The 115,343-nt window shown below is 72.4% G+C and carries 95 protein-coding genes and 1 tRNA gene (2 of these 96 cut by a window edge); 56 read left to right on the top strand and 40 right to left on the bottom strand.

What is annotated here, in order from left to right:
* On the bottom strand, positions 1 to 384 hold the 5' end (the start) of the coding sequence (locus DMA15_RS32235) for a bifunctional phosphatase PAP2/diacylglycerol kinase family protein (protein WP_125516212.1). The gene continues 1,134 nt to the left of window position 1, outside the view; the window shows 384 of its 1,518 coding nt (coding positions 1-384); the start codon lies at positions 382 to 384; its stop codon lies beyond the left edge, outside the window.
* Positions 385 to 472: 88 nt separating this feature from the next.
* On the opposite strand from DMA15_RS32235, the gene DMA15_RS32240 reads away from it, so the two are divergent.
* The 4 genes from DMA15_RS32240 (at position 473) to DMA15_RS32255 (ending at position 4,145) form a co-directional block, all read left to right on the top strand.
* Positions 473 to 2,101: an ATP-binding cassette domain-containing protein gene (locus DMA15_RS32240; RefSeq protein ID WP_125516213.1), complete on the top strand. Its 1,629-nt coding sequence runs from the start codon at positions 473 to 475 to the stop codon at positions 2,099 to 2,101.
* 115 nt (positions 2,102 to 2,216) lie between these two features.
* Complete coding sequence (locus DMA15_RS32245) at positions 2,217 to 2,450, top strand: DUF6158 family protein (protein WP_125516214.1); 234 nt, start codon at positions 2,217 to 2,219, stop codon at positions 2,448 to 2,450.
* On the top strand, positions 2,447 to 3,055 hold the full coding sequence (locus DMA15_RS32250) for a TIGR03086 family metal-binding protein (protein WP_125516215.1): 609 nt from the start codon (positions 2,447 to 2,449) through the stop codon (positions 3,053 to 3,055). Before DMA15_RS32245 ends, DMA15_RS32250 begins: the two co-directional genes overlap by 4 nt.
* Before the next feature lie 79 nt (positions 3,056 to 3,134).
* On the top strand, positions 3,135 to 4,145 hold the full coding sequence (locus DMA15_RS32255) for a Ppx/GppA family phosphatase (RefSeq protein ID WP_125516216.1): 1,011 nt from the start codon (positions 3,135 to 3,137) through the stop codon (positions 4,143 to 4,145).
* 92 nt (positions 4,146 to 4,237) lie between these two features.
* Here DMA15_RS32255 and DMA15_RS32260 read toward each other — a convergent pair whose 3' ends face one another.
* On the bottom strand, positions 4,238 to 4,678 hold the full coding sequence (locus DMA15_RS32260; protein WP_125516217.1) for a CBS domain-containing protein: 441 nt from the start codon (positions 4,676 to 4,678) through the stop codon (positions 4,238 to 4,240).
* 164 nt (positions 4,679 to 4,842) lie between these two features.
* Between DMA15_RS32260 and DMA15_RS38075 the strand changes: the two genes are divergently transcribed.
* On the top strand, positions 4,843 to 4,977 hold the full coding sequence (locus DMA15_RS38075; protein ID WP_258021033.1) for a hypothetical protein: 135 nt from the start codon (positions 4,843 to 4,845) through the stop codon (positions 4,975 to 4,977).
* Positions 4,978 to 5,040: 63 nt separating this feature from the next.
* Here DMA15_RS38075 and DMA15_RS32265 read toward each other — a convergent pair whose 3' ends face one another.
* A complete protein-coding gene (locus tag DMA15_RS32265) occupies positions 5,041 to 6,876 on the bottom strand; it encodes a thiamine pyrophosphate-requiring protein (RefSeq protein WP_125516218.1) in 1,836 nt (611 codons plus the stop codon).
* 258 nt (positions 6,877 to 7,134) lie between these two features.
* On the opposite strand from DMA15_RS32265, the gene DMA15_RS32270 reads away from it, so the two are divergent.
* Complete coding sequence (locus DMA15_RS32270) at positions 7,135 to 7,968, top strand: RNA polymerase sigma factor SigF (protein ID WP_125516219.1); 834 nt, start codon at positions 7,135 to 7,137, stop codon at positions 7,966 to 7,968.
* Here the strand turns inward: DMA15_RS32270 and DMA15_RS32275 are convergent.
* Entirely contained in the window at positions 7,949 to 9,079 is a 1,131-nt protein-coding gene (locus DMA15_RS32275; protein WP_125516220.1) for a PAS domain-containing protein, read from the bottom strand. The genes DMA15_RS32270 and DMA15_RS32275 overlap by 20 nt on opposite strands.
* Before the next feature lie 73 nt (positions 9,080 to 9,152).
* Here DMA15_RS32275 and DMA15_RS32280 point away from each other — a divergent pair, with 73 nt between their 5' ends.
* The 3 genes from DMA15_RS32280 (at position 9,153) to DMA15_RS32290 (ending at position 12,427) form a co-directional block, all read left to right on the top strand.
* A complete protein-coding gene (locus DMA15_RS32280; RefSeq protein WP_125516221.1) occupies positions 9,153 to 9,860 on the top strand; it encodes a GAF and ANTAR domain-containing protein in 708 nt (235 codons plus the stop codon).
* Positions 9,861 to 10,103: 243 nt separating this feature from the next.
* Positions 10,104 to 11,351 carry an aminotransferase class I/II-fold pyridoxal phosphate-dependent enzyme gene (locus DMA15_RS32285; RefSeq protein WP_125516222.1) on the top strand — a complete coding sequence of 416 codons (1,248 nt, stop codon included), beginning with the start codon at positions 10,104 to 10,106 and terminating at the stop codon, positions 11,349 to 11,351.
* Between the two features lie 95 nt (positions 11,352 to 11,446).
* A complete protein-coding gene (locus DMA15_RS32290; RefSeq protein ID WP_240660312.1) occupies positions 11,447 to 12,427 on the top strand; it encodes an MBL fold metallo-hydrolase in 981 nt (326 codons plus the stop codon).
* 9 nt (positions 12,428 to 12,436) lie between these two features.
* Here DMA15_RS32290 and DMA15_RS32295 read toward each other — a convergent pair whose 3' ends face one another.
* Together DMA15_RS32295 and DMA15_RS32300 are read right to left on the bottom strand one after the other, a co-directional pair.
* Positions 12,437 to 13,054, bottom strand: a complete 618-nt coding sequence (locus DMA15_RS32295; RefSeq protein WP_125516224.1) for a VTT domain-containing protein — start codon at positions 13,052 to 13,054, stop codon at positions 12,437 to 12,439.
* A complete protein-coding gene (locus tag DMA15_RS32300; RefSeq protein WP_125516225.1) occupies positions 13,051 to 13,827 on the bottom strand; it encodes an MBL fold metallo-hydrolase in 777 nt (258 codons plus the stop codon). The genes DMA15_RS32295 and DMA15_RS32300 overlap by 4 nt, the downstream gene beginning before the upstream one ends.
* A 154-nt stretch (positions 13,828 to 13,981) precedes the next feature.
* Here DMA15_RS32300 and DMA15_RS32305 point away from each other — a divergent pair, with 154 nt between their 5' ends.
* From DMA15_RS32305 to DMA15_RS32315, 3 genes are all read left to right on the top strand, one after another.
* On the top strand, positions 13,982 to 14,377 hold the full coding sequence (locus DMA15_RS32305) for a hypothetical protein (protein ID WP_206302977.1): 396 nt from the start codon (positions 13,982 to 13,984) through the stop codon (positions 14,375 to 14,377).
* Between the two features lie 1,168 nt (positions 14,378 to 15,545).
* Positions 15,546 to 17,816 (top strand): phage holin family protein, encoded by a 2,271-nt coding sequence (locus tag DMA15_RS32310; RefSeq protein ID WP_164551870.1) that lies wholly within the window; start codon positions 15,546 to 15,548, stop codon positions 17,814 to 17,816.
* A gap of 83 nt (positions 17,817 to 17,899) precedes the next feature.
* Positions 17,900 to 19,291 carry an amino acid permease gene (locus DMA15_RS32315; protein WP_125516227.1) on the top strand — a complete coding sequence of 464 codons (1,392 nt, stop codon included), beginning with the start codon at positions 17,900 to 17,902 and terminating at the stop codon, positions 19,289 to 19,291.
* A gap of 26 nt (positions 19,292 to 19,317) precedes the next feature.
* On the opposite strand, the gene DMA15_RS32320 is transcribed toward DMA15_RS32315, so the two are convergent.
* The 3 genes from DMA15_RS32320 to DMA15_RS32330 all read right to left on the bottom strand — a co-directional run bounded on the left by DMA15_RS32320 (position 19,318) and on the right by DMA15_RS32330 (position 22,202).
* The gene (locus DMA15_RS32320; protein WP_125516228.1) at positions 19,318 to 20,952 is read right to left on the bottom strand and encodes a DUF6345 domain-containing protein; all 1,635 of its coding nucleotides are present in this window, start codon (positions 20,950 to 20,952) and stop codon (positions 19,318 to 19,320) included.
* 299 nt (positions 20,953 to 21,251) lie between these two features.
* Complete coding sequence (locus DMA15_RS32325; protein WP_125516229.1) at positions 21,252 to 21,467, bottom strand: hypothetical protein; 216 nt, start codon at positions 21,465 to 21,467, stop codon at positions 21,252 to 21,254.
* A gap of 186 nt (positions 21,468 to 21,653) precedes the next feature.
* A complete protein-coding gene (locus DMA15_RS32330) occupies positions 21,654 to 22,202 on the bottom strand; it encodes a GNAT family N-acetyltransferase (RefSeq protein WP_125516230.1) in 549 nt (182 codons plus the stop codon).
* Between the two features lie 133 nt (positions 22,203 to 22,335).
* Here DMA15_RS32330 and DMA15_RS32335 point away from each other — a divergent pair, with 133 nt between their 5' ends.
* The 6 genes from DMA15_RS32335 (at position 22,336) to dnaK (ending at position 28,536) form a co-directional block, all read left to right on the top strand.
* Positions 22,336 to 22,797 carry a hypothetical protein gene (locus tag DMA15_RS32335; RefSeq protein ID WP_125516231.1) on the top strand — a complete coding sequence of 154 codons (462 nt, stop codon included), beginning with the start codon at positions 22,336 to 22,338 and terminating at the stop codon, positions 22,795 to 22,797.
* 296 nt (positions 22,798 to 23,093) lie between these two features.
* Positions 23,094 to 23,546, top strand: a complete 453-nt coding sequence (locus tag DMA15_RS32340; RefSeq protein WP_125516232.1) for a hypothetical protein — start codon at positions 23,094 to 23,096, stop codon at positions 23,544 to 23,546.
* 127 nt (positions 23,547 to 23,673) lie between these two features.
* A complete protein-coding gene (locus DMA15_RS32345) occupies positions 23,674 to 24,789 on the top strand; it encodes a hypothetical protein (protein ID WP_125516233.1) in 1,116 nt (371 codons plus the stop codon).
* Between the two features lie 179 nt (positions 24,790 to 24,968).
* Complete coding sequence (locus DMA15_RS32350) at positions 24,969 to 25,958, top strand: hypothetical protein (RefSeq protein ID WP_125516234.1); 990 nt, start codon at positions 24,969 to 24,971, stop codon at positions 25,956 to 25,958.
* 114 nt (positions 25,959 to 26,072) lie between these two features.
* Positions 26,073 to 26,498, top strand: coding sequence for an OsmC family protein (locus tag DMA15_RS32355; RefSeq protein ID WP_125516235.1), 426 nt, complete (start codon positions 26,073 to 26,075; stop codon positions 26,496 to 26,498).
* A gap of 166 nt (positions 26,499 to 26,664) precedes the next feature.
* Positions 26,665 to 28,536 carry a molecular chaperone DnaK gene (dnaK, locus tag DMA15_RS32360; protein ID WP_125516236.1) on the top strand — a complete coding sequence of 624 codons (1,872 nt, stop codon included), beginning with the start codon at positions 26,665 to 26,667 and terminating at the stop codon, positions 28,534 to 28,536.
* On the opposite strand, the gene narI is transcribed toward dnaK, so the two are convergent.
* The 4 genes from narI to DMA15_RS32380 are packed head-to-tail and all read right to left on the bottom strand — an operon-like array spanning position 28,533 to position 35,193.
* Complete coding sequence (gene narI, locus DMA15_RS32365) at positions 28,533 to 29,255, bottom strand: respiratory nitrate reductase subunit gamma (RefSeq protein ID WP_125516237.1); 723 nt, start codon at positions 29,253 to 29,255, stop codon at positions 28,533 to 28,535. The genes dnaK and narI overlap by 4 nt on opposite strands.
* Positions 29,256 to 29,271: 16 nt before the next feature.
* Positions 29,272 to 29,847, bottom strand: coding sequence for a nitrate reductase molybdenum cofactor assembly chaperone (narJ, locus tag DMA15_RS32370; protein WP_125516238.1), 576 nt, complete (start codon positions 29,845 to 29,847; stop codon positions 29,272 to 29,274).
* A complete protein-coding gene (gene narH / locus DMA15_RS32375; protein WP_240660065.1) occupies positions 29,844 to 31,508 on the bottom strand; it encodes a nitrate reductase subunit beta in 1,665 nt (554 codons plus the stop codon). The genes narJ and narH overlap by 4 nt, the downstream gene beginning before the upstream one ends.
* A gap of 1 nt (position 31,509) precedes the next feature.
* Positions 31,510 to 35,193: a nitrate reductase subunit alpha gene (locus DMA15_RS32380; protein WP_125516239.1), complete on the bottom strand. Its 3,684-nt coding sequence runs from the start codon at positions 35,191 to 35,193 to the stop codon at positions 31,510 to 31,512.
* A 230-nt stretch (positions 35,194 to 35,423) separates the two neighbouring features.
* Between DMA15_RS32380 and DMA15_RS32385 the strand changes: the two genes are divergently transcribed.
* The gene (locus tag DMA15_RS32385; RefSeq protein WP_125516240.1) at positions 35,424 to 35,840 is read left to right on the top strand and encodes a hypothetical protein; all 417 of its coding nucleotides are present in this window, start codon (positions 35,424 to 35,426) and stop codon (positions 35,838 to 35,840) included.
* Positions 35,841 to 36,025: 185 nt separating this feature from the next.
* Here DMA15_RS32385 and DMA15_RS32390 read toward each other — a convergent pair whose 3' ends face one another.
* On the bottom strand, positions 36,026 to 36,865 hold the full coding sequence (locus DMA15_RS32390) for a helix-turn-helix transcriptional regulator (RefSeq protein ID WP_125516241.1): 840 nt from the start codon (positions 36,863 to 36,865) through the stop codon (positions 36,026 to 36,028).
* A gap of 110 nt (positions 36,866 to 36,975) precedes the next feature.
* Here DMA15_RS32390 and DMA15_RS32395 point away from each other — a divergent pair, with 110 nt between their 5' ends.
* From DMA15_RS32395 to DMA15_RS32425, 7 genes are all read left to right on the top strand, one after another.
* Positions 36,976 to 37,281: a 4a-hydroxytetrahydrobiopterin dehydratase gene (locus DMA15_RS32395; protein ID WP_125518149.1), complete on the top strand. Its 306-nt coding sequence runs from the start codon at positions 36,976 to 36,978 to the stop codon at positions 37,279 to 37,281.
* Between the two features lie 8 nt (positions 37,282 to 37,289).
* Positions 37,290 to 38,030 (top strand): class I SAM-dependent methyltransferase, encoded by a 741-nt coding sequence (locus tag DMA15_RS32400; protein WP_125516242.1) that lies wholly within the window; start codon positions 37,290 to 37,292, stop codon positions 38,028 to 38,030.
* Between the two features lie 257 nt (positions 38,031 to 38,287).
* Complete coding sequence (locus DMA15_RS32405) at positions 38,288 to 39,115, top strand: class I SAM-dependent methyltransferase (RefSeq protein ID WP_346428936.1); 828 nt, start codon at positions 38,288 to 38,290, stop codon at positions 39,113 to 39,115.
* A 109-nt stretch (positions 39,116 to 39,224) separates the two neighbouring features.
* Positions 39,225 to 39,677 (top strand): CU044_2847 family protein, encoded by a 453-nt coding sequence (locus DMA15_RS32410; protein WP_206302885.1) that lies wholly within the window; start codon positions 39,225 to 39,227, stop codon positions 39,675 to 39,677.
* Between the two features lie 8 nt (positions 39,678 to 39,685).
* Positions 39,686 to 41,491 carry a trypsin-like peptidase domain-containing protein gene (locus tag DMA15_RS32415; RefSeq protein ID WP_164551871.1) on the top strand — a complete coding sequence of 602 codons (1,806 nt, stop codon included), beginning with the start codon at positions 39,686 to 39,688 and terminating at the stop codon, positions 41,489 to 41,491.
* A gap of 1 nt (position 41,492) precedes the next feature.
* Positions 41,493 to 42,626 carry a MoxR family ATPase gene (locus tag DMA15_RS32420; RefSeq protein WP_125516245.1) on the top strand — a complete coding sequence of 378 codons (1,134 nt, stop codon included), beginning with the start codon at positions 41,493 to 41,495 and terminating at the stop codon, positions 42,624 to 42,626.
* A complete protein-coding gene (locus tag DMA15_RS32425) occupies positions 42,616 to 47,001 on the top strand; it encodes an SAV_2336 N-terminal domain-related protein (RefSeq protein WP_125516246.1) in 4,386 nt (1,461 codons plus the stop codon). The genes DMA15_RS32420 and DMA15_RS32425 overlap by 11 nt, the downstream gene beginning before the upstream one ends.
* A gap of 45 nt (positions 47,002 to 47,046) precedes the next feature.
* Here DMA15_RS32425 and DMA15_RS32430 read toward each other — a convergent pair whose 3' ends face one another.
* Positions 47,047 to 47,919 carry an aldo/keto reductase gene (locus DMA15_RS32430; RefSeq protein WP_125516247.1) on the bottom strand — a complete coding sequence of 291 codons (873 nt, stop codon included), beginning with the start codon at positions 47,917 to 47,919 and terminating at the stop codon, positions 47,047 to 47,049.
* Between the two features lie 329 nt (positions 47,920 to 48,248).
* Between DMA15_RS32430 and pqqA the strand changes: the two genes are divergently transcribed.
* The 6 genes from pqqA to DMA15_RS32460 all read left to right on the top strand — a co-directional run bounded on the left by pqqA (position 48,249) and on the right by DMA15_RS32460 (position 52,742).
* Positions 48,249 to 48,407, top strand: coding sequence for a pyrroloquinoline quinone precursor peptide PqqA (pqqA, locus tag DMA15_RS37750; protein ID WP_125516248.1), 159 nt, complete (start codon positions 48,249 to 48,251; stop codon positions 48,405 to 48,407).
* Positions 48,408 to 48,417: 10 nt separating this feature from the next.
* Positions 48,418 to 49,413 carry an MBL fold metallo-hydrolase gene (locus tag DMA15_RS32440; protein ID WP_125516249.1) on the top strand — a complete coding sequence of 332 codons (996 nt, stop codon included), beginning with the start codon at positions 48,418 to 48,420 and terminating at the stop codon, positions 49,411 to 49,413.
* A 5-nt stretch (positions 49,414 to 49,418) separates the two neighbouring features.
* Complete coding sequence (pqqC, locus tag DMA15_RS32445) at positions 49,419 to 50,132, top strand: pyrroloquinoline-quinone synthase PqqC (RefSeq protein WP_125518150.1); 714 nt, start codon at positions 49,419 to 49,421, stop codon at positions 50,130 to 50,132.
* Positions 50,129 to 50,461, top strand: coding sequence for a pyrroloquinoline quinone biosynthesis peptide chaperone PqqD (gene pqqD, locus DMA15_RS32450; protein WP_125516250.1), 333 nt, complete (start codon positions 50,129 to 50,131; stop codon positions 50,459 to 50,461). Before pqqC ends, pqqD begins: the two co-directional genes overlap by 4 nt.
* Entirely contained in the window at positions 50,458 to 51,585 is a 1,128-nt protein-coding gene (gene pqqE / locus DMA15_RS32455; protein WP_125516251.1) for a pyrroloquinoline quinone biosynthesis protein PqqE, read from the top strand. The genes pqqD and pqqE overlap by 4 nt, the downstream gene beginning before the upstream one ends.
* Before the next feature lie 80 nt (positions 51,586 to 51,665).
* Positions 51,666 to 52,742, top strand: coding sequence for a PQQ-dependent sugar dehydrogenase (locus DMA15_RS32460; RefSeq protein WP_125516252.1), 1,077 nt, complete (start codon positions 51,666 to 51,668; stop codon positions 52,740 to 52,742).
* Between the two features lie 22 nt (positions 52,743 to 52,764).
* Here the strand turns inward: DMA15_RS32460 and DMA15_RS32465 are convergent, their stop codons facing one another.
* Entirely contained in the window at positions 52,765 to 54,564 is a 1,800-nt protein-coding gene (locus DMA15_RS32465) for an AMP-dependent synthetase/ligase (protein WP_164551872.1), read from the bottom strand.
* 157 nt (positions 54,565 to 54,721) lie between these two features.
* A complete protein-coding gene (locus DMA15_RS32470) occupies positions 54,722 to 56,236 on the bottom strand; it encodes an MFS transporter (RefSeq protein ID WP_125516254.1) in 1,515 nt (504 codons plus the stop codon).
* 96 nt (positions 56,237 to 56,332) lie between these two features.
* On the opposite strand from DMA15_RS32470, the gene DMA15_RS32475 reads away from it, so the two are divergent.
* Positions 56,333 to 57,352, top strand: a complete 1,020-nt coding sequence (locus DMA15_RS32475; RefSeq protein ID WP_125516255.1) for an AsnC family transcriptional regulator — start codon at positions 56,333 to 56,335, stop codon at positions 57,350 to 57,352.
* Positions 57,353 to 57,386: 34 nt separating this feature from the next.
* Here DMA15_RS32475 and DMA15_RS32480 read toward each other — a convergent pair whose 3' ends face one another.
* Positions 57,387 to 58,253 (bottom strand): LysR substrate-binding domain-containing protein, encoded by an 867-nt coding sequence (locus DMA15_RS32480; RefSeq protein WP_125516256.1) that lies wholly within the window; start codon positions 58,251 to 58,253, stop codon positions 57,387 to 57,389.
* Between the two features lie 154 nt (positions 58,254 to 58,407).
* Here DMA15_RS32480 and DMA15_RS32485 point away from each other — a divergent pair, with 154 nt between their 5' ends.
* On the top strand, positions 58,408 to 59,436 hold the full coding sequence (locus DMA15_RS32485) for a bile acid:sodium symporter family protein (protein WP_206302979.1): 1,029 nt from the start codon (positions 58,408 to 58,410) through the stop codon (positions 59,434 to 59,436).
* Here DMA15_RS32485 and DMA15_RS32490 read toward each other — a convergent pair.
* The 3 genes from DMA15_RS32490 to fdhD form a co-directional block, all read right to left on the bottom strand.
* The gene (locus DMA15_RS32490; RefSeq protein ID WP_240660066.1) at positions 59,372 to 60,637 is read right to left on the bottom strand and encodes a DUF4185 domain-containing protein; all 1,266 of its coding nucleotides are present in this window, start codon (positions 60,635 to 60,637) and stop codon (positions 59,372 to 59,374) included. The two genes, DMA15_RS32485 and DMA15_RS32490, sit on opposite strands and share 65 nt — an antisense overlap.
* A gap of 10 nt (positions 60,638 to 60,647) precedes the next feature.
* Positions 60,648 to 62,537, bottom strand: coding sequence for a sialidase family protein (locus DMA15_RS32495; RefSeq protein ID WP_125516258.1), 1,890 nt, complete (start codon positions 62,535 to 62,537; stop codon positions 60,648 to 60,650).
* Positions 62,538 to 62,830: 293 nt separating this feature from the next.
* On the bottom strand, positions 62,831 to 63,679 hold the full coding sequence (gene fdhD, locus DMA15_RS32500; protein ID WP_125516259.1) for a formate dehydrogenase accessory sulfurtransferase FdhD: 849 nt from the start codon (positions 63,677 to 63,679) through the stop codon (positions 62,831 to 62,833).
* 266 nt (positions 63,680 to 63,945) lie between these two features.
* On the opposite strand from fdhD, the gene DMA15_RS32505 reads away from it, so the two are divergent.
* Positions 63,946 to 64,893, top strand: a complete 948-nt coding sequence (locus DMA15_RS32505) for a beta-ketoacyl-ACP synthase III (RefSeq protein WP_125516260.1) — start codon at positions 63,946 to 63,948, stop codon at positions 64,891 to 64,893.
* 49 nt (positions 64,894 to 64,942) lie between these two features.
* Here the strand turns inward: DMA15_RS32505 and DMA15_RS32510 are convergent, their stop codons facing one another.
* Positions 64,943 to 65,365, bottom strand: a complete 423-nt coding sequence (locus DMA15_RS32510; protein ID WP_125516261.1) for a PaaI family thioesterase — start codon at positions 65,363 to 65,365, stop codon at positions 64,943 to 64,945.
* Between the two features lie 231 nt (positions 65,366 to 65,596).
* Between DMA15_RS32510 and DMA15_RS32515 the strand changes: the two genes are divergently transcribed.
* The 16 genes from DMA15_RS32515 (at position 65,597) to DMA15_RS32590 (ending at position 85,954) form a co-directional block, all read left to right on the top strand.
* Positions 65,597 to 66,778 (top strand): ROK family transcriptional regulator, encoded by a 1,182-nt coding sequence (locus DMA15_RS32515; protein WP_125516262.1) that lies wholly within the window; start codon positions 65,597 to 65,599, stop codon positions 66,776 to 66,778.
* Between the two features lie 151 nt (positions 66,779 to 66,929).
* On the top strand, positions 66,930 to 68,447 hold the full coding sequence (locus DMA15_RS32520) for a sugar ABC transporter ATP-binding protein (RefSeq protein ID WP_125516263.1): 1,518 nt from the start codon (positions 66,930 to 66,932) through the stop codon (positions 68,445 to 68,447).
* Positions 68,444 to 69,466, top strand: coding sequence for an ABC transporter permease (locus DMA15_RS32525; protein WP_125516264.1), 1,023 nt, complete (start codon positions 68,444 to 68,446; stop codon positions 69,464 to 69,466). Before DMA15_RS32520 ends, DMA15_RS32525 begins: the two co-directional genes overlap by 4 nt.
* Before the next feature lie 56 nt (positions 69,467 to 69,522).
* Positions 69,523 to 70,563: a substrate-binding domain-containing protein gene (locus tag DMA15_RS32530; protein WP_125516265.1), complete on the top strand. Its 1,041-nt coding sequence runs from the start codon at positions 69,523 to 69,525 to the stop codon at positions 70,561 to 70,563.
* Between the two features lie 51 nt (positions 70,564 to 70,614).
* The gene (locus DMA15_RS32535) at positions 70,615 to 71,835 is read left to right on the top strand and encodes a Gfo/Idh/MocA family oxidoreductase (protein WP_125516266.1); all 1,221 of its coding nucleotides are present in this window, start codon (positions 70,615 to 70,617) and stop codon (positions 71,833 to 71,835) included.
* Between the two features lie 77 nt (positions 71,836 to 71,912).
* Entirely contained in the window at positions 71,913 to 72,917 is a 1,005-nt protein-coding gene (locus DMA15_RS32540; RefSeq protein ID WP_125516267.1) for a sugar phosphate isomerase/epimerase family protein, read from the top strand.
* A gap of 198 nt (positions 72,918 to 73,115) precedes the next feature.
* Entirely contained in the window at positions 73,116 to 75,602 is a 2,487-nt protein-coding gene (locus tag DMA15_RS32545) for a PQQ-dependent sugar dehydrogenase (RefSeq protein ID WP_125516268.1), read from the top strand.
* Positions 75,603 to 75,607: 5 nt separating this feature from the next.
* Positions 75,608 to 77,041: a ThuA domain-containing protein gene (locus DMA15_RS32550; RefSeq protein ID WP_125516269.1), complete on the top strand. Its 1,434-nt coding sequence runs from the start codon at positions 75,608 to 75,610 to the stop codon at positions 77,039 to 77,041.
* Between the two features lie 166 nt (positions 77,042 to 77,207).
* Positions 77,208 to 78,530 (top strand): inositol-3-phosphate synthase, encoded by a 1,323-nt coding sequence (locus DMA15_RS32555; RefSeq protein WP_125516270.1) that lies wholly within the window; start codon positions 77,208 to 77,210, stop codon positions 78,528 to 78,530.
* The gene (locus DMA15_RS32560; protein WP_125516271.1) at positions 78,527 to 79,615 is read left to right on the top strand and encodes an SCO3242 family prenyltransferase; all 1,089 of its coding nucleotides are present in this window, start codon (positions 78,527 to 78,529) and stop codon (positions 79,613 to 79,615) included. Before DMA15_RS32555 ends, DMA15_RS32560 begins: the two co-directional genes overlap by 4 nt.
* Positions 79,612 to 80,643: a sugar phosphate isomerase/epimerase family protein gene (locus DMA15_RS32565; RefSeq protein ID WP_125516272.1), complete on the top strand. Its 1,032-nt coding sequence runs from the start codon at positions 79,612 to 79,614 to the stop codon at positions 80,641 to 80,643. Before DMA15_RS32560 ends, DMA15_RS32565 begins: the two co-directional genes overlap by 4 nt.
* A complete protein-coding gene (locus tag DMA15_RS32570) occupies positions 80,640 to 81,326 on the top strand; it encodes an EboA domain-containing protein (RefSeq protein ID WP_125516273.1) in 687 nt (228 codons plus the stop codon). Before DMA15_RS32565 ends, DMA15_RS32570 begins: the two co-directional genes overlap by 4 nt.
* Before the next feature lie 8 nt (positions 81,327 to 81,334).
* Positions 81,335 to 82,183, top strand: coding sequence for a TatD family hydrolase (locus DMA15_RS32575; protein ID WP_125516274.1), 849 nt, complete (start codon positions 81,335 to 81,337; stop codon positions 82,181 to 82,183).
* Between the two features lie 3 nt (positions 82,184 to 82,186).
* Positions 82,187 to 83,356, top strand: coding sequence for a metabolite traffic protein EboE (gene eboE, locus DMA15_RS32580; protein ID WP_125516275.1), 1,170 nt, complete (start codon positions 82,187 to 82,189; stop codon positions 83,354 to 83,356).
* Complete coding sequence (locus DMA15_RS32585) at positions 83,353 to 84,768, top strand: nucleotide pyrophosphatase/phosphodiesterase family protein (RefSeq protein ID WP_125516276.1); 1,416 nt, start codon at positions 83,353 to 83,355, stop codon at positions 84,766 to 84,768. The genes eboE and DMA15_RS32585 overlap by 4 nt, the downstream gene beginning before the upstream one ends.
* A gap of 148 nt (positions 84,769 to 84,916) precedes the next feature.
* The gene (locus tag DMA15_RS32590) at positions 84,917 to 85,954 is read left to right on the top strand and encodes a sugar phosphate isomerase/epimerase (RefSeq protein ID WP_125516277.1); all 1,038 of its coding nucleotides are present in this window, start codon (positions 84,917 to 84,919) and stop codon (positions 85,952 to 85,954) included.
* A gap of 63 nt (positions 85,955 to 86,017) precedes the next feature.
* On the opposite strand, the gene DMA15_RS32595 is transcribed toward DMA15_RS32590, so the two are convergent.
* Positions 86,018 to 87,259, bottom strand: coding sequence for a DUF2254 domain-containing protein (locus DMA15_RS32595; protein WP_240660316.1), 1,242 nt, complete (start codon positions 87,257 to 87,259; stop codon positions 86,018 to 86,020).
* A gap of 261 nt (positions 87,260 to 87,520) precedes the next feature.
* On the opposite strand from DMA15_RS32595, the gene DMA15_RS32600 reads away from it, so the two are divergent.
* A tRNA-Leu gene (locus tag DMA15_RS32600) sits at positions 87,521 to 87,608 on the top strand.
* Positions 87,609 to 87,714: 106 nt separating this feature from the next.
* Here the strand turns inward: DMA15_RS32600 and DMA15_RS32605 are convergent.
* The 7 genes from DMA15_RS32605 to DMA15_RS32635 form a co-directional block, all read right to left on the bottom strand.
* The gene (locus DMA15_RS32605) at positions 87,715 to 88,377 is read right to left on the bottom strand and encodes a GntR family transcriptional regulator (protein ID WP_125516279.1); all 663 of its coding nucleotides are present in this window, start codon (positions 88,375 to 88,377) and stop codon (positions 87,715 to 87,717) included.
* Positions 88,378 to 88,477: 100 nt separating this feature from the next.
* Positions 88,478 to 89,482, bottom strand: a complete 1,005-nt coding sequence (locus DMA15_RS32610; RefSeq protein WP_125516280.1) for a proline racemase family protein — start codon at positions 89,480 to 89,482, stop codon at positions 88,478 to 88,480.
* Between the two features lie 44 nt (positions 89,483 to 89,526).
* Entirely contained in the window at positions 89,527 to 90,435 is a 909-nt protein-coding gene (locus DMA15_RS32615; RefSeq protein ID WP_125516281.1) for a dihydrodipicolinate synthase family protein, read from the bottom strand.
* Positions 90,432 to 92,108, bottom strand: coding sequence for an NAD(P)/FAD-dependent oxidoreductase (locus tag DMA15_RS32620; RefSeq protein ID WP_206302886.1), 1,677 nt, complete (start codon positions 92,106 to 92,108; stop codon positions 90,432 to 90,434). Before DMA15_RS32620 ends, DMA15_RS32615 begins: the two co-directional genes overlap by 4 nt.
* Positions 92,089 to 92,457 (bottom strand): (2Fe-2S)-binding protein, encoded by a 369-nt coding sequence (locus tag DMA15_RS32625; protein ID WP_125516282.1) that lies wholly within the window; start codon positions 92,455 to 92,457, stop codon positions 92,089 to 92,091. The genes DMA15_RS32620 and DMA15_RS32625 overlap by 20 nt, the downstream gene beginning before the upstream one ends.
* Positions 92,458 to 92,506: 49 nt before the next feature.
* Entirely contained in the window at positions 92,507 to 93,727 is a 1,221-nt protein-coding gene (locus DMA15_RS32630; protein ID WP_240660067.1) for an FAD-binding oxidoreductase, read from the bottom strand.
* Positions 93,728 to 93,825: 98 nt separating this feature from the next.
* A complete protein-coding gene (locus DMA15_RS32635; RefSeq protein WP_125516283.1) occupies positions 93,826 to 94,590 on the bottom strand; it encodes a helix-turn-helix transcriptional regulator in 765 nt (254 codons plus the stop codon).
* 315 nt (positions 94,591 to 94,905) lie between these two features.
* Between DMA15_RS32635 and DMA15_RS32640 the strand changes: the two genes are divergently transcribed.
* A complete protein-coding gene (locus DMA15_RS32640; RefSeq protein ID WP_125518153.1) occupies positions 94,906 to 96,027 on the top strand; it encodes an MFS transporter in 1,122 nt (373 codons plus the stop codon).
* A 202-nt stretch (positions 96,028 to 96,229) separates the two neighbouring features.
* Positions 96,230 to 98,548: a collagenase gene (locus tag DMA15_RS32645; RefSeq protein WP_125516284.1), complete on the top strand. Its 2,319-nt coding sequence runs from the start codon at positions 96,230 to 96,232 to the stop codon at positions 98,546 to 98,548.
* Positions 98,549 to 98,574: 26 nt separating this feature from the next.
* Here DMA15_RS32645 and DMA15_RS32650 read toward each other — a convergent pair whose 3' ends face one another.
* From DMA15_RS32650 to DMA15_RS32685, 8 genes are all read right to left on the bottom strand, one after another.
* Positions 98,575 to 100,086 carry a glycoside hydrolase family 3 N-terminal domain-containing protein gene (locus DMA15_RS32650; protein ID WP_125516285.1) on the bottom strand — a complete coding sequence of 504 codons (1,512 nt, stop codon included), beginning with the start codon at positions 100,084 to 100,086 and terminating at the stop codon, positions 98,575 to 98,577.
* Positions 100,087 to 100,309: 223 nt separating this feature from the next.
* Positions 100,310 to 101,170: a phytanoyl-CoA dioxygenase family protein gene (locus tag DMA15_RS32655; protein WP_125516286.1), complete on the bottom strand. Its 861-nt coding sequence runs from the start codon at positions 101,168 to 101,170 to the stop codon at positions 100,310 to 100,312.
* A 16-nt stretch (positions 101,171 to 101,186) separates the two neighbouring features.
* Complete coding sequence (locus tag DMA15_RS32660; RefSeq protein ID WP_125516287.1) at positions 101,187 to 102,308, bottom strand: hypothetical protein; 1,122 nt, start codon at positions 102,306 to 102,308, stop codon at positions 101,187 to 101,189.
* 9 nt (positions 102,309 to 102,317) lie between these two features.
* Positions 102,318 to 103,484, bottom strand: coding sequence for a hypothetical protein (locus tag DMA15_RS32665; RefSeq protein WP_125516288.1), 1,167 nt, complete (start codon positions 103,482 to 103,484; stop codon positions 102,318 to 102,320).
* A 5-nt stretch (positions 103,485 to 103,489) separates the two neighbouring features.
* Positions 103,490 to 105,676, bottom strand: coding sequence for a DegT/DnrJ/EryC1/StrS family aminotransferase (locus tag DMA15_RS32670; protein ID WP_125516289.1), 2,187 nt, complete (start codon positions 105,674 to 105,676; stop codon positions 103,490 to 103,492).
* Positions 105,677 to 105,683: 7 nt separating this feature from the next.
* A complete protein-coding gene (locus DMA15_RS32675; protein ID WP_240660068.1) occupies positions 105,684 to 106,889 on the bottom strand; it encodes a radical SAM protein in 1,206 nt (401 codons plus the stop codon).
* A 138-nt stretch (positions 106,890 to 107,027) separates the two neighbouring features.
* Entirely contained in the window at positions 107,028 to 107,774 is a 747-nt protein-coding gene (locus DMA15_RS32680) for a Clp protease N-terminal domain-containing protein (RefSeq protein WP_125516290.1), read from the bottom strand.
* 578 nt (positions 107,775 to 108,352) lie between these two features.
* On the bottom strand, positions 108,353 to 111,124 hold the full coding sequence (locus DMA15_RS32685) for a LuxR family transcriptional regulator (protein WP_164551873.1): 2,772 nt from the start codon (positions 111,122 to 111,124) through the stop codon (positions 108,353 to 108,355).
* Positions 111,125 to 111,262: 138 nt separating this feature from the next.
* Between DMA15_RS32685 and DMA15_RS32690 the strand changes: the two genes are divergently transcribed.
* A complete protein-coding gene (locus DMA15_RS32690) occupies positions 111,263 to 112,360 on the top strand; it encodes a dihydrodipicolinate reductase (protein WP_125516292.1) in 1,098 nt (365 codons plus the stop codon).
* Complete coding sequence (locus DMA15_RS32695; RefSeq protein WP_125516293.1) at positions 112,353 to 112,844, top strand: carboxymuconolactone decarboxylase family protein; 492 nt, start codon at positions 112,353 to 112,355, stop codon at positions 112,842 to 112,844. The genes DMA15_RS32690 and DMA15_RS32695 overlap by 8 nt, the downstream gene beginning before the upstream one ends.
* 42 nt (positions 112,845 to 112,886) lie before the next feature.
* Here DMA15_RS32695 and DMA15_RS32700 read toward each other — a convergent pair whose 3' ends face one another.
* Together DMA15_RS32700 and DMA15_RS32705 are read right to left on the bottom strand one after the other, a co-directional pair.
* Positions 112,887 to 114,524, bottom strand: a complete 1,638-nt coding sequence (locus DMA15_RS32700) for a GMC oxidoreductase (RefSeq protein ID WP_125516294.1) — start codon at positions 114,522 to 114,524, stop codon at positions 112,887 to 112,889.
* Positions 114,525 to 114,628: 104 nt separating this feature from the next.
* Positions 114,629 to 115,343, bottom strand: partial view of a LysR substrate-binding domain-containing protein gene (locus DMA15_RS32705; RefSeq protein WP_125516295.1) — the 3' portion only. 194 nt of this gene lie beyond the right edge of the window; 715 of the gene's 909 nt are visible here — the last part of the coding sequence; the start codon falls outside the window, past its right edge — the gene reads right to left on this strand; it ends in the stop codon at positions 114,629 to 114,631.

Below are 115,343 nucleotides of genomic sequence, written 5' to 3' on the forward strand. Positions count from 1 at the left end.
CGCCGCGGAAGCGGAGTGGCCCGAGGGGAACGACGTGGTGATGGGCTGCCGCTTCAGCTGCCGGATCAGCGGCACCGTGTCGAGCAGCGGCCTGGCGCGGCGCACCGAGCGCTTGCCGAGCGTGTTGATGGTCGCGGAGGCCAGCGCGAGCGAGGCGACCCCGCGCACGGCGGCCCGGCGGGCCCTCGGCGTGCCGGTCGCCGCGATCGCCGCGGCCGCGCCGAACCACAGAAGCCCGTGGTTGGCGCCGCGGCTCAGCCGGGGCAGGAGGCGGTCCGCGCCCGGCCAGTGCCGGGAGGCGACGGCGTCGAAGACGCGGTGGTCGAGGGCGAGCAGCCGGGTCCGCGCACTGTCCTGACGGGTGGGGGAGACATCTGTGGTCATACGCTGCGGGTACCCGCAGCGGTCGCGGCCACTACCGCCGGGGAAACCGGTTTGCCGCGACGGCGTCCGGACACGGAGAATCCCGCCCATGGGACATCTGGAAGCCGCGCACCTCGAGTACTACTTGCCGGACGGGCGGGCGCTGCTCGGTGACGTCTCCTTCCGGGTCGGGGAGGGCGCCGTCGTCGCCCTGGTCGGGGCCAACGGCGCGGGCAAGACGACGCTGCTGCGGCTGATCTCCGGCGAGCTCCAGCCGCACGGCGGCAGCGTCAACGTCAGCGGCGGCCTCGGCGTGATGCCGCAGTTCGTCGGCTCCGTACGCGACGAGAGCACCGTGCGCGACCTGCTCGTCTCCGTCGCCCACCCGCGGCTGCGGGAGGCCGCGAGGGCCGTGGACGCCGCCGAGCACGCGATCATGACGGTCGACGACGAGGCCGCCCAGATGAGCTATGCCCAGGCCCTCTCCGACTGGGCCGAGGTCCAGGGGTACGAGGCCGAGACGCTGTGGGACATCTGCACCACCGCCGCGCTCGGCGTCCCCTACGACAAGGCCCAGTTCCGCGAGGTCCGCACGCTCTCGGGCGGCGAGCAGAAGCGCCTCGTCCTGGAGGCCCTGCTACGCGGCACCGACGAGGTCCTGCTCCTCGACGAGCCGGACAACTACCTCGACGTCCCCGGCAAGCGCTGGCTGGAGGAGCAGCTGCGGGCGACCCGCAAGACCGTCCTGTTCGTCTCCCACGACCGGGAGCTGCTGGCCCGCGCCGCCGAGAAGATCGTCAGCGTCGAGCAGAGCCCCGGGGGCGCCGACGCCTGGGTGCACGGCGGCGGTTTCGCCACCTTCCACGAGGCCCGCAAGGAGCGCTTCGCACGCTTCGAGGAGTTGCGCCGCCGCTGGGACGAGAAGCACGAGCAGCTGAAGAAGCTGGTGCGCACGCTGCGCCAGGCCGCCGACGTCAGCCATGAGATGGCCTCGCGCTACCACGCGGCACAGACCAGGCTCCGCAAGTTCGAGGAGGCGGGCCCGCCGCCCGAGCCGCCCCGCGAGCAGGACATCACCATGCGCCTGCACGGCGGCCGCACCGGCGTACGCGCCGTGACCTGCGAGGGCCTGGAGCTGACCGGCCTGATGCACCCCTTCGACCTGGAGGTCTTCTACGGCGAGCGGGTCGCGGTCCTCGGCTCGAACGGCTCGGGCAAGTCGCACTTCCTGCGCCTGCTCGCGGGCGACACCGACAACCCCGTGGCGCACACCGGCACCTGGAAGCTCGGCGCGCGCGTGGTGCCAGGCCACTTCGCGCAGACCCACGCCCACCCCGAGCTGTTCGGCCGCACGCTCCTGGACATCCTGTGGCGCGAGCACGCCCAGGACCGCGGCGCGGCCATGTCCCGGCTGCGGCGGTACGAGCTGACCGGCCAGGCCGAGCAGAAGTTCGAGCGGCTCTCCGGCGGCCAGCAGGCCCGCTTCCAGATCCTCCTTCTTGAGCTGGAGGGCTGCACGGCCCTGCTCCTCGACGAGCCCACCGACAACCTCGACCTGGAGTCGGCCGAGGCCCTCCAGGAAGGCCTCGAAGCCTTCCAGGGCACGGTCCTCGCCGTCACGCACGACCGCTGGTTCGCCCGCTCCTTCGACCGCTACCTGGTCTTCGGCAGCGACGGCCGGGTCCGCGAGACCTCCGAGCCGGTGTGGGACGAGCGCAGGGTGGAGCGCGAGCGGTAGCCGGTGGCCTCGCGCGCCGCGCGCCCGCACCCGGCCCGGTGCATCCTGGGGTAGTACGCGCCGAGCGGGTACCCGGGGGGCAGGGAGCCACGCGACGAAGCGATCGGAGCGATCCATGGACGGAGTCGACCCGGGTCAGCTGGACGACCAGCAGCTCATCAAGGAGCTGGAGACCATCCACCGGACCCGGCACACCACCCTGCTGCACGGCTCGGACGACGCCCTGCGGGCCCATGACGACCGGATGGCGGAGCTGGAGGCCGAGTACCTGCGCCGCCACCCGCGCAGGTCAGTGGCGCCCGGGCGCACCCGCTCCGGGGCGCGGGAGAGGGGGAACACACCGTCATGACGGAGAACGACACCACGCGGAACGACGGCACCACCACCCCGCACGTCCTCGACCGGCACGGCGAGGCGCTCGCACTCTTCACCGACCGGGTGCACGCCATCCGCGCCGACCAGTGGGACGCGCCCACCCCCTGCACCGACTGGAGCGTGCGCGACCTGGTCAACCACCTCACGTCCGAGCAGCTGTGGGTGCCGCCCCTGCTCCGCGACGGGGCGACCGTCGCCGACGTCGGCGACGGCTTCGACGGCGACATGCTCGGCCCCGACCCGGTCGCCTCCTGGGACACCGCGGCCACCGCCTCCCGGGCCGCGTTCCGTGAACCGGGCGCCCTGGAACGCTCGGTCCACCTCTCCTTCGGCGACACCCCGGCGATCTTCTACTGCGCCCAGATGACCACCGACCTGGTGGTGCACGCCTGGGACCTGTCCCGCGCGATCGGCGCCGAGGAGACGCTGCCCAGAGGCCTCGTCGACTTCTCCGTACGAGAGATCTCGCCGTACGCGGCGGAGCTGGAGAAGAGCGGCCTGTTCGACCCGCCGGTGGAGCCGCCGCCCGGCGCCGACGCGCAGACCAAGCTGCTGTGTCTGGTCGGGCGCCGGGTGTGAGGGCGGTGCGCGTGCGGGCGGAGGGCACCGGCCGACCGCGGCCGATTCCTTTCGCCCGGCATGGGGTATTCGATCTGCCATGAGGGTTGGCGTGGTGGACGTGGGGTCGAACACGGTGCGGCTCGTCGTCGCGGATGCCGACGGGCAGGTGCCGCTGCCCGTCCACACGGTGAAGCGGCGGCTGCGGCTCGCCCAGGACGTGGACCGGGACGGACGGCTCGGTGAGGAACCGGTCGACAAGCTGGTCGAGGCGGTACGCGACGTACGGGCGCAGGCGCGCCGGTGGGGCGTGGCGGAGCCGTTCGCCTTCGCCACGTCCATCGTGCGCGACGCGCCCAACCGCGGCGAGGTGCTCGACGCCGTGGAGGCGGGGACGGGGCTCCGGCTGCGCACCCTCACCGGTGAGGCCGAGGCGGAGCTGACGTTCCTCGCCGCCCGCAGGTGGATGGGCTGGCGCGCCGGGCCGCTCGTCCTCTTCGACATCGGCGGCGGCACGTTCGAGGTGGCCTTCGGCCGCAGCCGGCTGCCCGACTACGCGGCCTCGCTGCCGCTGGGCGCGGGCCGCCTCACGCGCGAGTTCTTCGACGGCCAGGACCCGCCGCGCGCGCGGGACATCAAGGCGGTGCGCCGCCAAGTGCGCCACCAGCTGCGGGACGTGGCCGCCCGGATCCGCTGGGAGATGCCGCACACGGCCGTCGTCACCTCGCGTACGTTCCAGCAGCTCGCCCGGTTGTGCGGCGCCGCCCCGGGACGCCATGGCCCGTTCGTCCAGCGGGAGTTGGGCCGCGTCGAACTGGGCAGGGCGCTCAAGGAACTCGCGCAGCTGCCCGCCGACCGGCGGGCGCAGCTGCCGGGGATCTCGGCCGCGCGCGCCGGACAGTGCCTCGCCGGTGCCGTGGTGGCCCATACGGCCATGAAGCTGACCGGGCTCGAAGTGGTGACCGTCTGCCCCTGGGCGCTGCGTGAGGGAATCCTGCTGCGCTACATCGAGGACGGCGACGACGCGTGGTGGGCCCAGGAGGAACGCCTGGCCGCCGGTGGCGGTTCGCCCGACGACTCGGCACCCCTGCGGCTCGCCACCTCGCCCTGACGCCGGGTTGCCGACCTCGGCCCCGCTGACACCGGCCCGCGCACCGCTGGAGGGCGGGCGGGGGCCGCTGCCCAGGGCCCGAGGGCCGCGGTTCAGGCCTGGTGGATCCCCGGCCAGCTGTCCGGATCGGCGCGGGTGATGTCGGCCAGCGCCGACGACGGGTCCTGGGCGAGCGCCAGATCGCCGAGGCTGACCATCCCCACCGGGTGCCCGTCCTCCACGACGGGCAGCCTGCGGACCGCGTGGTCGCGCATCAGACCGACCGCGTCCGACACGGCGTCATCGGGCGCCACCACCACGGGGTTGGGCGTGCACACCGCCTCGGCGCTGACGGTCAGCGGATCCGCCCCGTCGGCCACGGCGCGCAACGCGATGTCCCGGTCGGTGAGCACACCGATGACCTGCCCGTCCGAGGCGACCAGCACATCCCCGATGTCCTGGGCGCGCATGAGCTGCGCCGCCTCGACGAGAGAAGCGTCGGGGCGCACCGCCACCACGCCCGGTGTCATGACGTCCCTTACGAATTCAGCCATGGCTGACCTTCCTGCATGCGTTCGTCGGACACTCTCGGGGTGACCCCGCCCGCAGTACCCCTGTGCCGGAGGGCTATGCGTCGCCCGCGCGGGAGGTTTGCGCCGCCGGGCCGGGGAGACCCGCCCGGCACCACCCCCCACGTCGATCTGGGAGGGCAGAGGTCATGGCGGTACTCGCCGTATTCATCCCGCTGGTCATGCTGGGAGTGGTCCTGGCACTCGGCCGGTACGAGGAGCTGCTGCTGCCGCCCGCGCGGCACCCGGACGCGGCCGACGGCGTACGGCACCGCGCCGCGTGAAGCGGCGGAACGCGGCCGCCCGGGCCCGTCACACGGCCGGGGCGGCACCGTCCCGAGGCGGCCCTAACCGCGGCGGCCACGGCCCTGCTTGTCCTCACCCTTCCTGCCCGCGCCCGGCAGGAACTCCTGCATCTTCGCCTTCAGGCCCTGCTTCAGCATCGACGAGCGGTCCGCGTCGCCCTTGAGGACCGCCTCCGCCGTCGACTCCATCTCGTCCCACGTCGCGTGCGGCGGGATCGGCGGCACCGCGGGGTCGGTGCGGAAGTCGATGACCACCGGCTCCTCCGCCGCGAGAGCGGTCCGCCAGGCAGCCTCGACCTCCTCGGGACGCTCCACCCGGATCCCGGTCAGACCGATGGACCGCGCGAACTCCGCGTACGGCACATCGGGCAGCGACTGCGACGGCAGGAAGGAGGGCGCGCCGCCCATGGCCCGCATCTCCCACGTGACCTGGTTCAGGTCCTGGTTGTTCCAGACGGCGACGATCAGCCGCGGATCGTCCCAGCGGTGGCGGTACTTGGCGGCCGTGATCAGCTCCGCCATGCCGTTCATCTGCATCGCGCCGTCCCCCACCAGAGCGATGACGGGCCGGTTCGGATGCGCGAACTTCGCCCCGATCGCGTACGGCACACCGCTCCCCATCGTGGCGAGCGTTCCGGAGAGCGAGGCACGCATGTCGCCCCGCATCGTCAGGTGACGCGCGTACCAGTTCGCGACCGAGCCCGAGTCGCACGTGAGGAGCGCGTTCTCCGGCAGCAGCGGGTCCAGGACGTGCGCCACGTACTCCGGGTTGACGGGATCCGCGGACTGCTCGGCCCTGCGCCGCATCACGTCCTTCCAGCGCGTCACGTTGGCGCAGATCTCCTCCTGCCAGTCGCGGCTGACCGCACGCCGGTCCTTGTCGATCAGCGGGATCAGCTCGCGCAGCGTCGCCCGCGCGTCGCCGACGAGATTCACCTCGTACGGATAGCGCATCCCGACCATGTGCGGATCGATGTCGATCTGCACGCCCCGCGCCGAACCGAACTCCGGCAGGAACTGCGCGTAGGGGAAGCTCGACCCGATCGTCAAAAGCGTGTCGCAGTCGCGCATCAGCTCGTACGAAGGCCGGGTGCCGAGCAGGCCGATCGAACCGGTCACATAGGGGAGTTCGTCGCTCAGCGCGTCCTTGCCGAGCAGCGCCTTCGCGACGCCCGCGCCGAGCAGTTCCGCGATCTCCTCCACCTCGGCGCGCGCGCCCGCCGCGCCCTGGCCGATCAGGATCGCCGCCTTGTCGCCGGCGTTGAGCACCTCCGCGGCCCGCTCCAGGGCGGTCGGCGAGGGCAGCGCGGTCCAGCCGCTGCGGTCCAGGCTGGAGGGGACCATCTTGAACGCGTGCGGGGGCGGTGTGTAGTCGAGTTCCTGCACATCGCCGGGGATGATCACGGCGGTCGGGCAGCGGCGCGCGTACGCGGTGCGGATCGCCCGGTCGATGACGTTCGGCAGCTGCTCGGGCACCGTCACGGTCTCCACGAACTCGGACGCCACGTCCTTGAAGAGCGTGTGCAGATCGACCTCCTGCTGGTACGAGCCGCCCATCGCGCTGCGGTCCGTCTGCCCGACGATCGCGAGGACCGGCACGTGGTCGAGCTTCGCGTCGTACAGGCCGTTGAGCAGATGGATGGCGCCCGGCCCCGACGTCGCCACGCACACGCCGAGGCGCTTGCCGAACTTGGCGTAGCCGACGGCCTCGAACGCCGACATCTCTTCGTGCCGCGACTGCACGAACCGCGGCTGGTCCTCGGCCCTGCCCCACGCGGCGAGCAGGCCGTTGATGCCGTCGCCCGGATAGCCGAAGACCTGCTCGACCCCCCAGGCGCGCAGCCTCTCCAGGATGTGGTCGGCGACCTTGACACTCATGGCGGAACCCTCCGGGCGGATCGGGAAACGGCGGTCACCTCCGGGTGTCCGGGGCTACCCGGAGGAAACCTACGGCGGGATCGGGGGCGTTTGGCCTCCCACACGCGGGGCAGGCGAAGAAACAGTGCTTCGGACCGGAGGCACGTCCGTGGGAGCCGCATCGCTCGCCCCGGGTGTGTTCCCGGCGTGGCCCCACGCCTGCGCACTCCCACGGTGACCGTCCACCCCCAGGCACATCCGAGGGAGTTGCGACGCATCATGCGTTCCCACACGAGCACGGCAGTACCGCCCAGGAGCACGGCCGCACCGGCCAGGAGCAAGCGCCACTCGCACGACGACGCCCCGGACACCACCGCGGCCTTCGAACGCCTCGTCGAACTCGATGAGGGCCCCGAACGGGACGCCCTGCGCCAGGAGGTCGTACAGGCCTGGCTGCCCATGGCCCAGCGCCTCGCGGGCCGGTTCCGCAACCGCGGCGAGTCCCTCGACGACCTGCGCCAGGTCGCCGCCCTCGGCCTGGTCAAAGCCGTCGACCGCTACGACCCGCGGCGCGGCACCGCCTTCGAGAGCTACGCCGTGCCGACCGTCACCGGCGAGATCAAGCGGCACTTCCGCGACCACATGTGGACCCTGCACGTGCCCCGCCGCGTCCAGGACCTGCGCAACCGCGTGCGGTTCGCCCGCCAGGACCTCTCCCAGACCGTCTCCGGGCGCGCCCCCACCACCGCCGAGATCGCCGAGCACGCGCACATGAGCGAGGAGGACGCGAAGACCGGCCTGGAGGCCCTGGAAAGCTTCACCGCGCTCTCCCTGGACGCCGAACTCCCGGGCAGCGAGGACGGCTACTCCCTCAGCGACGCCCTGGGCGGCCCCGACCCCGCGCTCGACGTCGTCGTGGACCGCGAGGCCGTCAAGCCCCGCATCGCGCAACTGCCCGAGCGGGAACGGACCATCCTCTACATGCGGTTCTTCGGCGACATGACGCAGAGCCGCATCGCCGACGAGATGGGTATCTCGCAGATGCACGTCTCGCGGCTGATCAGCCGCTGCTGCGACCGGCTGCGCGACCAGGTCATGCGGGACGCCGCGTAGGCCGCATCGCGAGCGCCATGTGCCGGGACAGGACGTCGACCGCGCGCGCCTCGGCCATCGAGAAGGCGAGCCGCGCGCCGCACCGGAAGAGCGTGAGGACGCCCTCCACCGGCCCGTCCGTGCGCGTGGTCAGCGGCACGCACAGCAACGACGTGACCTCGGCGCGGACCAGGACGTGCGCGCCGGTCGCGTCCCGCCCGAAGGCGTCCGGGTCCTCCGGCCGCACCTGCAACGACGCCGCCCCGCCGCGCGCCGCCTCCACGACGAGGGGACACGCGGCGGGCTCCTGCGCGAGCACGTCGGCGACCGGCGCGCCCGGCGGCCCCAGCACGGCAGCGCGCTTCAGGCGGGCGGCCCCCAGGTCGGCGACCACCCAGTCCGCGAACCGCCCGTGCAGCACCGCGGCGGCCCGCTCGAGCACCGCCGCGCCGTCCCCCACGGGCGCCGTGAGCAGCGCCGTCGTCATCGCGTCCGCCAGGTCGAGCTGGGCCGCGTGCCGGGTCGCCTCACCGAGGTCGGGCGCGGGCCCCGGGGCGCTCGGCGCCTGCTGCGCGCGGGTCACCGAGGGCTGGAGCACCACGAGTACGGCGGTACGCGGCTCGGTGCCGGGCCGCAACGCGGTGAGCGTCGCCCGGACCGGGGTGGCGGGGCTCTGCTGGAGGTGCACGACGAGGCTGCGGTCGCCCTCGCCGCGGGCCACGGCGGCGGTCTGCGAGCGGAACGCGACCCGGTCGGCGTGGAGCAGGAACCCCGTCAGCGGGCGGCCCGCCGCGAAGCCCGTACGGACCCCGGTCAGGGCGGTCCCCGCGGAGTTCATCCGGCGGACCACGGTATCCCTGTCGAGCAGCGCCACCGGCAGCGGCAGCCGCTGGAATATGGCCCGCAGCAATCGCTGCTCGTCCCGGTCCCGCACGACACCGCTCAAGTGCCCGTCGGCGCTGAGGCGTTCGTACGTGGGCCACAACTGGGCCGCCACGTGGTCGAGTTCGAAGATCGCCGCGTCCAGTACCGTGCCGAGGTCGTCCCGGGGGACGGCGCGGGCCGATTTCAACGCCGCGACACGGCGCACGAAATCCGCGAGGTCTTCACCGAACTCCTCCGTCTGAGACATGGGTTGAACCTAACGGCTGATGCCGTTTTCCGGAGGACGCGGGGGGAAGCCGAAGAAGGAGAGGAGGCCCCCCATGGCGCCCTTGCCGGACCCGGACCTGCTCCGACCGGAATCAGCTCTGCCCGGCCGCAGGCTCTCCGAACTCGCCGAACAGGCCGTACGGTGCACCCCCGCGTGCTGCGGCGCGAGCGCCACGGTCACCGACGGCGGCGACGAGCACCCCGCGGCCGTCACCCACCCCGACCTCGCCGGTCTCGTGTCGGTGCAACTGCGCTCGGGGGAGGGGCCCATCCCCGCCGCCGAGCAGCGAGGGACACCGGTCGACTCCAAGGACCTGCTGCGGGACGAGCGATGGCCCGAGTACCGCGCGATGGCCCTCGACTCGGGCGTACGCTCCAGCGTCACGCTGCCCTTCCAGCGCGCGGGGCTCACGGTCACCCTGAGCCTGTTCAGCTTCCGCCCCGACGCGCTCGACGACGCCCGGCACGGCCCCGCGCGGGCGCTCGGCGACCTCGCCACGGCCGGCCTCGTGCGCGACCGGCACTACCGCGCCGCGCTGAGCGAACTCGACCAGATGGGCACGGCCCTGCGCACCCGGCCCGTCGTGGACCAGGCCTGCGGGATCATCATGCACGTCCTGAACTGCGAGGCGGACGCCGCGTTCACCGTGCTGCGGCGGATCTCCCAGACGACCAACCGCAAGCTGGCGGACGTGGCGGCCGCGCTCGTCGAGACGAAGGGGCGCGGCCTGGAGCGGGAACTGGCCTCCCTGGCCCGCTGAAGCCTTTGCGCCGAGCCCTTCCCGTCGGCGCCTTTCGCACGCGCACCGGCCGACGCGCGTGAACGGCTCACCCGGGCGGGGCCCAGCGCGGGCGGGAGGGAGGGGAGCGCGTTGTGATGGACACGTAGGGCCAGGTGTCCTGGGTACGCGGCCACCCCACTTCCGCGCACCGGCCGTGCCTCTCCTGGGTACACAGCCGTCCCACGGGGCAGGACACCATCACGCGAGTGCACGGAGGTACGAATGAGGCGGACGGACTCCGAGGGCCGCGGCCCCGTCCGGTACGGCCCGCCCCCGCCCGAGCCGGGCCTTCCCGTCCTGCCCGAGCTGGCGGCCGCAGCGGCCTCGGCCGCCGGCCGCTCCCACGGCGAACCCCCCGGGGGCGGCCCCGCGCTCCTGGACGCCGCGAGCGGCTACTGGTCCCGCCGCGGGCTGCCCGCCGAGCGCGCTCACACCGTCGCCGCCCCCGGCGCCCCGCCCCTGCTGCTCGCCCTCACCGCGGCCCTTGGCGGCGACGTCCTGCTGCCCCGCCCCTGCCCCGCCTGGTGGGCGCCCCAGGCGCGGCTGCTCGGCCACGGCGTCTACCACGTGCCGACGCCCGCCGAGTGCGGCGGCGTCCCGGACCCGTACGCCCTCCTGGAGACCGTCCGCCGCGTCCGCGCCGAAGGCGGCAGGCCCCGGCTGCTCCTGCTCAGCGTCGCCGACGACCCGACCGCGACCGTGCCGCCCCCGGAAGTGCTGCACGAGGCCGTCGAGGCCGCCGCCGACGAGGGCCTGCACGTCATCAGCGACGAGACGTGGCGCGACACCCTGCACCACCCCCACGACACCGTCCTGATCGGCCCCGCCGAGATGGACCACGAGCGGGTGACCGTCCTCTGCGACCTCGCCGGACCCTTCCTGCCCCCCTCCCTGCCCGTCGCCGTGGCCCGGTTCCCCGTCACCGCGGAAGGCGCCGCCCTGCGCGCCCGCGCCCTCGACGTCCTCACCGCGCTCGGGGCCTGCCCGGCGGCCCCGGCCGCCGCCGCGGCGACGTACGCGCTGGGCGAACCGGACGAGATCACCGCGCGCCTGACCGCCGCCGTACGCCTCCACGCGCGCGTGGCCGACGCGGCGACGCACGCCGTGCTCGCCGCGGGCGCGCTGGCCCGGCCCCCGCGGGCGGGCCGCCACTTCTACGCCGACCTCGGCCCGCTGCGGCCGGCGCTCGCCGCGCGCGGCGTCGGCGACGCGCAGGACCTGGAGGACTTCCTCGGCGAACGGCTCGGCATGCCCGCACCCGGCGGCCACCGCTTCGGCGACGACATCGACGCCCTGCGCGTACGGCTCTCCACGGGGCCGTTCCTCGGCGCGACCCCCGCGGAGCGTCTGGCGTCCCTCGACGCGCCGAACCCCCTGGAATTGCCGCACGTGGAGCGGGCGTTGAGCATGTTCGGATCGGCCTTCGACGATCTGCGCGCAGAAGCACAGCGAATGGAGCCTCCTCGGTGACCCAACAGGCGCAGCAGCAGACGCAGGAGCAGGAGCAGACGCAGGCGGAGGAGCGGACGCAGGAGCAGGCGCAGACGCCCCCATCGCCCCCGCCACTGTCTCCGCCCCTGCCCCCGCCGTCTCCGTCCCCGCCCGGTGCCGCGCGCCGCTGGCCGAGGACGTTCGCCGACCGGCTGACCGCGCCGCTGCCCGGACTGCGCGGGTTCGCGAGGTTCGCACGCGAGGGTGCCCTGCGACCGCGTCCCGAAGGCCTCGCCGACATCGGACGGCTGCCGTTCGAACCGGGCCCGCTGCCCGACGTCGACGCCCGCACCGTCGCCGTCACCTGGGCGGGACACGCCAGCTGGGTCGTCCGTATCGGGGGCCTCACCGTCCTCACCGACCCCGTCTGGTCCCGCAAGATCCTCGGCACCCCGGCCCGCGTCACCCCCGTGGGCGTCGCCTGGAGCGCGCTGCCACCCGTCGACGCGGTCGTCATCAGCCACAACCACTACGACCACCTGGACGCGCCGACCCTGCGAAGACTCCCGAGGGACACCCCCGTCTTCGTCCCCGCCGGGCTCGGCCGCTGGTTCACCCGCCGCCGCTTCAACCGTGTCACCGAGCTGGACTGGTGGGAGAGCGCCGAACTGGACGGAGCGCGCTTCGACTTCGTGCCCGCCCACCACTGGTCCAAGCGGAGCCTCGCCGACACCTGCCGTACGTTGTGGGGCGGCTGGGTCCTGACCGACGCCGAGGGGCAGCGGGTCTACTTCGCGGGCGACACGGGCTACGGCCACTGGTTCGAGCGGATCGGCGAGCGCTACCCCGGCATCGACCTCGCGCTGCTGCCCATCGGGGCGTACGACCCGCGGTGGTGGCTCAGCGATGTGCACTGCGACCCAGAGGAGGCGGTCAGGGCGGCGGGCGACCTGGGCGCGCGCCGGATGGCGCCGATGCACTGGGGCACGTTCCTGCTCTCCGCCGAGCCTGTCCTCGAACCCCTCACCCGGGTCCGTACGGCATGGGAGAAGACGGGACGGCCGCGCGAGGACCTGTGGGACCTGCCGGTGGGGGCGTCACGGGTGCTGGCCTGAGCGGGGGCTTCAGGCGGGGGCCCGCCTGACCCTGCGCCACACGGTCGGGGCCGCGCTGATCAGCACCGTCAGTCCGACCGCCAGCGCGACACCCTCCCACGGCCTGTCGAACAGCGAGCCGCCGAGTATCCCGATCAGCTGGTACGTCACCGCCCACGCGAGGCACGCCGGAGCGTCCCCGCGGACGAACTGCCGCAGCGGCATCCTCGCCATCAGACACGCCAGCATCACCGGGATCCGCCCCGCGGGAACGAGCCGGGACAGCACGAGCACCATGACGCCGTGGTCCCGCAGCTTGGCCTGCGCCTGCGCGAGACGCTCCTCGGGCGCCCGGTCGCGCAGCGCCGCCAGCCAGCGCGAACCGTTCTTCGACCGCATGCCGCGCCGCCCCAGCCAGTACAGGGCGATGTCGCCGAGGAACGCCGCGGACGCCGCGACGCCGAAGACGACGAGCAGCGAGAACGGCGCCGTCTGATGCAGGGCCACCACCGCCGCCGAGCTGACCAGCGCGCCCGTCGGCACCACCGGCACCAGCGCGCCGACCACCACGAGCAGGAACAACGACGGATAACCGACCGCCTGCTGCGTGCTCTCCGGCGGCACCTGGGCCGCCGCGGCGAGGATCACCTGGCCACCTCCGGCAGCACGCTCTCGCCGTGCCCGAGCCGGTGCACCGCCACCTCGGGAGCGAGCCGCGCCGCGTGCCGCACGAACTCAAGACCGGGCGCGTGGAATTCATGGGGGCGCACGGCGTCCATGCCGATCGGCCAGTACGTTCCATAGTGCACCGGGACCGCGCTGCGCGGCGCGAGCCGCACGAGGGCCTCGGCGGCACGGCCCGCGTCCAGGTGCCCGTGGCCCAGATAGGGCCCCCACCCGCCGACCGGCAGCAACGCCACGTCGATGTCCCCGACCTCCGCGGCCATCGAGTCGAACAGCCCGGTGTCGCCCGCGAAATACGTACGGGCCTGGCCCTCGACGACGTAGCCGAGGGCGGGGGAGCGGTGGGGGCCCAAGGGCAGCCGCCGTCCGTCGTGCAGTGCGGGAACCACGCGTACGACGATGTCGCCGACCGGGACCTCGTCCCCCGCCACGACTTCGGTGAAGCGCAGATGGGGCAGCCTGCGGGTCAGCCCCGGGACCGAGCGGGCCGTCCCGCGCGGGACGAGGGCGCGGGTGCCCGGCGCGAGCCGGGCGAGGGAGGGGACGTGCAGATGGTCGGCGTGCAGATGCGACACGAGTACGACGTCGGCGAGCGCCGCGCCGGGCGGTGGCAGCGCGCCCCTGCGGCGGCGCAGGTGGGCCAGGCGGCGGGCGAAGAGGGGGTCGGTGAGCACGCGGACGCCCGAGTCCTCGACCGTGCAGGTGGCGTGACCCCACCATGTGACCTCGACGGGCACCCGGTTCCTCCTTCGTACGACTGTCTACGAGCCTACGGCCAGGAGTAGGGTCGGCCGCCGGGACCGAGGTGAGGGGGGCGCCGTGGGAGAGGTCGCGGGGGCGGATACGGGGGCGGGCGCGTGGGCGGTCGCGGGGGCCGGGGCGGTGGCGGTGGTGCGTGCGGCGGCGATCGCCAGCCTCACGCCGCTGGAGGAACTGGACGCCGATCCCTTCCTGGTCGACTCGAGCAGCCAGCACGCGATGTGCGCGCGCTGGGCCGCCGACCAGGGCTATGTGATCACGCGGGAGTTGGTCGTACGAGGGTTGCGCGCGGACCACGGGGTGCTGTGGGCGGACGTCGAGGCGGGCCTGGTGGACCTCTTCGTCGTCCCGAGCCGCAGGGTCCTGGAGCGGGCGCTGCGGTGCCCCGAGGAGTTCACGGCGGAGTGTGCGCGGCGGGGGGTGCGGGTGGAGACGGCGGGGCTTGCGGAGCCGGCGTACGACTCGCGCATGAAGGCGAGGGTCCACCGCCGGCTCTCCATGCCCACAGCAGGCTACGACGGCCGCTAACCCCTCACCTCCGGCGCCCTCCCTCTCTCCCAGCGCCCGCCCTCCCTTCCGGCGCTGTGCCTCTCTTCCGGCGCCCGCCCTCTCTTCCGACGCCCGCCCCTTCTTCCGGCGCCCGCCCCCACCTCCGGCGCGTTCCCCTCGCTTCGGGCGCCCCCTCCTCCCACCCGGCCGGCGCTGCCTCCACGCCGCCCCCCCGCATCGGCCCGCGCGCGCCCCACGTCCGACGTCCCTGAACCCAACCGCCCGCGCCGCGCTCAGCCTCCGGCGTCCCCCACCTCCACCTCCGCGCCACGCCCCAACCGCCCCCGCGTCGCGCCCACTTCCCCACCCACCCGTGCCCCCGCCTCGGCCACGCCGCTGACCCGAGCCGGCGTTCCCGGCGCCGCTGCGCGTCCGCCCCTTTCCCGCTGCGCGGCGTTTCCCACCCACCCGCCCGTCACTCCGCGTCGAGTACGCCGGTGACCGAAGCCGTTCTGCCCGGCGCCGCTGCCCATCCCGCCCCTCTGCCGCTGCGCGGCGCCCACCCGCCCGTGCCCCCGCACTGGGCATACCGCTGCCCCGCCTCCCCGGCGCCGCTGCGCGTCCCGCCTCCTTGCCGCCGCGAGGCGTCCCCACCCACCCGTCACCCCGCATCGGGCACGCCGCTGCCCCGACCCCGCGCCTCCGCATCGGCCGCGCCGCTGTCCTCCCCCCCCCACGTCCGTGTTTTCCCTGCGCCGCCTGCCACTTTGCCGCCGCGCGGCTTCCCCTCACCAGCGGCCGCCCCGTGGCCCCACATCGGGCACGCCACCGACCCGGCCCCGCGTCACTGCCCTCCCGGCAGCGCTGCGCGACGCCCCCCACCAATGCGCCCGTGGCCCCTTCGCGGGCCCGGCCCACGCAGGGCGCTGACCCAGCCGCCTCCCGCCCCGCCCCTTGCCGCACGCGGCGTTCCCCACCATCCGCTGGTGAGTCGGCAGGGCGGGGTGAACGGGTGGGTGGGTGGGGAGCTCCCCCGCGAAGCGGTGAGGGGTGCCGTGGCGAGGGTGGTCCTGCGACGCGGTGAGGGGGGCGGCCCTGGGCTGGGGGAGCCGAGGCGAAGGAGCCGCGGCGTGGGGGTCAGGCGGATGGGCCGGGGGGTTGTGACACGCTGGTGCCCGGTTCGGGGGGAAACGCGAAAGGGCAGAGCGTGGGGCGAGAGCGATGGCGCAGAGTCGGCAACGCGCTGTGGCGCGTGGTGGCGGTATGGGCCGTCAGCACACTGACGATGCTCGTGCTCGCCGGGCTCCTGCCAGACTTCAAGCTCCAGTCGGAGGACGGCGACAGCGCCACCCGCATCGCGATCACCGCCGCCCTCGGCGCCGGCGCCTTCGGCCTGCTCTCCGCACTGGTGTGGCCCCTGCTGGTCCGCGCCCTGCTGCTGGTCCCCGCCCTCGTACTCGGCCTGCTCGCCTTCTTCCTCAACGGCTCGCTCCTGCTGCTCGCCCTGAGCCTCATCCCGGAGGACAGGGGCGAGGCCGGCGCGGAGACCGCCGTGGTCGTCGCCGCCGTGATGTCCGCCGTCGCCTCGGCCACCGGCGGCGCCCTCGCCGTGCGGGACGACGACGCCTACCGGCGGCGCCTGTACCGTCTCGCCGACCGACGCAGGCGGCACGGCGACCCGGGCCGGCCAGGGCCCATCGCCCCCGGCACCGTCTTCATCCAGCTCGACGGCGTCGGCCACGACGTCCTGGAGGCCGCCGTCGCCAAGGGCCTGATGCCCACCGTCGCCCGATGGCTGGGAGAGCACCCCACTCCAGGAGCAGGAGGAGCGCCAGGAGCCACAGGGGCCTCGGCAGCAACACAGGCCCCCACCGCCACCCACCGCCTCACCCCCTGGCGCACCGACTGGTCCAGCCAGACCGGCGCCAGCCAGCTCGGCATCCTGCACGGCTCCAATTACGACGTGCCCGCCTTCCGGTGGTACGAGAAGGACACCGGCGAGGTCATGGTCAGCAACCGGCCCGCCTCCGCCGTCGAACTCCAGCGCCGCGCCATCCGCCGCACCGGCGACGGCGGCCTGCTCGCCCTCGACGGCGCCAGCCGCGGCAACCTCTTCAGCGGGGGCGCCGAGCAGCTGGCACTCGTGCTCTCCGTGGCCGCCCGGCGGGGGAAGGGGACCCGGTCGCGTGCCGGGTACTTCGCCTACTTCTCCGACCCCGCCAACGCCGTCCGCACCGCTCTCTCCTTCGTCGCCGAGGTCTTCAGGGAGATCGGCGAGTCCACCCGTGCCCGCGTCGAGCGGCGCCGCCCGAGGGTGGGCCGTGGCGGGCTCTACCCCTTCATCCGCGCCTTCGCGACCGTCGTGGAGCGCGACGTCGTGGTCGCCGCCGTCATCGGTGACATGCTCGCCGGGCGCAGCGCGGTCTACGCCGACCTGGTCGCGTACGACGAAGTGGCGCACCACTCCGGGCCGACCGGCGGCGACGTGGAGAAGGTGCTCAGGCGCCTCGACCGCTCGCTCGCGCTGCTCGCCCAGGTCGCCGAGCACGCGCCCCGCGCCTATCGCATCGTGCTCCTCTCCGACCACGGGCAGAGCCCCGGCGAGACCTTCCGCGCCCGCTACGGCCTGACCCTCGGCGACCTCGTCAGGGCCGGCTGCGGCCTGCCCGTGCCGCGCCGGGCGCAGCGTACGCACAGCGGCGCCGAGGCCCGGGCCGCCGTGCGGGCCGCGCTGCGCCGCCCGGTCGAGGAGGGCACCGGCGAACGCCGCCCGGCCCGGCGCGCGGAGCCGATCGTGCTCGCCTCCGGCAACCTCGGGCTCGTGTCCTTCCCGGACGTACGGCACCGCATGACCCGCGAGGAGATCGACCGCCGCCACCCGGCGCTGCTGCCGACCCTCGCCAACCATCCGGGCGTCGGCTTCATCCTCGTACGCAGCGCGGAGCGCGGTCCGCTGGTGCTCGGGGCGCGCGGCGCCGAGGTGTACCTGGACGAGGACCCGGCGGACCTCGGGCCGCTCGCGGAGTTCGGGCCCGGTGCGGCGGACGCCGTGCGGCGCACCGACGGCTTCCCGCACGCCGCCGACATCATGGTCAACTCCTGGTACGACCCCCAGGAGGGCGAGGTACTCGCCTTCGAGGAGCAGATCGGCTCGCACGGCGGGCTCGGTGGCGCGCAGGCCCGCCCCTTCCTCCTCTCCCCGCTCGTGCTCTCCGCCCCGGTGGAGGAGGGGGAGGAGCTGGTCGGTGCCGAAGCCGTCCACCGGGTGCTGCGGCGGTGGCTCGGCGAGGCCCTGGGGCCGCAGGTCCCGGTGCCCGTTTCGGTGCCGGGCACGGACGTGACCAGCGAGGACGTACTTGTCCCCGAGGTCACAGAGGTCGCGGAGGCAATCGTTCCGGTGAATGATCCGCTGTCCGGAGGCCATGGCGGCACAGCTTTTGCGGTCGTCGACCAGGCTCCGCAGGACAAAACACGCTGATTTTGAGCAGCGCCCGCCGTGCCCGACCATGGCTTCCGCTCGGCGATCCCGGGCACCTGGCACGACGAGAGGCGCACCACCTCATGCACGACACCGGAACCGCACCGCAGTCGGCTCCGGCCCCCGGACACGGGGAACCGACGCAGGCACCGAGCAAGCACGCCCGGACCTTTGGCCTTCCCGTCGCCACGTGTCTCGTGATGGGCAACATCATCGGCGGCGGCATCTTCCTGCTCCCGGCCTCCGTCGCCCCGTTCGGCACCATCAGCCTCGTCGCCTTCGGCGTCCTGACCGCGGGGGCGATAGCCCTGGCGCTCGTCTTCGGGCGCCTCGCCGAGCGCGACCCGCGCACCGGCGGACCGTACGTATACGCACGTGAGGCCTTCGGTGACTTCGCGGGGTTCCTCGCCGCCTGGTCGTACTGGATCACCACCTGGGTCTCCAACGCGGCCCTCGCCGTCGCCGCCGTGGGCTACCTGGACGTGCTCATGCCGGTCAACGAGCACAAGTGGACCGCTTGCCTGGCCGCCCTCACCCTGCAACTCCTGCCCGCCCTCGCGAACTTCGCGGGCACCCGGTACGTCGGCGCGGTCCAGCTCGTCGCCACCGTACTGAAGTTCCTGCCGCTGCTGCTCGTCGCCGTCGGCGGCCTCTTCTTCTTCGACAGCGCCAACCTCGGGCCCTTCCAGGCGAGCGACGACAGCCCGGTCGGCGCCGTCTCCGCCTCCGCCGCGATCCTGCTCTTCTCCTACCTGGGCGTGGAGTCCGCGGCCGTCAGCGCGGGCGAGGTCCGCGACCCGCGCCGCAACGTCGGACGCGCCACCATCCTCGGCACCCTCGGCGCCGCCCTCGTCTACCTCCTCGGCACGCTCGCCGTCTTCGGGACCGTCGCGCACGACAAGCTGGTCGGCTCCACCGCGCCCTTCTCCGACGCCGTCAACGCCATGTTCGGCGGCTCCTGGGGCGGCACCGCGGTCGCCGTCGCCGCGCTCGTCTCGATGGTCGGCGCCCTCAACGGCTGGACGCTGCTGAGCGCCCAGACGCCGTACGCGGCCGCCAAGGACGGGCTCTTCCCGAGCGCGTTCGGCAGGAAGAAGCGGGGCGTGCCGACCGTCGGCGTCCTCGTCACCGTCGTCCTCGCCTCGCTGCTGACCGTCTACAACTACACGGCGGGCTCCGGCGGCGTCTTCGAGTCCCTGGTCCTGATCACCACGTTCACCGCGACCGTGCCCTACCTGCTCGCCACCGCCGCGCAGATCTACTTCCTCGTCTCCGGCCAGGGCGAGCGCGTCCACCGCGGACGCCTGGTGCGGGACGCGGTCCTCGCGGGCGCCGCGTTCGCGTTCTCCATGTGGCTGGTCGCCGGGTCCGGTTACGCGGCCGTCTACCAGGGCGTGCTGTTCCTCTTCGTCGGGGTGCTCGTATACGCGTGGATGGCGGCCCGCAAGCAGCGGGCCGCCACCTCTCACGCCTGACCGGGCTCCGTGACGCCGGGGGCGCGCTACCTCGCCAGCGGCGCGACGACCCAGCGCCGCGTCCTGAACATGCTGTCCCGCGAGCCGATCTCGATCAGCTTGCGGGCCGCGGGGTAGGCCTCGTCGCCCTCCAGCTCGTAACCGACCTGGAAACTGTCGGCCACGTCCTGGACCTGGATCTCCTGCTCCGCCGCCGCACCCCGCTCCTCACCGGCGGTGACCGCCGACAGGTGGGCGAGCAGGGTCCGCTGTGCCGCGTCGAGCGCCTCGCGCGGGTCGCGCCCCTCGGGCGCGGCCGTGGACTTCCCGCTCTTCGGCTCGGGCGGCGAGATGCCCGTGCTCGGCTCGCGCGTGACGCCCGAGGGCTGGCGGGTGGCGATCTGCGACTGGACGACCGTGCCGTCGTTGTCGAGACCGACGCGGATCAGACCCTGGTCCGGGGTGATGACGGGCACGCCGTCGAAGACCTGCCGGAACGTCACGTGCGTCTCCAGGGAGACCGGGTGACCGACCTCGGAGCCGTCCTTCGTCCCGGAGTTCTGCATCAGGTCGTGCACGCTGTCGACGACCAGTTCGGCACCCCGCGCGTACCGCTCGGCGAACGAACGCGCCGCCTCGATCGCGCGCTCGGTGGGCAGCTGCTGGGTGTTGCGGTGGTTGGGCGTGGCGAGGCGGACCCAGCTGACGCCGCGCGAGTCGGTGGAGATGACGCGGTCGCCGGAGGTCGCGTTGAGCACGCCCTGCCGCTCGACCTGGATCTCCTGAAGCGCCGCCGACGGGAAGTCGGTCAGCTCCCCGAGCCCGGCGAGTTCCGCGCTCGCCTCGCGGGGCGCCAGCCGCACGATCTGCTGCTGCGCGGGGAGCCGGGTGAGCGGTTCCCTGACGCCCTCGCGGGCGTGGTACCAGCGCCAGGCGTACCAGTTGTCCGGCACGTGCTCGCGGTAGAAGTTCCGCTCGGTGTCGAGGCGGTTGACGGCCTCGGCCTGGTTGGCGCCGGCCGCGGCGACCGACGGCGCCTGGCCGTGGTGGATGTCCCAACTGGCGTTCAGCCAGGCGTCGCAGAACGTCTGCCCGGCCCGCCACTTCTCCCAGAACTTCTTGCCGTAGTCCGGGCTGTCGATGCTGACCGTCTCGAACCCGAAGATCATGCGGAAGCCGATGTTGGGCCCGGCCCAGGTGCGGATCGGCGAGTGGCCGCCGGTGACCTTCAGCGAGTCACAGGTCGACCAGAAGACGTAGTTCGCCTTCTCGTTGCCGAGCGCCATCCGGTTGGAGACGGCGTCGCTGCGGCCGTCCCAGGCGGCGCCGAGGGGCGCGAAGAACACGCCGTTGCCGTCCATGCCGCCGTGGCCCGAGTGGTAGACGGCGCAGACGGCGTCCATGCCGTAGCGGTCCTGCCAGTTGTCGTACGTCTCCTCGTACGCCCACACCTGGGCGCCGCCGTCGGCGAACCAGAAGTTGCGGTCGTAGAACTGCTGGAGGTACGCCAGCCAGCCAGTGGCATCGGCGTGGGTGTGGTAGAGCGGCGACTGGTTGACGAACTTCTGGATGCTGAAGGCACCCCACCAGCCGAAGGTCGAGTCGCGCTCACCCGCCGCTCCGGGCTTCTCCGGTTCGAGCGGGGACGGACCGCGGTCCGAGTAATTGATGCGCATGGCCATACCCCCTGAGAGGATCTCCTCGCGGTCGTGCGCGAGGGGGCCTCAAAGTGTCACCGCAGACGCGCCTTGCCCAGTTGGGATTCCGGCCATAGGGCCCGCGTCACGGGCCCGTTCCCGCACCTCACGGGCCTCTGCGGTCCGGCCGCGCACACAACGTGTTCGTATCGCCCGCCCCGCACCTGCGCGCCCGGCTCGAACACCTCCCGGCCGTCGGCCGGCCGACGCGCGGCCCATTCTCATCCAGGGGCCCTGGCAGTGGGGGCCGGGGGCCACCGCGAAGGCGGCCCCCGAGAGGACGGTCAGCGCTTCGGCGGCGTGACCCATCCCTTCTTGACGAGCTGGTCACAGTGCCACTTCCCCTGCGCCCGGCTCTCCCCCTTGTCCGCGGTCGCCTTGAGGCAGTCCGCGTACGGGAACGGAGGTCCCTGAACCGGGGCGCCGGGGGCGGCCTGGGCGGTCACCGCCGACAGGCTGAGCCCGCCGGCGGCCACGGCCAGGGTCAGGGCAATGCTCATGCGACGCACAAAATTCTCCTCTTCTCGCGCCGAAGCGGATCGCTCCGGAGACCGACGCTGCCTCGCCACGGCTCATTCGCCGGACAAGATCAGCGAATGCCCAACGAGGGAGGCCACCGGCAGGCAATCACCCATCCGTATTGACTCTTCCCCGGCTCTCCGGCCGGGTCGAGCCGGCTCCGCCCCTCACATGGGCAGCGACCACAGCCGCACCGGCCCGGCGGGCCACCGGGCGTCCTCGTGCAGAGGCGTCACCATCGTCCGCAGCGGCATGGTCACCACGCGGTCGCCGGGCTGCTCGACCAGGACCTCCACGGAGGGGTCCTCGTCGATCGGACGCCAGCCGAGCCTCTCGTACAGCGCGACGAGCGGGGGGCGGCAGAAGAGCAGGGCGTGACGCGGGCCCAGGGTGCGGGCGTGGGACAGGGCCGCCGCGACGACCGACCGGGCCAGGCCCCGGCCGCGTACGTCGGGGGCGACGGCCACGCTGCCGACGCCGACGACTTCCAGGCCGGTCCCGCCGACCGTCAGCGGAAGGCGGCGCAGTCCCGCGTGTGCCACGAGCCGGCCCTCGTGCCGTACGGCGAAGTGCTCATCCTTGGGCAGCCAGGCCAGGCCGGTCTCCGCGACGCCGAAGGGGTCGTCGCCACCGCCCAGGATCTCGGCCAGGTCGGCGGAGGTGAACTGGGTGAGCCGGATCGCGCTCGGCGGGCCTGACGTGTGGTGTGTGCTCATCCCCACATGCTCCAACAGGCCGCCTCCGCAACGCCCTTCGGCCCTGGTTCGGGTGCTCCTCTTCTCTTGCGATGAGGAGGTCCGTAGCCTTTTGTGTCGACCGTCTAAGTCTCTCCGCACGGACTGGGGGCACGTGGACACTGCGAGTCTGCTTCTGATCGGGGCGGCAGGCGGAGCGGTGCGCGGAGTCGTGCACGCATACGACTGCATGTCCGAATGGCTCCTACGGCGGCAGGAGTTCCGGCTCTCCGAGCAGCCCGAGGCCGAGGCGCCGCCTCCCGCCTTCGGTGCGTACTACGACGTCGCGGGCCAGAGCATCGCAGCCGTGGTGCACATGGTGATGGGGGCCGGGGTGGCCCTGCTCATGGCGGCCTGGGGGCAGATCGACGGTGGCTTCGCGACGTTCGCCGTCGGGGCGTCGGCACCCTTGATCCTCGTCCAGCTCAAGCACACCCGGCTGGCGGGGGTCTTCATCGGCGACCCCAACGCACCACAGGCCCCCCAGCCGCAGGACGCTCAGCCACCGGCGACCGGGCCGCCCGCCGAGCAGGCTGCCTCCCGGCGGCCGGCCGCGGGCCCGAGGGGCGCCGAATGACCCGGCCCACGCTCCTCCGTCGCGCTGCCGCCGCCGCGATCGGAGTCGACCGGCGCCCGAGCCACGCGCGCGCCCTGCCCCTCGCGCGGGGCCTGACGTTGACGCGCAGGGCTGCCGCCGCGACCATCGGCGTCCGCGCACACCGCCTGCCCGCGGACGCGAGAGCAGAGGTGCCGGCGCGGAGGGCGGAAGCGGAGAGTGCGGGTGGCAGCCCGCTGTCCGCGCCGGCCCCGTTGGTGACCCTCGGCGCGCCCGAGAGGCCTCCGGCCGGGGAACGGTCGCGCCGTGGACTCGTCTTGGCCACGGCCGCCGCAGTCGTGGCCGTCGCTTTTGGCGCCTACGTCCACCACGAGGGCTCGCGCGTGGAGGAGCAGCCCCCGGCCCACGGGCCGACGGGCGTGCTGCCGGAGAAGTACCTCGGTACCTGGAAGAGCTCGCTCAAGAATGCCGACGGCTCCCACGCCCGGACAATGGTGATCCGGCAGGGATACGTGGACGACAAGGTGATGACCCTGACGGCAGTCGGACCGAGAAAGGATGGCGCCAAATACCGCTGTGTGTTTGAGGCGCGGCTGGACTCCGTCACATCGGGCGCCGTCCGGCTGGGCAGTTCGGCGGTGGCCTCGGGGAAACCGCCCTCGGCGTGCACGGCCGGGAAACCGTCGACGCTGACCCTGGTGGGCGAGGACAAGCTCCGGCGCGCCGACAGGGATGGCGCGGGCAAGCTGACGTACGACCGCTCTCGGTGAGGACGCACGGCCGCCTGTTTCGGACACGCTTCGTTCGAACTGCTGATCGTTGATACCTACACTCACGCATGCCCCGGTTCGCGAAGGCGTCGGGCATCGAGTAGTCGTACGGGAACGGGAGTGCGGTGTGAGCGGGGTTGGCGGGCAGGACGGGTCGTCCGTATCCGATGAGGAGTGGGAGCGGTTCCTGCGCGAGTCGGTGACGGGTACGGCCGGGGCCCCAGTGGAGCCGTCGGCGCGCGCCCGTGAGGTGGAGCGGCGGCTACGGGAGCGTCCCGGGCGGCCGGAGGGCTGGCGTACGTACTCACCGGCCCGTCCCCGGCGCAGGACAGGCTGGTACGCGATGGGACTGATGGCGGCCGTGGCCCTCCTGGTCGTGGGGCTCTTCCCGCAGCAGCTCGCCGGTTTGTTCGGCGGCGACGAGGGCGGGCAGGACGGGACGCCGTTGGCCGCCGAGTCCAAGAGGCCGCAGACCGCTCCCGGCGCCGGGAGCGGTCTGCGCCCCACCCTCGCCGAGCCCTTCCGGGGGTCGCCCGCCGCCCGCTGGGCCGACGGAGCGGCAGGGATCACGGTGCCACCGGCCAAAGCGACCGGCTGGATGGACACCGCCCAGGTCGAGCGGGCACTGCGGCGGAGCCGGGACTTCCTGGTGGCCGCGGGGCTCGACTCCCGCGTGCTGCGCGGCGAGCGGCCCACGAAGGCGATCGCCCTGCTGAACCCGCACCAGAAGGACGTCAAGGCATACCTCCGTACCGCCCTGTCGTCGGCGAAACCCACGGAGGAGACCGACCCGCTGCTGCTGTTCAGCCGCTTCCGGCCCGGGCAGGCCCGGCTGGTCGGCGACGTGGTCAAGACGCGCGGCCGGCTCACCTACCGGGAGGGGGAGCGGGGGGCGGTCGAGGTGACGGCGGACGTCACCTTCGTGTACCCGGTCACCGAGGCGGGCGAAAGCGGGCGGGACGCCGAGGTCGTCCGTACGATCGTGCGGCGCGAGGTGGTGATGAGCTGGGACGACCCGGCGAAGGTCATCACCGAACCGGGCACGATGTCCCTCGTCTCGTACACGCTCGACATGACCAACGGCGGCTGCTCCGCCCCCACCGGCTACTTCGTGCCGCCCTTCGGCAAGGACGGCGCGACAGCCGACACGGACCGCCGAGTCGACCCGTACGACCGCAGCAAGCCGATCGACACGGGCGACGGCACGAGGGGCGACGGCTGCGCGAGCGCCGATCGCTCCTAGGGGGCGTTCTTGTCGGCCCCAGTCCTGTCCTGTCAGGAACAGCGCAACCATTTGAGGCAGGTGTGGGTCTACCGACCGAACACACTCACTAGGAGACCATCATCACCGCCATACGTAAGACTCTGACCGCCACCGCAGTCGTCGGCGCGGTCCTCGCCGGCTCGGCCGCCTGCGGCACCGTGGAGCAGCTGTCCGCCGGCCAGAAGCTCGACGAGGCCTTCGAGAACATGAACAAGGAGAAGTCGCTCTCCTTTGAATTCTCCCTGGACACCGACACCGCCTCGCTCATGGCACTGGACGACTCCTCGGACTCGGAGCCGGGCGAGGAGATGCCGGACGAGGCCGCGCGCCTGCTCCGCGACGCGAAGATCAGCGTCACCGTGCAGTCGAGGAAGCCGTTCGGCGAGTCCGGTGAGAAGGACTTCGACCGCATGGCCATGAAGATCAGCGGCCGGGACGGGAAGCTGGCCGAGTACCGGGTCATCGGCGACCAGGTGTACTTCCGCAGCGACTTGGCCAAGTTCGGCAAGGCCATGGGCACCCCCGTGCCGACCGCGGCGGACCTCCCCCCGGAGGCCGGCGCCCTCAAGAAGGTCCTCGAGGGCGAATGGGTGAAGGCCGACATGAAGGAGATCGAGCGCCTCGCCGCCGAGGGTGATGACGGGCCGGGGTCCGAGCCCTCCCCGGAGGCCACCCTCGACGCCGCCACGCAGAAGAAGCTCGTCAAGGCCATGCGTGAGGTCGTCGGCCGTGAGGTCAAGCTGAAGACGGCCGGGGGCGAGGACGGGACCGAGCGCATCACCGCCACCGCGCCCTTCCGCACCCTGGCCACCGAACTGGTCGACGAGCTGCGCCCGCTGGCGAAGAAGCTGCCGCCCGGTACGGAACTGCCGACGGCCAAGGAGCTGAAGGACGCCCCGAACGCGAAGGTCAGGGCGGACATCACGCTGAAGAACGAGGAGCTGAAGGAGGTCCGCATCGACCTCGCCAAGCTCGCCGAGAACACCAAGGTGAAGAAGTTCGGCCTGGTCATCCGGATGACCGAGGGCACCAAGCCCACCGCCCCCGCGGGCGCCACCGAGCTGGACCTCGAGGAGCTGATGGGCGGGATGATGGGCGGAATGGGTATGGGCATGGGCGGCCCGGCCGGTACCGCGGGCGGCGAGTGACACGTAAGCCGTGACGGGTCGCCGTCGGGAGGCGCTTTCAGCCGCCTCCCGAGTGTGATCGGATGGTGGCCACGGAAGTTCCGATCACGGAACCGCACTGAAGGGAACTGCATCGTGGCAACCACGCGCTCCGCGCACACGGTCTGGGAAGGCTCTCTGACGGAGGGCTCGGGCACCGTCACCTTCGACTCCTCCGGCATCGGCGAGCAGGCCGTCTCCTGGCCCGCCCGCGCCGAGCAGGCGAACGGCAAGACCAGCCCGGAGGAGCTGATCGCCGCCGCGCACTCCAGCTGCTTCTCCATGGCCCTCTCGCACGGGCTGACCGGCGCGGGCACCCCGCCCGAGCGGCTCGTCACCTCGGCCGACGTCACCTTCCAGCCCGGCACCGGCATCACCGGCATCCACCTCACCGTCGAGGGCACCGTGCCGGGCCTCGACGAGGCGGCCTTCACCTCGGCCGCCGAGGACGCCAAGGCCAACTGCCCGGTGAGCCAGGCGCTGACGGGTACGACCATCACGCTCACGGCCAAGCTGGCCTGACGCGCGGCGCCCGCCGACGGCGCCCGTCCAAGATGCCGCCGCCCCGCCCGGGGTGGCGGCATCGTCGCGTCCGGGGATTGACAATGTGCCGCTCAAGTTTTGTGATGGAGAGCGGAGTAGACCCGGATTCGGGGGACACAGGGCTCGCGGTGGAAGGGACTGGACCATGGCACGTGCGGTCGGGATCGATCTCGGTACGACGAACTCAGTGGTGGCCGTGCTGGAGGGCGGTGAGCCGGTCGTCGTCGCCAACGCGGAGGGCGCCCGCACCACCCCGTCGGTCGTCGCCTTCGCGAAGAGCGGCGACGTCCTGGTGGGCGAGGTCGCCAAGCGGCAGGCGGTCACGAACGTGGAGCGCACCGCCCGCTCCGTCAAACGCCACATGGGCGACGGCGGCTGGCGCTTCCCGGAGGACGGCTCCGTGGACGGCACGCGCTACACCGCGCAGGAACTCTCCGCGCGCGTCCTGCAGAAGCTCAAGCGCGACGCCGAGTCCTACCTCGGCGAGGACGTCACCGACGCGGTGGTCACCGTCCCCGCGTACTTCGACGACACCCAGCGCCAGGCCACCAAGGAGGCCGGCGAGATCGCGGGGCTCAACGTCCTGCGCATCATCAACGAACCGACGGCGGCCGCCCTCGCGTACGGCCTGGACAAGGGCGACGACCAGACCGTCCTCGTCTTCGACCTGGGCGGCGGCACCTTCGACGTCTCGCTCCTGGAGATGGGCGAGGGCGTCATCGAGGTGAAGGCCACCAACGGCGACACCCAGTTGGGCGGCGACGACTGGGACCAGCGGATCGTCGAGTACCTGGTACGGCAGTTCAAGAACGGGCACGGCATCGACCTCGGCAAGGACAAGATGGCGCTCCAGCGCCTGCGCGAGGGCGCCGAGAAGGCGAAGATCGAGCTGTCCTCCTCCAGTGAGACGGACATCAACCTGCCCTACATCACCGCCACGGCGGAGGGCCCGCTGCACCTCGCCGAGAAGCTGACGCGCGCTCAGTTCCAGGAGCTGACCGCCGACTTGCTCGACCGCTGCAAGGAACCCTTCCACCAGGCCGTCAAGGACGCGGGCGTCAAGCTCTCCGCCATCGACCACGTGATCCTGGTCGGCGGCTCCACCCGCATGCCCGCCGTGACCGAGCTGGTGAGGGAGCTCACCGGCAAGGACCCGCACAAGGGCGTCAACCCCGACGAGGTGGTGGCGCTCGGCGCGGCCTTGCAGGCCGGTGTGATCCGCGGCGACGTGAAGGACGTACTGCTTCTCGACGTGACGCCGCTCTCCCTCGGCATCGAGACCAAGGGCGGCATCATGACCAAGCTCATCGAGCGCAACACCACGATCCCCACCCGGCGTTCCGAGACCTTCTCCACCGCCGAGGACAACCAGCCCTCGGTCGGCATCCAGGTCTTCCAGGGCGAGCGGGAGATCGCCGCGTACAACAAGAAGCTCGGTGTCTTCGACCTGACCGGGCTGCCGCCCGCCCCGCGCGGCGTCCCGAAGATCGAGGTCACCTTCGACATCGACGCCAACGGAATCATGCACGTCTCGGCCAAGGACGAGGCCACCGGACGCGAGCAGCGCATGACGGTGACCGGCGGCTCCGCGCTGCCCAAGGACGACATCAACCGCATGGTCCGCGAGGCCGAACAGCACGCGGAGGAGGACCGCAAGCGGCGCGAGGCCGCGGAGACCCGCAACCAGGCCGAGCAGCTCGTCTACCAGACGGAGCGCTTCGTGCGGGAGAACGGCGACAAGATCCCGGAGGAGACCAAGACCGAAGTCGAGGCGGCCGCGGCGGAGTTGAAGGACCTCCTCAAGAACCGCGCCGACGACACCGCCGCCCTGCGCACCGGCGCCGAGAAGCTGGCGGCGGTCAGCCAGAAGATGGGCCAGGCGATGTACGCGGCCTCGGGCGGGGGCGCCCAGGAGGAGACCGCATCCACCGGTTCCGCCACGGAGGAGGCCGTGGTCGACGCCGAGATCGTGGACGAGGACGACAAGGGCAAGGGCGACCCGGGCAGGGCGACTTAAGACCCCGTCCGCTCCCAGCCGCGCCTCTCCGGCCGTGCGCCCACCCGCTCGGGATCCCGGGCGCGGTAGACCACGTACGGCCGGAAGAGGTACTGGAGCGGCGCGCTGAACATGTGGATCAGGCGGGTGAACGGCACCAGCGCGAACAGGACCATGCCGACCACCGCGTGGATCTCGTACAGCACCGGCACCCCGGTCATCCGGTCGATGTCGGGCCGGAGCGTGAACAGGCTGCGCGCCCAAGGGGCGATGGAGTCGCGGTAGTTGTAGCCGTCGCCGGACGCGTGCGTCAGCTTGGCGACCATGCCGAGCACGATCGCCGCGAACAGCACCAGGTACATCAGCTTGTCGTTGGCGGTCGTCGCGCGGAACACCGGCGTGTTGGTCCGGCGCCGGTAGAGCAGCAGCAGGATGCCGAGGACGAGCAGGACCCCGGCCGCCGTGCCGCCGTACAGCGAGAACAGGTGGTAGGTGTGCTCGCTCACGCCCGCCTTCTCCGTCCACGACTCGGGCAGGAAGAGGCCGACCAGATGGCCGACGAGGACGAAGAGGATGCCGTAGTGGAACATCGGCGAGGCGATGTTGAGCAGCTTGGATTCGTAGACCTGTGACGAGCGGGTCGTCCAGCCGAACTTGTCGTAGCGGTAGCGCCAGATCGTGCCCGCGACGAGCAGCACGAAGGCGATATAGGGAAGGACACCCCACAGCAGCGTTTTCATCAGTGCTCCCCGATGTTCATGAGTGCTCCCCGATGAGTGCGAAGGGTTCGAGGCCGACGTCCTCGCGCGGCGGCCCCGAGCGGGCGAGCGCGAGTGCCTCGGCGCGGTCCTTGGGTGAGGGGCCCGGCAGGGTCGCGCACACCGCGTCGAGCACGGTCGCGTACGGCGTGTCGAAGTCGCCAAGGGCGAGCCGCAGCAGCTCAAGGCCGCTGCGGTGCTCCTCAAGGAGCACCGGACCCGCGTGCGCCGAGAACTCCAGGACCGCCGGCAGGAAGTCCGGCAGCTCCTCACCGCTGAACTCCAGGCCGTGCGCGCGGTAGACCTCCTTGAAGCGGACCAGCGCCATGCCGCGCCGCCGCGTGTCGCCCTCCCGCCACCAGCTCAGATACAGGCTGTGCCGGTTCTTGAAGTCGAAGACCCGCACATAGTGGGCCGCGAGTTCCCGGGGCTCGGTGGCCGCCGCGTACGTCAGGAAGGCGTCGAACTCCGGGGGAGCAGCGGCCTTCAGCAGCGGCAGGCGTGCGTGGAACTCCTCGTCGGGGTAGCCGAGGCAGACCGCGGCGGCCTGGTAGAGCACGGCGTGCTCGGTCACTGGTCGTCCTCCTCGGCGGCGTGCGCCTTCTCGGCGGCGCTCGGTTCCCGGTCGGCGGTCTGCCGGTCGCGGAGCGCGTGGAAGTTCTCGATGGTGACGAGCGGCAGCTGCTTGCGGCCGGAGTCCTGGCCGAAGGGGCCGTCGCCGCCCATGCCGGGTCCGCCCTCGAAGTCGAGGCTGCACGAGTCGGAGAGTTCGGGCAGGGCCGACTCCTCAAGGCGCCGCGCGTCCGCGACGGCGGCGGTCGGGATGACGTACCGGTCCTCGTACTTGGCGATGGCCAGCAGCCGGTACATCTCCTCGATCTCGGGCCCCGACATGCCCACCGACCGTGCCACCGAACTGTCGGGCGTGTCACCGAGGTTGATGGCCCGCATGTGCGCCCGCATCGCCGCGAGCTTCTCCAGCGAGGACCGCACCGGGCCCACGTCCCCGGCGGTGAAGATCTCCGCGAGGTATTCGAGGGGGATACGCAGGGTGTCGATGGCGCCGAAGAGGTTCGCCGCGTCCTCGCCGTCGTGCCCGGTCTCCGTCAGCGCGTCCACCACCGGGGAGAGCGGCGGGATGTACCAGACCATCGGCAGGGTGCGGTACTCCGGATGCAGGGGGAGCGCCACCTTGTACGTGCTGATCAGCGCGTGCACGGGGGAGCGGCGCGCCGCCTCGATCCAGTCGTACGAGATGCCGGACCGCTCGGCGTCCCGGCGCACCTCCGGGTCCTCGGGGTCGAGGAAGACGTCCAACTGAGCCTGGTAGAGCTTGTGTTCGTCCGGCTCGGAGGCCGCCGCCGTCACCTTGTCCGGGTCGTAGAGGATGACTCCGAGATAGCGCAGGCGGCCCACGCAGGTCTCCGAGCAGACCGTCGGCAGGCCCACCTCGATGCGCGGGTAGCACATCGTGCACTTCTCGGCCTTGCCGGTGCGGTGGTTGAAGTAGACCTTCTTGTACGGGCAGCCGGTCACGCACTTGCGCCAGCCCCGGCAGTGGTCCTGGTCGACGAGGACGATGCCGTCCTCCTCGCGCTTGTACATCGCGCCGGACGGGCAGGATGCCACGCACGCCGGGTTGAGGCAGTGCTCGCAGATGCGGGGCAGATAGAACATGAACGTCTGCTCGAAGGCGAACTTCACCTTCTCGGCCGCCTGTTGGCGGGTTTTCGCGACCATCGGGTCGAGGTGGCCGTGCTCGGTGGCGCCGCCGAGGTTGTCGTCCCAGTTCGACGACCACTCGATCTTCATCGGCTTGCCGGAGATCAGCGAGCGCGGTTCGGCCACGGGGTAGTCGTCGCCGAGCGGGGCGTCGGTGAGGTTCCTGTACTCGTAGGTCCAGGGCTCGTAATAGTCCTTGATCTCCGGCAGCTTGGGGTTGGAGAAGATCTCCAGGAGCGACTTGATCCGGCCGCCGTTCTTCAGCTTCAGGGCGCCGCGCCTGTTCAGCTCCCAGCCGCCGCGCCACTTCTTCTGGTCCTCGTAGCGGCGCGGATAGCCCTGCCCTGGCCGGGTCTCGACGTTGTTGAACCAGACGTACTCCATGCCGTCACGGTTGGTCCACGCCTGCTTGCACGTGACCGAGCAGGTGTGACAGCCGATGCACTTGTCGAGGTTCATCACCATCGCGATCTGGGCCATGACGCGTCGGCCGGTGCGTTCGCCTCGGGGCATGTCAGTACTCCACCTTCTGCGACCTGCGGCGGATGACCGTCACCTCGTCGCGCTGGTTCCCCGTCGGGCCGAGGTAGTTGAACGCCCACGACAACTGCGCGTAGCCGCCGATGAGATGGGACGGCTTGAGGATCAGCCGGGTCAGTGAGTTGTGGATGCCGCCGCGCTTTCCGGTCGTCTCCGCCTTGGGGACGTTCACCGTGCGCTCCTGCGCGTGGTGCATGTAGACCGTGCCGGCCGGCATGCGGTGCGAGACGATCGCGCGGGCCACCACGACGCCGTTGCGGTTGACCGCCTCGATCCAGTCGTTGTCCCGCACGCCGATCGCGTCCGCGTCCTGCGGCGCCATCCAGATGCACTGGCCGCCGCGCGAGAGCGACAGCATGAAGAGGTTGTCCTGGTACTCGGAGTGGATCGACCACTTGTTGTGCGGCGTGAGGTAACGGACCGTCACCTCCTTCTCGCCGTCCGGGCCGAGCCGTGGCTCGCCGAACAGGCGGTTCATGTCCAGCGGCGGCCGGTAGACGGGCATCGCCTCGCCGAGTTCGTGCATCCAGTCGTGGTCGATGAAGAAGTGCTGGCGCCCGGTGAGGGTGTGCCAGGGCTTGAGGTGCTCGGTGTTGAGCGTGAAGGCCGTGTAGCGGCGCCCGCCGGACTCGCTGCCGCTCCACTCCGGCGAGGTGATCACCGGCACCGGCGCGGCCTGCGTGTCGGCGTACGTGATGCGCTTGCCCTCGTGCTCGGCTGCGAGGTGCGCCATCTCCTGGCCGGTGCGCGCCTCCAGGGTGTGGAAGCCCTGGGTGGCGAGGCGCCCGTTGGTCGTGCCGGACAGGGCCAGGATGGTGTTGGCCGCCTTCACGGCCGTGTTCAGGGCGGGGCGGCCGTCGGCGGGCCCGCCCACCACCACGCCGTTGCGCTCCTTCAGCTCCTTGACCTCACGGTCCGGGCGCAGCGCGATGCCCTTGGCGGGCAGCCCCAGCTGCTCCACCAGCGGTCCGAGCGCGGCGAACTTCGCGCCGATCGCGGTGTAGTCGCGCTCCACCACCGTCAGGTTCGGCATCGTCCTGCCGGGCACCGGCTCGCACTCGCCCTTGCGCCAGTCCAGGACGACCCCGCCGGGCTGCGCGGTCTCGCCCGGCGTGTCGTGCTGGAGGGCGGTGGCGACGATGTCCTTGCGTACGCCGAGGTGGTCCACGGCCAGCTCGCTCAGCTTCTCCGCGAGCACACGGAACGTGTCGAAGTCGGTGCGGGCCTGCCAGGGCGGGTCGACGGCGGGCGTGAAGGAGTGCACGTAGGGGTGCATGTCCGTGGTCGACAGATCGTGCTTCTCGTACCAGGTCGCGGCGGGCAGCACGACGTCCGAGAGCAGCGTGGAGGAGGTCTGCCGGAAGTCGAGGGAGACGAGGAGGTCGAGCTTGCCCTCGGGGGCGTCGTCGCGCCAAGTAACGGTGGAGGGGCGCTCGTTCGGTGCCGCTTCCTCGGCGCGCAGCGAGGAGTGCGTGCCGAGCAGATGCTTCGTGAAGTACTCGGCGCCCTTGGCGGACGAACCGAGGAGGTTGGCGCGCCACAGGGTGAGCACGCGCGGCCAGTTCTCGGGGGCGTCCGGGTCCTCGCAGGCGAACTTGAGTGTGCCCGCCTTGAGTTCGTCGACGGCGTTGGCCACCGGATCGCCCGGCGCCTCCGAGAGGTCCAGGGGGTTGCGGTCGAACGTCGGATACGACGGCATCCAGCCGGTCCGCGCCGAAAGGGCCAGGCAGTCGGCGCCGGTCATGCCCGCGAAACGGCCCTCGCCCAGCGGCGAGGCGAGCACATCCGCGGCGAACCTGTCGTAGCGCCACTGGTCGGTGTTGAGGAACCAGTAGGCGGCGCCGATCATCTGCCGCGGCGGCCTGCTCCAGTCGAGGCCGCCGGCCAGCGTCGCCCACCCGGTGACCGGGCGGCACTTCTCCTGCCCGACGTAGTGCGCCCAGCCGCCCCCGTTGCGTCCCTGGCAGCCCGTCAGCTGGAGCAGGGCGAGGAAGGAGCGGTAGATCGTCTCGGAGTGGAACCAGTGGTTGGTGCCCGCGCCCATCAGGATCATGCAGCGGCCCCGTGACTTCTCCGCCGTCGCGGCGAACTCCCGGGCGATCTTCACGCACTTGGCGGCGGGCACGGACGTGTGCGCCTCCTGCCAGGCGGGTGTGCCGGGCTGTGAGGCGTCCTCGTACGAAGTGGGCCAGGAGCCGGGCAGCCCCTCGCGTCCGACGCCGTACTGCGCGAGGAGCAGGTCGAAGACAGTGGTGACCAGGGGCCCGTCCTGCCCGCCGAGCCGGGTGGCGGGAACCCCCCGGCGTACGACCTCTCCGCGGCCCTGGCCGTGCGGGCCGCCCTCGGTGTCGAAGCGGGGCAGCAGCACCTCCACACCCGCCGCCACCGGGGAGTCGTGCAGGCTCAGCAGCGGCTTGATGTCACCGAGGTCCAGATTCCATCTGCCCTTGCCGGAGTCGGTCCAGCGGAAGCCGAGCGAGCCGTTCGGCACGGCGGGCCTCCCGGTGTTCTCGTCGAGCACCGCCGTCTTCCAGTCGCCGCCCTCACCGTCCTCGCCCAGATCGGTGGCGCGCAGGAACTTCGCGGGTACGTACGCGCCGTCGCGCTCGGTCAGCGTCACCAGGAAGGGCAGATCGGTGAACTTGCGTACGTAGTCGGTGAAGAACTCCGTCGTGCGGTCGACGAAGAACTCCTTGAGGACGACATGCCCCATCGCGAAGGCGAGCGCGCCGTCCGTGCCGGGGTGCGGGTGCAGCCACTCGTCGGCGAACTTGGCGTTGTCGGCGTAGTCGGGCGCCACGACCACGACCTTCTGCCCGCGGTAGCGCGCCTCGGCCATCCAGTGCGCGTCCGGGGTCCGCGTCACCGGCACGTTCGAGCCCCACATCATCAGATACGCGGCGTCCCACCAGTCACCCGACTCCGGTACGTCCGTCTGGTCGCCGAAGACCTGCGGGGAGGCGACGGGAAGGTCCGCGTACCAGTCGTAGAAGGAGAGCATCGGCGCGCCGATGAGCCCCATGAAACGGGCGCCCGCCGCGTGCGACACCATCGACATCGCCGGGATGGGCGAGAAGCCCGCGACGCGGTCGGGACCGTATGTCTTGATCGTGTGGACGTGCGCGGCCGCGATGATCTCGACGGCCTCGTCCCAGGTCGCCCGCACCAACCCGCCCTTGCCGCGCGCCTGTTGGTACCTGCGGCGGCGCTCCGGGTCGGCCTGGATGTCCGCCCAGGCGAGCACCGGGTCCTGGAGGCGGGCCTTCGCCTCGCGGTACATCTCCACCAGAACGCCGCGCAGATACGGGTAGCGGACGCGCGTGGGGGAGTACGTGTACCAGGAGAACGCGGCGCCACGGGGGCAGCCGCGCGGCTCGTACTCGGGGCGGTCGGGGCCGACGCTCGGGTAGTCCGTCGCCTGCGTCTCCCACGTGATGATGCCGTCCTTGACGTACACCTTCCAGCGGCACGAGCCGGTGCAGTTCACGCCGTGCGTGGAGTTCACGACCTTGTCGTGGCTCCAGCGGTCCCGGTAGAAGGCGTCCGCGTCCCGGCCCCCGGTCAGCGCGACGCTGTGCAGGTCGGGGGCGGTGGTGCCGCGCCGGAAGAACTTCCCCGCCCGCAGCAGGGCCGCGGCGGGCTCGGTCGTCTCTGTCACCGTGGAGCTCCCTAGGTCTGCCTTTCAACGAACCTAGGGGGGTGGGGCGGGGGGCGCCTTTCGGTCGGCGCCGTATGGGTTGCGGGGGCCTCGCTGTGGCACCGCGGGGCGGCATTACCTGTGACGTAATCGACCGGGCGACGGGCGCTCGGCACAGTGGTGTCAACGGAAAACGGACCGGGGCCGCCGCCCCGGACCACCGCCCTTCCCCAGCCCGGAGGCAGCCCGCCATGACGACCTACCAGCTCACCGCCCTCGCCCGCACCACCGACCCGACCACGATGCTGCGCCGCTTCCTGGGCCTGGACGCCGTCGTGACCGCCGGCAACGGCCTGGCTTACGCCGCCGCCTCCGGACCTCTCGGACGCTTCCTCGGCGTCGACTCGGGCCTGCTCTTCGGGCTCGGCGTCTTCCTCACCCTCTACGGCGCGGGCGTCGGCTACCTCGCCGCCCGCAAGAGCCCGCCGACGCTCGGCGTGCGGGCGGTCATCGAGGGCAACGCCGCCTGGGCGGTGCTCAGCGTCGTCGCCCTCCTCGTCTGGCTCTCGCCGAGCACCGCGGGGGCCGTCTGGATCCCGATGCAGGCCCTTACCGTCGGCGGCTTCGCCGCGCTCCAGTACGCGGCGCTGCGGGGACTGCGGGGCTAGGGCCTGTCCGGCGGATCATGCCGCGGGACGCGGGGTGTGCCACCCCGATCTGCGGCGTTGTCGTCGGTTGTCAACGCTCCGCGTTGCCGCCCTCCTCCGCCTTGCATCTCGACGCACCACACCCCGCTCACCCGCACCAAAGAGGTGGCCGCCACCAGAACGCGACCTGATCCGCCGGACAGGCCCTAGGCCATACGGGTCTGGAGGAACTTGACCGTCGCCGGGTCGGCCGGGAGCAGCGTCTCGATGGCCAGCTCGGCGACGGTCACGTCCATGGGCGTGTTGAACGTCGAGATCGACGAGATGAAGGACAGGACGTGCCCGTCGTGCTCGATCCGCAACGGCAGCGCGAAGTACGGCACGTCCGTCCCGGCGTCGAAGGCGTCCACCCCCGGGTCGTGAACCGGATACGCGGCCACCTCCTCGTACACCGCACGCAGGGCGTCCGAGCGCTGCAACGCGATCTGCCGCTCCATCTGGTGCAGCAGATGCCCGCGCCACTCGCGCAGATTGCGGATCTTCGGGGCGAGGCCCTGGGGGTGGAGGGTGAGCCGCATCGCGTTCAGGGGCCCCGAGGCGAGGTGCTCGGGGAGGCCGTCGAGGAGCATCGCGATGCCGCGGTTCGCCGCGATCACGTCGTACGCCGCGTCGACGACCAGCGCGGGATAGGGCTCGTAGCCGGTCAGTAGCTGTTCGAGGCCCTCGCGCAGCGTGCCCATCGAAGGGTGCTCCAGCGGGGTCTCCCTGAAGTGCGGGGCGTAACCCGCGGCCAGCAGCAGGGAGTTGCGCTCACGTACCGGCACGTCGAGGTGGTCGGCGAGGCGCAGCACCAGCTCCTCGCTCGGGCGGGCTCGGCCCGTCTCGATGAAGCTGATGTGCCGCGCGGACGAATCGGCGCGCAGGGCCAGCTCCAGCTGACTGACCCGGCGCCGCTCGCGCCAGCCGCGCAGCAGCGGGCCCACGCCGGTCGCGTTCCCCTTGGCTTTTCCCTTTGAGTTTCCCTTGGCGGGCGCGGCGGTTGTCATACGTAGACGGTAGTCGAAACGGGCTGTGGCAAGGTGAAGGTGATCCCCGTGGAGGATCCCCGTGGAAGGAGCGCGCCCCCATGACCCCCGACCCTCGTGCCCCCGAGTCGCTGTCCCGTGAACCGCTCTCGCAGAAGGAGATCGAGGACCGCCTCGCCGAGCTGCCCGGCTGGGCGCTCGACGGCGACAAGCTCACCCGGACGTACCGGCTCGGTTCGCACTTCGCGGCCGCCGGTCTCGTCGTCCACATCGCGCGGACGCAGGACGAGCTGGACCATCACTCGGACCTGACCCTCGGCTACCGGACCGTGGCACTCTCCGTGCACACCCACAGCGCGGGCGGCGCGCTCACCGCCTTCGACTTCGAACTCGCGCGCAGGGTCGAGACGTTGGCTCCGGCGCACGGCGCGGAGTGAGCGTCGGCATGCTGGACTACAGCAAGGAAGCCGACCGCTACGACGCCTCGCGCGGCGGCGAGCCCCGCGCTGCCGCCGCCGCGACCGCGATCCTCGGCCTCCTGCCCCCCGACGCCCGTACGCTCCTCGACGTCGCCTGCGGCACCGGCCTTGTCACCCGCCGCCTCGCCGCCCGTGACGGGCTGCGGGTGACGGGCGTGGACGCGGCACACCGCATGGTCCGGATGGCGGCGGACCGCCACCCGGGCGCCATCGTCCTCGGCGACAGCCGCCAACTGCCCTTTCCCGACGAGGCGTTCGACGCCGTAAGCACGATATGGCTGCTGCACCTGCTCTCCGGCCCCGAGGAGACGGCCTCGGTCATCTCCGAGTGCGCCCGGGTGCTGCGCCCCGGCGGCGTCTACGTCACCACCGTCGACAAGGCCTCCTCGCACGACGTGGGCAGCGACATCGACACCGTGCTCGCCCCGCGCCCGGTGCGGCCCGCGGTCGACCGCGCCGAGGCCGTCGAGGCGTACGCGGCCGAACACGGCCTCGCGCCGGCGGGCCGCGCCCGGTTCACCGGCCACGGCCAGGGCCGCTCGCCCCGCTCCACGGTCGACGACCTCCACCGGGGCTGGTTCACCCAGGTCCCGCCCGACAGTCCGCTGGCCGCGCGCCTCGCGGCCGGGCTCGCGACGCTCCCGGACCAGGACGTGCCGCGCCCCGATCCGCGGTTCAGCCTGCGCGCGTTCCGCAAGAGGCGCTGACACTCGCCCGCCTTTTGCCGTACCAGCAATATGAGTGGTCGGAAACCGCGAAGAGGTAGCAGGCTGGTCCCTGTCCACGACAAGGGCAGGAACCGGAAGGCGGCACAGCGATGGGGCAGCACCAGGCACACGGGCAGGGACACGGCCACGCGGACGGGAAGGGGGGCCACGGTCACACTCACGGTCATGGCCACGGTCATGGCCACGGCCACGGACACGGTCATGGCCACGACGGCGAGGACCTGGACTGGGCCGCCATGGGAACCATGCTGGAGCGCTACGCGGAGATCGCCGCGCCCATGTACGGCGAGGTGGCCGCCTGGCTGCGCAACTGGGTCCCCGAGCCCGGCGTCGTCGTCGACGTCGGCAGCGGCCCTGGCGCCGTCTCCTTCCTGCTGTCCGAGGCCTTCCCCAAGGCGCGGATCGTCGCGGCGGATCCCGAGGAACCCCTCCTGGAGCGGGCTCGCGACCGCGCCGCCCGCGAGGGCCTGACCGACCGCTTCGAGACGGTGCGCGCGGCGCTGCCGGACGCCATCGACGACGTGCCGACCGCCGACCTCCTGTGGCTGTGCAGGTCCCTGCACCACGTCGGTGACCAGAGCGCCGCGCTCAGCGCCCTCGCCGAGCGCCTCGCACCCGGCGGCGCGATCGCCCTCCTGGAGGGCGGCCTGGGCGCCCGCTACCTGCCGCGCGACATCGGCTTCGGCCGCCCCGGGCTGCTCTCCCGCCTCGAAGCCTCCGACGAGGAGTGGTTCAACGGGATGCGGGACAGCCTGCCGGGCTCCAAGGCCGCACCGGAGGACTGGCCGGGCCTCCTCACCGGCGCGGGCCTGCGCCACGTCGGCACGCGCAGCTTCCTCCTCGACCTGCCGGCCCCGCTCTCCGACACGGCCCGCGCCCACGTGATCGAGGAGTTCACGCGCCGCCGCGAGATGCACGAGGACCGCTTCGCCCCCGACGACCTCACCACGTTCGACCGCCTCCTGGACAAGGAGAACCCCCAGAGCCTGCACCACCGCCCCGACCTGTTCGTGCTGTCGGCACAGACGGTGCATGTGGCGGTCAAGGAACCGGCGGGGGAGTAGGGGCCGGCACGTATCTGCCGAACACCGGTCACCGGCCCGCCTGTTGACGCTACCTTTCAGACATCGGTGGCGCGGGGCAGGGCCGGAGGGCCGGAATGGGGAGCTGTGCGTGAGTGAGCTGATCCGCTGGGAGTCCGATCAGGGTCCCGTGGTGGTCGAGGTGGATTCCAGGGATCCGGGGTTCCGGTCGGTGTCGCGGCGGGGCGAGGCCGGGGAGGTCCATGAGGTCGAGGGGCGGTTCGAGGCGGCGCTCGGGCATGTGCGCGGGGCCGCGCTGTCCGCGCTGCGGACCTTTCGGGAACGGGCGCTCGACCCCGACGCGATCGAGCTGGAGTTCGGCGTCAAGCTCACCGTCGCCGCCGGGGCCGTCATCGCCAAGACGGCGACCGAGGGGCATCTGACGGTCCGCCTCAGGTGGTCGCGCGGTGCCGCGTCGGAGGGTGCGCCGGAGGCGGGGGCGGCGGTCCCCTCGCAGGGGCGGCAGGACGCGGAGCATGGGGTGCGGCAGGACGCCGGACCGGGCGTGCGGCAACACGTACGGCAGGACCCGCAAGGCGAATAATGGCGGGCATGCACTGGCGTGCCCGGATTGGCACGGTCGACGGCGTTCCCCGGGGCGCGGGTGTCCTGGTCGACCGTGCGCGGCTGATCACCTGCGCCCACGTCGTCGACGGACTGACGGAGGTCTTCGTGACGCTGCCCGGCATCGCCGAGGCGCTGCCCGCGGCCGTGGCGTGGACCGGCGGCTGGCGGCGCGAGGGCGACCGCGGTGACCTGGCCGTCGTCGAACTCGGCGAGCCGCTGGCCGTGGCGCCGTGCGCGTTCGCCCCGCTCGACCTGCTGCGTCCGCGCGAGGGGCCGAGCGCGGGCACGGCCGAACTGCGCGCCCTCGGCTTCCCGTTCGGGCATGAGAAGGACGGCACACACGTCACCCTGCGCACCAGCGCCGACCGGCTGCTCGGTCAGGAGTGGCTGGAGATCGACGTCGAGCAGGCCCATTTGCAGCGTCTCGGGGAAGGGTTCAGCGGCGCCGCGGTCTACGACCCGGGCACGCACCTCGTCGTCGGGATCGTCACCGACGCGGTGCTCGGCGGCGACCAGGAGGGTTACATCGGGCGGATGCTGCCGCTGGAGACCATCCGCGGCCACTGGGAGGGGCTGGACGACTTCCTGCCCCTCGACTGGCTGCCGGACACGCCGCGCCGCGAGCTGCGGGCCCTGTTCGACGGCGTACGCCTCGATCCCGGCACCCTGGAACTGACCGTCCGCCGCGCCTTCCCCACCTTCCGGCGGCCGCTGCCCGCCTTCCGCTCCCTCTGGCACGCCATCCGGTACGTGGGCGAGGAACTGACCGGCGGGGAAAGGCTGTTGAAGCTGCTGCCCGAGCTGGGTGCGGTCGCGCGCGTACCCGTCGGTCCGTGGTTGCGGCGCTGGATGCCCGACCGGTACGACGACAAGGCGCACGCGGCGATCACCTCGCCCCGGTCGTCCCCGCCCACCGGCTCGGTCGTCTTCCGTGCCCAGTCGATGACCCGCGGAGGCGGCATCGACCTCTCCGTCTCCTCGGTCGTCGACGGTGTACCCGTCGGCAGGGCCGGGCCTGTCAGGGTGCGGCGCCAGCAACTGCGGGCGAAGACGGAGGCGTTGCTCGCCGAGCAGATCGGCGGCGTTCACGGCTTCGACTGGATGCTGGAATTCGTGGTGCCGGAACGGCTGATGAGCGAGCCCTTCGAGGAGTGGCAGATACGCGAACCGGGCGCCGCGCGCCCCCGGCCCATGCGCACGGTGCCCGTGGTCGTCCGGCACCTGGACCGCATGGAGCCCCTGCTCGCCTCCTATCTGGCCGGGCGGCGCTGGGCGACCGTCCGGGCCCGCGGCCGGACCCGCCCCGAGCGCGTGGAGTGCGGACTGCCCTACGGCTACGAGGAGTTCCACGACTGGCTCGACGCCGACGAACAGCTGTGCGCCCTCGCGTACGCCGCGACGCCGGCCCCCGAGTGGCTCTCGGCGGCGCTCGACACCGGCGTACCCATCATGCTGTGGCGGCGGCGCGACTGCGGGCAGGTGAACCACGCGCAGTGCGCGCCCGAGAGGTTCCTCGACCGGATCACGGCCGCGGTCGCCGAGCTGGACCCCGCCCGGCTGCCCTACGAGGTGATGCGGCTGCGCAAGGAGGCCCGTTCGCCGAACAAGGGGGACGCCGAGCACTGCGGGCACCGGCTGACCCTGTTCTGGGACGGCGCCGAGAACAAACCGGATCCCCCGCTGTCGGCGGTGCACCAGGCGGGCGCGGGCGATGGCGGCGGCTCCGGTGGCGGCAGTGGCACCACGGACAGCAGGGATATGGAGCCCACGGAGAGCGCGGGGAGTGGCTGAGATGACCGAGAAGACGACCACCTGGCAGATCTACTCGGGAAGCCGCGTCCCGCACGACGGCATCGACCGGCTCCCCGCACCACCCCCCTGGCGCACCTTCACGGGCGGCCCGCCCCTGCCCATCCCGCCCGGCGACTGCGGCAACCCGCACGCGGCCGCCAGCTACCGCCCCGGCGAGGACGCCGTGCGCCAGGTCAACGCCGCGCTCTATCTGCGCAGGCCGCTCCTGGTCACCGGCGCCCCCGGCACCGGCAAGTCGTCCCTCGCGTACGCGGTGGCGCACGAACTGGGCCTCGGCAAGGTCCTGCACTGGCCGATCACCAGCCGCGTCACCGTGCGCGACGGCCTGTACGAGTACGACCCCCTGACCCGCCTGTACGCCGCCGAACGGGCCCGCGACAAGAGCCGTCGCGCCCGGGACGAGAGCCGTCGCGCCCGGGACGAGAGCCGTCGCGCCCGGGACGAGACTCATCACCCCTCGGGCCAGGGCGGCGCCGAGCCCGCCGCGGGCGACGACGACATCGGCGACTACCTGCGCCTCGGCCCGCTCGGCACCGCGCTGCTGCCGTACGACCGCCCCCGCGTCCTGCTCGTCGACGAGATCGACAAGAGCGACATCGATCTGCCCAACGACCTCCTCACCATCTTCGAGAAGGGGTCGTACGAACTCGTCGAGCTGGCCCGCCGCGCGGCCCCCACCGCCAGGGTGATGACGGCCGACAGGACCACCGAACGCGTCGAGATCCGCGACGGCACGGTCACCTGCCGCGCCTTTCCGCTGGTCGTCATGACGAGCAACGGCGAACGCGAGTTCCCGCCCGCGTTCCTGCGGCGCTGCGTGACCGTGAACCTGAAGCAGCCCGCGAGCCGCGTGGAGCTGACCGCGATCGTCCGCGAACACCTCGGCCCGGTGATCGGCGAGCCGGACGGCACGCTCCCCGCGGGCGCCCGTAAAGTGATCGACCGCTTCTTCGAGCGGCGCAGCAGCGGGCTGCTCGCCAACGACCAGCTCCTGAACGCCGTCTACATGTGCCATCACGCGTCCTTCAGCGAAGAACCGGCGAGCGTAAGGGAGTTGGCGGATCAGGTAATGCCGTTCCTGAGCAGCGAGGTGACGCGCACCGATGACGATTGACCGGCTGCGGGACGCCCTGGAGGCGCTGGGGCCGCCGGTCACGCCGCTCGAACTGGCGGAGATGCTGTGGCTGGCGGAGCGGCTGCCGCCCGGCGAGGGCGCCGGGGCAGCGAGCAGTGCCGTCCGAGGTGATCCGGTCGACCTCGACGGGTTCGGGGCCATCGGCGGGGTGGGTGGCGTTCACCGGGCGGGCGCCCACGCGGACACCCTGGAGGCCGACCGACCGCCGGGCAGGGCCCCCGAATCGGACAGGGAGGGGAGCGGCAGCGGGCCCGGACGTGCGGACGGCGCCCCGCACCGCGCCGCCCTGCACGTCCCCCGCGGCGCCCCGCGCCCAGGCGGTGACGCCGACGAAGTCCTCGTCCCCGCCCCAAGGGCCCTGTGCCACGAACTCGCGATCCAGCGCGCCCTGCGCCCGCTCAAGCAGCGCGTCCCCGACCGGCACCGCCGCACCCTCGACGAGCGCGCCACGGCCGAGCGCGCCTCCCGCCACCCCGGCCTGCGCCCCTGGGCACCGGTCATGGTCCCCGCCGCCGACCGCCTCCTGAGCCTGGCGCTGGTCGCCGACACGGGCCCCGCGATGACGGTGTGGCGCCCCCTGGTCCGTGAGTTGCGGGACGCGATGCAGCGCACCGGCGCCTTCCGCGACGTACGCGTATGGCACCTCACCGATGACGGCCGGCGCACCGGCGTCCGGTCCTCGCCAGGTGGGCCCTTACGGGACCCGGCGGCCCTGGTCGACGCGACGGGCCGCCAGGTCACGCTGGTCCTCAGCGACTGCTCGGGCCCGCACTGGTGGGGCGGCCGAGCCGCGCCCGCCCTGCACCTGTGGGCGCGGCGCGGGCCCACGGCGATCGTGCAACCGCTCCCGGAACGCCTCTGGCGCCGCACCGCCGCCCCCGCCGTCCCGGGCAGGGCGATCGCGTCCCGCGCGGGCGCCCCCAACACCGTCCTGCGCTTCACCCCGCACGACGGCCGTGCCAGGTTCCCCCCGGCGGACCACGTCCCCGTGCCGGTCCTCGAACTGGCGCCGGAATGGCTGGCGGACTGGGCGGGCCTGGTGACCGCGTCGGGCGAGCACCGCCGGGACACGGCCGTCACCTACGTCAGCGCCGCCCCGCCCCCGCGCGTCCAACCCCTCGCCGCCGAGGGCGACTTGCCCCTCACCGAACGCATCCTGCGCTTCCAGGCGGCGGCCTCCCCGACGGCAGCGGACCTGGCCGCGCACGTCGCGCTCTCGGTGCCCGCCCTGCCGGTGATGCGGCTGATCCAGCAACGGGTCACGCCGGGTTCACACCTCAGCGACCTGGCCGAACTCCTGCTCAGCGGCCTCCTTGAGCCCGTCGACCCGGGGCGCGGCCTCTACGACTTCGTGCCGGGCGCGAGGAGTGCCCTTCTGGAGACCCTGCCCCGCCCCGAGTCGCTCGCGGTGGCCGATCTCCTCACCCGTATCGGCGAGGAGATCGAGGCGAGGGCAGGCTCGGCGACCCGCGCGTTCCGGGCGGTCGTCCAGGTGGCGCAGGGCGCGGGCAGCCTTGGGCTCGACCCGGCGGGACAGCCGTTCGCGCTGGTCAGCGAGGAGGCGCTGGGGCTGCTGCGGGGGCGGGCGATCCGGGTGGCGGAGCGGCCGGTGGAGGAGCGGCCGGTGGAGGAGGCCGGGGACGCGGGGGAGCCGGGGTCCTCCGTCGTTGTGGATGTGGAGGCGCCGCGCCTGGCGGTCGACGGGCTTGCCCCGCCGGAGTCGGTGCGGAGTGCGCCGGGGCTGACGAACATTCCCGAGCGGCCGCAGCTGTACTTCGTCGGCAGGGTGCGTGAAATCGGCCACCTCATGGGGGAACTGAGGTCCGCTCACGCGCCGCCCCGGCTCCCTCGGGGGGTGGTGGTCCATGGCCCGCCGGGAATCGGCAAGTCGGCTCTGGCCGCGGTGTGGGCGGCGGGAGTGGCCGCCTCCGGCAAGCGGACCCCGGTGTGGTGGGTCACGGCGGACTCGCCCGCGTCGATCGCCGAAAGCCTCGCGCTCCTCACGCGCGCCTTGCAGCCTGCCGGGGCACCCCTCTTGCCGGAGGAGAGTCGGGTCGAGTGGGCCCTGCGGTGGCTGAGGGCGCACGACAATTGGGCCCTGGTCTTCGACGACGCGCAGAACCCCGCCGACATCCAAGGTCTGCACCTCGGCGTCGGCGGATATGTACTGATCACCAGCAGGAACGCCTCCGGCTGGGGCAGCATCGCCCCACCGTTGGAACTTCGCGCCCCCGAACTCCCCGAAGCGGTTCGGATGTTGCAACGGCGGGCGGGCAGGGAACTGGTAGGGGCGGAGGCCCTGTGTGAGCAGCTCGACCGACTGCCGCTGGCCGTGGCGCGGGCGGGCGCGGACCTCGCGGACATCGAGATGTCCGTCGCCCAGTACCAACGCGGACTGGCACTGCGCCAGCTTGAGCAGCGGGCTCGTTACGCCAGCCACATGGAGACCGAGGACGCCGTCAAGGTACGTCTGCGCGCCGCCGCCACCGACCCGGGAGCACTACGGCTCATCCTGGCCCTCGCCTGGTACGGCCCGCAGCCCGTGCCCCTTGACCTGCTGCGTCCCCCTGGCGCCGAAGCGGACACGCCGAGTGCCCTGCGCTTCCTGGCGGACTGTTCGCTGATCGAGTTGACCACCGACACGGTCATCCTCCACCCGAACGTCGCCGAAGCCGCGCGCGAGCCGGACGACGGCCGGGGCGGCCGCGATGCGCGGCACATCGACGACGCCCGGCTCATGGCGGCTCGCTGGCTCAGGAGCGCGCTCCCGCAGAGGGCGGACGACCCGGTCGACTGGCCCCGCTGGCGGAAACTGCTCCCGCACATCGACGCCCTCCTCGAACACGCCCGGCCCGTCGACGACAACCGCCACTTCGTGGCGCTCCTGACACAGACGGCCCACTTCCTGGTGGAGCAGGGGGAGTCCGGCAAGGCCCTCACCTATCTGCGGCGCGCGCAGCGCGACCTCAACAGGCTGTCCGGCCAGGAGCCGCTGAAGACGCTGAAGGTGACTGCCCAACTGGCGCGGGTGTGCGCGACATGCGGCGCCACCAGCGAGGCGCTCCACCTCTACACCTCCGTGCTGGACGCCTTGGGCAGTGCGGGCAGGGACGTGTACGACCCCGAAGTGCTGGGGATGAGGGCGGAACGCGCGGAGGTCCACCAGCAGGCGGGGGACCCGCACCGGGCGGTACGGGAACTGGACGAGGTGTGCCTGCTCGCCGCCCGCGCCCTGGGCGACGATGACCCGCGGGCCTTGCGGATGCGCGCCCGCCTCGCCGCCGCCCGCGAGGCGGCGGGCGAGTGGGGGCGCGCCGTGGCCACGTACGAACAGACCCTGGCCGACTGCCGACGGGTATCGGGTGAGGACTCCCCGGACACCCTGGCCGTGCGGGCGGGCCTGGCCTCGGCGTGCCGGGCGGCCGGTGACCTGCCGCGGGCCACCGAGGTGATGGAGGGGGCGGTGCGGGGCTTTCGAGCGGAGTTCGGCGCGCACCACCCCCGAACGGTGATGGCCCTGGCCACCTTGGCCGGTCTGTATGCGGAAGGCGGCAGGACGGTACGGGCCGTCGAGGCGTACGAGGAGGCGCTGGGATACGGCATCTCGGCCCTCGGCGTGCGCCATCCGAAGATGCTCGCCGTGCGGCAGCTGCTCGCCGAGACACTGCTGCATGTCGGAGACACGGAACGCGCACTCCCCATGTTGGAGAAGGTGCTGTCCGACAGGGGCGCCGCGCATGGGGAGGACCATTCGGAAACGCTTCGCTCCGCCGATGTCCTCGCGGCGGCCTACGGGGTGGCAGGCGCCCGCGGCGAGCAACGGGCGCTGTACGAACGCACCTTGGCCGCCCGCCTCAGAGTGCTGGAGCCGAACGACCCCGAGACCCTGGAGTCGTACGACCGCCTCGCCGACGTCCTGGAAGCGGGTAATCCGGAGATCACCCTGCGCGTACGGGCCCACCACGGCCGGGTGCTGGTGCTGGGCGAGGACCACCCCGAGACGCTGGCCGCGCTCGACCGGCTGGCGGGCGCCCATCTGGAGGAGGAGAACACCGAACAGGGCATCGCGCTGTTCCGGGAGTCACTACGCCTGCGGCTCGCCACCGAGGGCCCCGTCCACCCCGACACCCTGCGCGTGCTCGGAACGCTGGCCCGGATCTACTTGAGCGAAGGCGATGTCTCACAGGCGCTCGCCGTATACGACCTCGCCATCGCGGGGACGGCCTCGACGGGGGAGGGGCGACGGGAAGCCATCATGTTGATGGAGCGGGCCCTGGCGCAGCTGAGGCCGGTCCTGGGACGCCGCCACCGTGAAGTACGGGCCCTGCAAGCGCAGTTGGCCCGCCTGCGCTGACCTCTGAGGGCCGGCGCAGGCGGGTCGACGTGCCGCGTCAGCGCCTCACACGTCGTTGAACGTCGCCGGGTCCGAGCCGAGACGCCGGTCCTCGTTCAGGGCGGAGATCGCCGCCATGTCCTCGGGGTCGAGCGCGAAGCCGAACACGTCGATGTTCTCCTTGATCCGCGACGGGGTCACGGACTTCGGGATGACGACATTTCCCAGCTGGATGTGCCAGCGCAGCACGACCTGCGCGGGCGTGCGCCCGTGCTTCCGCGCGATCGCGACGATCGCCGGAACCTCCAGAAGGCCCTTGCCCTGGCCGAGCGGCGACCACGCCTCGGTGGCGATGCCCTGCTCGGCGTGGAACTCCCGCGAGGCGCGCTGCTGGAGGTGCGGGTGCAGCTCGATCTGGTTGACGACCGGGATCACGGACGTCTCGGAGAGCAGCCGCTCCAGGTGCTCGGGCAGGAAGTTCGACACGCCGATGGACTTGGCGCGACCGTCGGCCTGGATCTTCTCGAAGGCCTTGTACGTGTCGACGTAAGTGTCCTTGGCGGGCATCGGCCAGTGGATCAGGTACAGGTCCACGTAGTCGAGACCCAGCTTCTTCAGCGAGGTGTCGAACGCGCGCAGCGTCGCGTCGTAACCCTGATCGCTGTTCCAGAGCTTCGTCGTGACGAACAGTTCCTCGCGGGCCACACCGGAGGCGGCGATGGCCTTGCCGGTGCCCTCTTCGTTGCCGTAGACCGCCGCCGTGTCGATGCTGCGGTACCCGGCCTCCAGGGCGGTCGTCACGGTCGCCTCCGCCTCGTCGTCCGGCACCTGCCAGACACCGAAGCCGAGCTGGGGCATCTCGACGCCGTTGTTCAGGATGATCGGGGGGACCTTGCTCACGAGCTCTCGATCCTTCAAGTCGTCGGGTGGTACGTCCATGGTCAACGATCGGGGGTCGCGCCGCATTCCTGAACGGAAGCAGGCATTCCAGACCGCCGAATGGCCGGATTTCGAAGCGACACGGAGGCCGGAACGGTCCGGACCATTGACGGTGTCCCGTCATGCCGCGACCCTATGACACGGCACTGAACGCGGGACACTCATGTGAACGCTACAAGCATCCCCACCGCTCCAGCACCCCCACCGCCACAAACACCCCCACCCCCACAAGCAAGCACCCCCACGGTCCAAGCATCCCCGCGTCCCGGTGGCTCGTCCTGAAACCCCCACCTCTTCAGGAAGGCAGCGTCATGCCCCTCCCTATGCCCATGCCCACCCTGCCCATGCCCGCCGTCGAGCACGAGCACTCCCCGGCGGCACGCGCCCCGCGCGAACCCGTCGCCGCACCCGCCGACTGGCAGACCCCCGCGTACGCCGTCGTCGACACCGCCCTGGAAGTCACCGCCTACCGCCTCGCCGACCGGTAGACCCGCCGCCATGCTGCTGCAGGTGCTCGGCACCGCGGCGGGCGGCGGGCTCCCCCAGTGGAACTGCGCGTGCCCCGGCTGTACCGGGGCACGTGCCCACCCGGCACGCCGCCGCCGGCACGCCGCGCTCGCCGTCCGCACGGGCGAGGACCGCTGGTACCTCGTCAACGCCACCCCCGACCTCGGCGACCAGATCGAGGCCACCCCGGCGCTGCACCCCGGCGCCCGCTCCGACGTCGGCTCCGACATACGGCACACCCCTCTCGCCGGTGTCGTCCTGACCGACGCCGAACTCGACCACACCCTCGGCCTGGCCCGGCTGCGCGAGGCCCGCGACGGCGTCGACGTCGTCGCGACCCCGCCCGTGCGCGACGCGGTGCGCGAAGGGCTGCGGCTCGACGCTCTCCTGGAGCCCTACACGGCCGTTCGCTGGCGTGAGCTTCCGGTCGACCGCGGGCCGTCCCCGGCCGTCGACCGCGGGTCGCCGCCGACCCTCGCCCCCGGGCCGTCCCCGACCGTCACCCCCGGCCTGCCGCTGGGCGAGGACGCCGCGGGGATTCACGTCGTCGCCGTCCCCGTCTCGGCCAAACGGCCGCGGTACGCCGCGGGGACCGGCCCCGACACGGACACCTGGTCGGTCGCGCTGCGCCTGACCGAACCCGCCACCGGCCGGACCGCGCTCTACGCCCCCGCCCTCGCCGTCTGGAGCGACGCCTTCGAGGCGGCCGCGCGCGCCGCCGACTGCGTCTTCGTCGACGGCACCTTCTGGGACGACGACGAACCGGTGCGCGCCGGCTTCACCACCCGTACCGCCACCGCGATGGGCCACCTCCCCATCACCGGCCCCACGGGCACGGCACACCGCCTGACCGGGCTTCCCGGCCGGTGTCTCTACACCCACCTCAACAACACCAACCCGCTCGGCGACCCGCACGCCGAGCAGCACAAGTCCCTCGCGGAGTGGGGCCTGGAAGCCGCCACCGACGGAATGGTGATCGAGCTGTGACGACCATGGCACCCGCGAAGGACGCGGACCCCTGGACCCCGGACGAACTGACCGAGCGGCTGCGCGCCGTGTCGGCCGAGCGCTACCACGACCGGCACCCCTTCAACGTACGCATGCACGAAGGCACCCTCACCCGCGGGGAGGTGCGCCGCTGGATCGCCAACCGGTTCCACTACCAGCGGCACATCCCCGTCAAGGACGCCCTGATCCTCGCGAAGTTCGACGACCCCGCGCTCCGCCGCGGCTGGCTGCGCAGGATCCGCGACCACGACGGGGAACAGGACCGCACGGGCGGCATCGAACGCTGGCTGAGTCTCGGCGAGGCCGCCGGGCTCCCGCGCGATCAACTCCTTGACGCCTCAAGGGTGTTGCCGGGTGTGCGGCTGGCCGTCGACGGCTACGTCAACTTCTGCCGGCTCAGCCCCGCCCTCGACGCCGTCGCCGCGTCCCTCACCGAACTGTCCGCGCCCGGTCTGATGCGCACCAGGATCGCCGCCTTCGAGAAGCACTACCCGTGGATCGACGCGGACGGCCTCGCCTACTTCCGCACCCGCGTCGGGCAGGGCGGTCGCGACGGGCAGGAGGCCCTCGGCCTCGTCCTGACATGGGCGCGCACCCGCCAGGAGCAGGAACGGGCCGTCGCCGCCCTCGCGTTCAAGTGCGACGTACTGTGGTCCCTGCTCGACGCCGTCGACCGCGGGGCCGGGGGCACGACATGAGCGCCCAGGACGCCGTACGTGACGCGGAGCCTTACGCGGTGCCCGATCGTCATGCGGCGCGTGATGCCGTACGAGACCCATGGCGCCCCGCGCTCACCCGCTCGGTGCTCCTCCGGCACGACCGGGTACGTGGCGTCGACCTGCTGGTGCTGCCCGAACGCGTCGTCGTCCTGCGGGGCGCCGCGGGCAGCATCGTGGCCCGGTGCGACGGCGAGCGCGAGGTCGCCGGAATCGTCGCGGAGCTGGCACGCCTGCACCCCGACGCGCCCGTCGCCGAGGAAGTACCCGTGTTCCTGGAGCGGTTGCGGGCCGAGGGGTGGCTGCGATGAACACCCCCGCCACCCTCCGGGCCGCCACCCCGGCACCCGACCCGCCCTGGGCCCTCCTCGCCGAACTCACCCACGGCTGCCCCCTGCGCTGCGCCTACTGCTCGAACCCCATGGAACTCACCGACAGGCGGGCGGAGTTGAGCGCCGATCAGTGGGCGGATGTGTTGCGCCAGGCCGCCGACCTCGGCGTCGTGCAGACCCATCTGTCCGGCGGGGAACCGCTGTTGCGCCGCGACCTCGCCGAGATCGTCGCCGCCGCCGACTCCGCGGGCATTCACACGCAGCTCGTGACCAGCGGCGTCGGCCTGCACCGCGAACGCTTGGCCAGGCTCGTCGACGCGGGACTGCGCAGCGTCCAGCTGTCCGTCCAGCACCCCGACCCGCGGGCCGCGGAGCGCATCGCGGGCGCCCGGGCGTTCACCGCGAAGGAACGGGCGGCGTCGCTGGTGCGGTCCGCCGGGCTGCCGCTCGGCCTCAACGCCGTACTGCACCGCGCGAACCTGGACGCACTCGACGACTTCGTGGAACTGGGCCTGAGCTGGGGCGCCGACCGCGTCGAGCTGGCCAACACCCAGTTCTACGGCTGGGCGCTGCGCAATCGCGAGGCCCTGCTGCCGGACCGCGCCCAGGTCGCCCGGGCCCGTGCACGCGTCGAACGGTGGCGCGAACGGCTGGCGGGCCGGATGGAGCTGGTATGGGTGGCGCCCGACTACGTGGACGGCGTCGCGAAACCCTGCATGGGCGGGTGGGGAGCGGTGTCGCTGACCGTCGCCCCCGACGGCACGGTGCTGCCCTGCCCGGCCGCCGCCGCCCTCCTCGGCCGGGACGCGCCGAACGTCCGGGACCACCGGCTGGACTGGATCTGGCGTCACTCGGACGCCTTCACCCGCTACCGCGGCGAGGCCTGGATGAGCGACACCTGCCGCGGCTGCGAGCTGCGCACCGCCGACTTCGGGGGCTGCCGCTGCCAGGCGTACGCCCTCACCGGGGACGCGGCGCGCACGGACCCCGCCTGCCACCGCTCACCCGACCACGGGCTGGTCCGCGCCCTCGTCGACGGTGCGGCCGCCCGTACGAAGGAGGGCGAGCCGCCCGCGTACGCCTACCGCACCCACGCGCCGTAACCGCACCCCCGCCACCACTCGGCAGAGACACAGAGACACAGAGACACAGAGACACCGAGACACAGAGACGGAGAACCGGCATGGCAAGAACTCTCATAGCCCTCGCCACCGCGGGAGCTGTCACCGCCGCCTCACTGGCCCTCGCCGGTGAGCCGGGCGAACCCGGTGGAAGGGGTGAACCCGGTGAGCCCACCACCGTGTCCACCGGGTGGACCATCCCGTGGGGCACCTCGTGGCTGCCCGACGGCTCGGCCGCCCTGGTCACCGAGCGCGACGACTTCCGGGTGTGGCGGGTCTCGAAGGACGGCAAGGACAAGCAGCGCCTCGGCACCGTCCCGGAGTCCCAGACCACCGGGGGCGAGGGCGGCCTGATGGGGATCGCCGTCGACCCGGACTGGGCCACCAACCACCACGTGTACGTCATGCACACCTCCACCGAGGGCAACCGCATCGCTCGCATGACGTACGACGGCACGACCCTGTCCGGCTACAAGCCGCTGCTCAAGGGGATCAAGAAGAACAAGTACCACAACGGCGGACGCCTGGCGTTCGGCCCCGACGGCTACCTCTACGCCACCACCGGCGACGCCCAGGACAAGGCCCTCGCGCAGGACAGGAACTCCCTCAGCGGCAAGATCCTGCGGCTGACGAAGGACGGCAGGCCCGCACCCGGCAACCCCTTCGGCAACCACGTCTACAGCATGGGGCACCGCAACCCGCAGGGCATCGCCTTCGACGCCCGAGGCAGGCTGTGGGAGGCCGAGTTCGGGGAGAACAAGAAGGACGAGCTGAACCTCATCAAGCCGGGCGGGAACTACGGCTGGCCCACCTGTGAGGGCACCTGTGACGTCGCGGGCATGACCAACCCCAAGAAGACCTGGGCTGTCGCCGAGGCCTCCCCGAGCGGAATCGCGGTCGTCGACAGCGCGGTCTACCTGGCGGCGCTCAGGGGCAAGCGCCTGTGGCGCGTACCGATCAACGCCGACAACGAGAACGTCGGCACCGCGAAGGCCTACTACGTGGGCGCGTACGGGCGTCTGCGCTCGGTCACCGCCGTCCCCGGCGCCGACGCACTGTGGCTCTCCACCACCAACGCCGACGGCAACGGGGGCCAACCCGACGGCTCCGACAAGATCTTCCGCGTACCGATCGGCTGACCTGGGCGCCCGGCCGGCCGTGTCAGGACCGGTAGAGCGCCTCGACCTCGGTCGAGTAGGCCTGCTCGATCGCCTTCCGCTTGAGCTTCAGGGAGGGCGTCAGCAAGCCGTGCTCCTCGCTGAACTGATGCGCCAGTATCCGGAACGTACGAATGGACTCGGCCTGCGAGACAAGGGTGTTCGCGGCGACGACGGCCCGCCGCACCTCCGTCTCCAGGTCCGGGTCCCGCACCAGCTCACCGGGCGGGAGCATCGGCTTGCGCCGCATGGTCAGCCAGTGCTCCACCGCCTCCGCGTCCAGCGTGACGAGCGCCGCGATGTAGGGGCGGTCGTTGCCGACGACGACGCACTGCGCGACCAGCGGATGGTCGCGCACCCGCTCCTCCAGCTGGGCGGGCGAGACGCTCTTGCCGCCGGAGGTCACCAGGATCTCCTTCTTGCGCCCGGTGATCGTCAGATAGCCGTCCTCGTCGAGCGAGCCCAGATCGCCGGTGGCGAGCCACCCGTCGCGCAGCGTCGCTTCGGTGGCCCCCGGGTTGTTGAGGTACCCCTGGAAGATGTTGCCGCCGCGCAGCCAGACCTCACCGTCCTCCGCGATGTGCACCGTCGTGCCCGGAATCGGCTGGCCCACCGTGCCGTAGCGGGTGCGCTCGGGCGGGTTGGCGGTCGCGGCCGCCGTCGACTCCGTCAGCCCGTACCCCTCGTAGACCGTCACGCCCGCGCCCGCGAAGAACAGGCCGAGCCGCCGGTCCATGCCCGAACCGCCCGACATCGCGTGCCGCACCCGGCCGCCCATCACCTCGCGCACCTTGGAGTACACGAGCTTGTCGAAGAGCTGGTGCTGCATGCGCAGCCCCGCCGAAGGACCCGGCCCCAGACCGAAGGCCTTGGCCTCCATCGCGTCCGCGTACCGCACCGCGCACTCGACGGCCTTGTCGAACGCGCCCGCCTTGCCGTCCTTCTCCGCCTTGCGCCGCGCCGCGTTGAAGACCTTCTCGAAGATGTACGGCACGGCCAGGATGAACGACGGCCGGAACGCCGCCAGGTCGGGCAGCAGCGCCGCCGCGTTCAGGTTCGGCTGGTGCCCCATCTTGACCCGGCCGCGCACCGCCGCGACCTGCACCATGCGGCCGAAGACGTGCGCGAGCGGCAGGAAGAGCAGCGTGGTGGCCTCGTCGCCGCGCTTGGCGCGGAAGACCGGCTCCCAGCGCTCGACCATCACATCCGCCTCGAACATGAAGTTCGCGTGGGAGATCAGACAACCCTTGGGCTTGCCCGTCGTGCCGGACGTGTAGATGATCGTCGCGATCGACTCGGGGGTGACCGCGCGGCGGTGACGGTGCACCACCTCGTCGTCGATGTCCAGGCCCGCGTCGGTCAGTTCGCCCACCGCGTCGGCATCCAGCTGCCACAGCCTGCGCAGCTGCGGCAGCCGGTCGATGACCGAACCGATCGTCATCGCGTGGTCCTCGTGCTCGACCATCGCGGCGCTGACCTGCGCGTCGTGCAGCATCCAGACGACCTGCTCGGCCGAGGACGTCGGATATACCGGCACCACCTGGGCGCCGATGGACCACAGCGCGAAGTCGAAGAGCGTCCACTCATAGCGCGTACGGGACATGATGGCCACGCGGTCGCCGAACCGTACGCCCTGCGCGATCAGCCCCTTCGCCAGGGCGAGCACCTCGTCGCGGAAGGCGGCCGAGGTGACGTCATGCCACCGTCCGTCCGTCTTGCGGCCGAGGGCGATGCGCGTCGGGTCCTCGATGGCATGGTCGAAAACGGCGTCGGCAAGGCCGCCCACCAGTGGCGCCGATGCCATCGGAGGGTTCGAGAACTCGCGCAATGATGCTCCTTGTGGCGCTCCGCACAGCGCCGTGACCGTACCCCAATTACTTACGCTGGAGTAAGTTTCGGTGACGTGATCTCCACCGAATCTGTACGCGGCGTGCAGACCTGCGCCGACGGGAAACGGCCCCCTACCGCCCTCCGGCGCCCACTGCTGCCTTGCGCCCCCGGTCCGGAGCGCCCGGGGCCGCCGAGCCCGTGACGCCCGGCCGCTGACCCGACGACGTACGCACCATGACGAGTACCAGCACCCCGGCCACGAGACCCGTGACACCGGCCGCGAGCGACGCCCCGTTCAGGCCCGCCGCGAACGCGGCCCGCACGGAGTGCTCGGAGAGCGTGCCGCTCAGGGCGGGGGCGCCGCCGCCCGCGACGGCGTGCGCCGCGTCATGGCCGAGCGAGTCCGCCATGCGGGAGGTCAGGACCGTGCCGAACAGGGCGACCCCGACCGCGTATCCGAGCTGGCGGAAGGTGTTGACCGCGCCGCCCGCCATCCCCGAGTTCGCGGGCGGCACCGCGGCGAGCGCGGCCCCCGCGAGCCCCGGCGCGACCAGTCCCGTACCGATGCCCGCGATCGTCAGCCCGGGCAGGAGCGCGTTCCAGGACGACCCGGCGTCGAGCACCGCCATGCAGAGCCCGCCCGCGCCGATCAGCAGCAGCCCGACGCCGATGACCAGGCGCGGCGCCACGCCGTGCAGCAGCCGCCCGCTGATCGCCGCCACGACGAACGAGGTCGCCGCGAGCGGCAGCAGCACCAGGCTGCCGCGCACCGCGCTCATGCCGAGCACGGTCTGCAACCAGATGGAGATGTACGGGATGACGCCGAACGCCGCCGCGTTGTAGCCGATCGCGCCGAGCAGCACCCCGGTGAACGCGGGCTTGCGCAGCAGCCGCAGATCGAGGAGCGGATGGGCGGTGCGCCGCTCGACCTGGACGAAGCAGACCAGCGCGAGCACCGAGACGACGAAGGCCGCGACGGTCGCCGCCGACGTCCACCCCTCGGTCCCACCGCGCAGGACGCCGTACGTCCCCGCCCCCGCGATGCAGGCGAAGGCGGCCGTGCCCGCCCAGTCGACCCGGCGCCCGGCGGGGCCCCTGGACTCCGGCACGACCCGCAGCGTCAGCCAGATGGACGCCACGCTCACCGGCAGGTTCACGAAGAAGATCCACCGCCAGCCGGGCCCGGCGGTGAGCAGCCCGCCCACGATCGGCCCGAGCGCGGCGGACGCCCCGCTCACCGCGCCCCAGACGCCGAGCGCGACGGACCGCTCGCGGTCCTGGTAGGCGGCGGCGAGCAGCGGCAGGGTCGTCGCGAACATGGCCGCGGCGCCAAGACCCTGCACGGCGCGGGCCGCCACGAGCACATCCGCGTTGGACGCGAGGCCGCAGCCCAGCGAGGCCAGGGCGAAGAGCGCGGTGCCCATCACGTGGAGCCGCCGCCGGCCGAGCACGTCGGCGGCGGCGCCGACGCCGAGCAGCAGCGCGGCCAGCGCGAGCGCGTACCCGTCGATGACCCATTGCAGATCGGCGAGCGAGGCGTCCAGCGCCCGCGCCATGTCGGGCAGCGCCACCACCACGATCGTCACGTCCAGCAAGAGCATGAATGTCCCGAGAGACACCGCTGTGAGCGGCCCCCATGTACGCATTTCCGTCTTCCTCCGGCTCAAGGTCCGACGCGTGTGCGTCTTCTCGTACGATGAGGCCGCGCCGGACGATCCCAGCGGTACGGGCCGCTCAAGCGCATGGAATCGACATATAGGGGGCCTGTAACGGTGGAATCCGAAGCCTTCGACGAGCTGGACCTCAAATTGCTCCACGCCCTCGAAGTCGACGGCAGGGCGCCCTTCAGCCGTATCGCCGCCGTCCTCGGCGTCTCCGACCAGACCGTCGCGCGCCGCTTCCGCCGGCTGCGCGCCGAGGCGGGCCTTCGCGTCGTCGGCGTCCGCGACAGCGCGCGGCTCGGCAGGGACCAGTGGATGCTGCGCCTGCGCTGTACGCCAGACGGCGCCGAGGCGATCGCGGCCGCCCTGGCCCGCCGCCCCGACACGGCGTGGGTCCACCTCACGTCGGCCGGCACCGAGGTGGTCTGCATGACGCTGCCCCGCGACCCGGGCGACTACGACGACCTGCTCTTCGGCAAGCTCCTGCGCACCCGCAAACTCATCGAGATCACCGCACACCAGCTCCTGCACTACTTCTACGGCGGACGCACCGGCTGGATCGGCAAGCACCGCCCGCTGACCGACGAGCAGGTCGCCGCCCTGCGCCCGACCGGACCGCCGACCGCCCCCGGGCCGGGCCCCGCCCCCGTCAGCATCGCCCCCGAAGACGAGCCCCTGGTCGCCGCCCTGAAGGCCGACGGACGCGTCACCTACCCCGAACTCCAGCGGCTCACGGGCCGCTCCGAGTCCGCGGTCAAACGCCGCGTCGCCGCGCTGCTCGGCTCCGGCGCGCTCTACATCGACACCGAGTACGACACCGCGTACTTCGGCTTCGCCACCGCCGCGATGCTCTGGGTCACCGTCGACCCCGGAGCCCTGGACGAGGTCGGGCGGGCGATGGCCGGGCACCCCGAGATCGCCCACGCCTCCGCGGTCACCGGGTCCGCCAACCTGATGGCGACCGTCGTCACCCGCGACACGGCGGAGCTGTACACCTATCTGAGCGGCAGACTCGGCCCGCTGGACGGCGTGCGGCACATCGAGTCCGCGCCCCTCCTGCGCCGCTTCAAGGAACTCACCTACCCGCGCCCCCTGCGCTAGGGCCTGTCCCGCCGCATGACCCGCCGGACAGGCCCTAGGCCCCGCGCCGCAGCCGGTCCCCGCTCGCCAGGATCGCCGCCGCGAGCGCGTCGGCCGCCGCCTGGTCGGCGGCGCGCCGCTCGCCGTGCAGCAGGACGAAGTCGACCGAGCCCAGTTCGGGCAGGCCCGCCCGGTCGGAGACGCGGACCAGGCCCGGCGGGATCAGGCCGCGCGAGTGCGCCATCACGCCGAGGCCCGCGCGGGCCGCCGCCACCAGGCCGTTGAGGCTGCCGCTCGTGCAGGCCACGCGCCAGGGACGGCCGCGCCGCTCCAGCGCCTCGAAGGCGAGGGCGCGCGTGATGCCCGGCGGCGGGTAGACGATCAGCGGCACGGGGCGCTCGGGGTCCAGGCGCAGCCGCTCGGAGCCGATCCACACCAGCTCGTCGTGGCGGACCAGCTGGCCCCGCGGGTCCTCCGGGCGCCGCTTGGCGAGCACCAGGTCGAGCTTGCCCGCGTCGAGCCGCTCGTGCAGCGTCCCGGACAGCTCGACGGTCAGCTCCAGATCGACGTCCGGGTGGGCGTGCCGGAAGGACTCCAGGATGTCGGTGAGCCGCGTCAGGACGAAGTCCTCCGACGCCCCGAACCGCAGCCGCCCGCCCAGCCGCGTCCGCGTGAAGAAGGCCGACGCCTGCTCGTGCACGGCCAGGATGCGGCGGGCGAAACCGAGCATCGCCTCGCCGTCCTCGGTCAGCTCGACGCTGTGGGTGTCGCGGGTAAACAGTCGGCGCCCGGTCGCCTCCTCCAGACGGCGCACGTGCTGGCTCACCGTCGACTGGCGCAGGCCGAGGCGCCGGGCGGCCTGCGTGAAGCTCATCGTCTGGGCGACCGCGAGGAAGGTGCGGAGCTGCGAAGGGTCGTACACGAGAGTCAGCCTAGACCCGCTCATCGTGTTTCGTGATGACAGTCAGAACGGTGTACGGGATTCCTGATCGTGCCAGGTGGGCGGAGCATGGAGAAGGCATGTTCCCGTACCGACAGCATGGAGCCCCGTGAAACGCCTGAAGTGGCTGGCCTGGATGCCGGTCGACCCGTACATCGTGGCGTTGCTCGCGACCGTGGGCGTCGCGGCGCTCGTCCCCGCCCGCGGCGGCGCCGCCGATGCCGCCTCGGGGGCCTCCACCGCCGCGGTCTCGTTCCTCTTCTTCCTCTACGGGGCCCGCCTCTCCACCCGCGAGGCGCTCGACGGGCTCAAGCACTGGCGGCTCCACCTCACGGTCCTCGCCTGTACGTTCGTCGTCTTCCCGCTGCTCGGGCTCGCCGCCAAGGGCCTCGTCCCCTACGTCCTGACGCCCGCCCTCTACAGCGGCTTCCTCTTCCTCACCCTGGTGCCGTCGACGATCCAGTCCTCCATCGCCTTCACCTCCATGGCCCGCGGCAACGTGCCCGCCGCGATCTGCGCGGGATCCTTCTCCTCCCTGGCGGGCATCGTGCTCACCCCGCTGCTCGCGGCCGCGCTGCTCGGCGGCACCGGCGGCGGCTTCTCGGCGGACTCCGTCGTCAAGATCGTGGTGCGGCTGCTCGTGCCGTTCGTCGCCGGGCAGCTGCTGCGCCGCTGGGTCGGCGGCTTCCTCTCCCGGCACAAGAAGGTCCTCGGGTACGTCGACCGCGGGTCGATCCTGCTCGTTGTCTACACCGCTTTCAGCGAGGGCATGGTGCAGGGCATCTGGCACCAGGTGACCCCGCTGCGGCTGCTCGCGCTGCTCGGCGTCGAGGCGGTGCTGCTCACCGTGATGCTGGTGTTGACCTGGTACGGCGCGAAGCGGCTCGGGTTCGGCCGCGGCGACCGCGTCGCGATCCAGTTCGCCGGTTCGAAGAAGTCCCTGGCCGCGGGGTTGCCCATGGCGAGCATCCTGTTCGGGGCGCACGCCTCGCTCGCCGTGCTGCCGCTGATGCTCTTCCACCAGATGCAGCTGATGGTCTGCGCGGTCATCGCCAAGCGCCGCTCGCGCGATCCGGTGGGCTTCGGCGGCGAGGAGGCCGTCAGCGGGGCTCGGCCAGGCGGAGCGAGACGAACCGCGGCCGGTACAGCGCCACGTTCCGGTTGATGTTCGCCTGCGCGCTCGCGGGCACCGGGTCCAGCCAGTTGACGTCGTAACTCAGCACCACGCGCCCGTCGCGGCCGAGCGCCGGATGGGCCTGCGGGTTGTAGGCGGCGGTGTCCTGGCGTGCCGCGCTGTCCTTCGGCAGGGGCGCCTCGAAACCCTTGGCGGGGCCGTGCCAGGGGCCGGTGGGCGAGCACGACCAGTACGAGGTGACCTCGGTCAGGCCCTTGGCGCCCGCGGCCATGGTGAACAGCACATACGTCCCCTCGTCGCGCACCACCGTGAACGCGCTGCCCACCCCCTTCCGCCTGCCGTCCCCGAGCACCGGCCGTGACGGGCCCTCGCCCCACTTCTCGCCGTCCCAGTACTCCCACGCGGCGGCCTCGGCGAGCCGCCCGTGCGGGACGCGCGCCACATGGGCGTGCGAGGAGGGGCGCGAGGTGGCCTGGGCGTCGGTGCCGCCGAAGACGTACGTCCAGCCGTCGTCGTCGACCGTCGCCGTGCCGTACAGGACCCGCTTCTCCGGGTCCGCGACGCGCTGCTGGTCGGACACCTTCACGATCCCCTCGACGCGCAGGTCGGGCAGGGAGAGCGTGGCGACCTCCGTGGCCATCGGGACGCCGTAGATCCAGGGGCCCTGGCTCGCCATGCGGTTCCACAGCAGGACGCGTACGACCTTCTCGTCCGAGGCCAGGGAGCGGGGCTCGACCCGTGCGGCCACCGGCCAGCGCCACTGCTGGGGCGCCGGGTCGGTGAAGAGCGGGGCGGGCAGGGTGCGCTCCAGGGTGCCCGAGCGGGACATCACCACGGCCGAGTTGCGGACCATGGGCGCGTTCGGGTCGCGCCAGGTGTGCGGCTGGCCCGCCGTGTTGGGCGGCGCGTGGACCTGGCCGAGGAGGGTGTCGGAGAACAGCCACAGCACGCGCCCGTCCGGCAGCCGCACCGAGTGCGTGCCGTCCCCGCCCGTCCAGTCGTCGGTCCGCGTCCCGTCGTCGCCGTAGCGCGTGAACGCGCCGGTGACCTTCTCCTCGGCGGACCAGGACGCCACCGTGCGGGGCCGGCACGCCGTGCTCGCGCCGTCGCCGTCGCCTCCCCGGTCGTCTCTGGGCAGGACGACGAGCAGGACGGCCGCGAGGGCGAGGGCGAGCAGCAGGACCAGCCAGATCCTGCCGCCCACCCCGTGGTGACGTTCTTGGTCGGACACGCCGGGGACGTTAGTTGCTGCCGCGCACGCGGTCCATGGGAAGCCGGACGACGGTGTCCCGTGTCACAGGGGCGGCGGTGGTGCGCAGGGCCTCCACCTCGGCGTCGCTCAGCGCCCTGTCGTGGACCCGCACCTCGTCGATCGCCCCGGTGAAGTGGGCCCGGCTGTCGAGCCGCTGGCCGATGTGCACGCCGAAGGGCGAGTTGCGGGAGACCGAGCCGGGCACATCGGCGGAAGTGATCTGCGTACCGTCGACGAACAGCGTCAGGCGGCCGTCGCCGCGGCGCAGCGCGATGTGGTGCCACTGGCCGTCGTTGTAGGCGCTCGTGGTGCGCACGGACGCGGACCGCGGGGGCGTGGCGCCGTCCCGTGTGGTGATCAGGCCCGTGACGCGGTTGCTCGCGGGCTCGCCGCGCAGCCACACCTGCGGCTGGTTGGTGCCGATGCCGCCCATCCAGAGCAGCGGCTGCTCACCGGTGGCCGCGGAGTAGCGGAACCACAGCGAGGCGGTGAAGTCGCGTGACACCAGCGGGAGTTGACGGCGGAAGGGCAGTCGTACGGCGTCGTCGGTGCCGTCGAAGGAGAGGGCGCCGCCGAAGCGTCCCTCGGTCTCGCGCGCCCCGCCGAGCACGGACGCCGATCGGGCCCAGGGGGCGTGGTCGGGGGTCTTCGGGTCGGGACCGCGGCGCGGCTTGAGCCAGTCCTCGGTGAAGCGGGCGAAGCGGATCTCGTCGCGCGCGTCGACCGCGCCGCCCTCGTACAGCAGGCCGACGTGCGCGCCGTCGGCCCGCACCAGGTCGGAGTAGCCGGACCAGTCCGTGGTCACCGTGGTTCCCCGGTCGACGCTGTCCCAGGTGCGGCCGCCGTCGTAGGAGGAGCGGATCTGCATCGTGCGGCGCCGGTCGGGGTCGCCGGGGCAGCCGAGCAGCATCCGCTTGCCGAACTGCAGGGTGGAGCACTGCACTTGGGGGGCGTACAGATCGGGGATCGCGCGGAAGGGCGCGGCGAAGGAGTCGCCGCCGTCGCGGCTCACCGTGTGCGAGCGGTGGCCGAGGTCGGTGCCGTCCTGCTCGCGGCCGCTGACGTACACGGTCCCGTCGGGCCGCTCGGTGAGCGTCATCTCCGACGGCTTCTGGCGGAAGATGCCGTCCTGGCTTATCGGATACGAGTCGGTGGCGCCGATCCTCCAGTGGTCGCCGCCGTCGTCGCTGACGGCCAGCGCGGCGTGGTTGGCGGTGACCCGGCCGCCGTCCCACGTCTCGGCGTTGACGGCGAAGGCGAGCCGCCCCGCGTGCTTGCCGCGGGAGAGCTGGATGCCGTGCACGGGACCGGTCGCGTACCAGGAGTTCCAGTGCTTCGGCAGGATCTCGTCGCTCAGGTCGCGCGGCCGCGACCAGCTGCGGCCGTCGTCGTCGCTGTACTGCATGTGGGGCGTGCGGTCGCACGGCACCGAGCAGTTCGCGCCGTCCGTGCGGCCGGTGTTGTACGTCTCCGCCAGCAGGACGCGCCCGCTCCGGCGGTCCACGACCGGCGCCGGGTTGCCGTGCGTGTCGCCCGCGCCCTCGTTGATGACCTGGAGCGGCCCCCAGGTGCGGCCGCCGTCGTGCGACCGCTTGAGCACCAGGTCTATGTCGCCCGCGTCGCTGCAGTCGTTGACGCGGCCCTCGGCGAAGGCGAGCAGGGTGCCCTTGGTCGTCCGCACGACGGCGGGGATGCGGAAGCACGCGTATCCGGGATCCTGGGAGGCCTTGAACAGCACCTGCTGCTCGAACGCCGCCGGTGCGGGATCCGCCTGCGCGGCGGGCGCGGGCAGCAGGGCGCCGAGGGCGATCGCGGTCACGGCGGCGACGGCGGTGCGGAGGGGTCTGAGACGTACTCGGAGGCTCGTTCTCGACGACATGGTGCGGCCCGCCTTTCCTGGCGACGGCTGTGGCGACGGCGAGGACAAAGGGACGTCCTGACATCCCACGTCCTACGTCCTGCATGCGCGCCACAGACGGTACTGGCGGCCACCGCGCCTCACAAGAACCGTGCGCCGGAGGGCCCCCGCGCGCCGCGCCCGCTCATGCGTGCGCCGCGGAACAAGTCATGCGCCGCAAGGCAAGTGACGGGCCGTCACGGGCGAGCGCCGCGGCCTCCAGCGCGCACCGCGCGTGCGCGGCGGGCCGCGCTCACCGCTGGCCGGGCGCCGGATCAGCCCTGGGTAGCCCCTGCCGGGAAGGCGAGGCGGTGTTCGCCCGCGTATACGTTCATGGAGGAGCCCCGCAGGAAACCGATCAGCGTCAGACCGGTCTCGGCGGCCAGGTCGACCGCGAGCGAGGACGGCGCGGAGACCGCGGCCAGCACCGGGATGCCCGCCATCACCGCCTTCTGGGCCAGCTCGAACGACGCGCGGCCCGAGACGAGCAGGATCGCGCGCGACAGCGGAAGCCGCCCCTCTTGGAGCGCCCGGCCGACGAGCTTGTCGACGGCGTTGTGCCGCCCCACGTCCTCCCGTATGTCGAGCAGCCGCCCCTCCTCGTCGAAGAGCGCGGCCGCGTGCAGCCCCCCGGTCCGGTCGAACACACGCTGCGACTCGCGCAGCCGGTCGGGGAGGTCCGCGAGCAGCTCGGTGCCGACGCGTACCGGGGGAGTGTCGGCGATCGGCCAGCGCGCGGTGGTGCGCACCGCGTCGAGGCTCGCCTTCCCGCACAGCCCGCACGACGACGTCGTATAGACGTTCCGCTCCAGGGTGATGTCGGGCAGGACGATCTCCGGGGACGTGCGCACATCCACCACGTTGTATGTGTTCGAACCGTCCTCGGTGGCGCCGGCGCAGTACACGATGTTCCGCAGCTCTCCGGCGTCCCCGAGGACCCCCTCGCTCACCAGGAAGCCCGCCGCGAGCGCGAAGTCGTCGCCCGGCGTGCGCATGGTGATGGCGAGCGGCTTGCCGTTCAGCCGGATCTCCAGGGGCTCCTCGGCGACCAGGGTGTCGGGCCGCTCGGTGACGCGTCCGTCCCGGATCCGGATGACCTTGCGTCGCTCCGTGACTCGTCCCATGTCCTGATCAGTCCCGGTTCTGTACGTGCTGGCAGCCGAATCGGCCCTTGAAGCGGAGGGGGCCTCTCCCCGCGCCCCCGCCCTCATTGTCCCTGCGCGCCGCCCGAACTCGCACACAAGGTCACCCCCCTCGTCAGAGGGTGATCGGATCATGAGAAGCATCCAAAGCGCGCCCGCCTTTCCTGTCGCTTTACGTGCCCTGTTACCGGTGAGTCGCTGACCACACTGGAGGGTCCCGCATCTCCGGCAACAAGGGGGACCCGTACATGCACGGCTCGCGCATCGCCGCTCTCGGCCATTACCAACCCGCCAAGATCCTCACCAACGAGGACCTGGCGGGCATGGTCGACACCAGCGACGAGTGGATCCGGTCCCGGGTGGGCATCCGCACCCGTCACATCGCGGGGCCCGAGGAGCCGGTCGACGAGCTGGCCGCGCACGCCGGGGGCAAGGCGCTGGCCGCGGCGGGCCTGACCCCCGACGCGATCGACCTGGTCCTGGTCGCCACCTCCACGGCCATCGACCGCTCGCCGAACATGGCCGCGCGGGTCGCCGCCCGGCTCGGCATCCCCTCGCCGTCCGCGATGGACATCAACGTCGTCTGCGCGGGCTTCACGCACGCGCTCGCCACCGCCGACCACACCGTGCGGGCCGGGGCCGCCACCCGCGCCCTGGTCATCGGCGCGGACAAGATGTCCGAGGTCACCGACTGGACGGACCGCACCTCCTGCGTACTGACCGGTGACGGCGCGGGCGCCGTCGTCGTCGAGGCGTGCGGGCCCGGCGAGGAGCCCGGCATCGGGCCGGTGCTGTGGGGCTCGGTGCCCGAGATGGGCCACGCCGTCCGCATCGAGGGCACCCCGCCGCGCTTCGCCCAGGAAGGGCAGAGCGTCTACCGCTGGGCCACGACCCAGCTGCCGCCGCTGGCCCGCGCGGCCTGCGAGCGCGCCGGGCTCACCCCGGCCGACCTCGCCGGAGTCGTCCTGCACCAGGCCAACCTCCGCATCATCGAGCCGCTCGCGGAGCGCATCGGCGCGGTGAACGCCGTCGTCGCCCGCGATGTCGTCGACTCCGGGAACACCTCGGCGGGAAGCATCCCGATGGCCCTGTCCAAGCTCGTGGAGCGCGGGGAACTGCGCTCCGGCGACCCGGTCCTGCTCTTCGGCTTCGGCGGGAACCTCTCGTACGCGGGACAGGTCGTCCGCTGCCCGTAGCGGCGCTCGCCGGGTCCGAGGGGCGCTCGCCGGCTCCGTAGGGCGCTCGCTAGCTCCTGGCGCCGAGTACCGCCTGCGTCTGCGTGGTCTGACCTGCCAGCCGACCTTGATCGTCGTACATCTCGGTCTGTACGACGATGAAGGAGCCGCCGATGTGCAGCGGGCGGGCCACCGCGCGGGCCGTTCCGGAGCGCACGGCCCGCAGGAAGTTGGTCTTGGACTCGATCGTCGATGTCGCCGCGCCCTCGGGCAGGTTGAGGAACGCGCACACCGCGCCGACCGTGTCGGCGAGCGTCATCACCGCCCCGCCGTGCAGCACGCCGCCCACCGTGCACAGTTCCGGCGACCACGGCAGGGTGCCCTCCACGCGCTCGGGCCCCGCCTCTTCGAAGGTGATGCCGAGGTGCCCGGCGAAGGGGACGAGGGAGAGCAGGTGGGCACGCGGATCGTTCTGGGCCAGGGTGTCCGACATGAGGCGACCTTCCACTGGGGGGTGGCGGACCACCATCGTGCGGTACGTCTCCCGCAGGCGTCGATTACCTCAGAGGTAAGCCGGGCACGCACCGGAGTTGCTTTGTCCTGTGACTGGAGAAAGCCATGGGCAATTCGCGCGCAACTTCTTCCCAGCCCCGGCACGCGCTGCTACGTTCCCCTCGAAAGCTCGAAGGAAGCCCGATGAGGCGGGGAGGGGCGCGTGAGACGTATGACGGCTCGACCCGCCAACGCGCACCAGGCGCGGCTGCTGCGGCTGTTGCGGGACGGTGGTCCCAACTCCCGTGCGCAGCTGGGCGATCAGGTCGATCTCTCGCGCTCCAAGCTGGCCGTCGAGGTCGACCGGCTCCTGGAGACCGGACTCGTGGTCGCCGACGGTCTCGCCGCCTCGCGCGGCGGCCGCCGCTCCCACAACATCCGGCTGGCCCCGGCCCTCCGTTTCCTCGGCGTGGACATCGGCGCGACCTCCGTCGACGTCGCGGTGACCAACGCCGAGCTGGAGGTGCTGGGCCACATCAACCAGCCCATGGACGTGCGTGAGGGCCCGGTCGCGGTCTTCGAGCAAGTCCTCGCGATGGCAGCCAAGTTGAGGGCGTCCGGGCTCGCGGAAGGATTCGACGGCGCCGGCATCGGCGTCCCCGGGCCCGTCCGCTTCCCCGAAGGCGTGCCGGTCGCGCCGCCGATCATGCCGGGCTGGGACGGTTTCCCCGTCAGGGAGGCCCTCAGCCAGGAGCTCGGCTGTCCCGTCATGGTCGACAACGACGTGAACCTCATGGCGATGGGGGAGCAGCACGCGGGCGTCGCGCGCTCCGTGGGCGACTTCCTCTGCGTCAAGATCGGCACGGGCATCGGCTGCGGCATCGTCGTCGGCGGCGAGGTCTACCGCGGTACGACGGGCAGCGCCGGCGACATCGGCCACATCCAGGCGGAACCGGACGGGCGCCCCTGCGCCTGCGGCAACAGGGGCTGCCTGGAGGCCTACTTCAGCGGCGCGGCGCTCGCCCGCGACGCGACGGAGGCGGCCACGCAAGGGCGTTCGGCGGAGCTGGCCGCGCGGCTCGACGAGGCGGGGCGGCTCAGCGCCGTCGACGTCGCGGCGGCCGCCGCCGCCGGTGATGCCACCGCGCTCGACCTCATCCGCGAGGGCGGCAACCGCACCGGCCAGGTCATCGCGGCCCTCGTCAGCTTCTTCAACCCCGGCCTCGTGGTGATCGGCGGCGGCGTGACCGGCCTCGGCCACACTCTCCTCGCCGCGATCCGCACGCAGGTCTACCGCCAGTCCCTGCCGCTGGCGACCGGCAACCTCCCCATCGTCCTCGGCGAGTTGGGCCCCACCGCCGGTGTCATCGGCGGCGCCCGGCTCATCAGCGACCACCTGTTCTCCCCGGCCTGACCGGCACGCAAGTCCCACAGAGCCACCGCACCCAGCACCCAGCACAGCGCACTGCTCCGCCCTGCCCCGAAACCGCGGCACGCCCCGCCCTGATCCGCGGCACCGCCCTGCCCTGAGACCGGCTCGTACGCACCCGCCTGGGGGAACCGCCATGGCACCAGAACCACCGCTGCTCACCATGTCCGGCATCACCAAGTCGTTCCCCGGCGTCCGTGCCCTCGACGGAGTCGACCTCCAGGTCCAGGCCGGTGAGGTGCACTGCCTCCTCGGCCAGAACGGCGCCGGGAAGTCCACGCTCATCAAGGTCCTCGCGGGCGCCCACCAGCCCGACGGCGGCGAGATCCGCTGGCGCGGCGAGCCCACCGCGCTCCGCTCGCCCCTCGCGGCCATGCGGCTCGGCATCGCCACCATCTACCAGGAACTCGACCTGGTGGAGCACCTCTCCGTCGCCGAGAACATCCACCTCGGGCACGAGCCGACCACCGCGGGGTTCTTCGTGCGCGGACGGGCGGCGAAGGCCTCAACAGCCGCTCTCCTGAGGCGACTCGGGCACGCGGAGATCGATCCAGGGCGGCTCGTCGGCGACCTCTCCGCCGCCCAGCGGCAGATCGTCTCGATGGCCCGCGCGCTCTCCCACGAGGTGCGTCTGATCGTCATGGACGAACCGTCCGCGGCCCTCGACCCCGACGAGGTCGACAACCTCTTCCGTATCGTCGGCGACCTCACCGCGGACGGTGTCGCCGTCGTCTACATCTCGCACCGCCTCGAAGAGATCCGCCGCATCGGCGACCGCGTCACCGTCCTCAAGGACGGACGCGCCGTCGCGGGAGGGCTGCCCGCGAAAACCACGCCGACCAGGGACGTCGTGGCGCTCATGACCGGCCGCGATGTCGAGTACGTCTTTCCGGAGAGGCCCGCTGAACGGGCCTCGGCCGAGCCCGTCTTGACCGTCCGCGGCCTCACCCGGCACGGAGAGTTCGCCCCCCTCGACCTCGACCTGTACCCCGGAGAGATCGTCGGCCTCGCCGGACTCGTCGGCTCGGGCCGCTCCGAGATCCTGGAGACGATCTACGGCGCCCGCAAGCCGACCGCCGGACAAGTAGCCGTCCAGGGCAGGGTGTTGCGCCCCGGAAGCGTCCGGGCCGCCGTCCGCGCGGGCCTCGGCCTCGCACCCGAGGAGCGCAAGGCGCAGGCCCTGCTCATGCTGGAGTCCGTCACCCGCAATGTGTCCGTCTCCTCCATGTCCCGCTTCTCACGCGGCGGCTGGCTGGACCGGGGAGCCGAACGGAACGCCGCGCGAGCCGCCACCCGCGAACTGTCGCTGCGCCCCGACGACCCCTCCGTCCCCGTGCGCACCCTCTCCGGAGGCAACCAGCAAAAGGCCGTCCTGGCCCGCTGGCTCCTGCGCGGCTGCCGCGTACTGCTCCTCGACGAGCCGACCCGCGGCGTCGACGTCGGCGCCCGAGCCGAGCTGTACGCGGTGATCCGCCGCCTCGCCGACGAAGGCCTCGCCGTGCTCCTCGTCTCCAGCGAGGTGCCCGAGGTGCTCGGCCTCGCCGACCGCGTCCTCGTGCTCCGCGAAGGCCGCGTCGTGCACACCGCGGCCGCCCGTGACCTCGACGAACACCGCGTACTCGACCTCGTCATCGAAGGGAGCCCGGCGTCATGACCCAGCCCGCCCCGGCGGCCGAGGCCGCCGCCCGCAAGACCGCGCCCGCCGACAGCGGCGGCAGCCCGTGGCGCGCCACGCTGGCCCGCGCCGACCTCCGCACGCTCTCGCTGGTCGGCGTGCTCGCCGCGCTGATCCTGATCGGCGGCGTCACCCAGCCCGACTCGTTCCTTGACACCGACAACCTCCAGCTGATCCTCACCCAGGCCTCCGTCATCGGCGTCGTCACCGTCGGCATGACGTTCGTGATCATCTCCGGCGGCATCGATCTGTCGGTCGGCGCGATCGTCGCGCTCGCCTCGGTGTGGGCCACGACGGTCGCCACCCAGGAGTACGGCTTCGCGGGCATCCTCTTCACCGCCGTGGTGGTCGGCATGGGGTGCGGCCTGGTCAACGGCGCGCTCATCGCGTACGGCGGGGTAGTGCCGTTCATCGCCACCCTCGCCATGCTGGCGGCGGGGCGCGGGCTCGCCCTCCAGATCACCGACGGCAAGACCCAGATGGTCACCGTCGACGGGGTGTTGCGACTCGGCGAGCGCGACTCCTACGTCCTTGGCATCCCCCCGCTCGTCCTGGTCTTCGCCGCCGTCACCGTCGTCGGCTGGCTGCTGCTGAACCGCACCACCTTCGGCCGGCGCTCCGTCGCGGTCGGCGGCAACGCGGAAGCGGCGCGCCTCGCGGGCATCGACGTACGCAGACAGCGGCTGTATCTGTATCTGCTCTCCGGGCTGTGCTGCGGCATCGCGGCGTTCCTGCTGATCGTCCTCGCCGGATCGGGCCAGAACACCAACGGCAACCTGTACGAGCTGGACGCCATCGCCGCCGCGATCATCGGCGGCACCCTGCTCAGCGGCGGCCGGGGCACCATCACCGGCTCGGTGCTCGGCGTACTGATCTTCACCACGATCACCAACATCTTCGCGCTCAACAATCTGGAGACCGCCACCCAGCAGATCGCCAAGGGGGCGATCATCGTCGCCGCGGTGCTGGTCCAACGACGCACGGCAACCACTCCTTGAGACCGGCAACCACTTCTTGAGACCGGCATCCACCGTCTGAGCTGAGGGGTACACCCATGCCATCCCACACGAGCCGCAGAGGCCTCCTGTTCGGAGCCGCCGCGCTCTCCTCCGGAGCCTTCCTGGCGGGCTGCACCAGCAACGACCCCAAGGAGGAGGGCTCGAACGACAAGGACCAGCAGGTCGCCGACGACAAGCCGGGCAAGAAGGTCACCATCGGCTTCGCCGGGCCGCAGGCCGACCACGGCTGGCTCAACGCCATCAACGACAACGCCAAGGAGCGGGCGGAGAAGTACTCCGACGTCACCCTGGAGGCCACCGAGGGCTCGAACGACACCGCCACGCAGATCGGCCAGGTCGAGACGCTCATCAACAAGAAGGTCGACGTCCTGGTGATCCTGCCCGCCGACGGCAAGGCGCTCACCCAGGTCGGTCTGAAGGCCATGAAGGCGGGCATCCCCGTCGTCAACCTCGACCGCGTCTTCGCCTCCCCGCAGGCCTACCGCTGCTGGATCGGCGGCGACAACTACGGCATGGGCCTGAGCGCCGGCCACTACATCGGCGAGAAGCTCAAGGACAGGAAGAACGCCCGCGTGGTGGAGCTGGCCGGGCTCGACAACCTCGAACTGACCAAGCAGCGCACCAAGGGCTTCGACGACGCCCTCAAGAACTACCCGAACATCAAGAAGGTCGCCCGCCAGGCCGCCGAGTTCACCGTCGAGTCGGGCCAGTCGAAGATGTCCCAGCTCCTCCAGGCGCAGAAGGACTTCGACGCGCTGTGGAACCACGACGACGACCAGGGCGTGGGCGCCCTGCGCGCGATCAAGCAGGCGGGCAGGGACGACTTCCTGATGGTCGGCGGCGCGGGCGCGCTCTCCGCCTTCCAGGCCATCGAGTCGGACGACAGCGTCCTGAAGGCCACCGTCCTGTACCCGCCCACCATGGCCGCCTCCGCGATCGACCTGGCGCGCGCCCTCGGGCAGGGCAAGGGCGTCAGCGGCATGGCGGAGTTCGAGATCCCGTCCTTCGTCACCTGCTACTCCGCCGTGGTCGACAAGGACAACGTCGACCAGTACATGTCCACCGGCTTCAAGTGATGCGCGTGTCCGCACCCCCCACCGAGCGTCGACGACGAGGAGGAGTACCGCATGCGTGAGACGGAAGCGTCCGGCCCCGGGGCCGATTCCAAGGCGGCGGGGAAGCGGCCGCTGGGAGTGGGCATGGTCGGGTACGCCTTCATGGGCGCCGCCCACTCCCAGGGCTGGCGCACGGTGGGGCGCGTCTTCGACCTGCCGGTCGATCCGGTGCTCGCGGCCGTCTGCGGGCGCGACGCGGGCGCCGTGCGCGCCGCCGCCGACCGGCTCGGCTGGGCCGCCGCCGAGACCGACTGGCGGGCTCTGATCGCCCGGGACGACGTCGACCTCGTCGACATCTGCACCCCCGGCGACAGCCACGCGGAGATCGCCGTCGCGGCCCTGGAGGCGGGCAAGCACGTACTGTGCGAGAAGCCGCTGGCGAACACCGTCGAGGAGGCCGAGGCGATGGCCGAGGCCGCCGAACGGGCCCGCGCCCGGGGGCAGGTGGCCATGGTCGGCTTCAACTACCGGCGCGTGCCCGCCCTCGCGCTCGCCCGGCGGATGGTCGCCCAAGGGCGGCTCGGAGCACTGCGGCACGTGCGCCTGACGTACCTTCAGGACTGGCTGGTGGACGCCGACTTCCCGCTCACCTGGCGGCTGATCAAGGAGCACGCGGGCTCAGGGGCGCTGGGTGACCTGGGGGCGCACATCGTCGACCTCGCACAGTATCTGGCGGGGGAGCAGGTGGCCGGAGTGTCCGCGCTCACCGAGACCTTCGTACGCGAACGGCCGCTGCTGGAGGGCGCTTCCAGCGGGCTCACCGCGTCGGGCGGCACGCGGCGCGGCACGGTCACGGTGGACGACGCGGCCGTCTTCACCGGCCGCTTTCCCTCCGGCGCGCTCGCCTCCTTCGAGGCGACGCGTTTCGCGGCGGGCCGCAAGAACGCGCTGCGCCTCGAACTGAACGGCTCGAAGGGCTCGTTGGCCTTCGACCTGGAGCGACTGAACGAGCTCTCCTTCCACGACCACACCGAGCCCGCCGCGTCCTCCGGCTTCCGCCGGATCCTGGTGACCGAACCGGAGCACCCGTACCTGGACGCCTGGTGGCCGCCCGGCCACGGCCTCGGCTACGAGCACACCTTCGTGCACCAGGCCCGCGACCTGCTGCACGCCATCGCCACCGGGACGCGGCCCGAACCGTCCTTCGCCGACGGGCTCTGCGTGCAGCGGGTGCTCGCGGCGGTGGAGGAGAGCGCGGCGAAGAACTCCGTGTACACCCTGATCCCCACGTGATCGCCACCTGATCCCGACCCGACCCCGACTGGGTGCCCGCCGCGTACCCACGCCCTTGCTCTTGAGGAGGCCCGGACATGCCCCGTAGGTTCACGCTCTTCACCGGCCAGTGGGCCGACCTGCCGCTCGAAGAGGTCTGCCGGCTCGCCCGCGACTTCGGCTACGACGGCCTCGAACTCGCCTGCTGGGGCGACCACTTCGAGGTCGACAAGGCCCTCGCCGACCCCGCCTACCTGGACGGGAGGCACGCCCTCCTCGACAAGTACGGCCTCAAGTGCTGGGCGATCTCCAACCATCTGGTCGGCCAGGCCGTCTGCGACGCGATCATCGACGAGCGGCACCGGGCGATCCTGCCCGCCCGCGTCTGGGGCGACGGCGAGGCGGAGGGCGTGCGGCAGCGAGCCGCCGCCGAGATCAAGGACACCGCGCGGGCCGCCGCCGCCTTCGGTGTCGACACCGTCGTCGGCTTCACGGGTTCGGCAATCTGGCATCTGGTCGCGATGTTCCCGCCCGCCCCCGAATCCATGATCGAGCGTGGTTACGAGGACTTCGCCGAGCGCTGGAACCCGATCCTGGACGTCTTCGACGAGCACGGTGTGCGGTTCGCCCACGAGGTGCACCCCTCGGAGATCGCGTACGACTACTGGACCACGCACAAGGCCCTGGAGGCCGTCGGCCACCGCCCGGCCTTCGGCCTCAACTTCGACCCCTCCCACTTCGTGTGGCAGGACCTCGACCCGGTCGGGTTCCTCTACGACTTCCGGGACCGCATCTACCACGTCGACTGCAAGGAGGCCCGGCGCCGCCTGGACGGCCGCAACGGCCGCCTCGGCTCGCACCTGCCGTGGGGCGACCCCCGGCGCGGCTGGGACTTCGTCTCGGCGGGCCACGGCGACGTCCCATGGGAGGACGTCTTCAGAATGCTGGGCTCGATCGCCTACGAGGGCCCGATCTCGGTGGAGTGGGAGGACGCCGGCATGGATCGCCTCCAGGGCGCCCCGGAGGCCCTGGTCCGTTTGAAGGCGTACGACTTCGAGGCGCCGACCGCGTCCTTCGACGCCGCGTTCGGCGGCTCCGACTAGGCCTCTCCCCGCTGTTTGTCCAGTGACGGGAAAAAGCTGAACTTCCGTGCCGCGTAAGGGCTATCCGCCCGGGACAAACGTGGCTACCGTCCCTGATGTGTACAGGACATAAATCAGGACACGAAGGTCCGGGGTGACGGCGCACCCCGGCGCACGGCGCACACACCCGCGTACGACCGTCCCCTCCGGAGGAACCCCGTGCACAGGAAACGCCCGAGACTTCGCCACCAAGCCCTCGCCCTGCTCACCGGCGCGCTGCTCACCGGTGCCTCGCTGACCCTCGCCGTACCCACGGCCGGGGCCGTCCCCGCCGACCCGCCCGCGGCGGCCGCCCCCGCCGCGGAGGACTTCCAGCAGGTCACCCTCGCCAAGGGCGAGCCGGAGGTCGGCGAGCCCATGACGCTCTCCGTGCTGCCGGACCGCTCGGTCCTGCACACGAGCCGCGACGGCACGCTGCGCCTCACGGACCCCGCGGGCAACACCAGGATCGCGGGCAAGATCCCCGTGTACACGCACGACGAGGAGGGACTGCAAGGCGTCGCCATCGACCCGGAGTTCAGCGAGAACCGCGCGATTTTCCTCTACTACGCGCCGCCGCTCGACACCCCGGCGGGCGACGCCCCGGAGAACGGCACGGCCGAGGACTTCAAGAGGTTCGACGGCGTCAACCGCCTCTCCCGCTTCGTCCTCAAGGCCGACGGGACCCTGGACAACGCCAGCGAGAAGAAGGTCCTCGACGTCCCCGCGAGCCGCGGCATCTGCTGCCACGTCGGCGGCGACATCGACTTCGACAAGGAGGGCAACCTCTACCTCTCGACGGGCGACGACTCCAACCCCTTCGCCTCCGACGGCTTCACGCCCATCGACGAGCGCCCCGGCCGCAACCCCGCGTACGACGCACGGCGCAGCGCGGGCAACACCAACGACCTGCGCGGCAAGATCCTGCGCATCAAGGTCGCCGACGACGGCTCGTACACGGTCCCGGACGGCAACCTCTTCGCCAAGGGCACCGAGAAGACCCGCCCCGAGATCTACGCCATGGGCTTCCGCAACCCCTTCCGGATGAGCGTCGACAAGCCCACCGGCACCGTCTACGTCGGCGACTACGGTCCCGACGCGGGAGCGGCCGACCCCAAGCGCGGCCCCGCCGGCCAGGTCGAGTTCGCCCGCGTGACCAAGCCCGGCAACTTCGGCTGGCCGTTCTGCACCGGCAAGAACGACGCCTACGTCGACTACGACTTCGCCACCGGCACCTCCGGCGCCCCCTTCGACTGCGCCAAGCCCAAGAACGACTCGCCCCACAACACCGGGCTCACCGACCTCCCGCCCGCCCAGGAAGCGTGGATTCCGTACGACGGCGGTTCCGTCCCCGAGTTCGGCTCGGGCTCCGAGTCCCCGATGGCCGGACCCGTCTACCGCTACGACGCGCAGAACTCCTCCCCGGTCAAGTTCCCCGAGGCGTACGACGGTGACTTCTTCGCCGGCGAGTTCGGCAGGCGCTGGATCAAACGCATCGAGCAGGGGGCCGACGGCACGGTCTCGAAGATCAACCCGTTCCCGTGGACGGGCACCCAGGTGATGGACATGGAGTTCGGCCCCGACGGCGCGCTCTACGTCCTCGACTACGGCACCGCCTGGTTCGGCGGCGACGAGAACTCCGGTCTCTTCCGCATCGAGAACGCCACGACGGGGCACTCCCCGGTCGTCGAGGCGAGCGCGTCGGTGACCAGCGGCCAGGCCCCGCTGCGGACCAAGTTCACCGCGAAGGCCACGGACGCCGACGGCGGCACGCTGACCTACTCCTGGGACTTCGGCGACGGCGGCAAGTCCACCCAGCAGAACCCCACGTACACGTACAAGAAGAACGGCGTCTACACGGCGACCGTGACCGTCAAGGACTCCACCGGCCGCACCGGATCGGCCAGCGCGCACATCACCGTCGGCAACACCGCGCCCAAGGTGACCCTGGAACTCCCCGGTGACGGCCAGCTGTTCACCTTCGGCGACAAGGTGCCGTTCAAGGTCAAGGTGACCGACCCGGAAGACGGCCCCGTCGACTGCGCCAAGGTCAAGGTCACGCACATCCTCGGCCATGACAGCCACGGCCACCCCGTCACCTCGGCCAACGGCTGCTCGGGCACCCTCCAGACGTCGGCGGACGGCGAGCACGACCCGAACGCCAACATCTTCGGGGTGTTCGACGCCGAGTACACCGACAAGGGCGCGAACGGCCAGCCCGCGCTGACCACCCACGACCAGAACGTCGTCCAGCCCAAACACCGCCAGGCCGAGCACTACGGCGACGCCAAGGGCGTGTCCGTCGTCAACCACACCCCGGCGCACGGCGGAAAGACCGTCGGCGACATCCACCACGGCGACTGGATCTCCTTCAAGCCGTACATCCTCGCCGACGCCACCAAGCTGACCGCACGGGTCGCCTCGGCCGGATCCGGCGGCACGCTGGAGGTCCGCAGCGGCTCGGTCCGCGGCAGGCTGCTCGGCACGGCGAAGGTCGAGCCGACCGGTTCGTGGGAGACGTACAAGGACGTGAGTACGCCCCTCACCCGGGCGCCGTCGAAGACCACGACGCTGTACCTGGTCTTCAAGGGCAAGGGGACGGGAGCGCTGTACGACGTGGACGACTTCACGTTCACGACCAGGGCCGCCACCGGTGGTAAGGGGTGAGGCCGGTGACCGCGACGCGCGGACGGGCACGGCTCCTCACCGCGACGGCGGCCGCCCTGCTCATCGGGTGCGTGTCGGGGCCCGCCGCCTCTGAACCCGGCACCGGCCGGGCGGCGGGCAAGGACGGTGAGCGCGTCCTCGTCTTCTCCAAGACGGCGGGCTTCCGGCACGACTCCATCCCCACCGGGATCGCCACCGTCAGGGAACTCGGCGCCGAGGGTGGCTTCACCGTCGACGCGACCGAGGACGCGGGGGCCTTCACGGTCAAGAACCTGCGCCGGTACGACGCCGTCGTCTGGCTCTCGACCACGGGCGACGTCCTCGACGCCGCCCAGCAGCGGGCCTTCGAGGGCTACATCCGGGGCGGCGGCGCCTACGTCGGGGTGCACGCCGCCGCCGACACCGAGTACGACTGGCCCTTCTACGGCGGGCTCGCGGGCGCGTACTTCCAGTCGCACCCCGCGATCCAGCGGGCGAAGGTCCAGGTGGAGGAGCACGCCCACCCCGCCACGTCCCACCTGGGCGCCGGGGCCTGGGAGCGCACCGACGAGTGGTACGACTACCGCTCCAACCCGCGCGAACGGGCCCGTGTCCTCGCCTCGCTCGACGAGTCGTCGTACACGGGCGGCACGATGGGCGACCACCCCATCGCCTGGTGCCAGAGCGACTACCGGGGCGGCCGCTCCTTCTACACTGGCGGCGGCCACACCAAGGAGTCCTACGCCGAACCGGCCTTCCGCCAACACCTGCTCGGCGGAGTCCGCTGGGCCACCGGCGCGGCCCAGGCCGACTGCCGCCCCGAGCGGGGCTACACACCCCTCTTCGACGGCAAGGCGGCCTCCCTGGCGGACTGGAAACAGGCCGGCCCCGGCTCCTTCGCCCTCAAGGAGGACGACGGGACGCTCACGACTGTCGGCGGCATGGGCATGCTCTGGTACGAGCGGCGCGAACTCGGCTCCTACTCCCTCAAGCTCGACTGGCGGATGCGCGGCGACGACAACTCCGGCATCTTCGTGGGCTTCCCGGCCTCCGACGACCCCTGGTCGGCCGTGAACAAGGGATACGAGATCCAGATCGACGCCACGGACGTCCCCGAGAAGACCACGGGCTCCGTCTACGGCTTCAAATCCGCGGACCTGAAGAGGCGGGACAAGGCGCTGAACCCGCCGGGGGAGTGGAACACCTACGAGATCCGCGTCGAGGGCGAACGCCTTCGCGTCTACCTCAACGGCGTGAAGATCAACGATTTCACCAACACGGACCCGGCGCGGAGCCTGCGCCAAGGGCACATCGGCCTCCAGAACCATGGCGACACCGATGAGGTCTCCTTCCGGAACGTCCGGGTGAAGGAGCTGAGGGCGCTGAGCGGGCTGAGGGGGCTGAGCGGGCTGAAGGGCTCGCCCTCCGCCGCCTCGGCCCGTCCGGGCGGGGGCCGCTAGACGACGGCGGGCGGAGGACGCCGGACCTCCGCCCGCCGTCTTTCCCACGGCGCGTCCCGCGCGCCACACGTATACCGATCAGCTTCCGATCAGCTTCCGATCGGCGTCCGAGCAGGTTCCCCTCAGCTTCCGATCACGTTCCCATCAGCTCAGGCAGGAGGCAGCCGTGCCCACATACGCGCTCTCTACTTCTTCCGTCGCGACACCCCTCGTCGGGGTCTGGCTGATCGGCGCGCGAGGTTCGGTTGCGACCACGGCCATCGCGGGGTGCGCGGCAGTGGCGGCCGGACTGCACCCGCCCGTCGGCATGGTGACGGAGACGCCGCCCTTCGCGGACTGCGGCCTGCCAACGTTGTCCTCCCTCGTCTTCGGCGGCCACGACACCGCCAACTGCCCCCTGCCCAAACGCGCCGAGGAACTCGCCGCGGGCGGCGTCCTCCCGTACGGCCTCCCCTCGGCGGTCCACACCGAACTCGCCGCGGCGGACACCGAGATCCGCCCCGGCGGCCCCCTCCCGGGCGACACCCGCACCGACGAGCAACTGATCGACACCTTCGCCTCCGACCTACGCGACTTCATCCGCCGCCGGGGCCTTTCACGCCTGGTCGTGATCAACGTGGCTTCGACGGAACCGGTTGGGGTGGGTGGTGGTGGGGGTTCCGGGGCGGCTTCCGCAGGGGAGCGGGCGGCTTCCTCGGCGGAAGCGGCGGGGGACGGCACCGGGTCGGCGGAGGCGCTCGGTGGGGTGGACGGCAGTTTTGGCGGCGCGGCGGCTTCGGTGAGGGCGCTGGCCGATTCGGCGAGGGGGCCGGCCGCTTCGGGGGGCGGGGCACGCTTGCCCGCCAGTTCGCTCTACGCCGCGGCGGCGCTGAGAGCCGGCTGCCCCTACGTGAACTTCACCCCCTCCACAGGCCTGCACCACCCCCTCCTCACCGAGGCGGCACTCGCCTCCGGCCTGCCCTACGCGGGCCGGGACGGCAAGACCGGCCAGACCCTCCTGCGCTCGGTGCTCGGCCCGATGTTCGCCCAGCGTGCCCTCGCCGTACGGGCCTGGTCCGGCACGAACCTCCTGGGCGGCGGCGACGGCGCCGCCCTCGCCGACCCCGCCGCCGCGGCGGCCAAGAACGCCGGCAAGGAACGCGTCCTCGCAGACACCCTCGGCGCCGCCCCCGAAGGCGAGGTCCACATCGACGACGTCCCCTCCCTCGGTGGCTGGAAGACCGCCTGGGACCACATCGCCTTCGACGGCTTCCTCGGCACCCGCATGGTCCTGCAGACCACCTGGCAGGGCTGCGACTCCTCCCTCGCGGCCCCCTTGATCCTCGACCTCGCCCGCCTGACCTCCCGCGCCCACGAACGCGGCCTGTCCGGCCCCCTCCCCGAACTCGCCTTCTACTTCAAGGACCCGGACGACGGCGCGAGCGCCGCCCTAGCGGAGCAGTACGGCGCCCTGCTCGCCCTCGCCGACCAGCTGCGGGACGCCCGGTGAGCGCCGCACGCGACTGGGCCGAACTGTTGCGCGTCCCCGCCCTCTTCACCGTCCCCGGCGACGCGCTCGCCGGTGCCGCCGCCACCGGCGCCCGCCCCAACCACCGCACCTTCCTCGCCCTCACCTCCTCCCTCTGCCTGTACGAAGCGGGCATGGCCCTCAATGACTGGGCGGACCGAGCCGAGGATGCCGTCGAACGCCCTGAGCGCCCCCTGCCCTCGGGCCGTATCACCCCGCCCGCGGCCCTCGCGGCGGCAACCGCCCTCACCGCGGCGGGCCTGGCCCTCGCCTCCCGCGCCGGCCGCCCCACCCTGGCGGTCGCGGGCACGCTCGCCGCTACGGTGTGGGCGTACGACCTGGGCCTGAAGCACACCCCCGCGGGCCCCGCTGCCATGGCCGGGGCACGTGGCCTGGACCTGCTCCTCGGTGCCACCGCCACGGTGGGCCCGAGCACCGGCCCCCACGCCAAGCGGGCACTGCCCTCCGCCGCCGCCCTCGCCGCCCACACCCTGGCGGTCACGCTGGTCTCCCGCCGCGAAGCCCAGGGCGGCTCCTCGGCAGCCCCCTTGGCGGCCCTTGCGGTGACGGCGGCCGTGGCACGACTCGTGGGCGCGGGACGGGGCGGCCTCGGTGCGGGCTTCGGGAGGGGGCGGGGTGTGACCGGTGTCGCCGGGGTGCGGCCGGGGCCGAGCGCGGGCGGGTCCGTACTGGGACGGGGGCTGAGTGTGACCGGGGCCGGGCGGGTGCGGGGGCCGGGCTCGACCGGGGCCGTACTGGGACGGGGGCCAGTCTCGACTGAGGCCGGGGCCTGGGCCGGTTCCGGGACCCGTGGAGACGCCGCTCGCCACGCGCTCCGCGCCGCCCTCGCCCTCGCCTACGTCGGCACCGCCGCCAAGCCCCTCTTCCACGCCGCCCTCAACCCTTCACCTCCCCTCACGCAACGAGCCGTCGGCGGTGGCATCCGCGCCATGATCCCGCTGCAGGCCGCGCTCGCCGCCCGGGCGGGTGCGACAGGCACCGCTCTGCTGACCGCCGCCCTCGCCCCGGCCGCCCGGAAGTTCGCACGGAAGGTGAGCGTCACATGAGCGGCACCCTTTCCCAGGAACCTCAGCGTCCGTCTGGCCCGTCCAGCCCGACTGGTCTCTACGACCCGCCCAATGCCCCCGGGCCCGCGCCCGAGCCCGCCCACGAGCACGGGCAAGGGCCCGACCCCGCACACCCGGACGGCACCCTCCGCTTCGGCTACGGCACCAACGGCCTCACCGACCTCCGTCTCGACGACGCCCTCGACCTCCTCGCCGACCTCGGCTACGACGGTGTCGGCCTGACCCTCGACCACATGCACCTCGACCCCCTCGCGCCCGACCTCGCCGCCCGCACCCGCCACGTGGCCCGCAGACTCGACCGCCTCGGCCTGACCGCGACCGTCGAGACCGGCGCCCGCTACGTCCTCGACCCGCGCCGCAAGCACGGCCCCTCCCTCCTCGATCCCGACCCGCGACGCCGCGCCGACCGCGTCCGTCTGCTGGTCCGCGCCGTCCATGTCGCCGCCGACCTGGGCGCCCACGCCGTGCACTGCTTCAGCGGCATCCGCCCGAAAGACACCCCCGACCACATCGCGTGGCAGCGCCTCGCCGACGCCCTCGGTCCCGTCCTCGACGCCGCGTCCGCCGCCGGCGTCCCGCTCGCCGTCGAACCCGAGCCCGGCCATCTCCTCGCCTCCCTCGCCGACTTCCACCACCTCCGCCGTGAACTGGGCGACCCCTCGCCTGACCTCCTCGGCCTCACCCTCGACATCGGTCACTGCCAGTGCCTCGAACCACTCCCTCCCGCCGACTGCGTACGTGCCGCCGCCCCCTGGCTTCGGCACGTCCAGATCGAGGACATGCGGCGAGGTGTCCACGAGCACCTCCCCTTCGGTGACGGAGAGATCGACTTCCCGCCCGTCCTCAAGGCCCTCGCCTCCGTCGGCTATCAGGGCCTGACCGTCGTCGAACTTCCCCGCCACTCCCACGCGGGCCCCCAACTCGCCACCCACTCCCTCGACTTCCTCCGCCGCTCCACCACGCCCGCCCCGGCACTCGCCCCCGCCGCCGAAGGAGGAACCCCGTGACCGACACCCCCGGAATCACCGCCCTCCGCACTCGTCTCGAAGCCGACCTCGGCGGAGCCGCCCGCGCCTGGCTCGACCAGGCCACCGCCGAGGCCGCGGCCCACGCCGAGCGAAGCGAGCCGGAGCAGACACAAGGCCCCATCCCGACCTGGGAGCTGCGGATCGCCGAGGCGGGGCGCCGCTGTGGCCCCGACCACGCCGACGCCGCCCGTGTCCTGCTCCTGCACGCGGCCTCCGCCGACCCGCCCACCCTCGCCCGCGTCTACGCACAGGGCACCGCACCCGAGCGTCGCGCCGTCCTGCACGCCCTGCCGCACCTCGTGCCGGGGCCCGAAGCACTGCCACTGGTCGAGGACGCCCTGCGCACCAACGACACCCGGCTCGTCACCGCGGCCGTCGGCCCGTACGCCGCCGCACACCTCACCCCGCACCACTGGCGCCAAGCAGTCCTCAAGTGCCTGTTCACCGGCGTCCCCGTGGAGGCCGTCGCCGACCTGCCGAGGCGTGCCCGAGGTGACAGCGAACTGGCCCGCATGCTCGGTGACTACGCGAGCGAACGCACCGCCGCGGGCCGCGCCGTCCCCGGCGACCTGCATCGCGTCCTGGCCCTGACCGCCCCGGGGCCCGCCTCACCCCCCAAGGCTCCCGCGGGCCCCGCGGCCCCTTCGACCGGCGAGGAGTAGGAGTCCCGATGCGTATCTTCGACCCCCACATCCATATGACCTCCCGCACCACCGACGACTACCAGGCGATGTACGCGGCGGGTGTCCGCGCGGTCGTGGAGCCCGCGTTCTGGCTCGGCCAGCCCCGCACCTCGCCCGCCTCCTTCTTCGACTACTTCGACTCCCTCCTCGGCTGGGAGCCCTTCCGCGCCGCCCAGTACGGCATCGCCCATCACTGCACGCTCGCCCTCAACCCCAAGGAGGCGAACGACCCCCGCTGCACGCCCGTCCTCGACGCACTGCCCCGCTACCTCGTCAAGGACAACGTCGTCGCCGTGGGAGAGATCGGCTACGACTCCATGACACCCGCCGAGGACGCCGCGCTCACCACGCAGCTCCAGCTCGCCGCCGACCACGAACTGCCCGCCCTCGTGCACACCCCGCACCGCGACAAGCTCGCCGGTCTGCGCCGCACGCTCGACGTCGTCCGCGAGTCCGCGCTGCCTCTGGAGCGCGTACTGATCGACCACCTCAACGAGACCACCGTCAAGGAGGCCAAGGACAGCGGCTGCTGGCTCGGCTTCTCCGTCTACCCCGACACCAAGATGGACGAGGAGAGGATGGTCGCGATCCTGCGGGAGTTCGGGCCCGAGCGGGTCCTGGTGAACTCCGCCGCGGACTGGGGAAAGAGCGACCCCCTCAAGACCCGCAAGGTCGCCGACGCCATGCTCGCCGCCGGATACGGCGAGGACGACGTCGACCTCGTCCTGTGGCGCAATCCCGTCGCCTTCTACGGCCTCAGTGGCCGCCTCGCCCTGGACGTCCCCGGCACGGACACCACCCACGAGGGCAACTCCATCCTGCGCGGCGGGGCGTGAGCCATGCGCTTCCGGCACCCCGACGGCTCCACCGTCCACCTCGCCTACTGCACGAACGTCCACCCCGCCGAGACCCTCGAAGGCGTCCTCGCCCAACTCCGCGACCACTGCGAACCCGTGCGCAAGAAGCTCGGCAGGGATCGCATCGGCATCGGCCTGTGGCTCGCCAAGGACGCGGCCCACGCCCTCGTCACCGACCCGGCCGCCCTGCGCGGACTGCGCACCGAACTCGACCGGCGCGGCCTCGAAGTCGTCACGCTCAACGGCTTCCCCTATGAGGGCTTCGGCGCCGAACAGGTCAAGTACCGCGTGTACAAGCCGGACTGGACCGACCCGGCGCGCCTCGCCCACACCACCGACCTGGCCCGGCTGCTCGCCACCCTGCTCCCCGACGACGTCACCGAGGGAACCATCTCCACCCTGCCCCTCGCCTGGCGCACCCCCTTCCACTCCACCCACGCCGAAGCCGCCCGCGCGGCGCTCACCGCCCTCGCCCAACGGCTGGACGCCCTCGACGAGCTGACCGGCCGCTCCATCCGCGTCGGCCTCGAACCGGAACCGGGCTGCACCGTCGAGACGACCGCCGACGCCATCGCCCCCCTCACCGCGATCGGGCACGACCGCATCGGTGTCTGCGTCGACACCTGCCACCTCGCCACCTCCTTCGAGGATCCGGAGACGGCCCTCGGCGCCCTCGCCGTCGCGGGCGTCACCGTCGTCAAGTCCCAGCTCTCCGCCGCCCTGCACGCCGACCATCCCCACCTCCCCGAAGTGCGCGAGGCCCTCGCCGCCTTCGACGAGCCCCGCTTCCTCCACCAGACCCGCACCCTGACCACCGACGGACTGCGCGGCACCGACGACCTCGACGAGGCCCTCACCGGCGACGCACTGCCCGACACGGCCCCCTGGCGGGCCCACTTCCACGTCCCCCTCCACGCGGCCCCCGCCGCGCCCCTCACCTCCACGCTCCCCGTGCTCCGGGACGCCCTGGCCCGACTCGTCGGCGCAGCCACCCCCCTCACCCGCCACCTCGAGGTCGAGACCTACACCTGGCAGGCCCTTCCTCCCGCACTCCGTCCACGCGGCAGAACCCAGCTCACCGAGGGAATCGCCGCCGAACTCGCCCTCGCCCGCGACCTCCTGACGGACCTCGGCCTGAAGGAACTCCCATGAGCCACACCCCGCACGACCCGCACCACGACCCGCACCACGGCCCCACCCCCCTCCTCGTCCTGGACGTCGTCGGCCTCACCCCCCGCCTCCTCGACCACATGCCCCACCTCAAGTCGCTCGGCCACTCCGGATCCCGGGCCACGCTCGGCACCGTCCTGCCCGCGGTGACCTGCGCGGCCCAGTCCACCTTCCTCACCGGCACCACCCCCGCCGAGCACGGCATCGTCGGCAACGGCTGGTACTTCCGTGAACTCGGCGACGTACTCCTGTGGCGCCAGCACAACGGTCTCGTCGCCGGCGACAAGCTGTGGGACGCCGCACGTCGCGCGCACCCCGGCTACACCGTCGCCAACATCTGCTGGTGGTACGCCATGGGCGCCGACACCGACTTCACCGTCACCCCCCGCCCCGTCTACTACGCCGACGGCCGCAAGGAACCCGACTGCTACACCCGGCCTCCAGCCCTGCACGACGAACTCACCGACAGACTCGGCACGTTCCCCCTCTTCCACTTCTGGGGCCCCGGCGCCGACATCGTCTCCAGCCGCTGGATCGTCGACGCCACCCGGCACATCATCGAAACCCGCCGCCCCGACCTGGCCCTGTGCTACCTCCCCCACCTCGACTACGACCTGCAACGCTTCGGCCCCGACGACCCGCGCTCCCACCGGGCCGCGGCCGACCTGGACGCGACCCTCGCCCCGCTCCTGGACGACGCCAGGGCCGAGGGACGCACCGTCGTCGCCCTGTCCGAGTACGGCATCACCCGGGTGAAACGGCCGGTCGACATCAACCGCGTCCTGCGCCGCGCGGGCCTGCTGGAGGTGCACACGCAGGACGGCATGGAGTACCTCGACCCGATGGCCTCCCGGGCCTTCGCCGTCGCCGACCACCAGATCGCCCACGTCTACGTCCGCCGCCCGGAAGACCTCGAAACCACCCGCGCCGCGCTCCAGGACATCCCCGGCATGGAGCAACTCCTGGACGACGAGGGCAAGAAGGCGCACCACCTGGACCATCCGCGCTCGGGCGAACTCGTCGCCGTCGCGGAGCCGGACGCCTGGTTCACGTACTACTACTGGCTCGACGACGCCCGCGCGCCCGACTTCGCGCAGCTCGTCGAGATCCACCGCAAACCCGGCTACGACCCCGTCGAACTCTTCATGGACCCGAAGGACCCCTACGTCCGCGTCAAGGCCGCGGGCGCGCTGGCCCGCAAGAAGCTCGGCATGCGCTACCGCATGGCGGTCGTGCCCCTGGATCCCTCACCTATTCGCGGCAGCCATGGCCGCCTCCCCACGAGCGAGGACGAAAGTCCGCTCATCCTGTGCTCCACCCCCCGTGCCGTCGGCGGCCGCGTCGCGGCCACCGAGGTGAAATCGCTCCTCCTCCACCTCGCGGGCCTGCACTAGCTTCACCGCCCGCGCCGCGGAATCTGCTCGATCTCCACTGAACCAGACGGCTCGGGCCCTGCCATCAGGGTCCGGCCCCCAGCGATCCCTGAACCGTTACTCGAACCCATCCCTGAGACGACCCTGAGCCAAGCCGAGGAGAACCCCCATGAACCGCAAGCAGGCCCCCGCCGACCCGGAACTCGCTCACAGACTCAGCCGACGCGGCATGCTCGGCGTCGCCGCGGGCGTCACCGCCGCAGCCCTCGCCGGCGCCACCACCCCGGCCATCGCGGGGGAGAAGGGCCGCGGCCGGCCCGTACTGCCGCCCGGCCGCCTGGGCATCCAGCTCTACAGCCTCCGCGACAAGGTCTCCACCCTCGGTTTCGCGGCCGTGTTCGCCGAGTTGGAGAAGTACGGCTACGACGAGATCGAGTTCGCCGGATACGGCCAGGGCTCGGCGGGCCCCATTACCCTCGCCCAGCTCAAGGCGCTGGCCCGCGACCACGGACTGCACCCCATCGGGTCCCACGTCGGCTACTACGACGACAACAACCCGAACGCGTACACGTTCGCGCAGAACCTCACCAAGGTCCTCGACGACGCCGAGGCCCTCGGGCTCAAGCACATCGGGACCGCGTCGGGCCCCTTCCGCTACGGCTCGACCGTCGACGCCTGGAAACGTGCAGCCGAGGACTTCAACACGTACGGAGAGGCGGCCCGCGAGCGGGGCATGAAGTTCTACCAGCACAACCACGCCGAGGAGTTCTCCTTCGCCACGGACAAGCCGAACGTCCGCCTCTACGACGTGCTGCTCGCCGAGACCGAGCCCGACCGCGTGTATCTGGAGATGGACATCTACTGGGCCTACTGCGCCCAGTTCCGGTTCGGCAAGCGGCCCGACGGCAGGCCCGCCCCCTTCGATCCGGTCGACTACGTCCTCAGGCAGCCGCACCGCTATCCGCTGTTCCACGTCAAGGACGGGGTGCGCGACGAGACGACCCGCGACGGCTACCGCATGTCCGACGTCGGGGACGGTGACATCGACTACAAGAAGTTCTTGTCGAAGGTGACCGCGCGCACCCACCACGGCAGGCGCTACCACCACTGGCAGGCCGAGCACGACAACCCGGTGGAGTCCTACGCCTTCGCCCGCAAGTCCAGTGAGCATCTGCACTCCCTGCGGTCGGGGCGCTGCGGGGACTGATCCCAGAGGCCGCGGGGACTGACCCCACAGGCCGCGGGGGCTGAGCCCGGCAGACCGCCGACCTCACCCGATGCCCTGGCGGTCCGGCCGCAGGGCGAACGCCCGGTCGGCGGGCTCCGGCACCGAGCGCTGCACGGACCGCGCGAGAAGTTCCCGGTGCCGGAGCAGCGGTTCGCGGCGCTCCTCGGGGGCGAGCAGCAGCAGGTCGTCCAGACCGGCCAGCATGCGCCGGGTGACCTGCGGATTGCCGGGCGCGTACGCCCTGATCTCGGCGAACCCGAGATCCACCAGCGCGGTCCAGTCCGGCACCGACTGCACGAGCCGGATCGCCCCGCGCCGGTCGCGGTGGCCGAGCGCGCCCAGGGGATGCGGGGCCACCGAGGCCAGGAACTGCACGATGCGGTCGAGGGCCTGCACGGCGGTGGTCGGGTCGTTCACCGCGGGGGAGAGGGCCCGCAGGGCGATGTCGGACAGTTGCCGCAGACCGAAGCCGAGATCCTGGTGGAAGGTCCGCTCCACCCCCACCGACACGGTGTACCTCAGGGCCCGCCGCGACGGCGCCGCCCCGCCGTGCACCGTGAACACCGGCGTGCCCGGCACCACGAAGTCCCCGATGCGCGGAATCAGCCGCAGGACGACCCCGTGGCGCCGGGCGGCCCGCACCGCCCGCGCGATGTTCACGTCCCGCAGCACCCCGGCCCTGCCGTGATGCGTGATCCGGGCGGTCTCCGGGCCGAGCCGGCCGGTGTCCACCGGCAGCTCGATCGGCTGTCTGACCGCCACCCGCAGCGCGTCCCGGGCGATCCGGTCGATCACGAAACCGATCCGCATCATCCGGACCGTCCCGTTCACATAGGCCACGAACAGCAGGAGACTCAGCAGCACCATCAGCAGCGCCAGGATCGACTCGATCAGTGGCACGCTCGTCACCAGACGCGGATTCCGTTCGCTGTCGAACGACGTCAGCGTCATCAGCGCGAACAGAAACGTCGCCATGAAGACGGTGAGCGTGGCCTTGGTGATGCGCGACCGTACGTAGAGCCGCACCACCCGCGGGCTGAACTGCCCGCTGGCCATCTGCACGGCCACCAGCGAGATGCTGAAGACCACACCGATGAAGGTCATCATGGCGCTGCCGATCGTGTTGATCACCGCCTTGGCGTCGTTGGCGACACCGATCAGGCTCTTGATCGCGTCGTGATCGCCGGTCTCCTGGAGCATCCGTACGATCTCCGCGTCCAGCTCCGCCGCGGCCCACCACAGCACCATGGAACCCACGAGCCCCGCGGTCGGCGCGAACCACATGGTGTCCCGCAGATGCTCCCGCAAGGGCGACAGAAGGCGGGGCCGCCCCACCTTCCCCCGCCCGAACGCCCTGGTGGGGCCCGTAGGACCGGCAGCGCCCGTAATCAGTCCGTCACTCATGGTGAGACTGTAGGCGGGGCGTCGCGTCCGGCCGTGCATCCGGCGGTCGGCGCACGGATACGCAGGTGAAAGGCACTCCGAAACCTTGGTATTGTTGTCCATGTCGCCGCGGGGAACACCCCGCACGGCGGCAGACACCTAGTCCGGGTGGCGGAATGGCAGACGCGCTAGCTTGAGGTGCTAGTGCCCTTTAACGGGCGTGGGGGTTCAAGTCCCCCCTCGGACACCAGCACCAGCAGAGACCCCAGTTCATCTGGGGTCTTTCTGTTTCTCCGGTTAACTGGCGGAACGGACGGGGTGAGTCGTCCACGGATATGGGCGGGGCCGGGGCGGTGTCACGACGTCGCCCACAGGGAACGTACGTGTCCCAGGTGGCGCGCCATGCACTCTTCCGCCGCCGCCGCGTCGCCCGACAGCATCAGGTCGAGCAGCTCGATGTGCTCCTCGGCCGAGGGGGTCAGCTGGTCGCGCTCGTCCAGGGCCGTGAGGCCGTAGAGGCGGGAGCGTTTGCGGAGGTCGCCGACCGTCTCCACCAGGCGGTCGTTGCCCGAGAGGGCGAGCAGGGAGAGGTGGAAGCGGCGGTCGGCCTCCAGATAGGCGATGAGGTCGTGGTCGCGGGCGGCGCGCACGATCTCCTCGGCGACCGGGCGCAGCACCTCGAGCTCCTCGCGGGCCGCGGTGCGGGTGATGCGGCCGATCATGGGGATCTCGATCAGCGCGCGGATCTCCGTGTACTGGTCGAGGTCGCGCTCATTGACCTCCGTGACGCGGAAACCCTTGTTGCGCACCGGCTCGACCAGGCCCTCGCGGGCCAGATCCAGCATCGCCTCGCGTACGGGCGTCGCCGAGATGCCGAAGTCCTCGGCGAGGCCGGGCGCGGAGTAGATCTCGCCGGGGCGCAGCTCACCGGAGATCAGGGCCGCCCGCAACGCGTGGGCGACCTGGTCGCGCAGCCGCTCCCTGGTGGTGATGAGGTTCTTCTGCTTCAGATGCCCCATGGTGCTCCCCTCCGGTGGGCCCCGCGCCCGCGCGGAGCACCAAAGTACAATGTCACGTTGCCAGTTGGGTCGGCGGGGAGCCGGTGGGAGCCGGTGGGAGTCAGAGGGTGAAGCCCGCGGGGAACGGGTCGTCAGGGTCCAGGAAGTACTGCGCCGTGCCGGTGATCCAGGCCCGCCCGGTGATCCGCGGCACGACCGCCGGCAGGCCCGCCACCTCCGTCCGCGCGATCAGCCGCCCGGTGAACTCCGTACCGATGAACGACTCGTTGACGAAGTCGCGGTCCAGCGGGAGTTCGCCGCGTGCGTGCAGCTGCGCCATCCGCGCCGAGGTGCCCGTCCCGCACGGCGAGCGGTCGAACCAGCCCGGGTGGATCGCCATCGCGTGCCGCGAGCGGTGCGCGTCCGAGCCCGGCGCGGCCAGGTAGACGTGCTTCACCCCGGCGATCTCCGGTTGCTCGGGGTGCGTGGGGCGGTCCGGCGAGGCGTTGATCGCGTCCATGAGGGCGAGGCCCGCCGCGAGCAGCTCGTCCTTGCGGGCGCGGTCGAACGGCAGCCCCAACGCGTCGAGCCGGACGAAGGCGTAGAAGTTCCCGCCGTAGGCCAGGTCGTACGTGACCGTCCCGTGGCCCGGCACCTCGATCTTGCGGTCGAGGGCGACGCAGAAGGCGGGGACGTTGGTGAGCGTGACCGACGTCGCCGCGCCGTCGCTCACCCGCACGTCGACGGAGACCAGGCCCGCCGGTGTGTCCAGGCGGACGGTCGTGACCGGCTCGGTGACCTCCACCATGCCGGTCTCCACCAGCACGGTCGCCACCCCGATGGTGCCGTGGCCGCACATCGGCAGCAGCCCGGACACCTCGATGTAGAGGACCCCGTAGTCGGCGTCCGGGCGGGTCGGGGGCTGGAGTATCGCGCCGCTCATCGCGGAGTGGCCGCGCGGCTCGTACATCAGGAGGGTGCGCAGGTGGTCCAGGTGCTCGATGAAGCGGAGTCTGCGCTCGGCCATGGTGGCGCCGGGGATCACCCCTACGCCACCGGTGATCACGCGCGTGGGCATGCCCTCGGTGTGGGAGTCGACGGCGTGGAAGACGTGACGGGTACGCATGGGGCTCCTCTCGGGACGGGCGGGAGCAGGCGGGGCGAGTGGGGTCAGTGGTGGCCGGCCGCCCGCGCCTTCTCGGTGGCCGCCCGCACCACCGCCTCCGTGGCGCCGGTCAGCGCGGCGCGCGGCGGGCGGGTCGGGCCTCCAACGCGGCCGACGAGGTCCATCGAGAGCTTGATCGACTGCACGAACTCCGTCTTGGAGTCTTGGCGCAGGAGCGGGTGCAGCGACTTGTAGAGGGGGAGGGCCGTGTCCAGGTCCCGGGCGCAGGCGGCGTGGTACAGCTCCGCGCAGGTGGCGGGGAAGGCGTTCGGGTAGCCGGCGATCCAGCCGACCGCGCCCGCCAGCGCCAGTTCGAGCAGGACGTCGTCCGCGCCGATCAACAGGTCGAGTTCCGGCGCGAGTTCGGCTATTTCGTACGCCCGGCGTACATCGCCGCTGAACTCCTTGACCGCCACGATCGAGCCGTCCGAGTGGATCCGCGTGAGCAGCTCGGGCGTCAGGTCGACCCTCGTGTCCAGGGGGTTGTTGTACGCGACCACGGGCACCCACGCCTTGGCGACCTCGGTGTAGTGGGCGCGAACGGCCCGCTCGTCGGCGCGGTAGGCGTTCGGCGGCAGGAGCAGCACCGAGCCGCACCCCGCCTCCGCCGCCTGCTCGGCCCAGCGGCGGGACTCGGCGCTGCCGTAGGCGGAGACGCCGGGCATCACGCGGGCCCCGTCGCCCGCCGCCTCGACGGCGGTGCGGACGACGCGGGCGCGTTCGTCGTCGGTGAGGGTCTGGTACTCGCCGAGGGAGCCGTTGGGGACCACGCCGTCGCAGCCGTTCGCGATGAGGTGGCGGACGTGCTCGGCGTAGGCGTCGTAGTCGACGGAGAGGTCCTCGCGGAGGGGCAGCGCGGTGGCGACCATGATGCCTCGCCAGGGGCGGTCCGGGGTCCAGGTGGGGGAGGTCATGACGGGTGCCCTTCTGTTGGGTGTGGGTGGGGGTCGGTCCGGGGCGTGGCTTCGGTGGGTGTGATGGGGGCCGTAGGCTGGATGGGTGCGGTGGGTTCGGTGGCTCCAGCGCCTCCGGTAGGGCCCCCGGGCGAGGCCGACGCAGGGGCCCCGGCATGGGCGCCGGGCGCAACCGGCGCAGCTGGAGCAACTGGCCCGACCGGTGTACCCGCCCCGGTCGGCGCCGTGGAAGCCTCCGGGAGGCGGGCGAGTGCGCCCAAGGAGATGGGCGTAGCAAGCGGGCGCCGGTCGGGGGGCGAGGGCGCCGTGGTGGCCCGCGCCGCGAGGCATGCCACGGCCGCCCCGCACATGCGGCCCTGGCACCAGCCCATGCCCGCCCGCGTGAGGAGCTTGACGGTACGGGCGTCACGGGCGCCGTACTCGCCCACGGCCTCGCGGACGCGTCCTGCCGTCACCTCCTCGCAGCGGCATACGTCCGTCTCGTCGGTGAGCCACCGCGTCCAGCCGTGGCCCGGCGCGTGCGCGGCGGTCATCGTCTCGGCGAAGGCCCGCATCCGGTCGCGGCGGCGGCGCAGGGCACGCAGTCGGGGGAGGGGTGAGGGGCGTACGCCGGTCAGTCGGGCGGTGATCGCAAGTGCCGCCAACTCGCCCTCAGCAATGGCGAGTTCGGAACCGCCGATGCCCGAGGTCTCGCCTGCCGCCCACATGCCTCGCAGCGATGTCTCTTGCAGGGGGCTCAGTTCGAGGGCGTGGGTTCCGTCGGCGGTGCGGCGCGTGACGCAGCCGAGCGCGGTCGCCAGGTCGATCTGCGGGACCAGGCCGTGGCCCACCGCCAGCGCGTCGCAGGCGATGCGGCGAGCCGTGCCGGGCACCGGCCGCCAGTCGCGGTCCAGGCGGCTGACCGTCACCGCCTCCACCCGGTCCTCGCCGTGTGCCTCGGTCACCGCGCTGCGGGTGCGCAGGCGTACGCGGTGGCGCAGCAGGGCCGAGCCGTGGAGCGCGGCCTCGGCGAGCTTGTGCGGGTTGGCGGCGAGCGTGGCGGGGCGGCGGGCGTAGCCGAGGTAGCCGGAGGCCTCGATCAGCTCCGGGACCTCGGCTCCGGCGGCGGTGAGCGAGGTGGCCACGGCGAGCAGGAGCGGGCCGCTGCCCGCGACGACGACGCGCCTGCCGGGCAGGGCGAGACCGGACTTGAGCATGGCCTGGGCGCCGCCCGCGCCCACGACGCCGGGCAGGGTCCAGCCGGGGAAGGGGAGGTGCCGTTCGTACGAGCCGGTCGCGAGGAGGATCGCGCGGGCCCGGATGATTACGGGGCGCTGCCCGCTTCCGTCCTCGCCGGTGAGCGCGTGCACGGTCCATCGCGCCCCGGACGCCTCGTGGTCGACGTGCCGGGTGACCGTCCAGACGTGGTGGCCGAGGAGGGGTGTGACGTCGCTCGCCGCCAGGCGGTCGCGCAGGCCGGTGAAGGTGGCCCAGTCGTGGTGCAGGGCTTCGGGGCGGGCTGCGCCGGTGGCGGGGGCGGGGTGCCGGTAGAACTGGCCCCCTGCCTGCCCGGACGAGTCCAACAGCGCTACGGACAAGCCGAGTTCGGCTGCGGTGACGGCACCGGCGAGCCCCGCCGGGCCCGCGCCGAGCACGGCGAGGTCGTACGACTCCTCAGGCGTCGAGCCCGGCATGGCCGTCTCCTTCCTGTGTGGTCACTGCGTCGCCGGGCCGGGCGGTGACCAGGCAGGCCCGCCGGTTCGGGCGTCCGTTGACGGTCGCGAGACAGTCGTAGCACTGGCCGATCCCGCAGAACGCGCCGCGCGGACGGCCGCCGACCCGGGTGCTCCGCCAGGCGAGGATCCCGGCGGACCAGAGCGCGGCGGCGATGGACTGCCCCGGCAGGGCGGTCAGTTCACGCTCGTCGAAGGTGATCGGGAAGGCGGTCCCGGGCGAGGCGCCCACGAGGCTGGCGGGCGTCCGGTCACCGTGGGGCTCGGTACCGGTCCGATGGCCGGGTAGCCGGTCGTCGTCCTGCGTCATGGCGCGGACTCCTCTCCGAAGTCGATGCGGGCGGGGGGAGATTGAGTGGTCACGGGGAGGGCGCGGCCCCCTCGCGAAGAGACGCGGCCTCCTCGCGGAGGAAGCGGGCCGGAGCGAACGGACCCGCCTCTATGGGAGTCTCACGCCCCGTCACCATCGCGGCGATGAGCAGACCCGTCGCCGGGGCCAGACCGATGCCCGCTCCTTCGTGGCCGCACGCGTGCAGCAGGCCGGGGACGCGCGGGTCGGGGCCGATCGCCGGGAGGTGGTCGGGGAGATAGGGGCGGAAGCCCGCGTAGGCGCGGATCGCCCGCACCTCGGCGAGCACGGGGAAGAGGCGCGTGGCCTGCGCGGCGAGGCGCCGCAGGACCTCCACGGACAGGGTGCGGTCGAAGCCCACCCGCTCCCGGCTCGCGCCTATGAGCACCGGCCCCGCCGGGGTGCCCTCGACCACGGCGGAGGTCTGCAAGGCGGCGGAGCCGCTGGCCACGTCGGCCACATAGTCCGCGGAGTACACCTTGTGCCGCACCACGCGCGGCAGTGGTTCCGTGACGAGGACGAACCCGCGCCGGGGGAGCACCGGCAGCTCTACGCCCGCCATGCGGGCGAACCGGCCGCCCCAGGTGCCGGTGGCGTTGACCACGTACGGAGCCTGTGAGTCGCCCGCGCGGGTCCGTACGCCGCGCACCTCGCCGCCCGCCCCGGTGAGGACCGCGGTGACCTCCTCGCCGAGGCGCAGCGTGAGGCGCCCGGGGCCGGTATCCGCCGCGGCCCGCAGCAAGTGGGCGGCGGCCAGGGCGGGTTGGACCTGGGCGTCCTGCGGATAGTGGAAGCCGCCGGCGAGGCCGGGGGCCAGGTGCGGTTCGAGGTCGGTGAGGCGGTCGGGCGGTACTTCGACCGCCTCGACGCCCGCGCGTCCCTGGCCCGCGGCGAAGTCCCGCAGGGTGCTCATCCCGGCTTCCGTGGACGCGACGACGAGGCCGCCCTTCCGCTCGTACTCGATGCACGAGGGGAGTTCGGCCGCCAGCTCCCGCCACAACCGCGCGGAGAGCAGGGCGAGTTCGAGTTCGGGGCCTGGTTCCTTGTCGGAGACGAGGAGGTTGCCCTCGCCCGCTCCCGTGGTGCCGCCCGCGACGGGGCCGCGGTCGATGACGGTGACGTGGAGGCCGGAGCGGGCGGCGTAGTAGGCGCAGGCGGCGCCGACCACTCCCGCTCCCACGACGATGAGGTCCGAGGGTTCCGGTGGTCCGGAAGGGTGTCCCGTGAGCACGGCAGTAATATTTCACATGGCACTGGTGCTGCCAAGGGTGCGTGCGCGAAAGGAAGTTGCTCACTGCCGGGCGCGGGCGGACGCGGCCGGGCGCGTGGTCAGTCGCGGCGGTTGTGCGTGCCGGGGGTGTAGCCGAGGGCGCGGTGGAACACATCGATGAAGGCGCTGGTGGAGGCCCATCCGCAGCGGTGCGCGACCGTGGTGACCGGCGTGCCGTCGGCCAGCATGCGCAGGGCGTGGTAGAGGCGCAGCTGGGTGCGCCACTGGGGGAAGGTCATGCCCAGCTCGCGGCGGAAGAGGCGGCTGAGCGTGCGTTCGCCCGCGCCTGCCGCGGCGGCCAGCTCGGCCAGGCCGCGCGCGTCCGCGGGGTCCTCGTGCAGCAGGTCGCAGACGGCCGTGAGGCGCGGATCCGCGGGGGTCGGCAACTGGACGGGTTGCTGTGGTGAGGCGCGCAGTTGGTCGAGGAGCACCGCGCGCAGCCGCCGCCGCTCGGGGGAGTCCTCCGGGGCGCCGGTGGCCTCGTGCGGGGTCCGGGTGCAGGCGAGGATCAGTTCGCGCAGCAGCGGGCTGACGGTGAGGACGGCCGGGGCGTCGAGGCCGAGCGGATTCGTGTCGGCGGGCAGGCCGAGCAGGTGCAGGGCCAGTTGACCGTGGGCGCGGTGCGCGTGGACGCATCCGGCGGGGACCCAGATCGCGCGGGTGCCGGGCGCGAACCACGTACCGGCGTCCGTGGTGACGGCCACGACGCCGGAGCCCGCGTAGATGATCTGGTGGTCGTCGTGGCGGTGCGCGTCGATGCGTTCGCCGGGGGCCAGGACCTGGGTGCGGGTGGGCGCCTCGGGGGTGTGGCGGATATCCGGCATGGGTTGGCACTTTATCGGAAGCGCGCCAGCGGGGGGCGTGGCGACGATGGGGCGGTGCCAGCGAAGCAGCCCTCACGGAATCAGCCCTCGCCGAAACCGCCTTCCCCGAAGCAGCCCTCGCCGAAACCGCCCTCAGCGAAACCGCCCTCCCCGAAACAGCCTTCACGGAAATCGCCCTCACCGAAGCAGCCTTCACGGAAACCGCCCCCACGTACGCGACCCAAGCGATCCCCCCGGGGACAGCAGCCGTCACGTACCCGGAAGCCGGAGCCCACCGTCCACCCCCGCCCCCGGCGGCCCCGCGCCCTCCCCCTCCTGGCCCTGAGCCACGCCTGCGTCGACGTCTATCAAGGAGCCGTCGCCGCGCTCGTGCCGTACTTCGTGGCCGAGCGCGCCTACAGCTACGCGGCCGCCTCCGGCATCGTCCTCGCCGCCTCCCTGCTCTCCTCCGTCGTGCAGCCGCTGTTCGGCGCCCTCACCGACAAGTGGGCCATGCCGTGGCTGCTGCCGGTGAGCACGCTGGTGGGCGGGGCCGGGGTCGCCCTCGCCGGGGTCGGCGGCAGCCATGGACTGACGCTGCTCGTCGTCGCCGTATCCGGTGTCGGCGTCGCCGCCTACCACCCGGAGGCCGCGCGCGTGGCGCGGCAGGCGAGCCGCGGCAGCCATACCGCCATGAGCTGGTTCTCCCTCGGCGGCAACCTCGGCTTCGCGACCGCGCCCCTGCTGACGGCCGCCGTCATCGCCACGGGCGGTCTGCGCGCCTCGCCGCTCCTCGTGGTCCCCGCCCTCGCCGGGGCGGCGCTCTGCGTGGCCGCGCTGCGGAGCCTCAGAGCCATCGAGGCCGCCGCCCCGAAGAGCGCGGCGCCGGGCCCCGTCCCCGCCGACGACGACTGGCCGTCCTTCCTCAGGCTGTCCGGCGCGGTCGTCTGCCGCTCGATCGTCTTCACCGGGCTCAGCACCTTCATCGCTCTGTACGTGCGTCAGCGAACCGGTGGCGGTGAAGTCGCGGGAACTGTCGCGCTGTTCGTGCTCTACCTCGGCGGCGCGATCGGCACGGTGGCGGGCGGAGGACTCGCCGCCCGCCTCGGCCGCCTCCCGGTGGTGCGAGGGGCGTACGCGCTGACGGTCCTCGCCGTGGCGGGCGTCGTCCTCGCTCCTGGCCCGGCGCTGCTCCTCTGCGTCGCCCTCGCCTCGGCGGGTCTGTATGTGCCGTTCTCCCTGCACATCACCCTCGGCCAGGACTACCTGCCCCACCGCATGGGCACCGCGGGCGGGGTCACGCTCGGCCTGACGGTGAGCATCGGCGGCCTCGCGAGCCCGCTCATCGGCGCCCTCGCGGACGCCACCTCCCTGCGGACCGCGCTCGCGCCGCTGATCGCGCTGCCCGCCCTCGGCTGGCTCCTGCTGCGGTCCCTGCGGGAGCCGAACCAGCGGTAATTCCACTGCGGTTCCTCGCGCCTGAGGGGTTGTCAGTGCAATTTCACATTACTACGTTACGCATCACATGGTCCGACGGCGGCCATGCGGGCGTCACCGCTGGTCACCCAACTGCCGTTTGTCGTAGGGCAGTTGCCTGACCCGCAGCCCCCACCTCCCCACTCAGGAGCCATCGGTGTCCCAGCTACGTCCACGAAGAACCATGCGCGGATCCGTGCTCGCCGGCGCGATAGCGGCGACCCTCTGCGCCACAGCCGCCCCTTCCGGATACGCGGCCGACCCCGCCTCCACCCCCGCCCCCGCCTCCAAGGCCACCACCTCCGCGAGCAGGACCGCCGAGCCGAACCCCTTGGACGTGGTCGACCGCAGGGCGAACGCCCCCAAACCGAGCGCCTACAAGATCCCGGCGCCCGGCGGGCTCAAGGGAGGCGGCACCCCGGGCGCCCGCACCCCCAAGTCCGACCCCGACCCCACCCTCAAGCCCAAGCCCACCGCCGCACCCTGCACCCTCGACGGCGTCACCGGCCTGTCGCCCGAGCAGTTCACCGACTTCCTCGCCGACCCCGCCGTCACCGCGGACGGCTGTCTGCGCACCCTCATCTGGACCTGGGACCCGAGGCTCGCCCCCGTCATGTCGGACGCGCACGTCCAGGCCGTCTCCGGCCGAGTCACCCGGCTCGCCGCCGCCCACGACGGCAAGAACGGCAGCAACCTCCTGGAGATGCTCACGTATCTCCACGCCGTCGCCTACCAGGACTTCTCGCACGACGAGATCGACGTCACCGACGGCCCGACCGTCGACGCCATGCGCCGCGCCGTCGCCGCCTTCGGCGCGGCCCCCCGCACCTTCGACGTGACCCGCACCAACGCCGAATCCCTGCGCGAGGCGCTGTACGCGGCCAGCGCACCCGGGCTGCGCCAGCACCAACTCCCACTCATCCAGCGGGTGCTGGCCACCATGGACGCCGCGCACCCCGACACGGCGAAGGACGCCTCCTGGGCCGGTTCCGCGCTCGCCGCGCTCTCCGTGAACTACCTCGGCGTGTACCCCGGCAACCAGGACACCGCCTTCCACGCCGCGGTCAAGGCCGATCCGTCCTACCGCGCCGCCTTCAAGGCCTTCGCGGGCCACACCCACCTCAAGGGCACCGCCAACGCCTGGGTGGTGCGCGACGCGCTCAGCGAGTACGGCAGGTTCGGCCAGATCGACGGGCTCCGGAGCGAGATCGTCTCCGGTCTCGGCGGCCTCGTCGCCGTCACCGAACGAAACTTCGGTACGGGCAGCGCCCCTTGGGCCAAGGTCGCCCTCTGGCTGAACGAGTTCGACGCCTGTGCGCCGTACAAGGTCTGCAAGGCGGACATCGAGCGCCGCGTCTTCCCGAGCACCTTCACGTACGACAAGGGCGGGATGAAGGTCCGCACGGCGCTCGACCGCAAGACCGTCGATCAGCTCTACTACGCGAGCAAGCAGGTCAAGGCGCAGTTCCACCGCGTACTGGGCACCCAGGAGCCGCTGGCGGGGGACCCCAACGCCGCTCTGACGACGGTCCTTTACGCCTCACGCGCCGACTACGAGAACTACCACCCGCTGCTCACCGGGATGGACACGAACAACGGCGGCGTCTACATCGAGCGCGGCGCCACCTTCTACACCTATCAGCGGCGCGTCCCGCAGGATTCGACGCTGACCCTGGAGGAACTCTTCCGCCACGAGTACACGCACTACCTCAACGGCCGCTGGGCGGTCCCCGGCTTCTTCGGCGAGGGGCCGTGGTACGAGGGCGACCGCACCACGGCGATGGACGAGGGCACCGCCGAGTTCTTCGCCGGCGCCACCCGTGACGACGGCGTCAAGGTCCGCAAGTCGCTGGTCCAGGGCATCATCGACGACACGGCGGACGGCGGCCCCAGAATGACCGTCGACCAGATCCTGCACGCCACGTACGAAGGAGACGGCTTCCGCTTCTACGACTACGCGGGCACGCTCTTCGAGTACCTGTGGACCGAACGGCCCGCGCTGATCAAGGAGATGTACGGGCATCTGCGCGCCGACGACCCGGCGGCCTTCGACGCCTGGCGCGACCGGCTCGGCAAGGACGGCGGGTTGCAGAGCGCGTACGACTCGTTCCTCGACAAGCAGATCGCGCGGGTCGGCGACCTGTTCGTCCCCGACACGAAGTACGTCCCGGTCGGCCGGCTGCGCGACACGACGGCCGCCCAGGTCCGCAGCTCCTTCAAGGCGACGACGGGCCTTACGCCCGCGTGCCGTTCCAACGGGGCTCCCTCGCGGCCGCGTTACCTCTGCACCGGCCGGATCACCGCCCGCCTGAGTGCGGCCGGTGATCCCGACGCCGTCTTCAAGGACATGTCGGAGACGGTGGACCATTACGTGCTCGACCGGGCCAAGGCGGGCCACAACAACCTGGCCGACATGAACTGCTCGTTCGGGAAGGTGGACATCTGGTCCGACGGCCGCGGGGGCACCGCGGACTTCGACTGCGAGGGCCCGCTGAGGGGCTGAGCCGGACGGTGGGGGCCGGTGCCCGGTCAGGCGCAGGCCCCCACCAGCAGCTCCGCCGCCGCGATCCCCGACACGCGCGTCGCCCCGTGCGTGATCAGATGGGCGGCGCCGAACGTGTCGCCCGAAGGGACACCCATCTCCACGACAAGCGCGTCGGGCCGGCTGCGCAGGAGGCGGGTCAGCGTGTCGGTCATCCAGCGGTGCCGGGCCGCGTCGCGGACCACGACCACCAGGGCGCGGCCCACCGCGGGAGCCAGGGCCTCGCGGTCCAGGAGGTCGCCGGGGTGGGAGAGTTCCGGTTCCGTCAGGCGTACGGACGTCGTGTCGGGGCGCAGGTCGCGCAGGGGTCCGGCGATGCCCCAGGGGGTGTGGCCGTCGATGGCGAGGTTCATCGTCGGGGACAGCTCCACGACATGCGGCGCCCCGGCCAGGGGCAGCGCCGCCACGGAGCGGTGCCGGACGCGGACCGCGCGGCGCGCCGCGACAAGCCCGATGTCACCGTCCCGCGCGGCGCGCGCCACGGCCCGCGACCGTTCCCCGGACCAGGCGGCGAAGTCACGTACGCGGCCGCTCGCCTCGGCGAGGCGCTCCTCGGGGAGCGTGCCGTCGAGCACCGCCTTCACCAGCGCCGTGGAGAGCAGCTCGGCCGTACCCTCACCGGCGCTCTCGCCGCCCACGCAGACCGCGTCCACGCCGCCCGCGACCGCGCGGACCGTGGCCCCGTCGATGCCGTACCGGTCGGTGACGGCGCCCATCTCGATGCCGTCGGTGACCAGGAGCCCCTCGAAGCCCAGCTCCCCGCGGAGCAGGTCCACCAGGATGAGGCGGCTGAGGGTCGCGGGCAGGTCGGGGTCGTACGCCGGGGCCAGCAGATGCGCGGTCATCACCGCGCGGACGCCCGCCTCCATCGCCGCGATGAACGGCGGCAGCGCCGTCATCGCGATCTCCTCGGCGGAGCCCCGCACCTGCGGCAGGCCGTAGTGCGAGTCGACGACCGTGTCGCCGTGGCCGGGGAAGTGCTTGGCGCAGGCCGCGACGCCCGCGCCCTGCAGACCGCGGATCCAGGCGGCCGTGTGCCGGGAGACGAGGTCGGTGCGGGCGCCGAAGGAGCGTACGCCGATCACCGGGTTGAGGGGGTTGGAGTTGACGTCGGCGCTGGGCGCGAAGTTGAGGGAGACGCCCGCCGCGTGCAGATCGCGGCCGATGTCGTGGGCGACGCGCTCGGTCAGGTCGATGTCGTCGACCGCGCCGAGGGCGAGATTGCCGGGCCGCGACGAGCCGGTCCACGCCTCCAGACGGGTCACGTCGCCCGCCTCCTCGTCGATGGCGACGATCAGATCGGGGTTCTCCGCGCGCAGGCTCTCCGTGAGCCGCGCGACCTGCTCGGGGGTCTCGATGTTGCGCGCGAACAGCACGACGGAACCCAGGCCCTCGGCGATCCTTCGGCGCACCCAGTCGGGGGCCGTGGTGCCCTCGAAGCCGGGCTGCAGCACGGAGTTGGCCAGGTGCTCCAGAGTCGGGTCACTGCTCGATGCCATGGCGCGACCTCCGAAGTTGCGGGTACGTGGGCCGAGTCCCCGGGGGCGGGGCTCGTGGGATGAGGCTCTTGGGGCGTGGTGCGGCGAGCGGGACTTCTGCGCATTGGTCCAGGCCAATCGGATAGTGGATATTGGCTCGTAACGATCGGGGCTGTCAAGGAGTCCGCACGGGCCGGGACGGGTGAATTGGACAACCTGGCGGCGGAGTTGTGGATTCCTGCCGTCACGCCCCGTCATCCGCCGACCAGGGCCGCAGCCAGCGAGGGTCGGGCGTGTCACCGGAACGTACGAAACGGGCGTCGACGGAGAGCCGCATCGCGTCCGTCGTCGTGTCCAGGGACGCGTGGATGATGTGCGGCACGTGCACCATCACATCGCCCGCCGCGAAGTCCGCCCACAGCCAGCGGCGGCCGAGCGTGCGGGCGGTCAGCTCCAGGTCGTGGCAGATCTGGCGGCGGTCGCCCGGCCGGTCGGTGACGTCGCGCAGCGGGGCGTACTCCTCGGGCGGCAGCCGGTGGGAGCCCTCCAGATACACCAGCGCCCCCGTCCGCGGCGGGCAGTCGCCCACGGGGATCCAGAAGGTGACGAGGCTCGGCGAACCCTGGTCCATGTAGTCGAAGTCGACATGGGCGCGGGAGGCCAGGCGCGCGCCCCGATGGAAGTGGCGCAGTATGCGGCGCGGGAGCATCCGCACCTCGGAGTCGAGGAGTTGGGAGGCGAGCGTGGCGAGCACCGGGTCGCTCACGAACCGGTCGAAGGGCGCGGAGCGCACGAACCCGTACGCGGGATGCCCCGCGACCCCGTACTCCGGAACGCCCGCGGGCACCTGTCCGGAGAACACCCCCTCCTCGGGGTCACTGCCGTCCGCGAGCAGGCCCGGCGGAAACAGCGCGAAGTACCGCCCGCGCAGCCGCAGCACCTCCGCCCGGTCGAGCAGCCCCGGCAGATACAGATAGCCGTCGGCGCGCAGCCGGGCGCGGAGTGCCGCCGGGTCCCGCGGCGACAGGAGGTCCGCGCTGGGGCGCAGCGGGCCGAAGAGGTCCGGTGTGAAAGGGACGGGCAGGCCGTTCGACGACAACTTCACGGTGCGTGTCCTTCGGTCAGTAGACGCCTTCCACCGCGTCGGCGGCGCCCCCGCCGTCCTCCCGGAAGGGCCGCACGGCGGCCACCCCGTCCCAGGGGAACCACGGGTGCGGCCCGGTCCTGACCGCGCTGTCGCGCTCCAGGAGGTTGGGCAGGAAGAGGTCTTCGAGGAGGGTGGTGGCCCGTACGCGCCCGCGCTCACCGACGGCGGCCTCGCGCCACGGGTCGGCCGGATCGACGACGGTCAACACCGCGAAGGGCGGCGGCAGATGGTAGGAGTGGCCGACGCCGGCCGGCAGTCCGGGCGCCGTACCCGCCGCCGCGTCGGCCTGGAGGGCGTGCCCGACCAGCGTGTTGCCGTAGGTGTCGATCCACTGCACGCCCGGCAGATGCTCCTCGCGCAGGAACTGCGCCTCGGCCGCGGTACACGAGGTCCCGCCCGTGCACACCGCCCGGATGCCGTACGTGTGCAGGGGGCGCGGCAGCCGCATCGCGAGCTCCATGAGCAGCCGCGAGGTGGTGAAGAGCAGAGAGCAGCGCTCGGCGGCGAGCAGGGTCAGGGTCTGGTCGATCAGGTGCGCGGTGTACGCGTCCGCCTCACCGCCCGAGCGCAGCGCGGCCTTCACCCAGCGCGGATCGAAGTCGATGGAGTGCACGGCGCCCCGCCAGCTGTCCGCGAGCCCCTCCACGAAGTGCCCGTACGCGTGCGGGCCGCTCGGCGTCATGGCGAGCACGTCACCGCCCGCCACGCCGCGCGCCTCAAGCACCGTGCGGTAGACCTCCACGTCGTACGCGAGGCGCGTGACGTTGACGATCCGGCAGGGCGCGCCGGTGGTGCCGCCCGTCTCGAAGACCCGGAAGGGCCGGTCGCGGTAGCCGCGGGGGAGCAGGTCACGGGCGTGCGCGGCACGGAGTTCGGCCTTGTCGAAGAGGCCGAACAGCTCCAGCGCGGCGAAGCCGTCGACGTCCTTGAGCGGGTCGAAGCCGAGGCTTTCGCGCCGGGCGGCCCAGAAGGGGCTGGCGGTCTGTGGCCCGAAGTGCCAGCGCATCATCCTGCGCGTCCAGGTGTCGAGGTCGACCGCCAGCTCCGGGACGCGCGCGTGCAGCGTGTCGGTCAGCGTGCCGAAGGCGGTCGTCATACGGGGAGCTCACTTCGCTGGGCGGTGGACGAACAGGGACTCGGCGGTGAGGGCCCGTACGGCGTCGGGGGCCGCGTGGAGAACGGTGGCGAAGGGGAAGGGGACCTCGTGGCCGACCAGGGGGTGACCCTCGTACTCCTGGAGCAGGACGAGCCGGGGCAGCGGGCAGGGGGATCCGTCGACGAGGGCGATCGGGTCCCTGCGGGTGAGCATGCGGTCGCCGGGGCGCATGCGGTCGTGGACGGAGCGCAGCGCGCGGTGTGCCGTGTCCGGTTCGCGGAAGACGGTGAGCGGCCAGTCGGTGCCGCCCGGCCCCGGGGGAAGGGCGTCGAGCGCGGCGGCGAGCGAGGCCGCGAGGGCCGAACCCTGCGCGCTCTCCGTGCAGATGACCGTACGTACGTTGCTGCAGAAGCGCCCGGAGTCGCCCGCGACGAGGGGCAGCAGCCAGGCCACCGCCTCCTCGACCGGCATGCCCGCGGGCACCAGGGCGCAGCCGCGGCCCGGGCCGTGCAGGGTGAGCGTCGGGGAGTCGCGGACCGACGCGGCGAGACCGGCGCCGCCGTAGACGATCTGCCGGTCGGCGCGCCTCACCAGGGCGTGCAGCCCGCGCTGGTCGGTCGGGTAGAGGCCGACGCGGGCGGGAGGCCAGCCGACGGCGAGCAGGGCGGCTACGAGCCGGGCCGCGGAGAACGGCTCGCGCCGGCTCGGGCGCACCCAGACGGCGCCCGTGCGCTCGGCCTGGTCGAGTACGGAGTCCAGGCAGGTGAACGTGTTGCCGGGCAGCGCGACGAGGGACAGCTGGTCATCGGCGGCCGGTGGCTCGCCGCGCTTCAGGAGGCCGTCGCGGAGCAGCGCGCACCAGCGGTCCACGAGCGGGCCGGGCAGTCCGGCGCTCTCCCACAGTGCCGCGCGGAAGCCCTCGGCGTCCTGCTCGCCGACGCCGCCCACGGGGACGCTGCCGCGATCGAACAGCTCCACTGCCGCGAGCAGCAGTTCACGGCGCCCGGTGAGCGGCGGCAGGTCGGCGCGCACGGTCCGCCACCACTTGTGGTCGGCGTCGGCCACGATCTCCGGGACGAGTGCGAGACCGTACGCGGCCTCCGCGGCCCCGGTGCCGGGCAGCGCGGCGGTGTCCAGCGACGTCCGCCACTCACCCCTGCGGAACGCGGAGTGCACCGCCCTCACGACAGCTCGCCGCGCAGGGCGGTGACCACCCGTATCTGCTCGGCCTCCGTGAGGGAGGGGTACAGCGGCAGGGCGATGTGGTGGCGGGCGAACCAGCGGGCCCGTTCGAACGGCCCGTCCTCGCCGCTGGGTTGCCCGTTCCCGCCGGACCGTTGCGCGTCGCCCGTGAAGTAGGGGTGGTCGCACAGCAGGTGGTCGTAGACCTCACCGGCGAGGGAGACCCCGTGCCGCTCCCGCAGCCGCTTCTTCAGGAGCGCGCGGTCGCACGGGCCTTCGGGGTCGGGGTAGGCGAGGTACTTGTAGAAGTTGCTGCCCGATCCGGTGGGCACGGCGTGCGGCCGGATTCCCGGGACGTCGGCGAGCAACGCGTCGTAGCGGGCGGCGAGTTCACGGCGTGCCGCCAGCGTGTGCGCGAAGCGCTCCAGGTCCACTGTGCCGACGGCGGCGTGGAGTTCGCTCAGCCGCCAGTTGCCGCCGGGGCGGTCGTGCAGTGTGGAGCCCTGGGCGCTCTTGCCGTGGTCGCGCCAGCGCCGCACTTGCTCCAGGTCGTCCGCGAGCCCGGCGGACAGCAGCCCGCCCTCACCGCTGACCGCGACCTTCGTGGGGAAGAACGAGAAGGCGCCGAACCGCCCGAAGCTGCCCGCCGGACGCCCGTCGAGCGTGGCGCCGAAGGCGTGCGCGGCGTCCTCCACCACGGGGATGCCGCGCTCCCGGCAGTGCGCGAGGGCCCCGTCGAGCGCGGGCGACACGATGCCGCCGATGTGCACCGGCAGCACAGCGGCCGTGTCGGGGCACCGGTCCAGGGCATCGCGCAGGGCGTCCGGATCCATGCCGAGACCGTCGAGCTCGATGTCGACGAAGCGCACGGTCGCCTGCGCGCGCACCGCCGCCGCGGCCGTGGCGAAGAACGTGTTGACCGGCACGAGCACGGTCCTGCCCGCCACGCCGATGACGCGCAGCGCGATCTCCAGCGCCGCCGAGCCGGACGCGACAGCGGCCGTCTCCGTCCCGGTCCAGACGCGGGAAAGCTCCTCGAAGCGGGCCACCTGCGGGCCCTGGGTGAGGATGCCCGAGGCGAGCGCGGCGTCGACGCGGTCGAGCACGGCGCGCCGGTCGGTCACCTCGAAGTGAATGCGCTGGGCCGGGACTTCGGCAGGGGAGGAAGAAGAGGCAGGGGAGGCAGGGGAGGGAGGCGAGGAACGGGGGCTCGACAGGGCGCGAGCGAAGAAGTCCGCCGCGTGACCCACGTGCGTGCCGTGCCCCATGAGGAGTTCGTGGACCTCCACGGACGCGGAGGCCTCAGCCGCCCCGTACGCCGCCCGGACCATGTCCGCCGCCCCGCGCGCGTCGGCCGGTTCCAGGTAGGAGTCGGCCGTGCCGTACTGGAGCTGGAGGGGCGCCGGGGCGAGCGCCCCGTACAGGTCGGGCAGGTCGGCGTAGTCCAGGATGCCGGGCAGCGCCGCACCCTCGTGTCCGGTCAACAGCCGTTCGTACAGGGCCTGGTAGCTGGCGAGATGGCTCGCCGCGCAGAGCGGGAGGCCTCGGCGGGGAGCGAGGAGCGCGGTGTGCAGGGCGACCGCCGCGCCGAGGCTGTGGCCGAAGAGGCCTACGCGGCCGGGGTCGACGAGCGGATGCGCCGCGAGGACGTCGAGCGCGCCCAGGGCGTCCCCGACGAGCGCGCCGAGCAGGGAGCGGCCGGTCAGCGCGAACGCGTGGGCCAGCAGCGTGCCTTCGTCCCGGCCGGCCCTGCGGGTGGCGTCGAGGCCGCCGCCGATGCCGTGGTCGAAGGAGAGCGTGACGAAGCCCGCGCGCGCCAGTTGCTCGGCGACATTGCGGTCGGGGTGGTCAGGCGGCACATCGCCGGTGAGCTGGTCCAGGCGCGCGTTTCTGCCGCCGAGCACCAGGACGGCCGGGGCGGGGGCGGCGGCGGGCGGGGCGAGGAGAGTGCCGTGGAAGGAGCCGCGTACGGGCGAGTCGAGCGTCATGTGCTCGCGGTGCAGGCCGTCCCGCACGGAGGTGCGGGCATCCGTGACGGCCAGGGGCGCTCGCTCGACACGGGCGAGACGCTCGACCGCGGCGCGCAGGTGGCGGGCGCGGGCGAAGCGGTCTCCTGTGCCGTCGAAGGCGGTGTGCCGCAGGGCCGGCTCTGCGGCGAGGAGCCGGTGGAGGTGACGGATCTGCATGGGCGCGTCAGACGAAATCGCCGTGCAGGGTGCTGGGCACTTCCAGCGCGTACGCGTCCAGCGCCTCGTCCAGTTTGATCTGGCCGCGTTTGAGGAGTTCGAGGAGTTCGTTCTGGGGGCGGTAGAAACACGATTTGCACAGGTCGGTCCTGCGCGGGTTGGAGGCCTCCCATTCGGCGCGGGGGCCGCCTTCGAGCACTTCCGCGTAACCCTGTTCGATGACATTGCCGATGAGGTAGCGGCTGTTGAGGTGCACCTGAGGGCACGGGTAGAGGTTTCCGTCGGCGCCGACCGCCGTGACGAAACGGCTGTAGTGGCAGTGCTCGAAGTCGCCCTCCACCTCCTCGACCTGGTCCATCGGGCCGCGGTCCAGCTTGGGCACCGATACCTCGAAGGCGTCGGTGGAGAGTGCGGCCGCCCTGGTGAGCGACTCGGAGATCTCCGGCATCACGGATTCGATGGTCTCGTGGCCGAGCGCGCTGTAGAACTCCGGCTCGAAGCGCACGTAATGCGCACCGGACTCCAGGGCGATGTGGGCCGCCTCCAGGATCTCCCGGTAGTTCTGCAGGGTGATCACGTAGTTGAAGCCGATGCGGAAGTCGGGGTCGGCCGCGCTCTCCCTGAGCCGGCCGACCGAGCCGATGAACTGCGAGAACGTCTGCTCGCGGTCCCGGGTGATGTCGTTGAACGTCGCCTCCGTGCCCGCGTTCAGGCCGATGCGGACCCAGGTGTGGGTCTCGGCGACACAGGAGGCCACCTTCGGGCGGCCGAGCCGTGAGCCGTTGGTGATCAGCCCGATCCGCAGCCCAGCCGCGTGCCCGGCCCGGCAGATCTCGGTGTACCCCGGGTGGATGGTGCACTCGCCGCTGCCGCAGAACGTCACGGCCCGGCCGTCGTTCTCGGCGAACTCGCGCAGCAGGGTGACCGCCTTGTCGGTGGCGATCGAGTCCTTGAACGAGAACAGGTCGTAGAACTGCTCTTCGTTGGGGGAGTGGAAGTTGCAGAAGTTGCACCGCATGTTGCAGGCACCCATGATGCCGATCCGCATGTGGACCGGTTTGATCTCCTGGCCCGCGACGAACCGCCGCAGCAGCTCGCCGTGGGCGAGGACCTTCTGGGGCGAGTGCGCCTGATCGAGACTGACGATCGGCAGTCCTTCGCGGTTCTGGGGGGCTGCCACATTGATGTCGCCGGAACCGGATGTGCTGTTCACGAACCCCCCACGCAGGTCGATGTGCGTTCACGCTGTTCGAGCATGCTGTTCGAGACGGTGCCTGCGACATTAGGGAGCCCCACCGTGGGCTGTCAACTGGTCTGGACAACCCGTCAGTTGGCGGTGTGGACGCTCCGGCTAGGCGGAGGTCGCGGCCGCCAGGAGCTCGGTGATCGAGGCCGAGAGGTCCTCCCTGCCGAGGCCGAGGCCGGTGAGCGGGCCCCGGCCGTCCTCGGCCTCGATCAGGGCCAGCAGGATGTGCTCGGTCCCGACGTGGTGGTGGCCGAGGCGCAGCGCCTCGCGGAAGGTCAGTTCGAGCACCTTGCGGGCCCCCGCGTCGTACGGCACCAGCTCGGGCACCTCGGCGGCGGTCGCGGGCAGCGCCTCCAGGGCCGCCCGGCGGACGTCCTCCAGGGCGACGCCCTGCGCGGTGATCGCCTTGGCGGCGACGGCTTCCGGCTCGCTCAGCAGGCCCAGGAGCAGGTGCTCGGTGCGGACCTCGTCGTGGTGGGCGCCCTTGGCCTCGTTGTGCGCGGCCATCACGACGTTCCTGGCGCGCGGCGTGAAGCGGGAGAAGCCCTGGCTGGGGTCGAGGTCGTCGGGCTCGTCCGGCTTCTTCGGCACGAACCGCTTCTGGGCGGCCTGCCGGGTGACGCCCATGCTCTTGCCGATGTCGGTCCAGGAAGCGCCCGAGCGGCGGGCCTGGTCCACGAAGTGGCCGATGAGGTGGTCGGCGACGTCGCCGAGGTGGTCGGCGGCGATGACCGCGTCGGAGAGCTGGTCGAGGGCGTCCGTGTGGACCTTCTTGATGGCGTCGATGAGGTCGTCGAGGCGGACGGTCGGCGCGAGCGTGGTGCGGTCCGCGGCTGCGTCTGAGTGCGTCATGTGACAACCATGGGTTGACAGTTGGGTGACTGTCAACCCAAGGTTGACACGAGTTTCCCGGTGACTCGGGCCGCCCGAGGAAAACCCTGGGTCGGGTCCCCGCCCGCGGTGGTTGAACCGCGGAACGACCGGCTCACCGCACCCCTGTTCGTCGAGTCGCGCCCCCTCATCACCGCCCGACCCGCCGGCCCCCGGCACCCGCCACACCGCCCGCCCCCGGACCCCAGGGTTTTCACGGTCGCCCCCAGGCCCGCCGGGGTCCATGGTGGAACCACGGTCGCGAAGCCGCGGCGGGCCCGGAACACCGGCACGGGGGAAAAGGAAGCCGGTGGCCGGACGTACTACGGGGGTGTACGTCTGGACGGGCCGCCCGGCGACGGGGGGCGGCCGCCGCGAGAGCGGGGGAGGGGGTGCCGATGAGAGGCACCCCCGCTCGGGCCGCCGGTGCGAGACCCCCGGTCGGGGCTGCCGATCTGAGGCCCCCGGTCGGGGCTGCCGGCGCGGCCCTCCCGCTCGGGGCACGTGACGTGCCGGTGCTGCCCCCCCGCTCGCGGCACATGACGTGCCGGGGCCGGGGTTCAGACCGGCGAGGCCTCCGTCGCCCGCGCCAGCAACCGCACGAGCTGCGCCCTGCGATGCACCCCGTCGAGCTTGCGGTAGATGTTGCTCAGGTGGAACTCCACCGTCTTGACGCTGAGGAAGAGCCGCTCCGCCACCTGATGGTTGGTCAGGCCCTGCCCGACCACCAGGGCGACCTGCATCTCCTGCGGGGTCAGCCGCTCCAACGGCGCTCGCTCCGGGCGCACTTCGGTGCCCCCCGCCGCATGCAGCTCGGCGGCCACCCGCGCCGCCCACCCCGCCGCCCCGAGCCGCTCGAACGTGGCCAGGGCCCGCTCCAGCAGGCGCCGGGCCTCACTGCGCCTGCCCTGCCTGCGCAGCTGCTCACCCCACGCGAACTCGGTGCGCCCCCGCTCGAAGGGCACGGGGCGCTCGGAGAGCAGCGCGAGGGAGCGCCGCATGTGCTGCTCGGCGGCGTCCGGTTCGAGCAGACCGCGGCAGCGCGCCGCCGCTCCCGCGGTGACCGGGCGGTGGCCGCGCCCCGCCTCGTACTCCAGGACGTCGAGCACCTCGCGCGCCTCGGCGGTCATGTGCAGATGGACGTAGGCGTCCGCCAGATCCGCGGCCCACGTCAGATACAGGCCGTCGCCCCGGCCGTGCGTGCGGGAGAAGGCCCGCACCTCCTCCAGGCGGTGCACCGCCTCCTCGAAGCGGCCGAGGCCCAGTTCGAGCAGGCCGAGCGCGCCGCGCGCCCGCGCCGCGTCCATCGGCAGCTCGGTGGCGGCCGCCCACTCCATGGCCTGCGCCGCGTGCCGCCGGCAGTCCGCCTCGCGGTGGAGCGCGGCCTCGGTCCTGGCGAGGGCGGCGAGGCCGCGCGGCACCTCGATGAGGCGCCCGGTGGCCTCGGCGAGCCGCACCGCCTCGTCGGCCTGCGCGAGCGAGGGACTCCAGCGGCCCCGCCAGAACTCCACCACGGACAGCGTGCACAGCAGGTGCGAGAGGAGCCCCACCGCGCTGGAGGCGCGCGCGGTGTACGCGGCGCGGTCCAGCAGGGCGTGCGCCTCGTCGAGTTCCTCCGCCGCGAGGTGGCAGAGGCCGCCCACACCGGAGAGCGGGTAGGGGAAGGCCGGGTCGGGCGAGGCGAGGGGGCCTGCCAGCTCGCGCAGCAGCGAGCGGCCCGCGTCCGCGTCACCGCCGAGCAGCAGCACCAGCGTGCGCAGGAGCCGCACCGGCAGCAGCGTCTGACGGGCGGAGTCGGCCAGTTCCATCGCCGCCGCGGTGGTGCCGCGGGCCGCGGTGAGGTCGCCGACCGCGAGTTCGGTGAGCGCGATGCCGCCGAGCATGACCGCGGCGAGCGCCGGGTCGACCTTCTCCGCCTCGTCGACGGCGGCCCGCAGCAGCTCACGCGAGCGGGTCGGCTGTCCGCGCTGCACGTCGAGGTAGCAGCGCAGCTGGCGGATGTCGAGCCGCGTGCCGAGCTGTTCGGCGTGCTCCAGGGCGCGGTCCAGGATCGCCGCGGCCTCGTCAAGGGACCCGGCGGCCTGCGAGGCGCGGGCGGCGCACAGCAGCCGCTCCGCCTTGCGCTGCCCGGCCGGGGTGAACCGCGCGGCCCGCTCGTACAGCCGGGAGGCCAGCGGATAGGCCAGGGTGTCGGGCGCCCCGGACGCCGCGTTCTCCAGGAGCGAGGCCACATGCTCGTCGGGCTCCGCGCCGGAGGCGGCCAGGTGCCAGGCGTACTGCTCCAGGGCGGGTGCGGTGGCGCCTTGCAGGGAGCGGGCGATGGCGTGGTGCGCCCGGCGTCTGCGTACGGGGGTCGCGCCGTGGTAGACCGCCGAGCGGACCAGGGGGTGCCGGAAGGCGTAACCGTCCTGCTCCTCGACGACCAGGCCCGCCGCCTCGGCCGCCTCCAGCGACTCGTAGCTGAGCCCGTGCGCCCGCAGCGCTGCCTCGGTGCCCGCCAGCGGCCGGGTGCCGAGGACGGCGAGGAGCAGCATCGCGTCCTGCGCCTCCTGCGGCAGCCGGGCCACCGCGCTGCCGAAGGTGTGCGCGAGGAGTTCGCCGATCGGCAGGGGCGCCTGGGAGTCGCCGTCGTCGCCCGCGCCGCTCGCGGCGAGCAGGGCGGGCAGTTCGATCAGCGCCAGGGGGTTGCCGCGCGCCTCCGCGAGCAGCCGGGCCGCCTCCCGCTCGGTCAGGTGGGCGGTGCCCTCCTCGGCGATCAGGCGGTGCGCGGACTCGGCGTCGAGACCGCCGAGGGTCATGGTCTCCACGGAGGCGAGCCGCGACGCCGTTCCCGCCAGTTCGTCGCGCGCGATGAAGAGCACGACGACGCCCTCGCGGCCCAGCCTGCGGGTGGCGAAGGCGAGGGCGTCCAGGGAGTACGGGTCGAGCCACTGCGCGTCGTCGACGGTGAGCAGGACCGGGCCCTCCTCGGCGAGCGCGCCGAGCAGGCTGAGCGTCCCCGCGGCCACCGCGAAGCGGTCCTGGGCGACGGCGGGGCCGAGCGCCAGCGCGCCGGTGAGCGCGGCGGCCTGGCGCTCCGGGATGCGGTCGAGGAAGTGCAGCACGGGCCGCAGCAGATCGGCGAGCCCCACATAGGGCAGGTCCGACTCGACCTCGACGCCCCGCGTGCCGAGCCGCAGCAGGTCGTCGGCCTGCCCGGCCACGTACGAGACGAGGCTGGTCTTGCCGATCCCGGCCTCCCCGCGGATGAGCAGGGCGCCGCTCTCGCCCCCGCGTGCCTTGTCGATGAGAGCGAGAAGACGTGCGCATTCCACGGATCGCCCCAGGAGCATGTGTTCAGCGTACCGGCGGCACATGTCTTCGCGGAGGCGCCGAACGGGTCGTATCCCGACCGAGACCGTGCACAACTCCCCTGAGACCGAGCGGACTTGGCTCTGTCATCCGCCGATTCCTGCCGCTACCCTCCGCGCATGATTCCCACGGTGGTCTGGGGCACCGGCAATGTCGGCCGCGCGGCCGTGCGTGCCGTCGAGGCCCATCCGGCGCTCACGCTCGCCGCCGTCCTCGTGCACAGCCCGGCCAAGGTGGGCCGTGACGCGGGCGAACTCGCGGGCATGGAAAGCGCGTTGGGCGTCCTGGCGACTGACGATGTCGAGGCGGTGCTCGCCGCCGGGCCTCGGGCCCTGGTCTACGCGGCCTCCGGCGACCTGCGCCCCGACGAGGCGCTCGACGATGTCGTCAAGGCGGTCAGGGCAGGGGCCGCGGTCGTCACGCCCGCCCTGTACCCCCTCTACGACCGGCGCGGCGCGCCCCCCGAGTTCCGGGACCCCGTCCTCGCGGCCGTCGCGGAGGGCGGCGGCTCGCTCTTCGTCTCCGGGGTGGATCCGGGCTGGGGCAACGACGTGCTTCCCCTGCTCATCAGCGGCCTCGGCACCACCATCGACGCGATCCGCTGCCAGGAGATCTTCGACTACACCACGTACGATCAGGAGAGCTCGGTCCGCGACCTGATCGGTATGGGCCACCCGATGGAGTACGAGCCGCTGATGCTCGCGCCCTCCGTCCCGACGATGGTGTGGGGCGGCCAGCTCCGCCTGATGGCGAGAGCGCTCGGCGTCGAACTCGACGGCATACGGGAGACATTGGACCGCCGCCCGCTCGACGCGACGGTACGCACGCGGACGATGGGGGAGTTCGCCGCGGGCACCCAGGGTGCCGTCCGCTTCGAGGTCCAGGGCATCGTCGGGGGCGAACCCCGCATCGTCGTCGAGCACATCACCCGCATCCACCCGTCCTGCGCGCCGGACTGGCCCTCCCCGCCCGGTGGCGGCGACGGCGCCCACCGGGTGATCGTCGAGGGCCGCCCCCGCATCGAGGTCACGGTCGAGGCCACCGACGAGGACGAGAACCGCTCGGCGGGCGGCAACGCCACCGCCGTCGGCCGCCTGGTCAACGCCATCGACTGGCTCGTGGACGCCGGACCCGGCCTCTACGACGCGCTCGACGTTCCGCTGCGCCCGGCGGCGGGCCGGCTCGGAAGGACTCGGAAGGAAGTGACCCATGGGTGAACCCCCGCGCATCGACATCCCCGAGGGGCGGGACGCCATCCCGTACGTGTGGGGCGAGATGGTCCCCGAGATCGGCGCGGCCGCGTCGGCCTTCTCCCTCGCGGTCTACGCCCATACGACCCTCGGGCTGCGGGAGTTCGAGGCGGCGCGGCTGCGCATCGCGCAGATCAACGGCTGCGCGTTCTGTCTGGACTGGCGCACCGAGCGCGACGGGCAGAAGGTCGAGGAGGAGTTCGCCGACGTCGTCAGCCAATGGCGCACCACCGACGCCTTCGACGACCGCACGAGGCTGGCCGCGGAGTACGCCGAGCGGTACGCCCTGGACCACCACCACCTCGACGCGGAGTTCTGGACGCGGATGACCGCGCACTACAGCCAGGCCGAGATCGTGGAGCTGAGCATGAGCATCGGCTCGTGGCTGGCGTTCGGCCGGCTCAACCATGTGCTCGGCCTCGACACGGTCTGCGTACTGCCCAAGCCCTGACGGCCACATACTGCCCGAGCCCTGACGGTCAGGGGCGGGCGCTCAGAGATCGGTGGCGATGATCTTCTCGATGTTCCGCTCGGCGAGCGCCGTGATGGTCACGAACGGATTGACGCTGGTGTTGCCGGGGATCAGCGCGCCGTCGATGACGTAGAGGCCCGGATGGCCGTGCAGGCGCCCGTAGCCGTCGGTCGCCTTACCGAGGACCGCGCCGCCGAGCGGGTGGTAGGTGAGGTGGTCGCCCCAGATCTTGTACGTGCCGAAGAGGTCGGTGCGGTAGATCGTGCCCTCTTTGGCGTTGATCTTGTCGAAGATCGTCCTGGCGGCGTCGATGGAGGGCTGCTTCCAGGCGGTCTGCCAGTTCAGCTCGGCCCGCCCGGCCGCCGCGTTCCAGGAGAACTCGGCGCGGTGCGGGTTCTTGGTGATCGACAGATAGAACGACGCGTACGTCTCGATGCCCGTCGGCAGCGGCGCCACCTCGGCGAACGCGCCGCCCGCGGCCCAGTTGTCGATGCCGGCCGTGGGGATGGACGACTGGAGCGCGCCGGTGGCGTCCCACATGTGGTTGGCGCGCCCGCACATGACGTTGCCGTTGTCGCCCCAGCCCCTGCCGATCTCGCCGTTGAGGCGGGGCAGCGCGCCCGTCGCCCGCAGCTTGACCAGGAGCTTGCTGGTGCCGACGCTGCCCGCGGCGAAGAACACCTTGTCGGCCGTCATCTCCTTGGTGGCGACGGTCTCGCCGCTCGTGCTGATCTGGTCGATGGTGACCGTGTAGCCGCCGCCGGGCGCCGGGGCGACCGAGGTGACCTTGTGCAGCGGTGAGACGGTGACCCGGCCGGTCGCCTTCGCGCGGGCGAGATAGGTGTGCTGCAACGACTTCTTGCCGTGGTTGTTGCCGTAGAGGATCTCCCCGGCAAGTGCCGACCTGGTGGCGGTGCCCGCCTGTTCCCGCTCCATGTAGTCCCAGTCGTACACGTCGGGCACGAAGACGAAGGGGAAGCCGGAGCGCTGTGCGTGCTTGCGGCCGACCCGGGCGTACTGATAGCACTCGGCCGTCTCGAACCAGTCCGGGTCGATGGTGCTCACCCCGAGCCCCGCGTTGGCGCGCGGGTAGTAAGTCCCGTACATCTCCGCGGCGTTGACCATGGGAAGTACAGCGGCGAAGTTCTCCCGGCGGGGCGTGACCGCCATGCCGCCGTTGACCAGTGAGCCGCCGCCGACGCCCCGGCCCTGGTAGACGGTGATGCCGCCGAACTCCTCGGCGTCCAGGATCCCCGTGTGGCGCGGCACGTCCTTGTCGAGCGGGAAGCCGAGGAAGTTGCTCAGGGGCTGTTTGGTCCGGGTGCGCAGCCAGAAGGAGCGGACGTCCGGGCGTGTGGTGTTGGCGAAGATCTTGCCGTCGGAGCCAGGGGTGTCCCAGGCCATGCCCATCTCGGCCATGTGCACGTCGACGCCCGCCTCGGCGAGGCGCAGGGCGGCGACGGCGCCGCCGTAGCCGGTGCCGATCACCAGGGCGGGGACGCGGGCGCCGTCGAGGGCGCGGGCCGGGGTGGCGGCGTGGGCCGGTGCGGTGGTGTGGCCCGCGAGCGTGACGGCCCCGAGAATGGAACTCGTTCCTGTGATGAATCTTCGACGTGACAGCCCATCAGAAGCCTTGTGTGCCTTGGGTTCTTGGTTCATGTGATCTTCCTCACGTTTGGCGGAATCGAAACGAGTTCTACTGCTGCCCGCATGGGAAGTCACGACATACCTAAAAGTAACTTCTGTCCGATCTCGTCTGCCGCTCAGAGGGCGCCCAGCGCCGTCCGCAGGCGGGTGAGAAGTGCTCTGGCCGCAGGCGTGGGAGGGCCGTCCTTCCGCCACGTCAGGGCCATCCGCCCGCGTGGACGCGGGGCGGTGAGCGCGACGGTGCGCAGGCCCAGGGCGGCCACCATCTCCTCGGGCAGGGCGGGCAGTACCGCCACACCCAGGCCCCGCGCGGCCAGCCGGATCAGGACGTCGGGGGAGGCCGCCTCGAAGGCGATGCGCGGGCTGAACCCCGCCTCGGCGCACGCCCCTTCGAGCACTCCGCGCAGGCCGGTGCCGCGCGGCAGGCTGATCAGCGGCCTGTCCGACAGCTCGGCCAGCGGCACCTCGGCGCGGCCCCCGGGGCGCAGGAGCGGGTCGCCGGAAGCCACCACGGCGACCAGCGGCTCGTCGACCACGACGTCGAGGGCCACATCCGGCGGCGGCTCCTCCGCCGTGAGGCCCAGCAGCGCGATGTCCAGCTCGCCCCGCCGCAGCGCGGCCAGCATCCGGTCGGAGGTGTCCTCGGTGAGCGAGATCTCGACCTTCGGATACGCGTCATGGAAGTCGGCGATCACGGACACCACGTCGAACTCGTGCAGGGCGGCGCCCGACACCAGACCGAGCGTGACCTGGCCCCGCAGCAACCCCGTGAACTCGTCCGCCGTGCCGCGCACCCCCTCGGCGGCGGCGAGCGCGGCCCGCGCGAACGGC

Origin of the sequence: Streptomyces sp. WAC 01529, from assembly GCF_003945545.1 — a bacterium.
Classification (GTDB): Bacteria; Actinomycetota; Actinomycetes; order Streptomycetales; family Streptomycetaceae; genus Streptomyces; species Streptomyces anatolicus.

Bases quoted from the DNA above. Each gene is read 5' to 3' on its own strand.
- DMA15_RS32240 (WP_125516213.1), top strand. From the start codon at position 473: ATGGGACATCTGGAAGCCGCGCACCTCGAGTACTACTTGCCGGACGGG.
- DMA15_RS32245 (WP_125516214.1), top strand. From the start codon at position 2,217: ATGGACGGAGTCGACCCGGGTCAGCTGGACGACCAGCAGCTCATCAAG.
- DMA15_RS32250 (WP_125516215.1), top strand. From the start codon at position 2,447: ATGACGGAGAACGACACCACGCGGAACGACGGCACCACCACCCCGCAC.
- DMA15_RS32255 (WP_125516216.1), top strand. From the start codon at position 3,135: ATGAGGGTTGGCGTGGTGGACGTGGGGTCGAACACGGTGCGGCTCGTC.
- DMA15_RS32260 (WP_125516217.1), bottom strand. From the start codon at position 4,678: ATGGCTGAATTCGTAAGGGACGTCATGACACCGGGCGTGGTGGCGGTG.
- DMA15_RS38075 (WP_258021033.1), top strand. From the start codon at position 4,843: ATGGCGGTACTCGCCGTATTCATCCCGCTGGTCATGCTGGGAGTGGTC.
- DMA15_RS32265 (WP_125516218.1), bottom strand. From the start codon at position 6,876: ATGAGTGTCAAGGTCGCCGACCACATCCTGGAGAGGCTGCGCGCCTGG.
- DMA15_RS32270 (WP_125516219.1), top strand. From the start codon at position 7,135: ATGCGTTCCCACACGAGCACGGCAGTACCGCCCAGGAGCACGGCCGCA.
- DMA15_RS32275 (WP_125516220.1), bottom strand. From the start codon at position 9,079: ATGTCTCAGACGGAGGAGTTCGGTGAAGACCTCGCGGATTTCGTGCGC.
- DMA15_RS32280 (WP_125516221.1), top strand. From the start codon at position 9,153: ATGGCGCCCTTGCCGGACCCGGACCTGCTCCGACCGGAATCAGCTCTG.
- DMA15_RS32285 (WP_125516222.1), top strand. From the start codon at position 10,104: ATGAGGCGGACGGACTCCGAGGGCCGCGGCCCCGTCCGGTACGGCCCG.
- DMA15_RS32315 (WP_125516227.1), top strand. From the start codon at position 17,900: ATGCACGACACCGGAACCGCACCGCAGTCGGCTCCGGCCCCCGGACAC.
- DMA15_RS32320 (WP_125516228.1), bottom strand. From the start codon at position 20,952: ATGGCCATGCGCATCAATTACTCGGACCGCGGTCCGTCCCCGCTCGAA.
- DMA15_RS32325 (WP_125516229.1), bottom strand. From the start codon at position 21,467: ATGAGCATTGCCCTGACCCTGGCCGTGGCCGCCGGCGGGCTCAGCCTG.
- DMA15_RS32330 (WP_125516230.1), bottom strand. From the start codon at position 22,202: ATGAGCACACACCACACGTCAGGCCCGCCGAGCGCGATCCGGCTCACC.
- dnaK (WP_125516236.1), top strand. From the start codon at position 26,665: ATGGCACGTGCGGTCGGGATCGATCTCGGTACGACGAACTCAGTGGTG.
- narI (WP_125516237.1), bottom strand. From the start codon at position 29,255: ATGAAAACGCTGCTGTGGGGTGTCCTTCCCTATATCGCCTTCGTGCTG.
- narH (WP_240660065.1), bottom strand. From the start codon at position 31,508: ATGCCCCGAGGCGAACGCACCGGCCGACGCGTCATGGCCCAGATCGCG.
- DMA15_RS32385 (WP_125516240.1), top strand. From the start codon at position 35,424: ATGACGACCTACCAGCTCACCGCCCTCGCCCGCACCACCGACCCGACC.
- DMA15_RS32390 (WP_125516241.1), bottom strand. From the start codon at position 36,865: ATGACAACCGCCGCGCCCGCCAAGGGAAACTCAAAGGGAAAAGCCAAG.
- DMA15_RS32400 (WP_125516242.1), top strand. From the start codon at position 37,290: ATGCTGGACTACAGCAAGGAAGCCGACCGCTACGACGCCTCGCGCGGC.
- DMA15_RS32405 (WP_346428936.1), top strand. From the start codon at position 38,288: ATGGGAACCATGCTGGAGCGCTACGCGGAGATCGCCGCGCCCATGTAC.
- DMA15_RS32415 (WP_164551871.1), top strand. From the start codon at position 39,686: ATGCACTGGCGTGCCCGGATTGGCACGGTCGACGGCGTTCCCCGGGGC.
- DMA15_RS32420 (WP_125516245.1), top strand. From the start codon at position 41,493: ATGACCGAGAAGACGACCACCTGGCAGATCTACTCGGGAAGCCGCGTC.
- DMA15_RS32425 (WP_125516246.1), top strand. From the start codon at position 42,616: ATGACGATTGACCGGCTGCGGGACGCCCTGGAGGCGCTGGGGCCGCCG.
- DMA15_RS32430 (WP_125516247.1), bottom strand. From the start codon at position 47,919: ATGGACGTACCACCCGACGACTTGAAGGATCGAGAGCTCGTGAGCAAG.
- pqqA (WP_125516248.1), top strand. From the start codon at position 48,249: ATGCCCACCCTGCCCATGCCCGCCGTCGAGCACGAGCACTCCCCGGCG.
- DMA15_RS32440 (WP_125516249.1), top strand. From the start codon at position 48,418: ATGCTGCTGCAGGTGCTCGGCACCGCGGCGGGCGGCGGGCTCCCCCAG.
- pqqC (WP_125518150.1), top strand. From the start codon at position 49,419: ATGGCACCCGCGAAGGACGCGGACCCCTGGACCCCGGACGAACTGACC.
- pqqD (WP_125516250.1), top strand. From the start codon at position 50,129: ATGAGCGCCCAGGACGCCGTACGTGACGCGGAGCCTTACGCGGTGCCC.
- pqqE (WP_125516251.1), top strand. From the start codon at position 50,458: ATGAACACCCCCGCCACCCTCCGGGCCGCCACCCCGGCACCCGACCCG.
- DMA15_RS32460 (WP_125516252.1), top strand. From the start codon at position 51,666: ATGGCAAGAACTCTCATAGCCCTCGCCACCGCGGGAGCTGTCACCGCC.
- DMA15_RS32465 (WP_164551872.1), bottom strand. From the start codon at position 54,564: ATGGCATCGGCGCCACTGGTGGGCGGCCTTGCCGACGCCGTTTTCGAC.
- DMA15_RS32470 (WP_125516254.1), bottom strand. From the start codon at position 56,236: ATGCGTACATGGGGGCCGCTCACAGCGGTGTCTCTCGGGACATTCATG.
- DMA15_RS32475 (WP_125516255.1), top strand. From the start codon at position 56,333: ATGGAATCGACATATAGGGGGCCTGTAACGGTGGAATCCGAAGCCTTC.
- DMA15_RS32485 (WP_206302979.1), top strand. From the start codon at position 58,408: ATGCCGGTCGACCCGTACATCGTGGCGTTGCTCGCGACCGTGGGCGTC.
- DMA15_RS32495 (WP_125516258.1), bottom strand. From the start codon at position 62,537: ATGTCGTCGAGAACGAGCCTCCGAGTACGTCTCAGACCCCTCCGCACC.
- fdhD (WP_125516259.1), bottom strand. From the start codon at position 63,679: ATGGGACGAGTCACGGAGCGACGCAAGGTCATCCGGATCCGGGACGGA.
- DMA15_RS32505 (WP_125516260.1), top strand. From the start codon at position 63,946: ATGCACGGCTCGCGCATCGCCGCTCTCGGCCATTACCAACCCGCCAAG.
- DMA15_RS32510 (WP_125516261.1), bottom strand. From the start codon at position 65,365: ATGTCGGACACCCTGGCCCAGAACGATCCGCGTGCCCACCTGCTCTCC.
- DMA15_RS32515 (WP_125516262.1), top strand. From the start codon at position 65,597: ATGACGGCTCGACCCGCCAACGCGCACCAGGCGCGGCTGCTGCGGCTG.
- DMA15_RS32520 (WP_125516263.1), top strand. From the start codon at position 66,930: ATGGCACCAGAACCACCGCTGCTCACCATGTCCGGCATCACCAAGTCG.
- DMA15_RS32525 (WP_125516264.1), top strand. From the start codon at position 68,444: ATGACCCAGCCCGCCCCGGCGGCCGAGGCCGCCGCCCGCAAGACCGCG.
- DMA15_RS32530 (WP_125516265.1), top strand. From the start codon at position 69,523: ATGCCATCCCACACGAGCCGCAGAGGCCTCCTGTTCGGAGCCGCCGCG.
- DMA15_RS32535 (WP_125516266.1), top strand. From the start codon at position 70,615: ATGCGTGAGACGGAAGCGTCCGGCCCCGGGGCCGATTCCAAGGCGGCG.
- DMA15_RS32540 (WP_125516267.1), top strand. From the start codon at position 71,913: ATGCCCCGTAGGTTCACGCTCTTCACCGGCCAGTGGGCCGACCTGCCG.
- DMA15_RS32565 (WP_125516272.1), top strand. From the start codon at position 79,612: ATGAGCGGCACCCTTTCCCAGGAACCTCAGCGTCCGTCTGGCCCGTCC.
- DMA15_RS32575 (WP_125516274.1), top strand. From the start codon at position 81,335: ATGCGTATCTTCGACCCCCACATCCATATGACCTCCCGCACCACCGAC.
- eboE (WP_125516275.1), top strand. From the start codon at position 82,187: ATGCGCTTCCGGCACCCCGACGGCTCCACCGTCCACCTCGCCTACTGC.
- DMA15_RS32585 (WP_125516276.1), top strand. From the start codon at position 83,353: ATGAGCCACACCCCGCACGACCCGCACCACGACCCGCACCACGGCCCC.
- DMA15_RS32590 (WP_125516277.1), top strand. From the start codon at position 84,917: ATGAACCGCAAGCAGGCCCCCGCCGACCCGGAACTCGCTCACAGACTC.
- DMA15_RS32595 (WP_240660316.1), bottom strand. From the start codon at position 87,259: ATGTGGTTCGCGCCGACCGCGGGGCTCGTGGGTTCCATGGTGCTGTGG.
- DMA15_RS32605 (WP_125516279.1), bottom strand. From the start codon at position 88,377: ATGGGGCATCTGAAGCAGAAGAACCTCATCACCACCAGGGAGCGGCTG.
- DMA15_RS32610 (WP_125516280.1), bottom strand. From the start codon at position 89,482: ATGCGTACCCGTCACGTCTTCCACGCCGTCGACTCCCACACCGAGGGC.
- DMA15_RS32615 (WP_125516281.1), bottom strand. From the start codon at position 90,435: ATGACCTCCCCCACCTGGACCCCGGACCGCCCCTGGCGAGGCATCATG.
- DMA15_RS32620 (WP_206302886.1), bottom strand. From the start codon at position 92,108: ATGCCGGGCTCGACGCCTGAGGAGTCGTACGACCTCGCCGTGCTCGGC.
- DMA15_RS32625 (WP_125516282.1), bottom strand. From the start codon at position 92,457: ATGACGCAGGACGACGACCGGCTACCCGGCCATCGGACCGGTACCGAG.
- DMA15_RS32635 (WP_125516283.1), bottom strand. From the start codon at position 94,590: ATGCCGGATATCCGCCACACCCCCGAGGCGCCCACCCGCACCCAGGTC.
- DMA15_RS32645 (WP_125516284.1), top strand. From the start codon at position 96,230: ATGCGCGGATCCGTGCTCGCCGGCGCGATAGCGGCGACCCTCTGCGCC.
- DMA15_RS32650 (WP_125516285.1), bottom strand. From the start codon at position 100,086: ATGGCATCGAGCAGTGACCCGACTCTGGAGCACCTGGCCAACTCCGTG.
- DMA15_RS32660 (WP_125516287.1), bottom strand. From the start codon at position 102,308: ATGACGACCGCCTTCGGCACGCTGACCGACACGCTGCACGCGCGCGTC.
- DMA15_RS32670 (WP_125516289.1), bottom strand. From the start codon at position 105,676: ATGCAGATCCGTCACCTCCACCGGCTCCTCGCCGCAGAGCCGGCCCTG.
- DMA15_RS32680 (WP_125516290.1), bottom strand. From the start codon at position 107,774: ATGACGCACTCAGACGCAGCCGCGGACCGCACCACGCTCGCGCCGACC.
- DMA15_RS32685 (WP_164551873.1), bottom strand. From the start codon at position 111,124: ATGCTCCTGGGGCGATCCGTGGAATGCGCACGTCTTCTCGCTCTCATC.
- DMA15_RS32690 (WP_125516292.1), top strand. From the start codon at position 111,263: ATGATTCCCACGGTGGTCTGGGGCACCGGCAATGTCGGCCGCGCGGCC.
- DMA15_RS32695 (WP_125516293.1), top strand. From the start codon at position 112,353: ATGGGTGAACCCCCGCGCATCGACATCCCCGAGGGGCGGGACGCCATC.
- DMA15_RS32700 (WP_125516294.1), bottom strand. From the start codon at position 114,524: ATGAACCAAGAACCCAAGGCACACAAGGCTTCTGATGGGCTGTCACGT.